We start from the raw sequence: 115,343 nt of genomic DNA, 5'->3' as shown, positions 1-115,343 counted from the left end.
GCCGGGTTGAACACCAGGCCGGCCTTGCAGCCGCCCTCGCGGATCAGTTGCAGGGTGCGGTCGACGTGCAGCGAGGCTTCCGGGTGGAAGGTGATGTAGGTGGCGCCGGCTTCGACGAAGTCGCCGATGATGCGATCCACCGGGCTGACCATCAGGTGTGCGTCGATCGGCGCGGTGATGCCGTACTTGCGCAGCGCCGCGCAGACCATCGGGCCGATGGTCAGGTTGGGCACGTAGTGGTTGTCCATGACGTCGAAGTGCACGAAGTCGGCACCGGCGGCCAGTACCTTGTCCACTTCCTCACCCAGGCGGGCGAAATCGGCGGAGAGAATCGATGGAGCAATGACGAAGGGCTGCATGACGCACCTTTTTTGAGCTAAATCACGATGGCGCGCATTGTATACCTCATGCTTTGCTGCGCGCACCGTGACCTAACTCAACGGTTAGTAGGCGGCCCGGTAGATTTTCTCGATATCCGTCGCGCTGAGCTTGCGCGGGTTGTTGCGCATCAGACGCTCGATACCCGCCGCTTCCGTGGCCATGGCCGGTATGGCCTCCTCCGGCACGCCAAAGCTGCGCAGCCCGGCGGGGATCTCCACTGCGGCACACAGTCGCGTCATCGCGTCGACCGCTTCATCGGCCGCCTGGTTGACGCTCAAGCCCGACACATTCACCCCCATCGCCTGGGCGATGTCCTGCATGCGCTCCACGCAGGCCAGCTTGTTCCAGTGCATCACGTAAGGCAGCAACAGCGCGTTGCTCACGCCATGGGCGATGTTGAACCGCCCACCCAACGGGTACGCCAGCGCATGCACCGCGCCAACCCCGGCATTGCCGAACGCCATGCCCGCCATCAGGCTGGCGGTGGCCATATCGTCTCGGGCCTGCAGGTTGGCCGGGTTGGCGTAGGCCTTGGGCAACGCACTGGCGATCAACTTGATCGCGCCGATGGCCAACGCATCGGTAATCGGCGAGGCGTTTAGCGACAGGTAGGATTCGATGGCATGCACCAGCGCATCCACGCCACTGGCAGCAGTGACGCTGCGCGGGCAGGTCAGGGTCATCTGCGGGCTGATCAGCGCCACATCCGGCAGCAGGTAATCGCTGACGATGCCTTTTTTGAGTTGCGCAGCCTTGTCGGAGAGGATCGCCACATTGGTCACCTCCGAGCCGGTGCCGGCCGTGGTCGGGATCGCGATCAGCGGTGGGCCCTTGCGCGGTACCTGGTCGACGCCGAACAGGTCCGCCAGCGCGCCGTGGTAACCGGCGTAGGCTGCCACGCTCTTGGCGATGTCGATGGCACTGCCACCGCCCACGCCAATCAGGCCGTCATGCCCGCCTTCGCGGTACACGCGCATGCAGTCTTCGACGATGGCGATTTCCGGGTCGGGCAGCACGCGGTCGAAAATTTCGTAGGTGCGCTCGCCCAAGTGTTCGAGGGCCAATGCCACGGTGCCGGATTTGACCAGAGCGGCGTCGGTGACGATCAGCGGGTTGTCCACATCCAGGCGGGTGAGTTCGGCAGCCAGTTGTTCGATGGCGCCAGCGCCAGTGAGCAGTTTGTGGGCGATCTTGAATGAGGAAGTACTCATGTGCGCGGCCTCTTATTAAGAAATGGGCTGGCACAAGAGTAGCTTCCTACGGCGTGTTGTCAGCTATTCAGCGACTGAATGCACACAAAACCCATGTGGGAGCGGGCTTGCTCGCGAATACGGTGTGTCAGCCATTACATTTGGCGACTGATACACCGCTTTCGCGAGCAAGCCCGCTCCCACATTTTGAGCTTCGCCCGGGCTTTAGACCTGTGCGGTACGCAGTTTTTCGCTACGGCCGCGCAGCCATTCCAGGGTCAGCAACAGCAACACCGAGAAGGCAATCAACAAGGTCGCCGCCGCCGCAATCGTGGGGCTGAGGTTTTCGCGGATGCCGCTGAACATCTGGCGCGGCAAGGTCGCTTGCTCGGGGCCGGCGAGGAACAAGGTCACCACCACTTCATCGAACGAGGTGGCAAAGGCAAACAACGCCCCGGAAATAACCCCCGGCGCGATCAGCGGCAAGGTCACCCGGCGAAACGCAGTCAGTGGCGAAGCGCCCAGGCTGGCCGCCGCCCGCACCAGGTTGTGGTTGAACCCCTGCAACGTCGCCGACACCGTGATGATCACAAACGGCACACCCAACACCGCATGCACCACGATCAGCGAAAAGAAGCTGTTGCCCAGCCCCAATGGCGCGAAGAACAGGTAACTGGCCACGCCAATGATCACCACCGGCACCACCATCGGCGAAATCACCAGGGCCATCACCAGCGCCTTGCCGGGGAAGTTGCCACGGGTCAGGCCAATGGCTGCCAGGGTGCCGAAGACCATGGCCAGCACCGTGGCGGCGGGCGCCACGATAATGCTGTTCTTCAGGGCGCGCATCCATTCGGCCGAGCCGAAGAAGTCCTGGTACCAATGCAGCGAGAAGCCTTGCAACGGGTACACCAGGAAACTGCCGCTGTTGAACGACAACGGGATGATCACCAGCACCGGCAGAATCAGGAACAGCAGGATCAAGCCGCAGAGGATCCGCAAGCTGTAGAACCACACCCGTTCAATGGGCGACATATAAGGGCTCAGCATCGCAAGGTCTCCTTAGCTCAGGCGCAGGCGGCTGGCGCCAACCAGTCGGTTGTAGATCAGGTACAGCAACACCGTGGCCAGCAGCAGCAAGCCGCCCAGCGCGGTGGCCATGCCCCAGTTGATGCTGGTGTTGGTGTAGAACGCCACGAAATAGCTGACCATCTGGTCGTTCGGGCTGCCCAGCAAGGCCGGGGTGATGTAGTAACCAATCGCCAGGATGAACACCAGCAGGCACCCGGCGCCGACACCGGCGTAGGTCTGTGGGAAATACACGCGCCAGAAACTGGCGAACGGGTGGCAACCCAGGGATATCGCCGCCCGCATGTATGTGGGCGAGATGCCTTTCATCACGCTGTAGATCGGCAGAATCATGAACGGCAACAGGATGTGCACCATGGAGATGTAGACCCCGGTGCGGTTGAATACCAGCTCCAGGGGTTTGTCGATCAGCCCCATGCCCATCAGTGCGCTGTTGATCAGCCCACCGGATTGCAGCAACACGATCCAGGCGGCGACCCGCACCAGGATCGAGGTCCAGAACGGCAGCAACACCAGGATCATCAGCAGGTTGCTTTTGCGCGCCGGCAAATTGGCCAACAGGTACGCCAGCGGGTAGGCCAGCAACAGGCAGATGGCGGTGATCACCAGGCCCATCCAGAAGGTGCGGGCGAAGATGTCCAGGTAGATCGCCTGGTCGGGCGTGGCCGGAGCCACTTCACCTAGATCGTCGATACGGTGATCGACGGCCGCCAGCAGGTAGAACGGCGTCAGGTTGCTGGTATTGCGCCGGATCGCCTGCCAGTACGCCGGGTCACCCCAGCGTTCGTCGAGGCTTTCCAACGCTTCTTTATAGGAGGCAGGCGCTTCGCTGAACGGCAGCGCCCGCGCGGTTTTGGTCAGCAGGCTGCGGTAGCCGGCCAGTTCCATGTTCAAGCGCTTGGACAGGTCGCCCACGGTCTGGTTTTTGCGCGCTTCGCCCAGGTCCTCACTGAGGGCCTGATACACCGGTTCACCGGGCAAGCCACGCCCGTCCCAGGCGGTCACGGCCACCACAGTGCGCGGCAAACCGCCCACCACTTCCGGGTTGCCCACGCTTTTGTAGAGCAGCGCAACGATCGGCACCAGGAACACCAGCACCAAGAACAGCACCAGCGGCGCAATCAAGGCCTGGGCCTTCCAGCGGTTGACCCGCTCGGCACGCGCCAGGCGCTGCTTGAGGGTGGGGAGAGCGGCGATGGCCATGGAAAACTCCGGAAAATCTAAGGTGGTTTCACTGTGGACCGCGCTCTCTGTGGGAGCCGGGCTTGCCCGCGATGGCATCGACTCGGTACATCAGATGCACCGAGGTGTTTGCATCGCAGGCAAGCCAGCACCCACACAGGTCCGTTCCCACAGAGGGTTATGCGGTGTTACTTGGCGGCCCAGGCGTTGAAGCGTTGCTCGAGCTGCTCACCGTTATCCGCCCAGAAGCTCACGTCGATCTGCACCTGGTTGGCGATGTTTTCCGGGGTGGTTGGCATATCCTTGAGGATGTCCTTGTCCAGCAACGGCACGGCTTGGGTGTTGGCCGGGCCGTAGGCGATGTTTTCCGAGTAGGTCTTCTGCTGTTGCGGCTGCACCGAGAAGGCGATGAATTTCTTCGCGGCTTCGGCGCGGTCCTTTGGCAAACCTTTAGGAATCGCCCACGCGTCGAAATCGTAGATACCGCCGTTCCACACTACTTTCAGGTTGCTTTCTTTCTGTACGGCAGCGATGCGGCCGTTGTAGGCGGAGCTCATCACCACGTCACCGGAAGCGAGGTATTGCGGCGGCTGGGCGCCCGCTTCCCACCATTGGATGTAAGGCTTGAGCTCATCGAGTTTCTTGAAAGCGCGGTCCTGGCCATCTTTGCCGGCCAGCACTTTGTAGACGTCCTTCGGCGCGACGCCGTCGGCCATCAGCGCAAATTCCAGGGTGTACTTGGCGCCTTTGCGCAGGCCGCGCTTGCCCGGGAACTGCTTCACGTCCCAAAAATCTTTCCAGCCGCCTGGCGGTGCTTTCAGCTTGTCAGCGTTGTACGCCAGCACGGTCGACCACACAAAGAAGCCCACGCCGCACGGCTGGATAGCGCCCTTCACATAGTCCGCACCATTGCCGAACAGTTTCGGGTCCAGCGGTTCGAACATGTCTTCGTCACAGCCACGGGACAGTTCCGGCGACTCCACCTCCACCAGGTCCCAGGACACGCTCTTGGTGTCGACCATGGCTTTCACCTTGGCCATTTCACCGTTGTATTCGCCGGCGACGATCTTGCCGTTGCCCGCGCTTTCCCATGGCGCATAGAACGCCTTGACCTGTGCGGCCTTGTTCGCACCACCGAAGGACACGACCGTCAGGTCCGGGCCTGCCATGGCCTGGGTGGCGCCGATCAGGCCAAGGGCCAGGGCGGAAAATTTCAGGGATCTCAACATTGTTGTTCTCTCCACGTGCAGGGTTGGTGAAGCCATGGGGCGATTAATTCGCCTCTAGAAGTGGGTCGAGTGCGCGAACGTGCTCGACTTGCCAGCCAATCGGTACCACGTCGCCGACCGCCAACGCCGGGTCCAGCTCGGCGATCGGTTGTTTCACAAAAAAATCGGCCTTGCCGCAGACTTCCAGGCGCACACGCACGTGGTCGCCCAGGTAGATGAATTCCGCCACACGCCCCGAGAAGCGGTTGATGCAGCTTTCGCTGGAACCATTGAGGCTGACGCGCTCCGGACGCACCGACAGGGTCACCGGGCCGCCGACCTGGCCAACGTTCACCGCCAGCGCCTCGACTTTCTCGCCACGCGCCAGCTCCACCACGCAGCGCTCGCCGGTATGGCTGTGCAGGCGTCCATTGAGGCGGTTGTTCTCGCCGATGAAGTTGGCGACAAAGGTGTTCTTCGGCTCTTCGTACAGCGTGCGCGGCGCGGCGATCTGCTGGATCTCGCCCTGGTGGAACACTGCCACGCGGTCGGACATGGTCAGGGCTTCGCCCTGGTCGTGGGTCACGTACACCACCGTCACACCGAGGCGCTGATGCAGATGCTTGATCTCCATCTGCATGTGTTCGCGTAGCTGTTTATCGAGCGCACCGAGGGGTTCGTCCATCAGCACCAACTGCGGTTCGAATACCAGCGCCCGGGCCAGGGCCACGCGCTGTTGTTGGCCGCCGGAGAGTTGCGCCGGGTAGCGCTGGGCGAAGGCGTCGAGCTGGACCATGCTCAGCACGCGCTTGACCCGCTCGCTGATGTCGGTCTTGCTCAAGCCCCGCACCGACAGCGGAAACGCCAGGTTCTCGGCGACGGTCATGTGGGGGAACAACGCGTAGTTCTGGAACACCATGCCAATGTCGCGCTTGTGCGGCGGCACGTTATTGATGGAACGCCCGGCCAGCAGGATTTCGCCGGCGGTCGGCGTTTCAAAGCCGGCGAGCATCATCAGGCTGGTGGTCTTGCCCGAACCGGAAGGCCCGAGCAGGGTGAGGAACTCGCCCTTGCGAATCTCCAGGTTGAGGTCTTTGACGATCAGGTTCTCGCCATCGTAGCTCTTCTGCACGCCACGAAAGCTGACCAGCACATCATTTGAATCCACCTCGCTCATACCCGCACCTTTTTGTTTTGGACTGCTGTGGCACAAGCGTAGTCCAGGGCGCAGGCCCCGAAAATCGGGGGCCGAGAGAGAATTGCATCAGCCGGATGGAAGGCTTGGGGTAAGGATTGCCCTACACGGATGGCGGGGATAGAACAGTGCAGCGCTCGTTACCAGCCCCGCCTGCAATTTGCATGTCGCAAACAGACACACCACCCCCTGTAGGCGCCGGCTTGCCGGCGATGAGGCCCTTAAGGTCGATGGTGATCGTGCGAGTGCTATCGCTGGCAAGCCAGCTCCTACAAGGGGTGACCGTGCAGCGGATCACAAGAGTTTATGTTCCATGGCGTACTTCACCAGTTCCGCCAATGACGTGATATTGAGCTTCTGCATCAAGCGCGCCTTGTGGGTGCTGATGGTCTTGCTGCTCAGCGCCAACTGCTGGGCGATGTCGTTGACGTTGGCGCCCTGGGCCAGGCGCTCGAACACCGAGAATTCACGCTCGGACAACAACGAATGCAGCGGCCGCGTATCGGTCAGGCCCACTTCAAACACCATGCGGTCGGCCAGGTCCGGGTCGATGTAACGCCCGCCCGCCGCCACCTTGCGAATCGCCGTCAGCAACAGTGCCGGGTCACTGTCCTTGGTGGCATAGCCCGCCGCACCGACCTTCAAGGCGCGCGCGGCCATTTGGGCTTCATCGTGCATCGACAGCACCAGGATCGCCGGTGGATTGCTCAGAGCACGAATGCGCGCGATGGCCTCCAGGCCGTTGACCCCCGGCATGGAGATATCCAGCAACACCACCTCGCACGGCACATGGCGCAAGGTCTCCAACAACTGCTCGCCATTGCTGGCTTCGCCGACCACCTGCAGGTCCTTGGCCAGGCCGATCAACTGCTTGATGCCTTCACGGACGATGGTGTGGTCTTCGGCTACCAATACGCGAATCACAGGGGTTTCCTCTTATCGTTATGCATCCAGCGGCACCGTGACGCTCAGGGTGGTGCCCTCCCCCAACTCGCTCGCCAGGCTCAATTGCCCGCCCATGATCAGCACCCGCTCACGCATGCCGACCAGGCCGAATGACACTGGCCGCCCCTGGGCCTGGACAAAACCCACGCCATCGTCGCTGATGGTCAGCCGCAAGTCGTTATCCTCTACCACCAGGGTCAGTTCCACAGTATGCGCCTGGGCGTGGCGCATCACATTGGTCAGCGCTTCCTGCAGGATCCGAAACAGGCCGATAGCCTTGGCATCACTCAAGGTCGGCAGGTTATCCGGCACTTGCACCAGGCAAGGAATCTGCGTGCGCGCCTCAAAACGCCGCGCTTGCCACTCGATGGCCGAGGCAATCCCCGCGTCGAGGATCGGCGGACGCAGCGCCGTGGCCACATCACGCACCAGCTGGAACAACTGGGCGATCAGACGCTTCATGCTGTTGAGTCGCTCATGCAGCCCGGGGTCGAGTTGTGCATACGCCAGCTCGCACATGGAGGTTTCCAGCTTGAGCACCGTGAGCATCTGCCCCAGCTCGTCGTGCACTTCACGGGCGATGCGCGCCTTTTCTTCCTCGCGCACGGTTTCGAGGTGGGCCGACAATTCACGCAACTGTGCGCGGGAAGCATCCAGCTCCAGCTCGATGCGCTTGCTCTCGCTGATGTCCCAGACAATCCCGTCCCAGACCACCGTGCCGTCGTCCAGGCGGCGGGTCACGGCCTTGATGTCAGCCCATCGCTGCTGCCCGAGTCGGGTAAGGATGCGCCCTTGCCACGACCAGTTACTTTCCGTCTCGATGGCCTGGTCCTGGGTGCGGTGGTAACTGGCGCGGTCATCCGGGTGCACCAGGCTGCGAATGCCCATGGCCGGATCACTGAGCACCGACGGCGAGTAACCGACCAGGCCTTCACTGCCTTGGCTGATGTACGCGAACTCGATGGCATCGCTGCGTGGCAAGCGCTCCAGGCGGAACACCAGCCCTGGCACGTTGGCGGCGATGCCCTGCAGGCGCGCTTCACTTTCCTGCAAGGCAGCCAAGGCACGACGGCGCTCGGTGACGTCGTTGAGGTACACCACCAGGTATTCGCCACCACCATAACGCAAGAAGCTCAAGGACACATCGGCCGGCAACACGCTGCCATCGGCGCGCAGGCAATTGGTGGCAAAACTCTGCGGCCCGTCTTCGCTGGCACGGGCGCGCTTCCACAGGTTGAGCCAGCGGTCCATGGTGAGGGTCGGGTCGAACTCGATCAGCGGGCGCTCGATCAACGCGCCAGGCTTATAGCCAAGCATGGTTTCGGCAGCCAGGTTGGCATAGCGCACATGGCTGTCCCAGTTGACCCACAGGATGCCCACGGTGCTCTGGTCAATGGAAAACTGCGTCAGCCGCAAAGCCTCGGCCCCGGCGGCGCGCGCCGCGCTTTCTTCCCGGGCCGCCAACAGGTTGTGCTCCAGCACGCGCTGCTGGCGGCGTTGCCAGGACACCACCGCCAGGCTGGCCAGCAGTAACAGGCCCAACAATAGGCTCAGGTTTTGCCAGAAGCCTGGAGACTCCGACAGCCTTGGGTACTTGGGTTGCAGCCAGCGGCTGTGCAGTTGATCCAGGTCGCGGGCGGGGATGGCACGCAAGGCGCTCTGCATGATGCTCGCCAGCTCTGGCCATTCGCGCCGGGTGGCGACGCGCAACAGCTGCGGCAGGCCAATATCGCCCACCACGGCCAGCCCGGCGAATTCCGCTTCGCCCGACAACCGGCTCAACTGCGCCTCATCCACCACGGCGTAGCGCGCCTGCTGGCTCACCAGCAACTGCAACGCCTGGCGCTCCATGGGCACGCCTTGCACATTCAGCTTGGGGTAGGTGCTGCGCAAATAGTCGGCAACGGCACTGGGCATGCGCACGGCAACTCGGGATTGTTCGTCGAGTTTTTCCAGGTCCACCGCCGCACCGCCTTCACGAATCCCGACGATGTGCTGGGGCACGCGCATGTAAGGATCGGTGAACAACCACAGGCGCAGGCCGGCCGGGGTTTGCTGCAGGCCGGGAGCGATGTCCACCTCGCCCTCACGCACGGCAGCCTCCAGTTGCTCCTGGGTCGGGAAGTTGCGCCAGGTCAGCTCGATGTTCAGCGCCTTGGCCAGCGACTGCATCAACTCGACGTTGGCCCCGGACAAGCGCTGCAAGCGCCGATCGTATTGCGCGTAAGGCGCTTGCAATACCAGACCAACGCGCAGGTCCGGGTGTTGGGCCAACCACTCACGTTGCTGTGCATTGAGCTGCGCCTGTGGCGCGACAGGCGCAGGCGCGGCACTTGCCATCAAGGCAAAGCACAAGCAGCCGATAACCAGCAGACAGCGAAAACCCATGATCCACGTCTCACATCACTGACAAATACTGACCAACCCATTAGGCTGCTGGAATCACTTCTGGCCGGGAAATAACGATGCCACATCGAAACCGTTCGGCACTGCCAGCATTGTGCCTGTCGCTGCTATTTACCAGCGGCTTTTCTGTTCAGGCGGCTGACGCACCCGCGCCTAGCGCCGAAAAACCGGCTGAGCGCCAGCCTCTGCCCGAGCGCAGCCAGGAAGACGCCACCGCCCTTGAACGGCAGATCCCGCAGCAGGAACAGCAACAACTGCAAGCCGGCAGCGATTCGTTCCTGGCCCTGTGGAAACCGGCCAACAGCGCCGAGCCCGAAGGGGTGGTGATTATCGTACCGGGCGCCGGGGAAAGTGCTGACTGGCCGCAAGCAATCGCACCGTTGCGGCGCAAATTACCGGACGCCGACTGGGGCACCCTCAGCCTGTCACTGCCCGACATGAGCCTGGATACCCTGCCGCCTCGCGTCATCGAAGCACCCAAGGCCGCCGTCGACACCAGCAGCAAAGAAGGCAGCACCGCCGCCAAGCCCATCGAACAGGCCGCCAGTGCCGAGGCCGAAGGGACGGACCCGGCGGTGGTGCCCGGCACGGATGAGCAGGACAAGACCGACGCCAAACGCATCTTCGACCGCATCGATGCTGCCGTCGCGTTTGCACAAACCCACAGTGCGCGCAACGTAGTGCTGCTCGGCCATGGCACCGGTGCCTGGTGGGCGGCGCGCTACCTGAGTGAAAAGCAGCCAACCCAGGTGCAGAAGCTGGTGATGGTGGCCGGCAAGACGCCTGCGGCGCGTGAGCCTAGCCTGCAGCAGTTGGCGCCAGCCTTGAAGGTACCCACGGCTGACGTCTTCTATCAGGACGACACCCAGGCGCGCAAAACCGCCCTGGAGCGTGGGCAGGCGGCCAAGCGCACGAAGAATACGGGTTATAAGCAGGTGTCGCTCACGACCTTGCCCGGCAATAGTTCGGCCGAGCAAGAGCAGCTGTATCGGCGGATTCGCGGTTGGTTGAGCCCGCAAACCCAGGCGGACTAAACCCCGCCCCCCCTGTAGGAGCCGACTTGCCGGCTCCTACAGGGGGATTGGGTTTCCAGGGCCGCATTTGGCAGCTAGCGAAAGTCCCGACGCTCGCGAATCAACGCGTAGGCGTTATGCAGCTCGCGGGTCCGCTCGGTGGCCTCACGCACTTGCGCGGGGCTGGCGCCACTGCCGGCGATCTTGTCCGGGTGGTGGCGGCTGAGCAGGCGCCGGTAAGCGCGCTTGATGGCCGAAGGCTCGGTGGTGGCCGTCACACCCAGCATCCGAAGCGCGTCCTGATAAGTCGCGTTACGATTGACCAAGGGTTTGCGCTCCGGCGCGAAGTCGGCAGCCAGCGCTTGAAGCTGTTGCGGTGTCCAACCCAGCCACTTGCCCCATAGGTCGATCAGGTCGCGCTCGGCGTCATCCGCCCTGCCGTCGGCCCAGGCCATACGCCAGCATGCACGCAATACGCCTTCGGCGGCATGGGGTTGGGCCTTGAGCACACGCAGGTAGCTGCGCACGCGGTCGGTGCCTGACTTGCCACGATTGAAAGCCGTGATGGCGCGACGCTGGGCCGACTCGGTCATGTCCAACGAACGCATCTCTTGTCGCGCTTGCTGAATATGCCCGTCGGCCACCCGACCATTGCTTTTCGCCAGGCGCCCCAGCAGCACAAACAGCAGTTCGTCGTTGCGCAGTGCCGGGCGCCCGCCCAAGCGCTCGGGCAACTGCGCCCAACTCTGCAGTTGCAGGCGACGGTCCAGCGCCTGGCCCAACAAAGCCCCCAACAAGGCCCCCGGAATACTGGCAATGGCAAAGCCAGCCCCGGCGCCGATCAGCGTCCCTGGCCACAACATCCTATTGCTCCGCAGTCAGCAAGGCTTCGACTTGCGCCAAGCGTTCCAGCGTGCCGACATCAATCCAGCGTCCCGCCATGTGCTCCCCCGTTACCAGACCTTTAGCCATGGCCGCACGCAACAGCGGCGCCAGCTTGAAGGCACCTGCGCTGCAACCCGCGAACAACTGGGGGTCGAGCACTGAAATGCCACTGAAGGTCAGGTTATCGGCACCGGGCGCGGCATCATGAAGCAAACCCTGATCCAGATAGAAATCACCGCCCGACGGGTGATGCGCCGGATTGTCCACCATCACCAGATGGGCCAGGCCCTGGAGTGGCTGGCGCAACCGGGTAAAGTCGTAGTCGGTCCAGATGTCGCCATTGACCACCAGGAACGGCTCATCCCCCAACAAAGGGAGTGCCTGGAATATCCCGCCACCGGTTTCCAAAGGCTCACCTTCGGGCGAGTACTGGATGCGCAAGCTGAACTGGGCACCGTCGCCCAGGTAGCTTTCAATCTGCTGACCCAGCCACGCATGGTTGATCACGATATCGGTGAAGCCGGCCTTGGCCAGCGCCTCCAGGTGATACTCGATCAGGCGCTTGCCTCCCGCCTGCACCAACGGCTTGGGCGTGTGCAAGGTGAGCGGGCGCATGCGCTCGCCTTTGCCGGCCGCCAGGATCATGGCCTTCATACACCGGCCTCGGCGGGAGCACGCAGGCTGGTCAGCAGCTCGGCCAAGTCACTCAGCTCCGGGCGGTCGGCAAGCACCGCTTCTATATAAGCAAAGAAGCGCGGTACGTCCGCCAGGTAGCGTGGCTTGCCATCACGGTGGCAGATGCGCGCGAAAATGCCGATGACCTTGAGATGACGCTGTACGCCCATCAAGTCGCTGGCACGCAGGAACTCGTCGAAGTCCGCCTGCACTGCAATGCCGGCCTGCTGCGCGCGCTGCCAATAACCGCGCTGCCATTCACGCACACGAACCGCTGGCCAACTGAGGAAGGCGTCCTTGAACAAGCAGGTGATGTCGTAGGTCACCGGGCCATAGACCGCATCCTGGAAGTCCAGCACGCCGGGATTCGGCTCGCTGATCATCAGGTTGCGCGGCATGTAGTCGCGATGCACCAGCACCTTGGGTTGCGCCAGGGCACTGTCGATCAGTTGATCGCTGACACGCTGCCACAGTGTCTGTTGCCGGGTATCCAGTTCGATACCCAAGTGGCGACGCACGTACCACTCCGGAAACAATTCAAGCTCACGCCGCAGCAAGGCGACGTCATAGCTGGGCAACGGCGCGTCCATCGGCAATTGCTGGAAAGCCAGCAGGCTGTCGATGGCATCGGCAAACAATTGATCGGCGTTTTTGTCGTCAATTACGTCCAGATAGGTTTTTCGGCCCAGGTCATTGAGCAAAAGAAAGCCGCGCGGCAAATCTTCTGCGTAAATTTTTGGCACATTTATTCCCGATTTCGCGAGCAAATGGGCGATATCGACGAAGGGTTTGCAGTTTTCCTGGGGGGGTGGCGCGTCCATCACGATGAACGTGTGGTCCCCGCCTTCCCAGCGGAAATACCGCCTGAAACTCGCGTCGCTGCTGGCCGCGGTCAATGTAGCCGGGGGGACGGCACCCCAACCCTGGGCATTGAAAAGGATCGGCAACTGCTCATCCAGCCAGACTTCCAGCTGTTGTAAACGTAGATCTTGCTCGGGCATTACAAGGGTCTCCGACGGCGCTAGCCGTCAAGCGGGTCATGCTTTATTATCACGCATCTTTTTCAGACCATCGAGAGGCGTGCGGCCCACACCGCGGGCAGATGGCACGCAGGAAGCCCGGACTAATAAGATGGCATTGAAATCCCCCGCGTTTCGTAGAAAATTTCCGTTGCTGGTAACCGGCAGTCTGCTGGCCATGCAACCTTTCGCCACCTCATTCGTGGTCGCCGCGGAACAGTATGACTGCTCAGTCTCTGCTTCGGGTGCCTGGGATTGCGCGCCGAAAACCGCCGCTGCCCCTTTGCCACCGCGTCCTGTGCATGACGGCGCTGCCGTCAGCTCGGCCACCAGCACGGCGCAAACCGACGCTGGCGGCAAAGCCGATGCTGGGCCGCAGACCGCACTGGTCACCGAGTCCAAGGGCCGTGGCCTGCGTTCGCGCAGCGCCGACTACAGCCATCTGGACTGGGTGCCTCGCGAGAAGCTGACCGCAGCCCAACTGGCTGAAACCGGTCCTTATTGCGGCGGTGCGTACATCGAGCCGACGCGCCCTGGCATGAACGACAAGACGAACAAGAGCGATGCGCCGACCTTCATCGGTGCCAAGGCTTCTCGTTACGAGCAGGAACAACAAGTCGCGACCCTGGCCGGTGACGTTGTCATGCGCCAGGGCAGCATGCAGCTGGAGGCTCAGGAAGCCAGCCTGTATCAGGCCGAGAGCCGTGGCGAGCTGAACGGCAATGTCCGTCTGCGCGACAACGGCGCCCTGATCGTGGGCGACCACGCCCAGGTCCAGCTCGACACCGGCGCCGCCCAGATCGACAACGCCGAATACGTCCTGCACAAGTCGCGTATCCGCGGCAACGCGCTGTACGCCAAGCGTGCCGAAAACGCGATCATCCGTCTCAAGGACGGCACATACACCACGTGCGAGCCAGACAGCAACGCCTGGCAGCTCAAGGGCAACAACATCACGTTGAACCCGGCCACCGGTTTCGGTACAGCCACCAACGCGACGTTGCGGATCAAGAACATTCCGATCCTCTACACCCCTTACATCTATTTCCCGATCGACGATCGTCGCCAATCCGGCTTCCTGCCACCGAGCTTCAGCACGGGCGGCGAGACCGGCTTCACCCTGGTGACGCCGTACTACTTCAACCTGGCGCCCAACTACGACGCCACGTTGTACCCGCAATACATGACCAAGCGCGGCCTGTTGATGGAAGGCGAATTCCGCTACCTCACCAAGTCCAGCGAAGGCCAGGTGGGCGGCGCGTACCTGAACGACGACAACAGCGAGCGTAAAGGCCAGACCGACTACGAGAAAACTCGCTACATGCTCAACTGGCAACACAAGGGCGGGCTGGATTCGCGTGTACTGACCCAGGTCGACTACACCAACATCAGCGACCCTTACTACTTCCAGGACCTCAAGTCTTTCCAGGAAGGCATCCGCAGCCAGGACTTCATCAACCAGCAGGGTTCCGTGACCTATCGCGGTGACTCCTACCAGGCACGCCTGAACCTGCAGGCCTATCAGCTGGCAACGATCTCCCAGATCACGCCGTATGACCGCCTGCCGCAGATCACCTTCAACGGCCAACTGCCATTCCACCCGGGTGGTTTGAACTTCAGCTATGAAACTGAAGCGGTGCGTTTCGAGCGTGACCTGGAAAACGGCAACTTCACCGACGAGAACGGCCTGGTTTCGCCGCGCCTGGACACCTACGTGACCGGCCTGACCCGTGCAAACGGTACGCGCCTGAACGTGGCACCGGCCGTCGAATACCCGATGAACTGGACCTACGGCTTCGTCACGCCGAAGCTCAAGTACGTCTACACCAAGTACGATCTTGACCTGGACAGCATCGGCAAGAACCAGATCATCGCGGCGCAAGCGGCCTCGACTCCTGCCAACCCGTATGCCGGTGGCAGCTTCAGCAGCTCCCAGGACCGTGCAGTTCCGGTTGCCAGCATCGACAGCGGCTTGTACTTCGACCGCAACACCAACTGGTTCGGCAAAGACTATCGCCAAACCCTCGAGCCCCGCGCGTTCTACCTGTATGTGCCGAACAAGGACCAAAGCGACATTCCGGTCTTCGACACCAGTGAGTACTCGTTCAGCTACGCCTCGCTGTTCCGCGACAACCGCTTCAGCGGTAACGACCGGATCGGTGACGAAAACAAACTGTCGCTGGGCCTGACCAGCCGCTGGATCGAAGACAACGGCTTCGAACGTCAGCGCGTGTCCGTGGGCCAGGCGCTGTACTTCAAGGATCGCCAGGTTCAACTGCCAGGCATCCTGGCGGCCGACCGTGCCGATGCGAACACCGACGTGTCGCCAATCGCCCTGGACTACGAGTTCCGCTTCAACCGCGACTGGCGCGCCACTGCCGACTACAACTGGGACACCGAGAACCACAGCCCTCGTTCCGGCAGCGCGATGTTCCACTACCAGCCGGAAGACAACCCGAACAAGGTTATCAACGTCGGCTACCGCTACCGCAACGACCAGGTGGTGTACAACCAGCTGACCGGCAAGTGGCAGTTTGGTGGCGACTACGGCAGCCCAGGCGATCCGAACTTCGTGAAGGATTACTACAAAATCCAGCAACACGACTTCTCGATGATGTGGCCGATCGTTCCCCAGTGGAACCTGATCACCCGCTGGCAGTATGACTATGCCCGCAACCGTACCCTGGAAGCCTTCGGTGGTTTCGAGTACGACAACTGCTGCTGGAAACTTCGCGTGATCAACCGTTATTGGGTTTCCAACGACGAATACACTCAGATCGCCCCGTTGAACGAAAAGGGTGACCACGGGCTCTTCTTCCAGATCGTCCTCAAAGGACTCGGCGGCCTGACCGGCGCCAAGGTAGAGAGCTTCCTCGACAAAGGCATTGAAGGTTATCGTGAACGTGAAGACCAAGCTTTCTGATTGCTTACGCCCGCTAGTGCTGGGCGCGCTGTTCCTGGGTACTGTTTCGGCACACGCTGCGGTTCAGCAACTGGATAAAGTGGCAGCCATCGTCGATAACGACGTAATCATGCAGAGCCAACTGGACCAACGGGTCAAGGAAGTTCAGCAAACCATCGCCAAGCGCGGTGGTGGCGTTCCACCGACCAGCGTGCTGGAACCTCAGGTTCTGGAACGCCTGATCGTCGAGAACCTGCAACTGCAGATCGGCGAGCGCTCCGGCATCCGTATTTCGGACGAAGAGTTGAACCAGGCGGTGGGCACTATTGCTCAACGCAACAACATGAGCATCGACCAGTTCCGCGCCGCCCTGGCCCACGACGGCTTGTCCTACGAGGACGCCCGCGACCAGATCAAGCGCGAAATGATCATCAGCCGTGTGCGTCAGCGCCGTGTGGCTGAACGTGTGCAGGTGTCCGAGCAGGAAGTGAAGAACTTCCTGGCTTCCGATCTCGGCAAGATGCAGCTCTCCGAAGAGCTGCACTTGGCCAATATCCTGATCGCGACCCCGGACAGCGCCAGCGCCGAGCAACTCAACGCTGCTGCCGCAAAAACCCAGGCTGTCTATGACCGCCTGAAAGCCGGTGCCGACTTCGCCCAGACAGCCATTGCCGTTTCCGGCAGTGACAACGCCTTGGACGGCGGCGACATGGGCTGGCGTAAAGCTGCTCAACTGCCACCGCCATTCGACCGTGAGCTGAGCGCCATGAGCGTGGGTGATATCACCCAGCCTGCACGTACACCGGGCGGCTTCATCATCCTCAAGTTGCTGGGCAAGCGCGGCGGCGAGAACTCGCTGAAAGACGAAGTGCATGTTCGTCATATCCTGGTCAAACCAAGCGAAATCCGCACCGAAGCCCAAACCAAGGAACTGGCCCAGAAGATCTATGACCGCATCGAAGGCGGTGAAGACTTCGCGACCCTGGCCAAAAGCTTCTCGGAAGACCCGGGTTCTGCCCTCAACGGCGGCGACCTGAACTGGATCGACCCGAAAGCGCTGGTGCCGGAGTTCCAGGACGTCATGGCCAAGACCCCGCAAGGTGTTCTGTCCAAGCCGTTCAAGACCCAATACGGCTGGCATGTGCTGGAAGTCCTTGGCCGTCGCGCCACTGACAACACCGCTCAAGCCCGCGAGCAGCAAGCACTCACCGTATTGCGCAACCGCAAATACGACGAAGAGCTGCAGACTTGGTTGCGTCAGATCCGCGACGAAGCCTACGTGGAAAACAAGCTGCCCGCCGCCGAGCAAACAGGCGCCGATCAGGCAGCCCAGTGAAACCTCAGCGTTTCGCGGTGACACCCGGCGAGCCAGCCGGCATTGGTCCAGACCTGTGCCTGCTGCTCGCCTCGCAACCCCAGCCACATCCCCTGATTGCCATTACCAGCCGCGACCTGCTCCTTGAGCGGGCCGCGCAACTGGGTGTGGCTGTCAATTTGCTGGACGCAGCACCGGGCAATTGGCCCGATCTGCCCGCTCCGGCAGGCAGCTTGTACGTATGGGACACCCCATTGCAGGCCAAGGTCGTTGCCGGGCAACTGGACAAGGCCAACGCGGCCTTTGTGCTGGAAACCCTGACACGGGCAGGCCAAGGCTGCATCGACGGCACCTTTGCCGGCATGATCACCGCGCCGGTCCACAAGGGCGTGATCAACGAATCCGGCATTGCTTTCTCCGGTCATACCGAATTCCTCGCCGAGCTGACCCACACCGAACAAGTGGTGATGATGCTGGCCACTCGGGGGCTGCGCGTGGCCCTGGTGACCACGCACCTGCCGCTGCGGGACATCGCCGATGCGATCACCGCCGAGCGCGTGGAACGCGTGACGCGCATCCTGCACGCCGACCTGCAACAGAAATTCGGCATCGCCCAGCCACGCATCCTGGTCTGCGGGCTCAACCCCCATGCCGGTGAAGGTGGCCACCTGGGCCATGAAGAAATCGACATCATTGAACCGACATTAGAGCGCCTGCGCCAAGAAGGCATGGACCTGCGTGGCCCACTGCCTGCGGACACTCTGTTTACCCCCAAATATCTGGAGCACTGCGACGCAGTGCTGGCGATGTACCATGACCAGGGGCTGCCCGTGCTGAAGTACAAAGGCTTCGGCGCCGCAGTCAACGTGACACTGGGCCTGCCGATCATCCGCACCTCCGTCGACCACGGCACTGCCCTGGACCTGGCGGGCAGCGGCAAGATCGATACCGGCAGCCTGCACGTGGCCCTGGAAACCGCCTATCAGATGGCCGAGACCCGTATATGACTGAGCATTACCAACACCGGGCGCGCAAGCGCTTCGGGCAAAACTTCCTGCACGATGCGGGCGTAATCGACCGCATCCTGCGCTCCATCCATGCCAAGCCCGACGACCGCCTGCTGGAAATCGGCCCGGGCCAGGGCGCGCTGACCCAAGGCCTGCTGGCCAGCGGTGGCCAACTGGACGTGGTTGAGCTGGACAAGGACCTGATCCCGATCCTCAACCAGCAGTTCGCCGGCAAACCCAACTTCAACCTGCACCAGGGCGATGCGCTGAAGTTCGACTTCAACACCCTCAACGCCGCGCCCAACAGCCTGCGGGTCGTGGGTAACCTGCCATACAACATCTCCACGCCGTTGATTTTCCACCTGCTCAACAACGCCGGGATCATCCGCGACATGCACTTCATGCTGCAAAAGGAAGTGGTTGAGCGTTTGGCCGCAGGCCCTGGCGGCGGTGACTGGGGTCGCCTGTCGATCATGGTTCAGTACCACTGCCGCGTAGAGCACCTGTTCAACGTCGGCCCAGGTGCATTCAACCCGCCGCCGAAGGTCGACTCGGCCATCGTGCGCCTGGTGCCTCACGCCGTACTGCCGCACCCAGCCAAGGACCATCGCCTGCTGGAGCGGGTGGTGCGTGAAGCGTTCAACCAGCGCCGCAAGACCTTGCGCAACACGCTCAAGGCGCTGCTGAGCAACGCTGAAATCGAAGCCGCCGGTGTAGACGGCAGCCTGCGCCCGGAGCAACTGGACCTCGCCGCATTCGTACGCCTGGCTGACCAGCTGGCGATCCAGCCCGCCCCAGCCGCTGAATAACCGTGTAGGAGCCGGCTTGCCGGCGATGGAGTCCTCAAGATCGCTATCGCCGGCAAGCCGGCTCCTACAAGGATGTGCACACCAGGCCAGATAGCATGTCTGGCCTAGTGCCCGGCTGATGGCCTAGACTGACCCGCATCTGCTGTCCTCCGCTTTTGCTTTTAAGGCCTCTTGCATGTCCGATCCTCGCTACCAGATCGACGTCAGCGTCGTCACCCGCTTCCTGGCGGACCAATCGCAACCTGAACAGAACCGCTTTGCCTTTGCCTACACCATCACGGTGAAGAACAACGGCCTGGTGCCTGCCAAGCTGCTATCGCGCCACTGGGTGATCACCGACGGTGACGGCCAGGTCGAGGAAGTGCGCGGTGCCGGTGTGGTTGGCCAGCAACCCTTGATCGACATCGGCGCCAGCCATACCTACAGCAGTGGCACGGTCATGACCTCCAAAGTCGGCACCATGCAAGGTTCGTATCAGATGAAGGCCACCGATGGCCAACTGTTCGATGCGGTCATTGCGCCTTTCCGCCTCGCGGTGCCCGGAGCCCTGCACTGATGGCGACGTACGCGGTCGGCGACCTGCAAGGCTGCCTGGAACCTCTCAAGTGCCTGCTGGAGCGGGTTGCCTTCGACCCGGCCAAGGACCGCCTGTGGCTGGTCGGCGACCTGGTCAACCGCGGCCCGCAATCCCTGGAAACCCTGCGCTACCTCTATAGCCTGCGCGATGCCCTGGTGTGTGTACTGGGCAATCATGACCTGCACCTGTTGGCTGTCGGCAAAAACATCGAGCGCCTGAAAAAGGGTGACACCCTGCGGGAAATCCTCGAAGCGCCGGACTGTGCCGAGTTGCTCGACTGGGTTCGCCGGCAAAAGCTCATGCATTACGACGAAGCGCGCAACATGGCCTTGGTCCATGCCGGTATCCCGCCACAGTGGACGTTGAAGAAGGCACTCAAGTGCGCGGCCGAAGTCGAAAGCGCCCTGGCTGATGACAACCTGTACGCCACCTACCTCGACGGCATGTACGGCAACGAGCCCGTGAAGTGGGATAACGATCTCACGAGCGTGACCCGCCTGCGCGTCATCACCAACTACTTCACGCGCATGCGCTTCTGCACCGCTGAAGGCAAGCTGGACCTCAAGAGCAAGGAAGGCGCCGACACGGCGCTGCCGGGCTACAAGCCATGGTTCGCGCATAAAGAACGCAAGACCCGCGACACACAGATCATCTTCGGTCACTGGGCGGCCCTGGAAGGCCAGTGCGAAGAGCCCGGCGTGTTTGCCCTCGACACCGGTTGCGTGTGGGGCGGCGCCATGACCCTGATGAACATCGACACTGGCGAGCGCCTGAGCTGCCAGTGCGAATCTCCCCTTTCCGTTACCCTGCCGGCCGCCAAGCCCTAGGAGCCCCCGTGAGCGAATTCAAACGTATCCCCCCCGAACAAGCCCAGGCCCTGCGCGAACAAGGTGCCGTGGTGGTCGATATCCGCGACCAGCCGACTTACGTGGCGGCCCACATCAAGGGCGCCCAGCACCTGGACAACGTCAACATTGCCGATTTCATTCGCGCCGCCGACCTCGATGCGCCCGTGATCGTCGCCTGCTACCACGGCAATTCCAGCCAGAGCGCAGCGGCTTATCTGATCAGCCAGGGCTTCTCCGACGTCTACAGCCTGGACGGCGGCTTTGAGCTGTGGCGTACGACGTATCCTGCGGAAATTGCCTCCGGCGATTCGCAATAATTTTTTTCACACCCCGCTACCCCGCGTGACGCTTGGCCTCGCGCCGTTTCTGACGAACGGCGCAGCCAAACTAATTACGCATCGCGCCTTGACCTCCCCGATTCCGAACTATCCTTAAGCGCAGGCCATCCGAATCAGGGGAGAGCCGGTACACCGGCGTGCGGGTCATCGGTAGCGTTTCAGGGTGTTCTGGGGGGAAAACGGCCATTGGCGATCGCCAATGGCTGCCAGCATCGACTGATTGATCCGGCGTCGGCTCCACGTATCGAGCGAGGTGACGACGTCATGAGTATTTTTAGCCACTTCCAACAACGCTTCGAGTCCACACGGCAAGAAGAACTCACGCTGCAAGAGTATCTCGAACTGTGCAAACAGGACCGCAGTGCCTACGCGTCTGCCGCCGAACGCCTGCTGCTGGCAATTGGCGAGCCGGAGCTGGTAGACACCTCGAACAATTCGCGCCTGTCGCGAATATTCTCCAACAAGGTGATCCGGCGCTACCCGGCCTTTGAAGACTTCCACGGCATGGAAGAATGCATCGACCAGATCGTCTCCTACTTCCGCCATGCCGCCCAAGGCCTGGAAGAGAAGAAACAGATCCTCTATCTGCTCGGCCCCGTCGGCGGCGGCAAGTCGTCCCTGGCCGAAAAGCTCAAACAACTGATCGAGAAGGTGCCCTTCTACGCCATCAAGGGTTCTCCGGTTTTCGAATCGCCTTTGGGGTTGTTCAACGCCACGGAAGATGGCGCGATCCTCGAAGAGGACTTCGGTATCCCACGGCGCTATCTCAACACCATCATGTCGCCCTGGGCCACCAAGCGCCTGGCCGAGTTCGGCGGCGATATCAGCCAGTTCCGCGTGGTCAAGCTCTACCCGTCGATCCTCAACCAGATTGGCGTGGCCAAGACCGAACCGGGCGACGAGAACAACCAGGACATCTCGGCGCTGGTGGGTAAGGTCGATATCCGCAAACTGGAGGAATTCCCACAGAACGACGCCGACGCCTACAGCTACTCGGGCGCACTGTGCCGGGCCAACCAAGGCCTGATGGAGTTCGTGGAGATGTTCAAGGCACCGATCAAGGTGCTGCACCCACTGCTCACCGCCACCCAGGAAGGCAACTACAACAGCACCGAGGGCTTGGGCGCGATTCCGTTCACCGGGATCCTGCTGGCCCACTCCAACGAGTCGGAATGGCACACCTTCCGCAACAACAAGAACAACGAAGCTTTCATCGACCGGATCTACATCGTCAAGGTGCCGTACTGCCTGCGGGTCAGCGATGAGATCAAGATCTACGACAAGCTGCTGTTCAACAGCTCCCTGGCCAAGGCTCACTGCGCGCCCGACACCCTGAAGATGCTGGCCCAGTTCACGGTGCTGTCGCGCCTCAAGGAGCCGGAGAACTCGAACATCTACTCGAAGATGCGCGTGTACGACGGCGAAAACCTCAAGGACACCGACCCCAAGGCCAAGTCGATCCAGGAATACCGCGACAGTGCCGGCGTGGACGAGGGTATGAACGGCCTCTCGACACGGTTCGCGTTCAAGATCCTGTCCAAGGTCTTCAACTTCGACCCGCACGAGATTGCCGCCAACCCGGTGCACCTGCTCTACGTGCTGGAACAGCAGATCGAACAGGAGCAATTCCAGGCCGAAACCCGTGAACGCTACCTGCGCTTCCTCAAGGAATACCTGGCGCCGCGCTACATCGAGTTCATCGGCAAGGAAATCCAGACGGCGTACCTGGAGTCCTACAGCGAGTACGGCCAGAACATCTTCGACCGCTACGTGCTGTACGCCGACTTCTGGATCCAGGACCAGGAATACCGCGACCCGGAAACCGGCGAAATCCTCAACCGCGTGGCTCTCAACGAAGAACTGGAGAAAATCGAGAAACCGGCCGGCATCAGCAATCCGAAGGATTTCCGCAACGAGATCGTCAACTTCGTGCTGCGCGCCCGTGCCAACAACAACGGCAAGAACCCCACCTGGCTCAGCTACGAGAAACTGCGGGTGGTCATCGAGAAGAAAATGTTCTCCAACACCGAGGATCTGCTGCCGGTCATCAGCTTCAACGCCAAGGCCAGCAAGGAGGATCAGCAAAAACACAACGACTTCGTCACACGAATGGTCGAGCGTGGCTACACCGACAAACAGGTACGGTTGCTCTCCGAGTGGTACCTGCGGGTGCGCAAATCGCAGTAAGGCAGCCACAGGCGTGCACTGCCGGGCCAAGCGCCCGGCAGCTGACCGCTTGTCTCTAAGCTTCCAGCGCGTAGCGTGAAGCTTGTAACGTGAAGCTGCCCGGAGGGCTCCCCATGAGCTATGTGATCGACCGACGCCTCAATGGCAAGAACAAGAGCACGGTAAACCGCCAGCGTTTCCTGCGCCGTTACCGTGACCACATCAAAAAGGCCGTGGAAGAGGCCGTGAGCCGCCGTTCCATCACCGACATGGAACATGGCGAACAGATCAGCATTCCTGGCCGGGACATCGACGAACCGGTGCTGCACCATGGCCGGGGCGGCAAACAGACCGTCGTGCACCCCGGCAACAAGGAATTCACCACCGGCGAGCATATCCAGCGGCCCCAGGGCGGAGGCGGCGGCAAGGGCCCGGGCAAGGCCGGCAATTCCGGCGAGGGCATGGATGAGTTCGTGTTCCAGATTACCCAGGAAGAATTTCTCGAATTCATGTTCGAAGACCTGGAGTTGCCCAACCTGGTCAAACGCAACCTGACCGGCACCGACACCTTCAAGACCGTGCGCGCCGGGATCAGCAACGAAGGCAACCCATCCCGCATCAATATCATCCGCACGCTGCGCTCGGCCCACGCACGGCGCATCGCCCTGTCCGGCAGCAGCCGCGCAAAGCTGAAGGAGGCCAAGGAAGAGCTGGCACGCTTGAAACGCGAAGAACCGGACAACTTCGGCGATATCCAGGAAATCGAAGCCGAAATCGAGAAACTCAGTGCGCGCATTCATCGCGTGCCGTTCCTCGACACCTTTGACCTGAAGTACAACCTGCTGGTCAAACAGCCCAACCCCAGCTCCAAGGCGGTGATGTTCTGCCTGATGGACGTGTCCGGCTCCATGACCCAGGCCACCAAGGACATTGCCAAGCGCTTCTTTATCCTGCTGTACCTGTTCCTCAAGCGGAACTACGACAAGATCGATGTGGTGTTCATCCGCCATCACACCAGCGCCCGGGAAGTGGACGAGGAAGAGTTTTTCTACTCGAGGGAAACCGGCGGCACCATCGTTTCCAGCGCATTGAAACTGATGCAGGAGATCATGGCCGAGCGCTACCCCGCCAACGAGTGGAACATCTACGCGGCCCAGGCCTCCGACGGCGACAACTGGAACGACGACTCGCCGATCTGCCGCGACATCCTGATCAACCAGATCATGCCATTTGTGCAGTACTACACGTACGTTGAAATCACCCCCCGTGAGCACCAGGCCCTGTGGTTCGAATACGAGCGCATCGGCGAAGCCTTTGCCGACACGTTCGCCCAGCAGCAACTGGTCTCGGCCGGCGATATCTACCCGGTCTTCCGTGAACTCTTCCAGCGCAGGTTAGTGACATGACCGCCAAAAAAGAGCAAAAACGCCAACCGATCTCCACAGGGTCCGAGTGGACCTTCGAGCTGATCCAGGCCTACGACCGGGAAATCAGCCGCATCGCGGCGGGTTATGCCCTGGACACCTATCCCAACCAGATCGAAGTGATCACCGCCGAACAGATGATGGACGCCTACGCCTCCGTCGGCATGCCCTTGGGCTACCACCACTGGTCCTACGGCAAACACTTCCTCAGCACCGAAAAGTCCTACAGCCGCGGCCAGATGGGCCTGGCCTACGAGATCGTGATCAACTCCGACCCGTGCATCGCCTACCTGATGGAAGAAAACACCATCTGCATGCAGGCACTCGTAGTGGCCCATGCCTGCTACGGGCATAACAGCTTCTTCAAGGGCAACTACCTTTTCCGCACCTGGACCGACGCCAGCTCGATCATCGATTACCTCGTGTTCGCCAAGCAGTACATCATGCAATGCGAGGAACGCCACGGTATCGATGCAGTGGAAGACCTGCTCGACTCCTGCCATGCCCTGATGAACTACGGCGTGGACCGCTACAAGCGCCCCTACCCGATCTCTGCCGAGGAAGAACGTCTGCGCCAGAAGGAGCGCGAGGAGCATCTGCAGAAACAGATCAATGACCTGTGGCGCACCATCCCTAAAAAGACAGGCAAGAACAGCGACAAGGACAACGCTCGCTTCCCCGCCGAACCTCAGGAAAACATCCTGTATTTCCTGGAAAAACACGCGCCACTGCTTGAGCCTTGGCAACGGGAAATCGTGCGCATCGTGCGCAAGATCGCCCAATACTTTTATCCACAGCGCCAGACCCAGGTGATGAACGAAGGCTGGGCCACCTTCTGGCACTACACGCTGATGAACGACCTGTACGACGAAGGCCTGGTCACCGACGGCTTCATGATGGAGTTCCTGACCTCCCACACCAGTGTGGTGTTCCAGCCAGGCTTCGACAGCCCGTACTACAACGGTATCAACCCGTATGCACTGGGCTTTGCCATGTACCGCGACATTCGCCGCATGTGCGAGCACCCTACCGAAGAAGACCGCCGCTGGTTCCCGGAGATCGCCGGTAGCGACTGGCTGTCGACCATCAAATTCGCCATGAGCAGCTTCAAGGACGAGAGTTTCATCCTGCAGTACCTGTCACCCCAGGTGATTCGTGACCTCAAGCTGTTCAGCATCCTTGATGACGACCTTAAAGATGACCTGGTGGTGCCCGCCATCCACGACGAACCCGGCTACCGCACCATCCGTGAAACCCTGGCGGCGCAGTACAACCTGGGCAACCGTGAGCCCAATGTGCAGATCTACAGCATCGATGTGCGCGGCGACCGCTCGCTGACCCTGCGCCACCAGCAGCACGACCGTAAACCCTTGGGCGAATCTACCGAGGAGGTACTCAAGCACCTGCATCGCCTGTGGGGGTTCGATATTCACCTGGAGACCCTGCAGGGCGACCAGGTGATGAAAACCCATCACGTACCACCGCGCACCGATCACAACGACAACGACTACGGCCGCCTGGACCTGGCCGTCGTTCATCTCTGAAACTGCAAAGCCTCCATTGGCCAGTCACAGGCGGTATCCTGTGCCGCTAATGGAGGCTTTTTCATGAAAATCTACAAAGTCGGCGGTGCCGTGCGTGACCGCCTGCTGGGCATCAAGGTCACCGATATCGACCGCGTTGTCGTGGGCGCGACGGCTGAAGAGATGCTCGCCAAAGGCTACAAGCCGGTCGGCGCTGACTTCCCGGTGTTCCTGGACCCAAAAAATGGCGACGAATACGCCCTCGCCCGTACCGAACGCAAGAGCGGCCGGGGCTATGGCGGCTTTGTGTTTCATGCCAGCCCAGAAGTAACCCTGGAAGAAGACCTGATTCGTCGTGACCTGACTATCAACGCGATGGCAGAGGATGACGACGGCATCCTGACGGACCCCTATCACGGCAAGCGCGATCTTGACGCCCGCATTCTGCGCCACGTATCCCCCGCGTTCGCCGAAGATCCACTACGAGTGCTGCGCGTTGCCCGCTTTGCAGCACGCTATGCCCACCTTGGGTTTACGGTCGCGCCGGATACCCTGGCGCTAATGCGTCAACTCAGCGAATCTGGCGAGCTTGAGGCGTTGACACCCGAGCGCAGCTGGAAGGAAATCTCCCGCGCCCTGATGGAAGATCAGCCACAGGTGTTTATCCAGGTACTGCGTGACTGCGGCGCCCTGAAAACCCTGATGCCCGAAGTCGATGCGCTGTTTGGCGTGCCACAACCCGAAATCCATCACCCGGAAATAGACACCGGCGTGCATACGTTAAGCGTGCTGGAACAGGCTGCCCTGCATAAACAACCGCTGACCGTGCGCTGGGCTTGCCTGCTGCATGACGTGGGCAAAGGCCTGACACCTGTGGATAAGTTGCCGCAGCATATTGCCCATGAACACACAGGTTTGAAGCTGATCAAGGCGGTCAACGAACGTTTTAAAGTCCCAAGGGATTGTCAGGAACTGGCGCTGCTGGTGGGCCAATATCACACCCATGGCCATCGTGCCTTGGAGCTGAGGGCCTCGACGCTGCTGGAGTTACTGCAGAGTTTCGACGTGTACCGTCGGCCGCAGCGCTTTGAGGAGTTTGTGGTGGCGTGCGAGATGGATGCGCGGGGTCGCAAGGGGCTTGAGCAGCGTAGTTACCCACAGGCAGATTATTTGCGTGGTGCGGCGAAGGCTGCCCGCGAAGTCGCCGTTGCGCCACTGCTGGAGAAAGGTTTCAAAGGCCCGGAATTGGGCGAAGCGCTGAAGCGCGAAAGGCTCAAGGCACTCAAAATCTACAAGGAACACCACGCCCCGTAGGAGTCCGGCTTGCCGGCGATAGCGTCCGTAGGATTGCCATCGCCGGCATGCCGGGCTCCTACAGGGGGGCGTTTGGCGCGGAGATCAGGGTGGTCGGGGTCAGTTGCTGGCCCTGCCATTCGAACGCAACAGGCGCCAGCACCTGGTCGATTTGCGCATCACGCCACAGTTCGGCCAGGGTTTTGCCCGCTTCCGGATGGATGCGCTCCGGCGCCATCAACGACAGCGGCCATAACACAAAAGCGTTTTTCAGGATCTCGGCGCGGGGCAGGACCAGACCATCGAAGTTGCCCACCAAGTCGCCGTACAGCAATACGTCGATATCCAGTGGCAAGCCTTTGCGATCCGGCGCATAGCGGCCATTGTCGGCCTCGATGAATTTCAATCGGCGATCCAGCTCCATCAACGACAGGTCGGTGCAGGCCGAGACCACCAGATTGAAGAACGGCCCGCTCTTGATACCGACCGGCTGGCTTTCGAACACCGCCGAGCAGCGCACATCCGTCAAGAAACTCGCCAATGCATCAAGGCCGGCGCAAAGGTGAGACTCGCGCTCGATGTTGCTGCCAAGGCCAAGGTAAACCTGAGTTAGCGACATCCGCGCTCGATCTCCACGCCCACGCCCCTGGCAGCCGGCACGGCCCCTGGCTTGGTCAACTTGAGGTGCAGCCAGGGAATCTGGAACTCACTCATCAGCACTTCGGCCAGGCGTTCGGCGAAGGTTTCTACCAGCTGGAACTGGGATTGCTCGGCAAAGGCTTGGATGCGTGCGGACACGCTGGCGTAATCCAGGGCCAGGGTCAGGTCGTCACCGGCGGCGGCCGGGCGGTTATCCCAGGCGAAACTCAGGTCCAGGCGCAGGCATTGCTTGATGCCGCGCTCCCAGTCGTAGGCCCCGATCACGGTGTCGACTTCCAGGCCTTCGATAAACACTCTGTCCAAGCACTCTTCTCCGCAGCACGACAAGGGCGCGATGCCCCGTTAGAATCAGGGCGTCCTCGCCCGGAATAGTTAGCATGTTTTGGTCACTGGCGATTCTCGCCTACCTGCTCGGCTCGCTGTCCTTCGCCATTTTGCTCAGCCGCCTGACGGGAAATCCCGACCCGCGAATGAGTGGCTCAGGCAATGCCGGCGCCACCAATATGTTGCGCCTGGCCGGCAAAAAGCTCGCGGTGCTGACCCTGCTCGGCGACCTGTGCAAGGGCCTGCTGCCCGTGCTGATCGCCCACCTCGCCGGCCTTACCCTGCAACAACAAGCCTGGATTGGCGTGTGCGCCGTCCTGGGCCATCTGTTTCCACTGTACTTCCGCTTTCGCGGCGGCAAAGGTGTAGCGACGGCGGCCGGCATGTTGCTGGGGATCTACCCACCCGCCGCATTGCTGGCCGTGCTCGCCTGGCTGCTGACGTTCTACCTGACCCGCACCAGCTCACTCGCCGCGCTGATCGCAACGCCCCTGACCCTGCCGCTACTGGCCTGGCAGGAACCGGCAGCGCTGTTGCCGATGAGCGTGCTGACACTGCTGATCGTCTGGCGCCACCGGGGCAATTTACGCGACCTGTTTGCCGGGCGCGAACGGCATTTTTAAATACCGTCGATGAACCCAGCCCAGGCTGACCCCTTACAACGGTGAAAGCTGCTCCATCGGCCAGCGTGCCTGCACGCTGATCGCCAGGCTTTCATGCTGCCCGGCCTGCAGGCGTTGGCAACCGGCGTAGGCGATCATCGCGCCGTTGTCGGTGCAGAACTCAGGGCGTGCGTAGAACACATCGCCCTTCATGTCGCCGAGCATTTTTTCCAGCGAAGCACGCAACGCCTTGTTGGCACTCACGCCGCCTGCGATCACCAGGCGCTTCATACCCGCCTGTTTCAGGGCGCGCTTGCACTTGATGGTCAAAGTCTCCACCACGGCCTGCTGGAACGCCAGTGCGATGTCGCAACGGGCTTGCTCGCCGTCGTCCCCGGCGCTGACGCTCTGCTGCCAGGTGTTCAACGCGGAGGTTTTCAAACCGCTGAAGCTGAACATCAGGCCCGGGCGATCGCACATCGGGCGCGGGAAGATATAGCGGCCGGCAACGCCTTTTTCGGCGAGACGGGCGATTTCCGGGCCACCGGGATAATTGAGGCCCATCATCTTCGCGGTTTTGTCGAAGGCTTCGCCGGCCGCGTCATCCAGGGATTCACCCAGCAGGGTGTATTGGCCGATGCCGTCCACCTGAACGAGCTGCGTATGGCCGCCGGAAACCAACAAAGCGACGAACGGGAACTCAGGTGGTGTTTTTTCCAGCATGGGCGCCAGCAAATGGCCTTCCATGTGGTGTACACCGAGCGCCGGAATGCCCCAGGCAAACGCCAGGGCCTGGGCGCAAGAGGCCCCAACCAGCAGGGCTCCGACCAATCCGGGGCCTGCGGTGTAGGCAATGGCGTCGATCTCGGTCGGCACGCACCCGGCCTCATCCAGCACCTGGCGAATCAACGGCAGCATGCGCTTGACGTGATCGCGGCTGGCCAACTCCGGCACCACGCCGCCATAAGCACGGTGCAGGTCGATCTGACTGAACAGTGCGTCGGCCAAGAGCCCGCGTTCACTGTCATAAAGTGCGACACCGGTTTCGTCGCAGGAGGTTTCAAGTCCCAGTACTAGCATGGGTTTGCGCCTTGTAGAGGCTGAATTCGAAGGCGCGCATAATAGTCGCCACTCCCCCTCCCGACTAGCGGTTTTCGATCAGAGGCTTTGCATTCCGGGCAATGAGGGGTTAACATCCGCAACCCTTAAAAACCGACGACCTCAGCCGCGAATTGTTTGCGACGAGAACGTTGATCCCGGTAATGAAAGAAGGTAGCTCTGGATGCCAGCCGTCAAAGTTAAAGAGAACGAACCCTTCGACGTAGCTCTGCGTCGTTTCAAGCGCTCCTGCGAAAAAGCCGGTGTACTGGCTGAAGTTCGTAGCCGCGAATTTTACGAGAAGCCAACTTCTGAGCGTAAGCGTAAAGCAGCAGCCGCTGTTAAGCGTCACGCCAAGAAAGTTCAGCGCGAACAGCGCCGCGCCGTTCGTCTGTACTAATACACAGACGTTCGTAGCAAGCTTCTGCCAAGCCCGGCCCTCAGCCGGGCTAATGGCATTTGCGGATATCGCTTGATGCTTCACTGTTGACGCCGCACATGCGACCGAGACAACTGCTTCACACGTCAGGACTGGCTCTTTTGCCAGCGGTGCACGTCTCTTCTGACGAGCCTATCAAGGCTACTGACGAGCACACTTATTCTTCAAACAGACGATCAACTGTATCGACTGTGCCCGACGATGAGCTTCCGAGGCCGCATTGGCCAAGACCGGACGCCGGGGCAACATTTCCATGCCAAAAACCTGATTGAAACTAACGTCAGTGAATGAACGGCAGATACACTTCCTGAATGCCCACGCAGACAACTGATGATCGAGCTACGCAATACGCGCGCTTGAGCATTTGATGGGCCCTCATTGACACGCAGTGATGACGAGAACGCCATGGCCGGGCTGATTCCCCAGAGCTTTATTGACGACCTTCTGAACCGCACCGACATCGTCGATGTTGTCAGCTCGCGCGTGCAACTGAAAAAAGCCGGCAAGAACTACACCGCCTGCTGCCCATTCCATAAAGAAAAGACTCCATCCTTCAGCGTCAGCCCCGACAAGCAGTTCTATTACTGCTTCGGCTGCGGCGCAGGCGGCAACGCCTTGGGCTTTCTCATGGACCACGACAACCTGGACTTCCCCCAGGCGATCGAGGACCTGGCAAAAGCCGCCGGCATGGAAGTCCCTCGCGAAGAAAGCGGGCGCTCGCACAAACCGCGTCAGCCCACCGATTCGCCGCTGTACCCGCTGCTGACTGCCGCTGCCGAGTTTTACCGTCAGGCGCTTAAAAGCCATCCGCAGCGCAAGGCCGCCGTCGACTACCTCAAGGGCCGCGGCCTTACCGGTGAAATCGCCCGCGACTTTGGCCTGGGGTTCGCCCCGCCTGGCTGGGACAACCTGTACAAGCACCTGAGCAGTGACACTCTCCAGCAAAAAGCCATGATCGACGCCGGCTTGCTGGTGGAAAACGCCGAGACCGGCAAGCGCTATGACCGCTTCCGCGACCGGGTAATGTTCCCGATCCGCGACAGCCGGGGCCGCATCATCGCCTTTGGTGGCCGGGTACTGGGGGACGACAAACCCAAGTACCTGAACTCCCCGGAAACGCCGGTCTTCCACAAAGGCCAGGAACTCTATGGCCTGTTCGAGGCGCGCAAGAACAATCGCAACCTCGACGAAATCATCGTGGTTGAAGGCTATATGGACGTGATCGCGCTCGCCCAACAGGGCCTGCGCAATGCCGTCGCGACCTTGGGTACCGCGACCAGCGAAGAACACATGAAGCGCCTGTTTCGCGTGGTGCCCAGCGTGCTGTTTTGCTTTGACGGCGACCAGGCGGGCCGCAATGCCGCCTGGCGTGCCCTGGAGGCAACACTGTCGAGCCTGCAGGACGGGCGCCGCGCGCGCTTCCTGTTCCTGCCCGAAGGCGAAGACCCGGACACCCTGGTGCGCTCCGAAGGCACCGACGCGTTCCGCGCGCGCATCAATCAACATGCGCAGCCGCTGGCGGACTATTTCTTCCAGCAGCTGACCGAAGAAGCCGACCCGCGCTCCCTCGAGGGTAAGGCCCATATGGCCACGCTCGCGGCGCCGCTGATCGACAAAGTCCCCGGCGCCAACCTGAAATCGCTGATGCGCATGCGCCTGCAGGAAATCACCGGGTTGAGCGGCGAAGCCGTCAGCCAACTGGTGCACAGCGCACCGCACGATGCACCGCCACCGACCTACGACCCCGGCATGGATTACGACGCCATGCCGGACTATTCAGACTTCCACCAACCGCAGGAGGCCTACGCACCCCAGCAGGAGTGGACACCGAAAAAGTCGGGTGGCGACGGCAAGAAATGGGACAAGAAACCGTGGAGCAAGAACGGCAAGCGAGGCGACCGCGATGAAGCCTACGCACCGCGCACGCCCGTTGCCGTAGAAGCGCCTACACTGATCGCGCTGCGCACGCTCATCCACCACCCGCAACTGGCGGAAAAGGTCGAAAGCGCCGATCACTTTGCCAACGCAAGCAACACTTACGCCCAGGTGCTGATCGCGCTGATCGAGGCGGTACAGAAAAATCCTAAGCTAAACTCAATTCAATTGATGGCGCGCTGGCACGGCACCGAACAGGGCCGCCTTCTGAAGGCGCTTGCGGAAAAGGAGTGGCTAATTGACGGCGAAAACCTTGAACAACAGTTTTTAGACACCATTACTAGGTTATCCGCGGGTCAGCACACGCAGACCCTCGACGAACTCATCAAGAGAGCAAGGCAGCCGGGATTGTCGGCTGAAGAGCAAATTCAGATAGCAAAACAGATGCGCGACCTCTTAAAACAGAATGTTTCCGCATCAAACCCGACCTCAGCTGGCGTGTGAGGTCATAGCTCGGGTATAATCCTCGGCTTGTTTTTTGCCCGCCAAGACCTTCAGTGGATAGGGTGTTATGTCCGGAAAAGCGCAACAGCAGTCTCGTATCAAAGAGTTGATCGTTCTCGGTCGTGAGCAGGGTTACCTGACTTACGCGGAGGTCAACGACCACCTGCCTGAGGATATTTCAGATCCAGAGCAGGTGGAAGACATCATCCGCATGATCAACGACATGGGGATCAACGTATTCGAAGCTGCGCCAGATAAGGATTCCCTTATGCTGGCTGACGCCGATACCGACGAAGCCGCCGCTGAAGAAGCTGCCGCCGCGTTGGCTGCGGTGGAGACCGATATCGGCCGTACGACTGACCCTGTGCGCATGTACATGCGTGAAATGGGCACGGTCGAGCTGCTGACTCGCGAAGGCGAAATCGAAATCGCCAAGCGTATCGAAGAGGGCATCCGTGAAGTGATGGGCGCAATCGCGCACTTCCCTGGCACGGTTGACCACATTCTCTCCGAGTACAACCGCGTGACCACCGAAGGTGGCCGCCTGTCCGACGTCTTGAGCGGTTATATCGACCCGGACGACGGCATTGCCCCGCCTGCCGCCGAAGTACCGCCGCCTGTCGATGCGAAAGCTGCGAAAGCTGACGACGATTCCGATGACGACGATGCTGAAGCCAGCAGCGACGACGAAGAAGAAGTCGAAAGCGGTCCGGACCCGATCATCGCAGCCCAGCGTTTCGGTGCGGTGTCCGATCAGATGGAAGTCACCCGCAAGGCGCTGAAGAAGCACGGCCGCACCAACAAGCAGGCAATCGCCGAGCTGTTGGCCCTGGCTGAACTGTTCATGCCGATCAAGCTGGTGCCCAAGCAATTCGAAGGCCTGGTTGAGCGCGTTCGCAGCGCCCTTGAGCGTCTGCGTGCACAAGAGCGTGCGATCATGCAGCTCTGTGTCCGCGATGCGCGCATGCCGCGTGCCGATTTCCTGCGCCAGTTCCCGGGCAACGAAGTTGACGAAAGCTGGTCCGACGCACTGGCCAAGGGCAAGGCGAAATACGCTGAAGCCATCGGCCGCCTGCAACCGGATATCATCCGTTGCCAGCAGAAGCTGACTGCACTCGAGACCGAAACCGGTCTGACGATTGCCGAGATCAAGGACATCAACCGTCGCATGTCGATCGGTGAGGCCAAGGCCCGCCGCGCGAAGAAAGAGATGGTTGAAGCGAACTTGCGTCTGGTGATCTCCATCGCCAAGAAGTACACCAACCGTGGCCTGCAATTCCTCGACCTGATCCAGGAAGGCAACATCGGCTTGATGAAGGCTGTGGACAAGTTCGAATACCGTCGTGGCTACAAGTTCTCGACCTATGCCACCTGGTGGATCCGTCAGGCGATCACTCGCTCGATCGCCGACCAGGCCCGCACCATCCGTATTCCGGTGCACATGATCGAGACGATCAACAAGCTCAACCGTATTTCCCGGCAGATGTTGCAGGAAATGGGTCGCGAACCGACTCCGGAAGAGCTGGGCGAACGCATGGAAATGCCTGAGGACAAGATCCGCAAGGTATTGAAGATCGCTAAAGAGCCGATCTCCATGGAAACCCCGATCGGTGATGATGAAGACTCCCATCTGGGTGACTTCATCGAAGACTCGACCATGCAGTCGCCAATCGATGTCGCCACCGTTGAGAGCTTGAAAGAAGCGACCCGCGACGTACTGTCCGGCCTCACTGCCCGTGAAGCCAAGGTACTGCGCATGCGTTTCGGCATCGACATGAATACCGACCACACCCTTGAGGAAGTCGGTAAGCAGTTTGACGTGACCCGCGAGCGGATCCGTCAGATCGAAGCCAAAGCGCTGCGCAAGTTGCGCCACCCGACGCGAAGCGAGCATCTGCGCTCCTTCCTCGACGAGTGATACCAGAACCCCCGGCCCAGGCCGGGGGTTTTGTTTTGTATCGATAAAATCCTTCGCAGCACCTCCCTCCCGCAATGCCCGTCTACACTCGAAACATTCCCCGTGCCATAACGAGACCGTTATGCCCAGATTGCCGACTGTGTTACTGCTGTCGCTGCTGACCTGGACCGCAACGGCTGGCGCGTTGACTCTTACTGATGATGAGCGTGGCTGGTTGGCGGACCATCAGGAGCTGCGCCTGGGCGTGGACGCGTCCTGGCCACCGTTTGAATACCGCGACGAAAATGGCCGCTACCAAGGTTTGGCGGCTGACTATGTGCGCCTGATACAGGACCGCTTGGGCGTCAGGATCAAGCTGATCGAGCCGGCAAACTGGACCGCTGTGTTGGAGCAGGCCAAAAACAACCAGCTGGATTTGCTGCCCGGTATCATGTCCACCCCGGAGCGCCAGAGCTACCTGGCGTTTACGCGCCCGTACCTGGACTTCCCCATCGTCATCCTCGCCCATGAAGGCGGCGCGAAACCGCGCAACCTCAAGGACCTGTACGGGCTCAAGATCGCCGTGGTGGAGAACTACGCCCCCCACGAATTGCTGCGCACTCACCACCCCGACCTCAACCTGGTGGCCATGCCTAATGTCAGCTCCACCCTGCAAGCCCTGGCCACGGACGAAGTGGACGCGGTGGTGGGCGACCTGGCTTCCAGCGTCTGGAGCCTGCGTCAGCTCAAGCTCGACGGTTTATATGTCAGCGGAGAAACGCCCTACCGCTATCAACTGGCGATGGGCGTGCCACGGGACGGGAAAATGCTGGTGGGCATTCTGGACAAAGTCCTCGCCGACCTCAGTTCGGATGAAACCGATGCCATCCAGCAGCACTGGGTAGGCAGTTTTACCGATCACCGTACGTTCTGGGCGGACCTGCTGCTGTACGGCCTGCCAGCCGTATTACTGCTGAGCACCGTGCTGGCCATCGTGATTCGGATCAATCGCCGACTCAGTTCGGAAATTTCCCGCCGCGTGGCCCTTGAGCAGGAACTGCGCAGCAGCGAATACCACTATCGCGGCCTGGTGGAGAGCCTGTCCGCCATCGCCTGGGAAGCCAGCATGACTGATTTCACCTACAGCTACGTTTCCCCCCACGCCGAGGAACTGCTGGGCTACCCGCGGGCGCACTGGCTGATCCCGGGCTTCTGGCGCAACATCATCCACCCCGCCGACCTGACGCGCGCCGAAGCCTACTGCTACCGCGAAACCCGCGCCAACCGCGACCACAGCCTGGATTATCGCGTCATCACCGCTGATGGCCGCTGCCTGTGGGTGCGGGATATTGTCAGCCTGATCGAGCACGGGCATGAGCCGGTACTGCGTGGCTTGATGATCGACATCAGCGAAGCCAAGCGCACCGAGGAAGCACTGCAGCTGTCCGAGCAGAAATTCGCCTCAGTGTTCCAGCAATGCCCGGACATCCTGGTGATCGCACGGCTGTCGGATGGCTGCCTGCTGGAGGTCAACAAGGCCTTTGAGGACCAGATCGGCCTGAGCGCTGCCGACGTTGTCGGCAAAACCGCCACCGAGCTGAATATCTGGGGCATCCAGGGGGTCGGTCCCGACCTGCTGCAACGGGTGCAGACCACCAGCATTCGCAACCTGGAAATGCCCTTTTTACGCAGCAACGGCCAGGCCTTCATCGGGCTGATCTCGGCCGAACCGTTCCAACTCGACACCACCGAAGCCCTGGTGGTGGTGGTACGCGACATCACCCAACTCAAGGAAACCCAGCAACAACTGCAGACCTCCGAAGAGAAGTTCGCCAAGGCGTTCCATGCCTCGCCCGACGGCTTGCTGCTCAGCCGCCAGCGCGATGGGCTGCTGATTGAAGTGAACGAAGGCTTCAGCCGCCTCACCGGGTTCACCAGCGCAACTTCCCTGGACCAGTCCACGCTCGACCTGGGTATCTGGGTCGACCTCAACGAACGCAAGCATATGCTGGAGCTGATGCAGCGCGACGGTTTCGTACGCGACTTCATCTGCCATATCCGGCGCGCCGACGGCCTGATTCGCCTGTGCGAGCTGTCCAGTCGCCCGCTGCCCATCGGCGATGAAGATTGCATGCTCACCATCGCCCGCGACATCACCGACCGCCAGCTAATGCAGGAAAAACTCCAGCAAGCCGCCACTGTGTTCGAGAGCACGGCCGAGGGCGTGCTGATCACCGACACCCGCCAGAACATCAGTGCCGTGAACCGCGCATTCACCGAAATCACCGGCTACAGCGAAGTCGAGGCCCTCGGCCACACCCCGCGCCTGCTCGCGTCCGGCCTGCACGACAGCGCGTTCTACGCCGCGATGTGGCACCAACTGACGGCTCAGGGGCATTGGCAGGGCGAGATCTCCAACCGTCGCAAGAATGGCGAGCTGTACCCCAGCTGGCTGACGATCAGTGCCGTGCGCAACCGCGACCAGTTGATCACCCACTTTGTTGCGGTGTTTGCCGATATTTCCAGCCTCAAACTGGCCCAGGCCCGTCTCGACTACCAGGCCCACCACGACCCACTGACCGGCCTGCCCAACCGCACGCTGTTCGAAAGCCGCTTGCAAGCCGCCCTCAACGGCCATCAGGAAACCGGTAAACAGGGTGCCGTGCTGTTTCTGGACCTGGACCGCTTCAAACACATCAACGACAGCCTCGGCCATCCCATCGGCGACCTGTTGCTCAAGGACATCGCCGTGCGCCTCAAGGAGCAACTGCGCGATATCGACACGGTGGCCCGCCTGGGCGGCGACGAATTCATCATCCTGCTGCCGGGCCTGCAACACGCCAGCGACGCCGAACACCTGGCCAATAAGCTGCTGGCGTGCTTCACCCCACCGTTCCAGGCCGGCGAGCACGAGTTCTTTATCAGCGCCAGTATCGGCACCAGCCTTTACCCCCAGGACGGCACCGACGTCGCCACCCTGGTCAAGAACGCCGACGCGGCGATGTACCGCTCCAAGGCCAAGGGTCGCAACCGGGTCGAAAGCTACACCCGCGACCTCACCGCCCAGGCCAACGAGCGCGTCGCACTGGAGCATGAACTGCGCCGCGCGATAGAACGCGAGGAACTGAGCCTCTACTACCAACCCAAACAGAGCCTGCTGACTCAGGAATTGATCGGCGCCGAAGCCCTGATCCGCTGGCATCACCCGACCTTTGGCGAAGTGCCGCCCGAGCATTTCATTGCCCTGGCCGAAGAGAACGGCATGATCCTGCAGATTGGCGACTGGGTGCTGGAGCAAGCCTGCCGGCAAATGTCCGCCTGGAGAGAGGCCTTCGATGATTTCGGCCCGCTGTCGGTCAACCTCGCCGGCGCACAACTGCGCCACCCCGGCTTGCTGGCACGCATCGAGCAATTGCTGCGCGACTACCGCCTCGACCCCGGCAACCTGCAATTGGAGATTACCGAAAACTTCATCATGAGCCAGGCCGAGGAGGCCCTGGAGGTGCTGCACCAGCTCAAGCGCCTGGGTGTGCAACTGGCTATCGATGATTTTGGCACCGGCTACTCATCCCTCAGCTACCTCAAGCGCCTGCCGCTGGACTTCCTGAAGATCGACCAATCCTTCGTGCGCGGCCTGCCCGACGACCCCCACGACGCCGCCATCGTGCGCGCCATCATCGCCCTGGGCCACAGCATGCAATTCACCATCATCGCCGAAGGCGTGGAGAACCCCGCCCAGCAAGCCTTCCTGGCCGCAGAAGGCTGCGAGCAGATGCAAGGCTACATCGTCAGCCTGCCCCTGCCGCCCGAGCTGTTTGCCGCTACCTTCCTTCGTATGAGCCTTGAGGATTTTTCGGATAGCACAGCGGAGAAACCATCGCTATAATCCGCGACCTGTTACAGGGCCTATAGCTCAGTTGGTCAGAGCAGAGGACTCATAATCCTTTGGTCCACGGTTCAAGTCCGTGTGGGCCCACCAAACAAGAAAGCCGCGCATTGCGCGGCTTTTGTGTGTCTGGAAGGCTGTAATATACCGCCCCATTGCCGCCCGCATTGGAGCCCTCCCCTTGCCCATCCTCGATGAAATCGACCGCCAACTGATCGCTGCCCTGCAGATCAACGCCCGCGAAAGCGTCGCCATGCTTGCCCGGCAGTTGGGTATCGCACGCACAACGGTGACGTCGCGCCTGGCGCGGCTGGAGAAGACCCAGGTGATCACCGGGTACGGTGTGCGACTGGGCCAACGGGTGGTCGACGGCGGCTTGCAGGCGTATGTGGGCATTACCGTGCAGGCGCGCTCGGGCAAGGACGTGCTGCGCAAGCTCAGTGCCATGGCCCAGGTCCAGCAACTGTGCGCGGTGAGTGGCGAGTTCGACTATGTGGCGTGGCTGCGCACCGATTCGCCGGAACAGCTGGATCAACTGCTGGACCAGATCGGCAGTGTCGACGGCGTGGAGAAAACTACCACGTCGATCATCCTCAGTAACAAATTGGATCGTGGACAGCCAATCTGACCGTCGACTTCGTCACTCTGACTAAAAACAATTCATTACGACAACACTTTGCGTCTTATTAACGGGCGCAAGGCTCCCTAAACTGGCTGCCATCTTTTCCTATACTCAGCGGGACGTGCCCCGCCGAGTTGCCAGCCAGGTTTGCCATGAACGAACTCAACAAGAACAATCGCCACCCTGCAGACGGTAAGAAACCCATCACCATCTTCGGCCCGGATTTCCCGTTTGCCTTTGATGACTGGATCGAGCACCCGGCCGGGCTCGGCAGCATCCCCGCCGCCAACCACGGTGCCGAAGTGGCGATCGTCGGCGCGGGCATCGCAGGCCTGGTGGCCGCTTACGAGTTGATGAAGCTGGGCCTCAAGCCGGTGGTGTACGAGGCCTCGAAGATGGGCGGCCGCTTGCGCTCCCAGGCCTTCGAAGGCGCCGAAGGCATCATCGCCGAGCTGGGCGGCATGCGGTTCCCTGTGTCGTCCACCGCGTTCTACCACTATGTGGACAAGCTGGGCCTGGAGACCAAACCCTTCCCCAACCCGCTGACACCCGCCTCTGGCAGCACGGTGATCGACCTCGAAGGCCAGACCCACTACGCGCAAAAACTCTCCGACCTGCCCGTGCTGTTCCAGGAAGTGGCCGACGCCTGGGCCGATGCCCTGGAAGCGGGCTCGCAGTTCGGCGATATCCAACAAGCCATCCGCGACCGCGACGTACCGCGCCTCAAGGAACTGTGGAACAAGCTGGTCCCCCTGTGGGACGACCGCACCTTCTACGACTTCGTCGCCACCTCCAAGGCGTTCGCCAAGCTCTCGTTTGCGCACCGCGAAGTGTTTGGCCAGGTGGGTTTCGGCACCGGTGGCTGGGACTCGGACTTCCCCAACTCCATGCTGGAAATCTTCCGCGTGGTGATGACCAACTGCGACGACCATCAGCACCTCGTCGTCGGCGGCGTCGCGCAGGTGCCCATGGGCATCTGGCGCCATGTGCCAGAGCGCTGCGCCCACTGGCCGGCCGGCACCAGCCTGAGTTCGCTGCACCGCGGTGCGCCGCGCGCCGGGGTGAAACGCATTGCCCACGCACCGGATGGCCGTTTCGCGGTCACCGACAACTACGGCGACACCCGCGAATACGCCGCCGTGCTGACCACCTGCCAAAGCTGGCTGCTGACCACCCAGATCGAATGCGATGAAACCTTGTTCTCGCAAAAAATGTGGATGGCCCTCGACCGCACCCGCTACATGCAATCATCGAAGACCTTCGTGATGGTCGATCGCCCGTTCTGGAAAGACAAAGACCCGGAAACCGGCCGCGACCTGATGAGTATGACCCTCACCGATCGCCTCACCCGTGGCACTTACCTGTTCGACAACGGCGACGACAAGCCGGGGGTCATCTGCCTGTCGTACTCGTGGATGAGCGATGCGCTGAAAATGCTGCCGCAACCCATCGACAAACGCGTGAAGCTGGCCCTGGATGCGCTGAAAAAGATCTACCCGAACGTCGACATCAAGGCGCGCATCATCGGCGACCCGATCACCGTGTCCTGGGAGGCTGACCCGCACTTCCTCGGCGCCTTCAAAGGCGCCCTGCCTGGCCACTATCGCTACAACCAGCGCATGTATGCGCACTTCATGCAGAAGGACATGCCCGCCGAACAGCGCGGGATCTTTATCGCCGGTGATGACGTCTCCTGGACGCCCGCGTGGGTGGAGGGCGCGGTGCAGACCTCGCTGAACGCCGTGTGGGGCATCATGACCCACTTCGGCGGCAGCACTCACTCCGAGAACCCGGGGCCTGGGGATGTGTTCGACGAAATCGGGCCGATCGCCCTGGCCGACTGAGGAACTCAACATGCGTGTTGCCTTGTACCAATGCCCGCCACTGCCGCTGGACGTCGCCGGCAACCTCACGCGCCTGCATCAATTGGCGCACGAGGCCTCTGGCGCCGATGTACTGGTGCTGCCGGAGATGTTTCTCAGCGGCTACAACATCGGCGCAGAAGCGGTGGGCGCCCTGGCCGAGGCGCAGGATGGGCCGTCGGCACAGGCCATTGCCGAGCTGGCCAAAAGCGCCGGGCTGGCGATTCTCTACGGTTACCCGGAGCGTGCCGAAGACGGGCAGATCTACAACGCCGTGCAACTGATCGACGCCCAGGGCCAGCGCCTGTGCAACTACCGCAAGACGCACCTGTTCGGCGACCTGGACCACTCGATGTTCAGTGCCGGCGAGGATGACTTCCCGCTGGTGGAACTCAACGGCTGGAAGCTCGGTTTCCTGATCTGCTACGACCTGGAGTTTCCGGAAAACACCCGGCGCCTGGCCCTGGCCGGCGCCGAGCTGATCCTGGTGCCCACCGCCAACATGGTGCCCTTCGACTTTGTCGCCGATGTCACCGTGCGGGCGCGGGCGTTTGAAAACCAGTGTTATGTGGCCTACGCCAACTATTGTGGGCACGAAGGTGAGATCCAGTACTGCGGTCAAAGCAGCATCGCCGCGCCGAACGGCCAGCGCATCGCCCAGGCGGGGCTGGATGAAGCCTTGATCGTTGGCACCCTGGAGCGTCAATCGATCCTCGATGCCCGCGCCGCCAACCACTACCTGCAAGACCGTCGCCCCGAACTCTACGGCGCACTGCACAAACCCTGAACCAGCCGGTTTGTTAACATGGGCACTTCCAACGTTTCGGAAGTGCCCATGCCCGCGCCGGCCCACCCTCATCACCTTCACCTGACCCTGGCCAACGGCTTGCGGGTTTCCCTGCGTCATGCGCCGCGCCTGAAGCGTTGCGCTGCTGTGCTACAGGTGGCTGCCGGCAGCCATGACGTGCCTTTGGCATGGCCGGGGCTGGCGCATTTTCTTGAGCATCTGTTGTTTCTGGAGACTGAGCGCTTTCCTGCGGGCGAAGGGCTGATGGCCTACGTGCAACGCCACGGGGGCCAGGTCAACGCCAGCACGCGCGAACGCACCACGGACTTCTTCTTTGAACTGCCCGAGCCGACGTTTGCCGGTGGCCTGGACCGGCTGGCGCACATGCTGGCCCAGCCTCGCCTAGCAGTGGAAGACCAGTTGCGCGAACGCGAGGTGTTGCACGCGGAGTTTGTCGCCTGGAGCCAGGATGCCAAGGCGCAGCAGCAAGTGGCTTTGCTGCAAGGCTTGGCGGCGGACCATCCGCTGCGAGGGTTTCATGCGGGCAACCGCGACAGCCTACCGGTTGAGCGTGAGACCTTTCAGCAGGCATTGCGAGAATTCCATACCCGCTTTTATCAGAGCGGGCAGATGACCCTGAGCCTGGCCGGGCCACAGTCGCTGCAAACACTCCAAGCCCTGGCACAGCAGTTCAGCGAGCAACTGCCCTCCGGCCACCGACAACCGCAGGCCAATCCGCCCGCCCTGATGCCCGGGCCAACGCCCAGCTATCAGCACCTGGCCGGCGATCATCTGCATCAGGTCATCACCGGTGATGCGCCCCGAGAGGCCCTGGATTTTCTCTGCACCTGGCTCAACGCTTCGGCGCAGGGCGGGCTGCTGGCCGAACTGAAAACATGTCAGCTGGCCACGGCAGTGCAGGCCAGCGTGCTGTATCACTTCGCGGGGCAAGCCGTGTTGGATATCGACATTACGCTCAGCCCCGACGGCGCATCACCGACCCAGATCGAGGCATTGCTGCACGACTGGCTGAGCTTTTTCGCACACAGCGATTGGACGGCCCTGCAGGAGGAGTTCACCCTGCTGGCCGCTCGTCAACAACAGGTCCAGGGCGCCCTGGCATTGGCGCGAAACAATCAGGCAGCCCTGTCACAACAGAGCCTCGCTGCCCTCAAGACCCTGCTGGACGCACTGCACCTCAAGCCCGCCACGCATGCCTGGCAACTGCCGCCACCCAACCCGTTCCTGCGGGCGGCGGTGAAAGAAGAACGTGCTGGGCTGATCCGCGGCCAGACCAGCGCCCACCGGGGCTTGCGCACCTTTGCCCAGGATCGCTCCCGTGGTCGGCGTGACGTGTCGGCGCTGACATTCAGCCAGGCGCTGGCAGACGACGGTGATGAAGGCGCGCTGTACGTGCAATGGCAGGGTGCCCCTGCTGGCCTGGAAGGTGCCTTGCAGCCCCTGCGTGAGAACGCTCGCCAGGCCGGCGTGGAAATATCGTTCGAAACCGTAGGCCATGACTGGTTGGTGAAGCTGGTCGGGCTGCACGACCCCATGCCGGCTGTCCTGGAGGCGTTGGCGCAAAGCCTGAACCAAGCTCACGAGGCACCTTCAACCAACACGCCCATGATTGCCATCCGGGAATTACTCAAGGCGCTGCCCGCTTTTCTCACGGCCCACCCTCTGGACAGTAAGGCTTCATGGGCCACTGCTCGCTGGCAAGCCCAGGGGCTGGGGTTTCCCGCCTCGGTGGAGGCCGCACTCAAAACGGCGGCGGCGCGCTTGCCCGGCCAGCCAGCCAACCTTGAGCACTCACCTGTGACGTTGGGCGGGCTTCATTGGCATGAGGTGAAAACCGATTCCAGCGAAGCCGCACTGTTGCTGTTCTGCCCAGCACCGAGCCAAACCCTGGCCGATGAGGCCGCGTGGCGGCTGCTCGGCCACCTGCTCCAAGGACCGTTCTACCAACGCCTGCGGGTCGAACTGCAAATCGGCTACGCCGTGTTCAGCGGTATCCGACAGATCAACGGGCAAGCCGGCCTGCTATTTGGCGTGCAATCCCCTGACGTAGCGCTGGAAGGCATCGTTGATCACCTGCAAACCTTTCTTCAGCAGGTGCCGGCGCTGATCGACGGCAGCCCTGACTTGGGCCATCAGGCGTTGGCACAGCAGTTCTCACCTCAAACGCTGCCGATTGCCCAAGCTGCCGAGCTGGTCTGGCAGGCACGATTGGCCGGCCATCCGTCGGGATACCTTGAAGCCCTTCAACAACAGATCCAAGCCTGCACCCGCGAAGACCTGCAACACGCCGCACGGCAACTGAACGCGGCTACAGGCGGCTGGCGCTGTGTCGCCAATGGCCCGCGAACTTCAGATAGCTGGCAGGTAGCAGATTGATCATTGCCGTCTCTGCAACAGGCTTTTTCCGCCGAGACAGCGCTAACTCGACAAGAATTGGGTAACATTCCTATGCAATATCTGAACATCTCCGACTGGAGGTGGACTATATGTATTACTTAGTAGTGAACGTCCCATCCCTTGGTAGGAGTATGAATATGACCTGGTCCAAACCTGCTTACACTGATCTGCGCATCGGTTTCGAAGTCACCATGTACTTCGCCAGCCGTTAATCCGCTGGGTAATACAACGCCTCGGTTCGCCCGGGGCGTTTTTGTTTTGAGCTTTGCTTGATGGAGTTGCCATGTTTGTCCAGATTCTAGGTTCCGCCGCTGGCGGTGGTTTCCCGCAGTGGAACTGCAACTGCGTCAACTGCGCGGGTTTTCGCGACGGCAGCCTGCGGGCCCAGGCGCGTACCCAGTCGTCCATCGCGATCTCCGACGACGGCGTGAACTGGGTACTGTGCAACGCCTCACCGGATATCCGTGCGCAACTCCAGGGCTTTGCCCCGATGCAACCCGGCCGCGCCCTGCGTGACACCGGCATCAGTGCGATCATCCTGATGGACAGCCAGATCGACCACACCACCGGCCTGCTCAGCCTGCGCGAAGGCTGCCCTCACCAGGTGTGGTGCACCGACATGGTCCATGAAGACTTGAGCACCGGCTTCCCGCTGTTCACCATGCTCACCCATTGGAACGGCGGCCTTGCCTGGAACCGCATCGAGCTGGATAAAAGCTTCACCGTCCCGGCCTGCCCCAACCTGCGCTTTACCCCATTGCCACTGCGCAGCGCCGCGCCACCCTATTCACCGCACCGCTTCGACCCGCACCCGGGCGACAACATCGGCCTGATCGTCGAAGACCTGCGCACCGGCGGCAAACTGTTCTACGCCCCGGGTCTGGGCAAGGTCGACGCACCGTTGCTGGAGATCATGGCCGCCAGCGACTGCCTGCTGGTGGACGGCACGATGTGGGACGACGACGAAATGCAACGCCGTGGTGTTGGCACCCGCACCGGCCGCGAGATGGGCCACCTGGCCCAGAATGGCCCTGGCGGCATGTTGGAAGTGCTGGAGCAATTGCCAGAGCAGCGCAAAGTGCTTATCCACATCAACAACACCAACCCGATCCTCGATGAAGATTCCCCCGAGCGCGCGGAGTTGGTGCGGCGTAATGTCGAAGTGGCTTACGACGGCATGAGCATCGAACTGTAGGAGCGACCGAAATGACTGACACGCCGTTGACCACCACTGAATTCGAAGCCGCCCTGCGCGCCAAGGGCGCCTTCTACCATATCCATCACCCCTACCATGTGGCGATGTATGAAGGCCGCGCTACCCGTGAGCAGATCCAGGGCTGGGTCGCCAACCGCTTCTACTACCAGGTGAACATCCCCCTGAAAGACGCCGCGATCCTGGCCAATTGCCCGGACCGTGAGATCCGCCGCGAGTGGATCCAGCGCCTACTCGACCACGACGGTGCCCCGGGTGAAGACGGCGGCATCGAAGCCTGGCTGCGCCTGGGCCAGGCCGTGGGCCTCGACCCGGACCAATTGCGCTCCCAGGAGCTGGTGTTGCCCGGCGTGCGGTTTGCGGTGGATGCCTACGTCAACTTCGCCCGTCGCGCCAGTTGGCAGGAGGCGGCCAGCAGCTCGCTGACCGAGCTGTTTGCGCCGCAGATCCACCAGTCGCGCCTCGATAGCTGGCCGCAGCATTACCCCTGGATCGACCCGGCCGGCTACGAGTACTTCCGCACTCGCCTGGGCCAGGCCCGTCGCGATGTGGAGCACGGCCTGGCAATCACGCTGCAGCACTACACCACCCGTGAAGGCCAGGAGCGCATGCTGGAAATCCTGCAGTTCAAACTGGACATTTTGTGGAGCATGCTCGATGCCATGAGCATGGCCTATGAACTCAAGCGCCCTCCGTATCACAGCGTGACCGACGCGCGGGTGTGGCATAAAGGGATCACCCTATGAGCTTTGATCGCAGCAAGACACCCGCATGGCGCCCTGGCTATCGCTTCCAGTACGAACCGGCGCAAAAAGGCCATGTGCTGCTCTACCCCGAGGGCATGATCAAGCTCAACGACAGCGCCGCGTTGATCGGTGGCTTGATCGACGGCGAGCGCGATGTGGCCGCGATTATCGCCGAGCTGGATCAGCAGTTTCCCGGCGTGCCTGAACTCGGTGAAGACATCGAGCAATTCATGGAGGTCGCCCGTGCTGAGCACTGGATCACCCTTACCTGAAAAACCGGCCATCGGCCTGCCGCTGTGGTTGCTCGCCGAGCTGACCTACCGCTGCCCGTTGCAGTGCCCGTATTGCTCCAACCCGCTGGATTTTGCCGAGCAGGGCAAGGAGCTGAGCACCGAGCAGTGGATCAAGGTATTTCGTGAGGCGCGGGAAATGGGCGCGGCGCAACTGGGGTTCTCTGGCGGCGAACCGCTGGTGCGCCAGGACCTGGCCGAGTTGATTGGCGAGGCGCGCAAACTGGGGTTCTACACCAACCTGATCACTTCCGGCATCGGCTTGACCGAACAGAAGATCAGCGACTTCAAGAAAGCCGGCCTGGATCATATCCAGATCAGCTTCCAAGCCAGCGACGAACAGGTGAACAACCTGCTGGCCGGCTCTAAAAAAGCCTTCGCACAAAAGCTGGAAATGGCCCGCGCGGTGAAGGCCCATGGCTACCCGATGGTGCTCAACTTCGTGACCCATCGGCACAACATCGACAAGATCGACCGCATCATCGAGCTGTGCATCGCCCTGGAGGCGGACTTTGTCGAGCTTGCCACCTGCCAGTTCTACGGCTGGGCCCAGCTCAATCGCGTGGGGCTGTTGCCGACCCGGGAGCAGTTGGTGCGCGCCGAACGCATCACCAACGAATACCGGGCCAAACTGGAAGCCGAAGGCCACCCGTGCAAGCTGATCTTCGTCACGCCGGACTACTACGAAGAGCGCCCGAAAGCCTGCATGAATGGCTGGGGCAGCATCTTTCTGACAGTCACACCCGACGGCACTGCCCTGCCGTGCCATGGTGCCCGACAGATGCCGGTGCAATTTCCCAACGTGCGTGACCACAGCATGCAGCACATCTGGTACGACTCGTTCGGCTTCAATCGCTTTCGCGGCTACGACTGGATGCCCGAGCCGTGCCGCTCATGCGACGAAAAGGAAAAGGACTTTGGCGGCTGCCGTTGCCAGGCGTTCATGCTCACGGGCGATGCGAGCAATGCCGACCCGGTGTGCAGCAAGTCCGAGCAGCACGGCATCATCCTTCAAGCGCGGGAAGACGCCGAGCACGCCACCCAGACCATCGAGCAACTGGCCTTTCGCAATGAACGCAACTCACGGCTCATCGCAAAAGGCTGACGGCCTCAGCGTTTGGCGATGATGTACACCGCGTGCACGATGCCCGGGATGTAACCGCACAAGGTCAGCAGGATGTTCAGCCAGAACGCGCCGCCGAAGCCTACTTGCAGGAACACACCCAGTGGTGGCAACAGAATGGCGATGATGATTCGAATGAAATCCATGGGGTCAGCTCCAAAAAATCGGCTCGTGTGAGCCGTTAAGCTAATCGACCTTGGCGGTGTGTGAGGGTTCAGTGAAATCTGGCGTTGGGCCATCTATGCCTGCGCAGACAAAAAAACGCCCCCAGCCAAAAGAATCAGGCCGGAGGCGCCGCGTATACCGCGAGACGGTTCAGGAAATCAGGTTTAAACAGCAATACCCTTGCGGCATTGCAGTTGTGCGGTGCGCACGCGGGCGAAAGCGCGGGCCAGGCGCAGGAGCATTTCGTCGATGTTGCTTTTGCTCACGGTCAGCGCTGGGGTGAAGCGCAGGCAGTTGGGTTGCGGGGCATTGAGGATCAGGCCTTCATGCAGTGCGGCTTTTACCACTGCATCCGCAGAATCATCCGATAAGGTCAGGCCCCACATCAGGCCATGACCGCGCAGTTGGCCGTGGTCGTAGCGGTAGGCCAGGCGAGCAAGCCCTTCGCCCAGGTACAGGCCGAACTCACGCACGTGTTCAAGAAAGCCGTGTTCCAACACGGCATCAAGTATCGCCCCACCCGCCGAGGCCATCAGCGCATTGCCATGATGGGTGCCTTCCAATTCGCCCACCTCGAAACAGCAGGCTTTGCCACGTGCCAGCAGGGCTGCCAACGGAACGCCGCCACCCAGGCCTTTGCCGAGCGTGACAATGTCGGCACGCACACCGTACTGCTGCTCGGCGAGCAGCGTGCCGCAGCGCCCCATGCCGGTTTGCACTTCGTCGAGGATCAGCAGGATCCCCAATTCCCGGCACAGGCGTTCAACGCCCTTGAGGTAGTGTTCGGTCGCGGGAATCACGCCGGCTTCGCCCTGGATCGGTTCGAGCAGGATAGCGACGGTGTGCGCATCGACTGCCGCGTGCAGGGCCGGCAGGTCGTTGAAGGGCACATGGCTGAACCCCGGCAATTGCGGCTCAAAGCGGTTTTGCGGGCCGCCCGCCGACGCCGACATCGCCGCAAAGCTGCGCCCATGGTTGCCGGCGCTGGCGCTGATGATTCGATAGGCACCGTTGCGATGCAATTGGCCCCACTTGCGCGCCAGCTTGATCGCGGCTTCAACGGCCTCGGAGCCACTGTTGAGCAAGTAGGCCTGGTCGCTGCCCGTGCGGTGGCACAGGCGTTCAGCGAGGTTGAGTTGGGCGCGGTTGTGCAGGCCATTGCCTGGGTTGATCAAGGACTGGGCTTGATCGGCCAGCGCCCTGATCAAGGCTTGCGGGCTGTGGCCGAGGCTGTTGGCGCCGTTGCCCTGGCTGAAATCCAGGTAGGCACGCTCATCACTGTCCCACAGCCAAGAGCCCTGGCCGCGCACGAAGACTTGAGGTGGGCGTGCCACGGTCGGCATCAGGAACTCACTGGAAGGATTGTTGCTGGAAGCCTCCAGGACCAAATCGTCCAGGCTCGGCGCGGGGCGACGGAACAGATTCATAGCTCACCTGTAATAGCAACGGGACCTTGGTCGGTGCGCCCCGTAATCACGGGTGTGAGATTTATTGCCTTGCCTATGTAAACGCCATCAACAAAAACGCTGTTCATTGTCCGATCCGGCCCTGTAAGCCCTGCGAATAGGCGCTAGACTAGGCGCCCAAGGGGCCAGCGGCCATTTCGATTTTCCAGCTTTTTCGATAAGTAAGTCTTATGGATTTCAAGCAACTGCGTTATTTCGTCGCGGTGTATGAGGAAGGCCACGTCGGCCGTGCTGCGGAACGCCTGTCGATCTCCCAGCCAGCCCTGTCGCAACAGATTCGCCAGCTGGAACAGAACCTCGATGTGAGTCTGTTCGAGCGCAGCAGCAAACGCCTGCTGCCCACCCTCGCTGCGCACACCTTGTATAACCACGCGCTGCCGTTGATCGACGGCATGCAACACGCCGTCGAAGCCCTGCGCAACTTCAAGGGCCAGGCGATGCGCACCCTGGCCATCGGCGTGCTGCAAACCGTGCACACCAGCCTGGTGCCGCAAATGCTCGAACGGGTGCGCAAGGCCCAGCCGCACCTGGTGGTGCAGATCTATGAATTGACGGGGTTGGAGATTGAGCGGCGTTTGCTCAACGGCTCGCTGGATATCGGCATCAGCTACCTGCCACCGCGCCAGCCTGGGCTGCATGGCGTGCTGCTGTACGAAGATGAGTTGAAAGTGGTCATCCCCGAGGACCATCCCCTGCGGGAATTCAAGAAGGTCTCGCTGAAACAGGCGGCCGAATTGCCGATGTTGTTGTTGGGGGAAGAGTTTCAGGTCCGGCAGATCTGGCAGGGCCAACTGTCCAACCTAGGGCGGCGCCCGCAGGTGCAGGCAGAGCTCAATACCATGGTGGGGATTCTCGACAGCCTGCCCCATACCCAACTTGCTACCGTGTTACCGGGGCGCTCACAGGATGAGCACAACAGCCAATTGCTGCTGTGGAAGCCGTTGAGTGAACCGAGGGTGCCGCTGAAAGTGGGCCTGGTGTGCCGCGACGTGCAGCGCCAGCAAGCGACGGTGGCGTTGCTGCGCACCTTGCTGGAAGACGTGATGAATGCCCCGCAGGCGCCTGCCTGAACTTTTTCGCGGGCAAAAGAAAACCCCGCCGAAGCGGGGCTTTGCAGACTGTTTCCCTGACATCCATTTCACTCCGCCGTCCTGGCAGAATCCTACGTGTCCGTGTTGTTGCTTTGCGCTTCCTGCGCGACGTCCATGTGAAGTAGATTATCGATGGATCCAATTTGGCGATAGAGGACGAATAGCAGCACGTCACGTAAGAGAATGCTTACACGCCCTCCCGCCCCTTAAAACAGTGCCTCATCCAGCAGGAACAGTGATTCACTGCCGGCTTTTACCGATGCACTCAGCGAGTGAATCCGCGGCAACAGGCGCGCAAAGTAGAACCGCGCAGTGCCCAGCTTGCTGGCGTAGAAGTCTTCCTCAGCCTCTTTGCCCCACGCGGCCTTGGCCATGCGCGCCCACATGTAGGCGTACGCCATGTAGCCAAAGGCGTGCAGGTATTCCACCGAAGCCGCACCGATTTCATTCGGGTTGGTCTTGGCGCGATCCAGCACCCAGGCGGTCAATTCGTCGAGGTTATCCACCGCCGCGCTGAGCGGACGGGTGAACTCACCCAGCTCGGCGCCTGCGGTGGCAATGAACTGGCGGATCTCGTCGGCGAACAACGCATAGAACGCCCCACCGCTGCCGACGATCTTGCGCCCCATCAAGTCCAGCGCCTGAATGCCGTTGGTGCCTTCGTAGATCTGAGTGATGCGCACATCACGCACCAGCTGTTCCTGGCCCCATTCGCGGATGTAACCGTGGCCGCCGAATACCTGCTGGCCCATCACGGTGGTTTCCAGGCCGAGGTCGCTGAGGAAGGCCTTGGCGACTGGGGTCAACAACGCCACCAGATTGTCTGCCCGCTCGCGGGCGGCGGCATCCTCACTGAATTTGGCAATGTCCAGCTGCGTCGCCACGTAAGTCGAAAACGCGCGTCCACCCTCGTTCGCCGCCTTCATGGTCAACAGCATGCGACGCACGTCGGGGTGCACGATGATCGGGTCGGCGACCTTGTCTTTGGCCTGGGCGCCCAGCGGGGAGCGGCTCTGTAGACGGTCGCGCGCGTACTCAATGGCGTTCTGGTAAGAACGCTCACCGGACGCCAAGCCCTGGATACCCACGCCCAGACGCTCGTAGTTCATCATGGTGAACATCGCCGCGAGGCCACGGTTGGGCTCGCCCACCAGGTAACCCACGGCACCGTCGAAGTTCATCACGCAGGTGGCGGACGCCTGGATGCCCATCTTGTGCTCGATGGAGCCACAGCTCACCAGGTTGCGCGCGCCCAGGCTGCCGTCGGCATTGACCATGAATTTGGGCACCAGGAACAACGAAATGCCCTTGGGACCAGCCGGCGCGTCCGGCAACTTGGCCAGCACCAGGTGGATGATGTTTTCGGTGAGGTCGTGCTCGCCACCGGTGATAAAGATCTTGGTGCCGCTGATGGTGTAGGAACCGTCCGCCTGAGGCTCGGCCTTGGTGCGGATAATCCCCAGGTCGGTGCCCGCATGGGCTTCGGTCAAGCACATGGAACCGGCCCACTCGCCGGAGTACATCTTCGGCAGGTACGTGGCCTTGAGTTCTTCACTGGCGTGGGTGTTGATCGACACGCACGCGCCGGAGGTCAGCATCGGGTACAACCCGAAGGCCAGGCTCGACGAGTTGATCATCTCTTCCACCTGGGCCGACACCGCCTTGGGCATGCCCATTCCGCCGAACACAGGGTCACCGCCGACACCGACCCAACCGCCTTCTGCGTAGGTTTTATAGGCCTGTGGATAACCATCCGGGGTAAAGACCGCCGTGTCTTCCCAGCGGCAGCCTTGTTCATCGCCAGCGCGGCTGATCGGGGCGATGGATTTGGCCGTGACCTTGCCGGCTTCTTCGAGGATGGCTTCAACCGTTTCGGCGTCGACGGTGTCTGCCAATGCCGGCAATTGGGCCCAAGTCTTGGCGACCTCAAAGACTTCATTGAGGACGAAGCGCATATCACGCAGCGGCGCTTTGTAATCAGCCATGGCAAACCTCGTGAGAACGTGAAAAGTAATTCGGTAAGAGTCGGTTTTACAGGGTCAGAGTGTACCCGAACAACTTTTCAGACACATAGGGTCCTTTTGTGACCATTCAGTATTTACAAGTCACACTTGCAGCAAATGTGGGAGCGGGCTTGCTCGCGAATGCGCTTTGTCAGTCACCCGATTTGTTGACTGATCCGCCGCATTCGCGAGCAAGCCCGCTCCCACAGTTAAACGACGCGGTGCCAGCGCCTAAAGGGCAAACAACTGAGCAGGTAAGCTCATCAGGCATTCGCTGCCCGCCTCCACAGCTGCGCGATGGGTTGCCGTACGCGGCAGCAGGCGCTTGAAGTAGAAGTCGCAGGTGGCAAGCTTGGCTTCGGCGAACTCACTGTCATCGTGTGCCTGAGCCGCAATCGCCATGCGCAACCACAGATAGGCCAGGATGATGTAACCGCTGTACATCAGGTAATCCGCAGCCGCAGCTCCCACTTCGTCGGGGTTTTTCATCGCCGCCATGCCGACCTTCATGGTCAACTCACCCCATTCCCCATTCAGTTGCTCGAGCTGCGCCACATAGACCTTGAGCTGCGGATGCTCGGCATTCGCCACGCAGAACTTATGCACAATCTTGGTAAACCCGCGCAGCAACTTACCCTGGCTACCCAGCACCTTGCGCCCCAGCAGGTCGAGGGCCTGAATGCCATTGGTGCCCTCATAGATGGGTGCGATACGCGCATCGCGTGCCAGCTGCTCCATGCCCCATTCGCGAATGTAACCGTGGCCGCCGAAGATCTGCATGCCGTGATTGGTCACTTCCAGGCCGGTGTCGGTCATAAAGGCCTTGCAGATCGGCGTGAGGAACGCCAGCAAGTCTTCAGCCTCCTGACGCTGGCCCGCGTCAGGGCTCAGGTGCGCGGTGTCGAGCAACTGCGCGGTGAAGTAGGTCAGCGCCCGGTTGCCTTCGTTGAAGGCCTTCATGGTCAGCAGCATGCGCCGTACGTCGGGGTGCACGATGATCGGGTCGGCGGCTTTTTCCGGGGCCTTGGCACCGGTCAGCGAGCGCATCTGCAGGCGGTCGTTGGCGTACTTGATCGCACCCTGGAAACTCGCCTCACCGTTGCACAGCCCCTGCATGCCGGTGCCCAGGCGCGCGTGGTTCATCATGGTGAACATGCAGTTGAGGCCTTTGTTCGGTTCACCGATCAAAAAGCCCTTGGCCCCGTCGAAATTCAGCACGCAGGTGGCCGAGCCCTTGATACCCATCTTGTGCTCGATGGAGCCGCAGTGCACCGCATTGCGCTCACCGGAATCGGCATGGAACTTGGGCACGATAAACAGCGAGATGCCCTTGGTACCCGCCGGCGCATCCGGCAGCTTGGCCAGCACTAAGTGGATGATATTGGCGCTCATGTCGTGCTCGCCGGCCGAGATGAAGATCTTGCTGCCGGTGACCGCATAGCTGCCGTCCGCCTGGGGCACGGCGCGGGTCTTGATCAGGCCCAGGTCGGTGCCGCAATGGGCTTCGGTGAGGCACATGGTGCCGGTCCACTCCCCGGCCGTCAGTTTGGTCAAGAAGGTGTCTTTTTGTTCGGCAGTGCCATGGGCGTGGATCGCCGACATCGCGCCGTGGGTCAGCCCCGGGTACATGCCCCATGAGGTGTTGCTGGAACCGATCATCTCGCTCAGCACCAGGCCCAGTGACTGCGGCAAGCCCTGGCCCCCGTAGGCCGGATCGGCCGCCACGCCATGCCAGCCGCCTTCCACGTACTGGGCGAAAGCTTCCTTGAACCCCTTGGGCGTGGTGACCACGCCATTGTCGAAATGGCAGCCCTCTTCATCACCGCTGCGGTTGAGCGGTGCGAGGACGTTCTCACAGAATTTCGCGCCTTCTTCGAGGATCGCGCTGACCATGTCAGGGCTGGCGTCGGTGGCGCCCAGGGCCGCGTAGTGGCCGTGGAAATCAAACACGTGGTCGATCAGAAAGCGCATGTCGCGCAGGGGAGCTTTGTACTCAGGCATGGCAATGTCTCCGGCAGCAGATGGTTTCAACCTACTGCCGGCCACCGCCGTGAACAATGACTGTAGCGCTGCTGAATACAGCGCCATCACTCAACCGGCAGCACCTTCCGTGCGCACCGCGCCGCGCCGGGTTTGCCCGGAGGCGACCACGCAGTTACGCCCGGCGCCCTTGGCCGCGTACAGCGCCTGGTCGGCGGATTTGAGCACTTCTTCAGGGGTGCGCTGCTCGGCCTGGCGTTCGGCCACGCCGATGCTGATGGTCACCGAGACACTCGATGCACCGCTGCCCGCACGGCGCTGGCGGCCCTGATGATCGTCCTGTGGGCGGTCCGAGTTGCGCAGCTTGATGTCGTAGTCAGCGATGATCTCGCGGATTTCCTCCAGATGCGGCATGCACTCGTCCAGGGTCTTGCCGGCAAACACCACGGCAAACTCTTCCCCACCATACCGGTACGCCCGCCCGCCACCGTTGACCTTGGACAGCTTGCTCGCCACCAGGCGCAGCACCTGGTCGCCCACGTCGTGGCCATGGGTGTCGTTGAAGCGCTTGAAGTGGTCGACGTCGCTCATCGCCAGCACATAGTTGCGCCCCAGGCGTTGCATGCGCTCGTTGAGTGCACGCCGCCCCGGCAGGCCGGTCAGCTCGTCGCGAAAGGCCATCTGGTAGGCCTCGTGGGCTACACCCGCCGCAATCATCAGCATTACCTGGCTGCACATGATGTTCAGGGTGAACGGCAGGATGAAGGTTTGCGGCAACATCCAGAACATCCCCAGCAACCCGACCATTTGCGCCGCATGCAACGGGCGTGGCTGATACCAATACTGCGCCGCCAGGGTCAGGAAGCCGATCAGGAACATCGGGTACGACAGCTGGATCAAGCTCATCCAACTGCCATGCAGCGCCGGCCAGCGGATCTCCGCCAACCAGGCCAGCAGCGCCTGTGGGTAACTCTGCTCCAGCGCCAGCGCCACGCTGCCGACGGCAAACAGCACGGCGCAGCGAGCGACAAAATCGCGGAACAGGTGGGTCTTTTCCTGCCACAGCGCGTAGATGCTGAACAACAGCGGCAACAGCAGGCAACACAGGTGGAACACCACGGCCGCGTCTTCGCGCACGCGGCCGTTGTCACGGTAGAAGTCGGTCTGGGTATCGAGCAGGAAGTAGGCGATGTACACCGTGATCATCAGGAACAGTTCACGCTGGCGCCGATACACCGCGCAGTACGAACCGCCGAGCAACAGCACCAGGGTCGGCAGCACGTTGAACAGCGAGGTGAAGAAGACGTTGAGGTCCTTGACGTACGCAGCCGAGAGCCCGGCCAGCAACAGCAGTAACGAAGGTAGGAAATGACTGAAACGTACAGCGGACACGCGTGACAAGGGTAAAACTCCGACCCGCAAAAAATGATGGCACTGTGCCTTTATACTGACAGTTAAGCACAACCTGGCACGCATGTATCACATTGCCATCACTGTAACGGCAGCCGAGCAGAATCCCTGAGCGCTGTACTGTGGTTTTTTCTCACCCATAAAAAAACCGCCGCACCCAAGGGGCGCGGCGGCTTCACGAGAACTCGGTAAGGCTTAGTAAGCCAGGCCGAAGTCTTCTTCTTTCATGTCCATCAGGTTGTTGGCGCCCGACAGCATGGTGGCCACGTGGGTACGGGTACGTGGCAGGATACGCTGGAAGTAGAAGCGCGCGGTCTGCAGCTTGGCGGTGTAGAACGCTTCTTCGGTGGTGCCGGCAGCCAGTTTCTCGGCCGCCAGGCGCGCCATGTCGGCCCAGAAGTACGCCAGGCACGCGTAGCCGGAGTACATCAGGTAGTCCACCGAGGCGGCACCCACTTCTTCACGGTCTTTCATCGCGGCCATACCGACCTTCATGGTCAACTCGCCCCACTCTTTGTTCAGTGCCGCCAGCGGTGCGACGAACTCTTTGACGGCTTCGTTGCCTTCGTTGGCCTGGCAGAACTTGTGCACGATCTTGGTGAAGCCCTTGAGCGCTTCGCCCTGGGTCATCAGCACTTTACGGCCCAGCAGGTCGAGAGCCTGGATGCCGGTAGTGCCTTCGTACAGCATCGAAATGCGGCTGTCGCGAACGTTCTGCTCCATGCCCCACTCGGCGATGAAGCCGTGGCCACCGTAGATCTGCACGCCGTGGTTGGCCGACTCGAAGCCGACTTCGGTCATGAAAGCCTTGGCGATCGGGGTCATGAACGCCAGCAGGCCGTCGGCCTGTTTCTTGGCTTCGTCGTCGGTGCCGTATTTGACGATGTCCACTTGCTTGGCGGTGAAGTACACCATCGCACGGTTGCCTTCGGCGAAGGCTTTCATGGTCAACAGCATGCGGCGCACGTCAGGGTGCACGATGATCGGGTCAGCGGCTTTGTCCGGCGCTTTCGGGCCAGTCAGGGAGCGCATTTGCAGGCGATCACGCGCGTATTTCAGGCCGCCCTGGAAGCCGATCTCGGCGTGGGACAGGCCTTGCAGTGCGGTGCCCAAGCGAGCGGTGTTCATAAAGGTGAACATGCAGTTCAGGCCTTTGTTCGCCGGGCCGATCAGGAAACCGGTGGCCGCGTCGAAGTTCATCACGCAGGTGGCGTTGCCGTGGATGCCCATCTTGTGTTCCAGCGAACCACAGCTCACCGCGTTGCGCTCGCCAATCGAACCGTCGGCGTTCGGCAGGAATTTGGGCACGATGAACAGCGAGATGCCTTTGGTGCCGGCCGGTGCGTCCGGCAGGCGGGCCAGCACGATGTGGACGATGTTGTCGGCCATGTCGTGTTCACCGGCCGAGATGAAGATCTTGGTGCCGGAGACTTTGTAGGAACCGTCGGCTTGAGGCTCGGCCTTGGTGCGCAGCATGCCCAGGTCGGTGCCGCAGTGTGGCTCGGTCAGGCACATGGTGCCGGTCCATTCGCCCGACACCAGTTTGGTCAGGTAGGCCTCTTGCTGCTCGGGGGTGCCGTGCTCGGAAATCGTGTTCATCGCACCATGGGACAAGCCCGGGTACATGCCCCACGACCAGTTGGCGGCGCCCACCATTTCGCTCACGGCCAGGCCCAGGGATTCCGGCAGGCCTTGGCCGCCGTGCTCCACGTCGTGGGCCAGGCTTGGCCAGCCACCTTCGACGAATTGTTTGTAGGCTTCTTTGAAACCAGTAGGGGTCTTAACGCCTGACTCACTCCAGGTGCAGCCTTCGATGTCACCCACGCGGTTCAACGGGGCCAGCACTTGCTCACAGAACTTGGCGCCTTCTTCAAGGATGGCGTCAACCATGTCCGGGGTAGCGTCCTGGCAAGCCGGCAGGCTCTGATAGTGCGCTTCATAGCCAAGCAGTTCGTCACGAACGAAGCGAATATCACGCAAGGGGGCCTTGTAGTCAGGCATAGCGATAAACCTCTGCTGATGAATCTGGAATGAACAACCGCGTGGATTTGTTATGGCGGTCAAACAGGTGTTTGAAACATACGTTTACGACCTGGGGATGTCAAGCGTCGTCCGGGCGCCGTTTGTCATGACATGAATCAAACGCGCACGCGCCGACGTCTGCGACGGGTTGCCACAGGGCTTTCCAAAGAGAATAGAAGTTCAGGGGAATGGCGCAGAACAAATGTGGGAGCTGGCTTGCCTGCGATGCAGACGGCGCGAAGTATCAGGAAAACCGAGTAGAAGCTATCGCAGGCAAGCCAGCTCCCACAGAAGAGCCGGCATGTCTGAAGAGAGGGGATTAAGCGTAGGTATCGATCAAGGTGCCGAGCATTTCATCCGACGCCTTGGCGACTTTGGCGCCCAGCTCCACTTGAAACTTACCTTGGGCCAGTTCGACCATGTTGCTCGCCGAGTTGGTGGGCTGAGCACGATCGTTGGCTTGCAGACGGTCACTTTGCGCGTCCGAGGGCTGGGTCGTTGCGGCGCTGGCAATTTTGCCGGCAGCCTGATCGACACGGTTCTGCCCGGTCTGAATGCTGCTCAGTCCCGAATAAAACGCGCTGCTTCCAGAGATTTCCATGGCGTAAGCCTGCCTTTAGAGAATCGTGAACCTGAATTGAAGCAGAGATCCTGGCAAAACACCCGTCAAAAACACTAATGGCATAATGCCTTCGCGATAGCCAAAATCAGTCAAGCAGGTCCAGCTCCAGGTATTCGGCCACCGCTTCAGCCCCGGCGTGCTTGAGTTTAGGCACACGGCCCAGGCACGGCGCAGGCAACCTTTCGGCGAGAGTGGCGAGGTTTTCTTCCAGACGAGAGGTCTTGGGGTCGATGATATTCGCCACCCAACCGGCCAGCGGCAAACCGTCCCGCGCAATGGCTTCAGCCGTGAGCAACGCATGGCTGATGCAGCCCAGGCGCACGCCCACCACCAGAATGACCGGCAGCTTGAGCGCCATGGCCAGGTCCGACAGGTTGCTCTGGTCAGCCAACGGCACACGCCAGCCGCCCGCGCCTTCGATCAGGGTGAAGTCCGCGTGTTTGCCGAGGATGTGCTGCATGGGCTTGAGCAACGATTGCACCGTGAGCGCCACGCCTGCTTCACGCGCCGCCAGGTGTGGCGCGATAGCCGGTTCGAACGCCACCGGATTGACCTCGGCATAACTCAACGGCAACGAACACTCGGCCAGCAACGCCAACGCATCGGCGTTGCGCAAACCTTTAGGCGTGACCTGGCAACCCGACGCCACCGGCTTGCCGGCGGCGGTGCTTTTGCCCGCCAACCGCGCGGCGTGCAGCAGGCCTGCGGCGACCGTGGTCTTGCCGACATCGGTGTCGGTGCCGGTGATGAAGTAAGCGGCGCTCATAGAGGTTTCTCCAGTACGGCGTACACCACTTGGTAAGTCGCCGGCAGGCCCTGAGCCTGGCGGAACTGCTCGTAAGCGTTGACCAGTGCAACAATCCGCTCGCGGCCCGTCAACCCTCCCGGGCGGCCCGGGTTGAGGTTATGGGCGCCCAGCGCTTTCAATTCATGGGTCAGGCTGCGCACGTCCGGGTAATGCAGGACATGGGGTTGGCGCTCCAGGCTGATCACCCGCAGGCCGCTGCCGGCGCACACCTGTTGATACACCTCGAAGGTACGGAAACGGTTGACGTGGACCAGGCCATCCACCGCGCGCCAGCTGTCACGCAACTCGCCCAGGGTGCCCACGCACAGGCTCGCAAAAGCCAGCACGCCACCCGGCTGCAGCACGCGATAGGCCTCACTGAGCACCGCCTCGAAGTTCGCACACCACTGCACTGCCAGGCTGGAGAAGATCAGCCCGCAGCTTTCATCCTGTAGTGGCAAGCGTTCGGCATCACCCGCGATAAAGTGCTCGGCACCGCCCAAAGGCCTGGCGTGATTGAGCATGCCCTCGGCGATATCCAGCGCAACGCCTTGGCTGGCGGGCAAGCGCTCATTGAGCACACGGCTGAAATATCCCGTGCCACAGCCCATATCCAGCCAGCGTTGCGGCGAAATGTCGGCCGGCAAACGCGCCAACAGCTCACCGCCCACCGTCCGCTGCAACTCGGCCACACTGTCGTAGCTGGCGGCCGCACGGGAGAACGACGCGGCAACCTGGCGCTTGTCGGGCAAGGCGCCGGGCAGTGAAGGGTGGGATAGATCAGTCATCGACGCACTCATGCAAAAAAGCCTGGATGGCCCCCGCTACACCGTGGGGATCTTCCAGAAGAAAAGCGTGGCCGGCCTGTTCAATCAGGCCGATTTCGACATCGGGCAGCAGGGTCAGCAGGTCGCTGGCCGCTTCGGCCGGCACCAAGCCGTCCAGCCCAGCAAACAGATGCATCTGCGGGCCACGGTAGGCGAGCAGCGCTTCACGGGTATCCAGTTGCGCCAGCAATTCAAGGCCCGGCATCAGCACGCTGGAAGGCGAGTTCGGTGCGCCGCTGACCAGCAAGCGCGACAGCCCACGCGGATCCTCGGCGCCCTTGGCACACAACAGGCCGAAACGTTTGAGGGTGACCTGGGAATCGGCATGGCACCCGGCCAGGAAGGCATCGAACGTCTCGGCGGGCATCGCGTTCGGCCAGCCCTCGTGGGCGACAAAACACGGGTTGCTGGCCAGGGTCAGCAGGCCACAGCAGCGCTCGCCGCGCCGTGCGGCCAGCTCGGAGGCGAGCATGCCACCCAGGGACCAGCCGCCCAACCAGGCGTTGTCCGGCAGCGTGGCGTCGAGTTCGTCGAGCCATTCATCAAGGTCGCTGGAATCCAATACGGGCAGCGGCTCGATCTGCACCCGCAAGTGTTCATCCAAGCCCTGTAAGGCGGCGGCCAGAGGCTCCAGCGGCGATACACCGAGGCCCCAGCCGGGCAGCAATATCAGTCGATCACGCATGGTCGGGCTCCGTGGCGCCTAACAAGCGGAAACACTCTTCCAATGCGCTTAACAATAGCTGCACCTGCGCCTCGGTGTGAGCCGCCGTCAACGTCACGCGCAAACGGGCGCTGCCAGCGGGTACGGTGGGTGGGCGGATGGCGGTCACCATCAAGCCGCGCTCACGCAACATCTGCGACAGGCGCACGGCCTTGGCGCTGTCGCCGATCAGGATCGGCTGGATCGGCGTGAAGCTGTCCATCAAGTCCAGGCCAAGCTGCTCGGCCCCTTGGCGGAACTGGCGGATCAAGCCATTGAGGTGCTCGCGCCGCCAGTGTTCGGTCCGCAGCAGCTCAAGGCTTTTCAAGGTGGCGCAGGCCAGCGCTGGTGGCTGGCTGGTGGTGTAGATATACGGCCGGGCGAACTGGATGAGGCTTTCGATCAGCTCTTCACTGCCGGCCACAAACGCGCCTGCAGTTCCGAATGCCTTGCCCAGGGTGCCGACCAACACCGGCACATCTTCCTGGCTCAAGCCGAAGTGCTCGACGATCCCGCCGCCGGTGGCTCCCAATGGACCAAAACCGTGGGCATCATCCACCATCAACCAGGCGCCTTTTGCGCGCGCTTCGCGGGCCAGTGCGGGCAAGTCGGCCAGGTCGCCGTCCATGCTGAACACGCCATCGGTGACCACCAGCGTATTGCCGGTGGCCTTCTCCAGGCGCTTGATCAGGCTACCGACATCGTTGTGCAGGTAACGATTGAAACGCGCGCCGGAGAGCAAGCCGGCGTCCAGCAAGGAGGCGTGGTTCAGGCGGTCTTCGAGCACCGTATCGCCCTGCCCCACCAACGCCGTGACGGCGCCGAGGTTGGCCATGTAGCCCGTGGTAAACAGCAAAGCGCGGGGGCGGCCCGTGAGGTCAGCCAGGGCTTCTTCCAGTTCATGGTGCGGCGTAGCGTGCCCCACCACCAAGTGCGAAGCACCACCGCCCACACCCCAGCGGGACGCACCGGCACGCCAGGCTTCGATCACGTGCGGGTGATTGGCCAGGCCCAGGTAGTCGTTGTTGCAGAACGCCAGCAGCGACTGGCCGTCCACCACCACTTCCGGGCCTTGGGGGCTGTCGAGCAGCGGGCGTTGACGATAAAGGTGTTCGGAACGGCGGGCAGCGAGGCGCGCGGCGAGATCAAAAGACATGCTGGCCTCGATTAAGCAGACTGAACGCGGTTCAACTGTGGGAGCGGGCTTGCTCGCGAAGACGGTGTGTCAGCCAGCACATACATCAACTGAAAGACCGCTTTCGCGAGCAAGCCCGCTCCCACAGTTGGATCGCATTCCAAAGTGAGATCACGGGGTCAAACAACAGCGTTGTAGAACTGCTCGCTGCTCTTCTGCTCCACCAGCGCCTGCTCGATCGCAGCCTGGTGCACTTCGTCGGCATGCTCTTCACGGGCTTCCGGCAAAATCCCGAGGCGCGAGAACAGTTGCATGTCCTTGTCGGCCTGCGGGTTGGCGGTGGTCAGCAGCTTGTCGCCGTAGAAGATCGAGTTGGCGCCGGCGAAAAACGCCAGGGCCTGCATTTGCTCGTTCATCGCCTCGCGACCGGCCGACAGGCGCACGTGGGACTGCGGCATCAGGATGCGCGCCACGGCCAGCATGCGGATGAAATCAAACGGGTCGATGTCTTCGGCGTTTTCCAGAGGGGTACCGGCCACTTTCACCAGCATGTTGATCGGCACCGATTCCGGGTGCTCCGGCAAGTTCGCCAGCTGGATCAGCAGGTTGGCGCGGTCGTCGAGGGACTCGCCCATGCCGAGGATGCCGCCCGAGCAGATCTTCATCCCCGAATCACGCACGTAGGCCAGGGTTTGCAGGCGCTCGCTGTAGGTGCGGGTGGTGATGATGCTGCCGTAGAACTCCGGCGAGGTGTCCAGGTTGTGGTTGTAGTAGTCGAGGCCAGCCTGGGCCAGGGCTTCGGTCTGGTCCTGGTCGAGACGGCCGAGGGTCATGCAAGTTTCCAGGCCCATGGCCTTCACGCCTTTGACCATCTGCAGCACGTAGGGCATGTCTTTGGCCGACGGGTGTTTCCAGGCGGCGCCCATGCAGAAGCGGGTCGAACCGATGGCCTTGGCGCGAGCGGCCTCTTCGAGGACCTTCTGCACTTCCATCAGTTTTTCTTTTTCCAGGCCAGTGTTGTAGTGGCCCGACTGCGGACAATATTTGCAATCTTCCGGGCAGGCGCCGGTTTTGATCGACAACAGGGTCGACACCTGCACACGGTTGGCGTCGAAGTGCGCGCGGTGCACGGTCTGCGCCTGGAACAACAGGTCGTTGAACGGCTGCACGAACAGCGCTTTGACTTCGGCGAGGGACCAATCGTGACGCAGGGTGGCAGAGGTGCTGGCGCTCATGGGCGATTCCTTGATTATGCTTTGGCAAGCGCTGCGGGAAGGGCAATACCCACAGGCACGACACGGATGCTCGGCATATTTAAGGAAGATTCATGCACTGTCAACCAGACTACAAACACCAGGTTTACATCTGGTCAACAAACAACCAAATCTGTTTAATCTGCGATGAAAGCACAGATTCCGCCGATCCTGTGTGCAACGTCTGCGAAACAGAGCTGCCTTGGCTGATAGAGCAGTGCAGCGTGTGCGCCCTGCCGCTGCCGATGGATGGCCTGATCTGCGGCCAATGTCAGAAAAACCCGCCGTCCTTTAAACAGGTCATCGCACCCTGGACCTACAGCTTCCCGATCGATACCTTGATCAGCCGCTTCAAGCACCAGGCACGCTGGCCACTCGGGCACCTGCTGGGGCATTTGCTCGGCCGACACCTGCAACACCGTCTCGACAGTGGCGAGCTGGTGCGCCCCGATTGCCTGCTGCCCGTGCCCATGGCGAACAAGCGCCTGCGTGAACGCGGCTTCAACCAGGCCTGGATGCTGGCACGTTGGCTCAGTACGGCCCTCGATATCCCCCACGATGAACACCTGTTGTTACGCCCCCATGAAACCGTCGCCCAACAGGCCCTCGACGCCAAGACACGCAAGCGCAACCTGCTCGGCGCCTTCGCCCTGGCGCCTGATGCCCGAGTACAGGGGCGCCACTTTGCCTTGGTGGACGATGTGCTCACCACAGGTGCCACCGCCCACAGCCTGGCCCGGTTGCTGATGAGCGCGGGCGCACGCGCGGTGGACGTCTACTGCCTGGCCCGCACGCCAAAACCAGGCCCGTGACTTGACTCCTCAGCCCGGCGCCTGCAACGTCCGCCCATCTCACCACAGCGAATCCCCATGTCTCTGCCCACCTCCCTCAGCCAACACATCATTCGCCGCCCCCAGCGCATCGCCCTGCTGGCGCACATCGCCGAACAAGGCTCGATCACCCGCGCCGCCAAAAGCGCCGGCTTGAGCTACAAGGCCGCATGGGACGCCATCGATGAGCTGAACAACCTGGCGCAGAAACCGTTGGTGGAGCGTAGCGTCGGTGGCAAAGGCGGCGGCGGTGCCAAGCTGACGGCCGAAGGTGAGCGCGTGTTGCGCCTGTACCAACGCCTGCAAGTGTTGCAGGCCGAAATACTGGGCTCAGATGAAGATGCCAGCGACTTCAACCTGCTGGGCCGGTTGATGCTGCGCACCAGTGCGCGCAACCAGTTGCATGGCCAGGTGATCGCCATCGACAGCCATGGCCGCAATGACCTGATCCGCCTGCAATTGGCGGGCGACCTGAGTCTGGATGCCCAGATCACCCATGACAGCACGCACCGGCTGGAACTGGAGCCGGGTGTGGAAGTGGTCGCCTTGATCAAGGCCGGCTGGCTGGAACTGCTCGCCCCCGGGCAACCTGCAACACCTGGACACAATTGCATGAGCGGTATTATCGAGACGATTCTCGACGCCGAGGACGGCCCCAGCGAGGTGCGCATCACCCTGCCCAACGGCCAGGTTTTATGCGCCCTGGCGCAGCCTGCCGCGCTCAGGGCACTCGGTGCGGCAGAAGGCCAGCCGATCCAGGTGCAATTCGCTCCCAGCCATGTGTTGCTCGGCACGCCGGTGTAGCCGGCCGCCCGACTTCAAACCGCAACAATTTCGTCACAAGCGCTCCTTAAGGTGTCTGCAAAAACCGCAGGGAGCCTGAAATGAGCCTATTAGAAGAAAACCAAGCCACCGACCTGGAACAGATGGTCGGCCTCACCCGCCGCCGCTTTATCGGCGCCGGCGCCCTGTGCGGGGCCGCGATGTTCCTGGGGGGCAACCTGCTGACTCGCAGCGCCATGGCCGTGAATGCCGCCACCGCCAGCCCGCTGCTGGGCTTTACCAGCATCGGCGCCGCCACCAGCGACGCGATCACCTTGCCGCCCGGCTATAGCGCCTCGGTGCTGATCAGTTGGGGCCAACCCTTGAGCAAGGGCGCCCCGGCCTTCGACCCGTCCGGTAATGGCACGGCAGCGGCCCAGGAGCAGCAGTTCGGCGACAACAACGACGGCATGAGCCTGTTCGCCTTCCCGGGCGACGACAATCGCGCGCTCATGGCCATCAACAATGAATACACCAATTACCGCTACCTCTATGCCCACGGCGGCGCGCCGCAATCGGCCGAAGACGTGCGCAAGGCCTTGGCCAGCGAAGGCGTGTCGGTGATCGAAGTGCGGCGCAAGGGCGACACCTGGCAGTTCGTCCAGGACTCGCGCTACAACCGCCGCATCCACGGCAACTCGCCGATCCGCCTCAGCGGCCCGGCCGCCGGCCACGACTGGCTCAAGACCGCTGCCGACAAGTCCGGCAAGAAAGCCCTGGGCACCTTCCAGAACTGCGCCAACGGCAAGACCCCGTGGGGCACTTACCTGACGTGCGAAGAGAACTTCACCGACTGCTTTGGCAGCAGCAACCCACAACAAGCGTTCGATGCCGGGCAAAAACGCTACGGCGTGGTTGCCGCCAGCAAAGACATCAACTGGCACCCGCACGATCCGCGCTTTGACCTGGCCAAGAACCCCAACGAACTCAACCGCCATGGCTGGGTGGTGGAAATCGACCCGTTCGACCCCAAATCCACACCGGTCAAGCGCACCGCCCTGGGCCGCTTCAAGCATGAAAACGCCGCGCTGGCCGAAACCCGCGACGGCCGCGCCGTGGTGTACATGGGCGACGACGAACGCGGCGAGTTCATCTACAAGTTCATCAGCCGCGACAAGATCAACCACAAGAACCCCAAGGCCAACAAAGACCTGCTCGACCACGGCACCTTGTACGTGGCGATCTTCGACGCCGGCGACGGCAACGCCGACCACCCCAAAGGCAAGGGCCAATGGGTGGAGCTGACCCACGGCAAAAACGGCATTGATGCCAGCACCGGGTTTGCCAGCCAGGCCGAGGTGTTGATCCACGCGCGCCTGGCCGCCAGCGTGGTGAAAGCCACACGCATGGACCGCCCGGAATGGATCGTGGTGAGCCCCAAGGATGGCCAGGTCTATTGCACCCTGACCAACAACGCCAAGCGCGGCGAGGAAGGCCAGCCGGTGGGCGGCCCCAACCCACGGGAGAAAAACGTCTACGGCCAGATCCTGCGCTGGAAGGCCGACGCCGATAACCACGGCGCGACGACATTCACCTGGGACCTGTTTGTAGTGGCGGGCAACCCGGGCGTGCACGCCGGTACGCCGAAGGGCGGCTCGTCCAACATCAACCCGCAGAACATGTTCAACAGCCCCGATGGCCTGGGGTTCGACAAAGCCGGCCGCTTGTGGATCCTGACGGACGGCGACTACAGCAACGCGGGCGATTTCGCCGGCATGGGCAACAACCAGATGCTGTGTGCCGACCCGAGCACCGGTGAAATCCGCCGTTTCATGGTAGGACCGGTGGCCTGTGAGGTGACGGGCATCAGCTTCTCGCCGGATCAGAAAACCTTGTTCGTGGGCATCCAGCATCCGGGTGAGACCGGCGGTTCGACCTGGCCGGAGCATTTGCCGAATGGCAAGCCGCGCTCGTCGGTGATGGCGATTCGACGGGATGACGGCGGGATCGTCGGCGCCTGATAGGGCCTCATCGCAGGCAAGCCAGCTCCCACATTCGACCGTATTCCAAAGGTGGAACTCGGTCGAATGTGGGAGCTGGCTTGCCTGCGAAGGCGTCCGCACAGCCACCACCTATCGATGCTGTTACCATACCCGGCCGGACGCGGCGCCCTGCTGCGCGCAGGAGTTCGCATGGCCCACCCGTTTGAAACACTCACCCCCGACCTGGTACTCGACGCTGTCGAAAGCATCGGCTTTCTCAGCGACGCGCGCGTTCTGGCGCTCAACAGCTACGAAAACCGCGTCTACCAGGTGGGCATCGAAGATTCCGAACCGCTGATCGCCAAGTTCTACCGGCCTCAGCGCTGGACCAACGAAGCGATCCTGGAAGAACACCGCTTCACCTTCGAACTGGCTGAATGCGAAGTACCGGTGGTCGCGCCACTGATCCACAACGGCGAAAGCCTGTTCGAACACGCGGGTTTCCGCTTCACCCTGTTCCCCCGCCGTGGTGGCCGCGCGCCGGAGCCAGGTAATCTCGACCAGTTGTATCGCCTTGGGCAATTGCTCGGGCGCCTGCATGCGGTGGGCTCCACCCGTCCGTTCGAACACCGCGAAGCGCTGGGTGTTAAGAACTTCGGCCAGGACTCCCTGACCACCCTGCTGGAAGGCAACTTCATCCCCAAGAGCCTGCTGCCGGCCTACGAGTCCGTGGCCCGCGACCTGCTCAAGCGCGTGGAAGAGGTGTACAAGGCCACGCCGCACAAGAACATCCGCATGCACGGCGACTGCCACCCCGGCAACATGATGTGCCGTGACGAGATGTTCCACATCGTCGACCTCGACGACTGCCGCATGGGCCCGGCGGTGCAGGACCTGTGGATGATGCTCGCCGGCGACCGCCAGGAATGCCTGGGGCAGTTGTCGGAATTGATGGACGGTTACCAGGAGTTCCACGATTTCGACCCGCGTGAACTGGCCCTGATCGAGCCCCTGCGCGCGCTGCGTCTGATGCATTACAGCGCCTGGCTGGCACGGCGCTGGGATGACCCGGCGTTCCCCCACAGCTTCCCGTGGTTTGGCAGCGAACGCTATTGGGGCGATCAGGTGCTGGCCTTGCGCGAGCAACTGGCGGCCCTCAACGAAGAGCCCCTCAAACTCTTCTGACTCACACTCGACCTGTAGGAGCCGGCTTGCCGGCGATAGCATCCTCAAGATCACCGCCGCCCTCACTGGCGTATCGCCGGCAAGCCAGCTCCTACAGGGGATGTGGGAACAGGGTCGGGGCCATTTTTCAGCACACATTGCCTGACAAATATCCTTACAATCGCGCTTTGTTAGCTGCCTAAGCAAGGATTCTGCAATGCAACCCGCCAACCCCCGCAAGGGGTACATCCTGGGCCTGAGCGCCTACGTCATTTGGGGCCTGTTCCCGATCTACTTCAAAGCCATCGCCAGTGTGCCTGCCGCCGAGATCATCGTGCACCGCGTGCTGTGGTCGGCGTTGTTCGGTGGTTTGTTGCTCTTGGTATGGAAACACCCAGGCTGGTTGCGCGAACTGCTCGACAACCCCAAGCGCTTGGCCATCCTGGCGCTCAGTGGGTCATTGATTGCGGGCAACTGGCTGACCTATGTGTGGTCGGTGAACAGCGGGCGCATGCTGGAAGCGAGCCTGGGTTACTACATCAACCCTTTGGTGAATGTGCTGCTTGGCATGCTGCTGCTTGGCGAACGCCTGCGCCGCTTGCAGTGGGTTGCCGTCGGGCTGGCCGCGGTGGGCGTGGCGCAACAGGTGTGGCAGGTGGGCAGCCTGCCCTGGGTGTCGCTGGTGCTGGCGTTGACGTTCGGGTTCTACGGGCTGATCCGCAAACAGGCACCGGTCAAGGCGCTGCCGGGGCTGGTGGTGGAAACCTGGATGCTGGTGCCGATCGCCGTGGCCTGGCTGCTGTTCAACCCCACCGCACACAGCGCACAACTCGCGTTCTGGAGCACTTCCGAAGCCTGGTGGCTGGTGGCCGCAGGCCCGGTGACGCTGATCCCGCTGGTGTGTTTCAACGCCGCCGCACGGCATTTGCCCTACACCGCCCTGGGCTTTTTGCAGTACGTCGCACCGACGTTGGTACTGCTGGAGGCCGTGCTGCTGTTTGGCGAACACCTGGCGTCGAGCACGTTGATTGCCTTCGCCTTTATCTGGGCCGGCCTGGTGGTCTACAGCCTGGACGCGTGGCTGACTGTGCGCAAACGCTGATCAAATAACGTACAAACCTCTGCAAGCCACAGCGGGCGTGGCTTGCAGGCATCCACCCCAAGGTTATCCACAGCCTGATCCCCGCCATTTGTGCACAAGCCCTTGAAACTGCTCGTTTTTTGCTCAGCGGGCGAAGAAGCCCGGCCGGCATGGGCTGGCGCCGGGTCTCTACAGGTTATCCACAGGCCCATGCAAGATTTCCATGCATAACCTTGTGGATGGATTATTCCTCGTTGTGCAACTCCACCATCAAATCATCCGCCAGGGTTTCCAGGGACACCTGCAAGTCATCCAGGGATAACGTCGCCGGCACCTGCAACAGTGCCTCGGCGGTAAACAGCGGGTCGCCACTCATGGGCGCCGGGCGCACGTCGGTGCTCAGGCTTTCCAGGTTCACGCCCTGCTTGCTCAACAGCGCAGTGATCTCACGCACGATGCCCGAACGGTCATTGCCCACCAGCGTCATCATGATCGACTTGGAGGCCGACGCCTGCCCGCTACTGCCCTCGCCCACCAGCACACGGATGCCATGGGTGGACAAGTCTTCCAGCGCGCCCACCAATGCCTGACGGTTCTCCGTGGGAACGCTGACCCGCAAGATCCCGGCAAACTGCCCGGCCATATGGGCCATGCGGCTTTCCAGCCAATTGCCACCCTGGGCCGCAATGTTTTGCGCAATGCGTTCAACCAGCCCGGGTTTGTCGGCGGCGATAATTGTGAGTACAAGATGGTCCATGGCGAAATTCCTCAGGGGCATTGTTGTTCTATAGGCGCCGGCTTGCCGGCGATAGCGGCCCGATGATCGCCGCAAGGCCCAAGGGCCTTATCCCTACAAAGTGGACGCACAGGTCCATGAAAACAAATCGTGTACCATTTTTATATTTATCTGGAACAATCCGGTAGTTTTTTGAGAACATCCCGTTCCCCACTGTGACCGAATGTCACAGGTGGGTCGCTAAACGACGTATTTGGTCTGATTTTCACAACCGCAAGTCATCATGTAGTATGCCCAATCGCGCACTACATAACGTTAGGTCGATGTCTGCCAAGGCACCAACGCATCGCGATAACCCGCCAGCCCAGCCGCCTGAACGGCATGTACTGGGGGATCGGGTTCGTGGTTTAAATGGCCAGAGGCTTCATTGGTAAATTGAAAAGCTGAAAAGCGCATAAGCTCCGAAGAGTGAGGCAAGAGATGACTGAACACGTTCAAGTCGGTGGCCTGCAGGTCGCCAAAGTCCTGTTCGACTTCGTGAACAACGAAGCCATTCCCGGTACCGGCATCACCGCCGAGCAGTTCTGGGCCGGCGCCGACAAGGTCATCCACGACCTGGCACCGAAGAACAAAGCCCTACTCGCCAAACGCGACGATTTCCAAGCGCGGATCGATACCTGGCACCAAACCCACGCCGGCCAGGCCCACAACCCGGTGGCCTACAAAGCCTTCCTGCAAGACATCGGATACCTGCTGCCAGAAGCCGCAGACTTCCAAGCCACGACCCAAAACGTCGATGACGAAATCGCCCGCATGGCCGGCCCACAGCTGGTCGTACCGGTGATGAATGCCCGTTTCGCCCTCAACGCCTCCAATGCGCGCTGGGGCTCGTTGTACGATGCGCTGTATGGCACCGACGCCATCAGCGAAGCCAATGGTGCCGAAAAGGGCCAGGGCTACAACAAAGTGCGTGGCGACAAGGTGATCGCCTTTGCCCGCGCCTTCCTCGACGAAGCCGCGCCGCTCACTGCTGGCAGCCACGTCGACTCTACCGGCTACAAGATCGTTGATGGCAAGCTGATCGTCAGCCTCAAGGGCGGCAGCAATAGCGGCCTGCGGGATGATGCGCAGTTGATCGGTTTCCAGGGCCCTGCGGCAGAGCCGATTGCGATCCTGCTGAAACACAACGGCCTGCACTTCGAAATCCAGATCGACGCCAGCACCCCGGTCGGCCAGACCGACGCCGCCGGCGTCAAAGACGTGCTGATGGAAGCCGCGCTGACCACCATCATGGACTGCGAAGACTCCGTGGCCGCCGTCGATGCCGACGACAAAGTCGTGATCTACCGCAACTGGCTCGGCCTGATGAAGGGCGACCTGGCCGAAGAAGTGGCCAAGGGCGGCAAGACCTTCACCCGCACCATGAACCCTGACCGCGTCTACACCGGCGTGAATGGCCAGGACGTGACCTTGCATGGCCGTTCGCTGTTGTTCGTGCGCAACGTTGGCCATTTGATGACCATCGACGCGATCCTCGACAAAGACGGCAACGAAGTGCCGGAAGGCATTCTCGACGGCCTGGTCACCAGCCTGGCGGCGATTCACAGCCTCAACGGCACCAGCAGCCGCAAGAACAGCCACACCGGTTCGGTGTACATCGTGAAGCCGAAGATGCACGGCCCGGAAGAAGCCGCGTTCACCAACGAGCTGTTCGGCCGCATCGAAGACGTCCTGAACCTGCCACGCAACACACTGAAAGTCGGGATCATGGACGAGGAGCGCCGTACCACGGTCAACCTCAAGGCCTGCATCAAGGCGGCCAGCGAGCGCGTGGTGTTCATCAACACCGGCTTCCTCGACCGCACCGGCGACGAGATCCACACCTCCATGGAAGCGGGCGCGATGGTGCGCAAAGCCGCCATGAAGGCCGAAAAGTGGATCGGCGCCTACGAAAACTGGAACGTCGACATCGGCCTGAGCACCGGCCTGCAAGGTCGCGCACAGATCGGTAAAGGCATGTGGGCCATGCCCGACCTGATGGCGGCGATGCTCGAACAGAAAATCGCCCACCCATTGGCCGGCGCCAACACGGCTTGGGTACCGTCGCCGACGGCGGCTGCGCTGCACGCACTGCATTACCACAAGGTCGATGTGTTCGCCCGCCAGGCAGAACTGGCCAAGCGTGAACGCGCGTCGGTGGACGACATCCTGACCATTCCTCTGGCCACCAACACCGATTGGTCTGACGAAGAAATCCGCAACGAGCTGGACAACAACGCCCAGGGCATCCTGGGTTACGTGGTGCGCTGGATCGACCAAGGCGTTGGCTGCTCGAAGGTGCCGGACATCAACGACGTGGGCCTGATGGAAGACCGCGCCACCCTGCGCATCTCCAGCCAGCACATCGCCAACTGGCTGCGCCACGGTATCGTCAACGAAGCCCAGGTGCTGGAAAGCCTCAAGCGCATGGCGCCGGTGGTGGACCGTCAGAATGCCGGGGATAAGCTGTACCGCCCGCTGGCGCCGGACTTCGACAGCAACATCGCGTTCCAGGCAGCGGTGGAGTTGGTGATTGAAGGCACCAAGCAACCCAACGGCTACACCGAGCCGGTGTTGCACCGTCGGCGCCGGGAGTTCAAGGCCAAGAACGGTCTGTAAATGAAAAAAGCCCCGGTCGAAAGATCGGGGCTTTTTCTTTGGGACCGCATCTTCACCAAAAAATCAGGACGCCATTCCCAATTCCCGCTTCACCATCTTCGCCAGCTTCACGCTATCGATCGGCTTCAGCAAGAAGTCCACCACGCTCAAATGCATCGCATCGATCACATCCGGCGCTTCGGCGTCACCCGACATGATGATGATCGGCAACGCCGCCCGTGTGGATTCGCGCACTTGTCGGATCAGTTCCAAGCCATTGCTGGGTGCCATGCGCAGGTCAGTAATGAGCAAACCAATGGAGCTGCTGGACTTCAGCAAGTCCCACGCCGCCTCGCCGCTGTCGGCGGTCATGCAGCGAATGCCGTCCAGCCCCAGGATTTCCGCCAGCAATTCACGCGCGTCCTTGTCGTCGTCGACAATCAACACCCGTTGCGGCGGTAAATCAGGCTCCAGCATCACGGCGCTCAGCGCCTCGCGCTCGGCATCACTCAAAATATCGTGGTCGGACATACGGTTCTCAGCAGTTCTCATCAATCTCCCAGCACACTCGTCAGACATCTGCGGAAGGGCGATCAATGTGCACTTCGTCGGAAAGTTTGCCTAGTGGGCGTTCTACGGGTTTTGGACGATAGTCATGTAAGGTTTTTCCCTAGTCGTGAGTGGTTTTACCAGTACCTAGACTTACGTCCAATGGGCACCCGCTGCGCAGGAGTTGACCATGCCTGACGATAACGACAAAAAAACTGCGGTCACTGTTATGAGTAAAGCTGATGCTTTCACGCAGGCGGGGAAAACCGCCGTGTTGCAGAACATCCACGGCACCCTGCAATTCCTGCAACGCTTCCCACCGTTCAACCAGATGGAACACGCGCACCTGGCGTTCCTGGTAGAACAGTGCCAATTACGCTTCTACGGCCCCGGAGACAGCATCCTCAAGCCCTCGGGCGGGCCTGTGGAACACTTCTATATCGTCAAGCAGGGCCGCGTCGTGGGCGAGCGGCCGGATTCCACCGAAACCACCTTCGAAATCACCACCGGCGAGTGCTTCCCGCTGGCTGCCTTGCTGGGTGAACGAGCGACCCGCACCGAGCACAAGGCCGCCGAAGACACCTTCTGCCTGCAACTGAACAAGCCGGCGTTCATCAAGCTGTTCGCGCTTTCCAGCCCGTTTCGTGACTTTGCCCTGCGCGGCGTCAGCAGCCTGCTCGACCAGGTCAACCAGCAGGTCCAGCAGAAAGCCGTGGAGACCCTCGGCACCCAATACTCACTGAACACGCGCCTGGGCGAATTGGCCATGCGCCACCCGGTCACCTGCAGCCCGAATACGCCGCTGCGCGAGGCGGTGACGCTGATGCATGAGCAACAGGTGGGCAGCATCGTGATCGTCGATGAACACAAGACGCCTCTGGGCATCTTTACCCTGCGCGACCTGCGCCAGGTGGTGGCCGATGGCACCAGCGACTTCAATCAGGTCATAGAAGGTCATATGACCCAAGCGCCCTTCTTTTTAACACCGGACCACAGCGCCTTCGACGCCGCGATCGCCATGACCGAGCGGCATATCGCCCACGTGTGCCTGGTCAAGGACCAGCGCTTGTGCGGCGTGGTGTCCGAGCGCGACCTGTTTTCCCTGCAACGCGTCGACCTGGTGCACCTGGCCCGCACCATCCGCAATGCGCCCCGGGTGGAGAACCTGGTGGCGATTCGCGGTGAGATCGGGCAGTTGGTCGAGCGCATGCTGGCCCACGGCGCGTCATCAACCCAGATCACCCACATCATTACGCTGCTCAACGATCACACCGTGTGCCGGGTGATCGAGTTGACCCTCGCCGAAAAAGGCGACCCCGGCGTGCCGTTCAGTTGGTTGTGTTTCGGCAGCGAAGGCCGTCGTGAGCAGACGCTGTTCACCGACCAGGACAACGGCATTCTGTTCGACGCCAAGGACGCGGCCGAGGCGGCGGCGATCCGTGGGCGACTGTTGCCACTGGCCCAGCAGATCAACCAGAGCCTGGCGCTGTGCGGGTTCAGCCTGTGCAAGGGCAACATCATGGCCGGCAACCCCGAGCTGTGCCTGTCGCGGGCAGAATGGGCGCGGCGTTTTGCGGCATTCATTCGCGAGGCCACGCCGGAGAACCTGCTGGGCTCGAGCATTTATTTCGACCTGCGGGTGGTGTGGGGCGATGAGCGCGGCTGCGAGCAACTGCGCCAGGGCATTCTTGATCAAGTGGCGGACAACCGGTTGTTCCAGCGCATGCTGGCCGAGAACGCCCTGCGCCATCGCCCGCCCGTGGGGCGCTTCCGTGAGTTTGTACTGACGCGCAAAGGCGGTGAGAAAGCCACCCTGGACCTCAAGGTGCAAGGCCTCACACCCTTTGTCGACGGTGCGCGCCTGCTGGCCCTGGCCAACGGCATTCCCGCCAACAACACGCTGGAACGCCTGCGCCAGCTGGTGGCCAAGGAAGTGATCGAGCCCCTGGACGGCGCAGCGTACGAAGAGGCGTATCACTTCATCCAGCAAACCCGCATGCAGCAGCATCAGTTGCAGACCCGTGAGAACCAGCCGTATTCCAACCGCGTCGACCCCGACAGCCTCAACCACCTGGACCGGCGCATCCTGCGTGAATCCCTGCGCCAGGCCCAACGCCTGCAAGCCAGCCTGACCTTGCGGTATCAACTGTGAGGCTGTTCAACTGGTTGCGCCCGAAAAAACCCGGGCTCGATGCAACACAACAACAGCGCCTGGCCCAACTGCCTGCGGCCGGCGCATTGGGCGACGGCGCACTGCACAGCCAACGCTGGGTCGTGGTGGACCTGGAAACCAGCGGGCTGAACCTCAACCGAGACCAGGTGCTGTCCATCGGCGCGGTAGTGATCGAAGACGGCGCCGTGGACTTCTCGCAGATGTTCGAGCGCACCCTGCAACGGGCCGAGACCAAACTCAGCCCCAGCGTACTGATCCATGGCCTGGGGCCCAGCGCCATCGCCGCCGGCAGCGACCCGGTGGAGGCGCTGCTGGATTTCATGGCGTTTGTCGGTGATAGCCCATTGCTTGCGTTTCATGCGCCGTTCGATCAACACATGCTCTGCAGGGCACTCAAGGACAGCCTGGGTTACCGCCTGGCGCACCCGTTTCTCGACGTGGCCGACCTCGCCCCGCTGCTGTGCCCTGATGCGAACATCCGTGAAGCCGGGCTCGACGATTGGACCCGGCACTTCAAGCTGCACGTAGGCGAACGCCATCACGCCAGTGCCGATGCCTTGGCCACGGCGGAGCTGATGCTGATCCTGTTCAGCCGCGCACGCCAACAGCACATCGACACACCGCAGGCGTTGCAAGAGCGTTTGAGTCAATGGAAACGGCGCAAGCAAGCGCCATCGTTTTAATAGCATTGCCCGACAGACGCCAATTGCGCCCATCCGGCGCCTCTGACACAATCGCGAATAATTCTCGTTAGTTTAAACCTTTTGTTTATTCGGTGATGCCTTGTCGTCGGTCCAGAACCCACACAGTGAGCTTGTTGGCGCGTTGTATCGCGACCATCGTGGCTGGCTGTTGGCCTGGCTGCGGCGCAACGTGGCCTGCCCGAGTCGCGCCGAAGACCTGAGCCAGGACACCTTCATGCGCCTGCTGGGCCGTGACGAGTTGCGCGCACCCCGCGAGCCACGGGCGTTCCTGGTGGCAATCGCCAAAGGGCTACTGTTCGACTACTTCCGCCGCGCGGCCCTCGAACAGGCCTACCTCACCGAATTGATGCTGATCCCGGAAAGCGAACACCCTTCGCCCGAAGAACAGCAACTGATCCTCGAAGACCTCAAGGCCATCGACCGCCTGCTCGGCAAGCTGTCGAGCAAGGCTCGCGCCGCCTTCCTCTACAACCGCCTCGACGGCCTGGGCCATGCAGAAATCGCCCAGCGCCTCGGCGTCTCCGTTCCCCGCGTGCGCCAGTACCTGGCCCAGGGCATTCGCCAGTGCTACATCGCGCTGTATGGCGAGCCGCTGTGACAAGCTCCCGGCCGGTTTCGGCCCGTGTGCTGGACGCCGCGATTGCCTGGCAACTGTCCCTCGACTCGGGGGACGGCAGTGCGGTGGAGCGTGAAGAATTCGCCAAATGGCTGGCCAGCGATGAAGAACACGCCCGCGCCTGGCGCCAACTGGGCATGCTCGACCAGCGTTTCAGCGTGGCCTCAGGCCCGGCGCGGGCGGCACTGTTGCAGTCGCGCGAAGGCATTCGCCAGCGGGTGCGCAAGCTGGGCGGCGGCCTGGCCAGTGTTGCGCTGGTGATCGGCCTGGCGTTGTTTGCCGGTGAGCGCTATGTGCCAATCCACTATTGGATGGCTGATCAACGCACTGCGACAGGCGAGCAACGCACGCTGAAACTGGCGGACGGTACGCTGATCAACCTCAACACCCACAGCGCCATTGACGTGCGTTTTGATGAAAAGCGCCGGCTGATCGTATTGCAGGAAGGCGAGATTCTGGTCGAGACCGGCCACAACGACGCCCGCCCCTTCTATGTGCAAACCCGCGACGGCAACCTGCGCGCCCTGGGAACACGGTTTATCGTCAAGCGCGAAGACGACGCCACGCGCCTGAGCGTGCTGCAATCAGCCGTGGCCGCCCAGCCCGAGGCGTTGCACCAGGAACAGATCTTCAAGGAAGGTCAGCAAGTGCTGATGCGCAGCGACGGCCTGGGCCCTGCGCTGGCCGTCACCCCCGCCACCGACGCCTGGACCCGCGGCATGCTGGTAGTGGACAACGCGCGCCTGGGCGATGTGGTTGACGAGTTGAGCCGCTACCGCACCGGTTACCTGGGTGTGGATAAGAACGTGGCGGACCTGCGGATTACCGGCAGCTTCCCGCTGCATGACACCACCCTGGCACTCAATGCCCTGCTGCCCACCTTGCCGGTGCAGATCGAGCAGCACACGCCGTGGTGGGTGACGGTCAAGGCCAAGCCTTAGGTTCGGCGGTGCCTGGGCTATTGCTATCGCAGGCAAGCCAGCTCCCACATTTTGACCGTGTGAACCCAATCAAATGTGGGAGCTGGCTTGCCTGCGAAGAGGCCCTCAAGGCCCTCCAAAAAAATATTTTCACCCCGCCCTATCACTTTTCAATTCTCGTTCGGCACCTAGGCAATTGAGAAATATTTCCATTCAGGAGCCGCCCTATGTCCCGCACGCTAGACACCTTGTTGCGCCCCAGCCTGTTAGCCGTGGCCATTGCCTTGAGCACCCCGCTGGCCAGTACTGCACTGATGGCAGCCGAACAAGCCTCGAACGTGCGCGCCTACAACCTGCCGGCGGCGCCGCTGGCCACCACGTTGAACCAGATCGCCAGCCAGGCCGGCCTGGCGCTGACCCTCAACCCGGCGCTGGCCTCGGGCAAGACCTCGGCACCGGTCAAAGGCCAGTTCGACCCACAGGGCGCGCTGCGTGAAGCCCTGCGTGGCACCGGTTTGCAGCTGGAGCAAAGCAGTGCCGGCACCTTCACCCTGGTTGCGATCCCCGACGGTGTGGTGGCCCTGCCGGAAACCAGCATCACCGGGCAAGACGCCAATTACGAAAGCGCCTGGGGCCCGGTGCAGGGCTACCTGGCGACCCGTACCGCCGCTGGCACCAAGACCGACACGGCGCTGGTCGAAGCACCGCGCTCGATTTCCGTCGCCACCCGCCAGCAGATGCAGGACCGCAACGTCCAGAACCTGGATGACGCCGTCAAATACATGCCCGGTATCGTGTCCGCCAGCTACGGCAGCGACACCCGTTACGACTGGATGCGTGTGCGCGGCTTCGAACCCACTCAGTTCCTCGACGGCCTGCCGCTGCCACGCGGTGTGTACGCCAACCCGAAAGCGGAAACCTGGAACCTCGACCGCCTCGCCCTGCTGCGCGGCCCGGCGTCTTCGATTTACGGCCAGACCCCACCCGGTGGCCTGCTGGACATGGTCAGCCGCCGTCCCAGCGCCGAGTCGAGCAATGCCGTGCAGGTGCAATACGGCAGCGACAACTACCGTCAGATCAACTTCGCCAGCACCGGCAAGATCGATGACGAAGGCCAGTTCCTCTATGGTCTCAGCGGCGTGGTACGGGATGCCGGCACCCAGGTCGATCACATCGACAACAAGCGCTACAACATCGCGCCGAGCCTGACCTGGAACATCGACCCGGATACGAAGCTGACCTTCCTGTCGCAGTTCACTCGCGACGATACCGGTGCTACTAGCCAGTTCCTGCCTATCGTGGGCACCAAAATTCATTCGCCATTGGGCGAAGTGTCACACCACAAGAACCTCGGCGACCCAGACTACGAGTTCTACGACCGTACCTACTACGCACTGGGGTATGCGTTCGAACATCGCTTCAATGACACTTGGCAGTTCAAACAGAACCTGCGCTACACAAAGTCGGAGTTGTCTTTCCAACAACTGACCGTGGGTGCCTATGCCTATGCCCCCGTAGATGCCGCAGGCAATATGGATCGTCTCTCAACCAATGTTGACGAGAACATCGGACAGTTCGCTGTAGATAACAATTTCCAGGCCGACTTCGCCACTGGCGACATCACCCACACCCTCCTACTGGGCCTTGATCACCAGCGTACCGACACCTCTTACTTGTCGATTTACGGAGGCGCCGGACGCGTCAATATCTTCAACCCGATCAACAGCACGCCAGTAGTACGTCCTTTGCGCTCCGATGCGTTTTACGACTACAACCAGAAGACTGTGCAGACTGGCCTCTACGCGCAAGACCAGATGGCCCTGGACAAATGGCGCCTGACCCTCGGTGGCCGTGAAGACTGGGTGCACCAAGGCACCACCTACTTCAATAAAAAAGACGCCACCAATACCGACCGCAGCAAAAACTTCAGCGGCAACGCGGCGATCAGCTACGTATTCGATTCCGGCTTCGTGCCGTACCTGTCCTATGCCGAGTCGTTTCAACCTGCGAGCAACGCCAGCGTCGACCCGTTGACGTCCTACAAGCCCACCGAAGGCAAACAATGGGAACTGGGGATCAAGTATCAGCCACCCGGCTCCAACACACTGCTGAGCGCAGCGGTCTACGACCTGACCCAGAAAAACGTGTTGGTGACCCGAATTGGTTCGGGTAGCCAGTCAATCACTGATCAAGCAGGCGAAGTGAAGGTCAAAGGCTTGGAGCTGGAAGCGGTATCTGACGTCACCGAAAACCTCAAGGTCATTGCCTCCTACACCTTGTCTAAGTCCGAAGTTCAAACAGGCATCTACAAAGGTAATCGCCTGCAACTGATACCTAACCAGCAGGCGTCGTTGTGGACAGACTACACCTGGCACAACGGCGTGCTCGACGGCTTCGGCATCGGCTTCGGTGCGCGCTACACCGGTAACACCTATGGCGACCAGGCCAACACCTGGCTGGGCAAGTCCGATGCCTACACCGTATTCGACGGAGCCGTTCACTACGACCTCGGTCGTCTCGATAACAGCCTCAAAGGTGCATCGGTGAAGTTGAATGCCACGAACCTGTTCAACAAGGACTACATTTCCACCTGCGACGCGTCTTACTGCTACTTCGGCGACCAACGCAGTGTCGTCGCCAGCGCCACCTACCAGTGGTAATCGGCTGAGTTCATCACCAGGCCGCCCCAATGGGCGGCTTTGGTGTGTCTGAAGGTTGAAAAAATGAAAAGCAAAACCATCCGCCGCTGGTCCTTCATCCACACCTGGACCAGCCTGATCTGCACGGTGTTCCTGTTGCTGCTCGCCCTTACCGGCCTGCCGCTGGTGTTTCACCACGAGATCGACCACCTGCTGGGCAACGAGCCGGAACTGGCGCAGATGCCCGCCGACACGCCGCAGCTCAACCTGGAGCAACTGGTGGCCAAGGCCCAGGCCCATCGCCCCGGCGAAGCCATGCAGTACCTGGCTTGGGACGAAGACGACAAGAACGGCGTGATCGCAATCATGGCCGCCACGGCCGGCACCGAACCCAATTCGTCGCACACTTTCATGCTCGATGCGCGCACCGGCGAAGCCGTGGAAACCCCTGCGGCCAATGGCGGGCTGACGCTGTTCCTGCTGCGCTTGCATGTGGATATGTTCGCCGGCCTGCCGGGCAAGCTGTTGCTGGCGTTCATGGGCATTCTGTTTGTGGTGGCGATTGTCTCGGGCACGGTGTTGTACCTGCCGTTCATGCGCCGCTTGAAGTTCGCCACCGTGCGCCAGGACAAGTCCACCCGCCTGCGCTGGCTCGACCTGCATAACCTGATCGGCGTGGTCACCCTGACCTGGGCGCTGGTGGTGGGCGTGACGGGCGTGATCAGCGCCTGCGCCGACCTGATCATCTCCGCCTGGCGCCAGGACAGCCTCAGCGCGATGATCGAGCCGTACAAGAACGCTCCGCCGCTGACCCAGCGAGCCCCGGCCACCGAGTTGCTGGCCATCGCCGCCAAGGCTGCGCCCGGCATGGAGCCGGACTTCATCGCCTTCCCCGGCACACGCTTTTCCAGCGAGCACCATTACGCGGTGTTCATGAAAGGCAGCACCCACCTCACCTCGCACCTGCTCACGCCAGTGCTGATCGACGCCAGCACCCTGGCCGTCACCGCCATCGCCGAACGGCCGTGGTACATGGACGCCATGGGCATGTCCCAGCCGCTGCACTTTGGCGACTATGGCGGCATGCCGATGAAGATTCTGTGGGCGGTGCTGGATGTGCTGACCATCATCGTGCTGGGCAGCGGGGTCTACCTGTGGATCGTGCGGCGCAAGGCGGCCAAGCCATGAAGCCGCGGCAGTCGAGTTTCTGGAAGGTGTTTGGCATTCCCCTCGGGATTGGTGTGCTCAGTGCGGCGGGGTTGTTTGCGGCGTTGCTGGGGGATGGGCTGTGGGATTCGCTCAGCTGGGTGGGGTTGGGGATTCCCACTGGCATTGGCGTATGGGGGTTAGTTAAGCGGCGCGGCTGAGGGCGCTTTCGCGAGCAAGCCCGCTCCCACATTCGAGCGCATTTCATCTGAAAATACGCGGTCGAATGTGGGAGCGGGCTTGCTCGCGAAGAGGCCTTCAAAAACACCCGCAATATCTCTAGGCTAGCCACTGCCCAACGTGAGGTGTACCCATGTCCGCTCCCAGCATGACCTTGTTCCACAACCCCGCTTCACCCTTTGTCCGCAAAGTGCGCGTGCTGTTGATCGAAACCGGCCAGCAGGACCGTGTGGCCCTGCAGGCCTGCATGCCGACACCAGTCGCCCCGGACGCCCAGGTGGTGCAAGGCAACCCCGTGGGCAAGATCCCGGCCCTGCGCCTGGCCGACGGGTCGGCACTGCACGACAGCCGGGTGATCCTCGACTACCTGGACCACCAGCACGTCGGCAACCCGCTGATCCCTCGTGACGGCTCCGCCCGCTGGCGCCGCCTGACCCTGGCGTCGATGGCCGACGGCATCATGGATGCCGCCGTGCTGGTGCGTTACGAGACCGCCATGCGCCCGGTGGAAAAACACTGGGACCAATGGCTCGACGAGCAGCGCAACAAGATCCGCCGCACCCTCGCCGAGCTGGAGCAGGACGCGATTGCCGAGCTGAGCAGCCATTTCGACATCGCGGCGATCAGCGTGGCATGCGCCTTGGGTTACCTGGACTTCCGTCACCCCGACCTGCAATGGCGCCAGGACAACCCCAAGCTTGCCGCCTGGTACGCCGAGGTCAGCCAGCGCCCTTCGATGCTGGAAACTCAACCGCCAGCCTAACGCCCACCACTGATCCCTTGTGGGAGCGGGCTTGCTCGCGAATGCGGTTTTTCAGTAACGGATGCGTTGACTGGCACACCGCTTTCGCGAGCAAGCCCGCTCCCACATTGGGCAGTGGCGTGGTTGAGGTAGTCGATCATCCGCGCCTTCATCTGCTGATCCTCACGCAACCCGATCATTGCACCGCCTCCAGGTCAAACTGCAACGGCTCGACCGCCTTGCGCTTGCCCACGCCATACCAATCCAGCTTGCGCGTCAGCACCATCACCGTACCCAACAGGCCGAACAGCAGCAGCGAGCCCATCAGCAGCGCGTAATCCTCGGCACTCAGCAACCCGTACAACAAGCCATACAACGCCGCCAACCCCACCGAAAAGCCCAGGCCGTGGCTGACGCTGCGCAGCACATGGCACACGTAGAAACCAATCAACAACACACAGGCGCTGGCCGAGATGAAGTAGGCCATGGCAAAGCCGATGTGCTCAGACAACGACAACAACAGCAGGTAGAAAAACGCCAGCGCAAATCCCACCAACGCGTATTGCACCGGGTGCACGGCCAGGCTCTTGAGTACCTCGAACAGGAAGAAGCCGGCAAAGGTCAGGGCGATGAACAGCAGCGCGTATTTGATCGCACGGTCGCTCTTGAGGTACTGGTCCACCGGGTCGATGAAATTGACGCCAAAGCCACGGTTGCTGAAGTCTTTGCAGCCCTGCCCGTCGAGGCAGCTTTGCAGCGCCTGCTCAAGGTTGGTGGAGAAGAATGAGGTTTGCCAGGTGGCGCTGAAGCCCTGGTCACTGACCTCACGCTGGGCCGGCAGGAAGTTGCCGATAAAGCTGGGGTGCGGCCAGTTGGACGCCAGGGTCACCTGGCTGGTCTTGCCCACCGGTACGACTTGCAGCTGTTCGGTGCCTTGCAGGCGCAGGTCGAAAGCGAACTCCACCACGTAGGGCTTCTTGCTGTCTTGCTGCGGCAGCGCCACGTGCACGCCTTCACCCAGCCAATCCACCTGGGAGCCCGGTTCGAACGCCAGGCGCTGGTTGCCCAGTTCCAGCTTCAGCGCGTTTTCGATGCCGCGAATATCGCTGATGCCCACCGCCAGAAACGCCGGTTCGAAGCGGTAATCCGTGAAATCTTCCGTGATGCCCAATTGCGCAGGGACTTCAAAACGTCCGCCGATGCGGGTGTCGGCATGGAACAGCCGCGCCTGGTAGATGCCCCGTGCGCGCAGTTCGGTCTGCACTTTGCCGTCGAGCTCAAATCGATCCGGCAGGAAATACAGACGACCGCGCTCTTCACGGGTTTCTTCGTAGCGTTTGTTGAGCTTTTCATTGAGTTTCCACTCACGCACGGTCTTGCGATAAGGCACCACCATCACCGGGCCGGTGAGGCGCTGGCTGTAGCTGGAGCTGCGGGCGATGTCCATCAATACGCCGTCGCGCAGCTGCTGGCGGTCGCTGATGATGCCGTTGATCATCAGCAACGGAATCAGCAACAGCAGGATCAGCAGCGCAATGGCGCCAAGTTTGAAAAGCAGACTGCGGTTCATGGGTCTCTCCCTGTTTTGATGGGGAGAGTCTGGGCAGCCTGTGTGGGCGATTTATGTGGGCAATGTGGAGACTGTGTGGAGATGCAGCACCACTTGCACGCCGCCGTCGACATTACCGATCTGCAACGCGCCGCCGTGCAGCTTCATCACTTCCTCGACAAAGTTGAGGCCAAGCCCCGTGCTTTTGCGCCCGCTGGCCGGGCGTGGCAACGAGTAGAAGCGCTCGCTCAGGCGTGGCAAGGCGTAGTCGGGGATCGCGGCCGCCTGGTTGAACAGGCTGACTTGCACGTCGTGGTGCCGGACTTGGGCGCTGAACGTCAAGGTGCCGCCCTGTGGCGTGAAATCCAGCGCATTGTCCAGCAGATTGCCCAGGGCCTGGCGAAGCAGGAAGGGTTCGCCATACACCTTCACATCCGCGCTGATCACCTGCTCGACCTGCAAGCCGGCGCCTTCGATCCGCGCACATTGGGCCTTGAGCACGTCGTCGACCATGGCGGCCAGCGGGATACTCGCCTGCTCCTCAAGGCCCTGGCGCTGCTCCACCTGCGCCAGGTTCAACAGCCGCTCGATCAACTGCTGCAGGCGCGCACTTTCGCTGTCGATATTGCCGACAAACCGCTGCTGCTGCTCGCGACTCATATCGCCCTGCAACAGCTCCGCCGCCCCTCGAATGGCCGCCAGCGGGCTTTTCAATTCATGGGTCAGGGTGTGCACGTAATGCTCGACGTAGGCCTTGCCCTCCAGCTGCGTGCGCATGTGCTCAACGGCGGTGGACAGTTGCTTCAACTCGCCGCCCCGGTAATGCGGCAACTCGGCGCGCCGGCCTTCGCTGACGGCCTCTGCGTAAGCCGTGAGCCGGCGCAGCGCCACGCTCAGCCACCACGACAGCACTGCACCCAGCAACAGACCGAGGACCACCAACCCGGCGCCGTACCACAACAGGCGACGTTCCGTGCGATCAACATAGGGCTGCAACGAGCTGTTGGGCTTGGCCACGGTGACCACGCCGATGATCTGCCCGTTGTCGCGGATCGGCGCGCCCACGTGCATCACCGACGACGCCGGGTCATCCAGTTCGCTGCGGGTGGAGCGGGCGCCGTACTCGCCGCGCAGGGTCAGGTACACGTCGTTCCACTTGGAATAGTCCTGGCCCACCGCCTCGCCCGTGGAGTCGAGCAACACGGTGCCCTGGGCGTCGGTCACGTAGATGCGATGGTTGACCTGATTCTTCGGCAAGCCCCAGATGGTCGCGCCCGGCTGGCGGTTGCCGTAGGCCTTGAGCAGTTCGGGCCAGTGACTCTGGCCGAGGGTGCCGTTCTTCACGTCATCGCGCAGGATCTCGGCCAGCAGGTTGGCGGTGTCCACCAGGGTTTCTTCGGTGGACTGGCGCACGCCCGGGCGGATCTCCTTCATCACCGTGCTGAGCACAAAGTAGCCGGTGAGGCCGATAAACAGCGCGTACACCAGGAAGATCCGCAGCCCCAGGCGCATCAGCTGTTGCTCGGGCTGTAGCTGTAACCGAGGCCGCGATGGGTCTGGATCGGCTCGGCATCGGCCGCCACGGTCCGCAGTTTGCTGCGCAGGCTCTTGATATGGCTGTCGATATTGCGCTCATAACCCGCATCCGCCGCCACGCCCACCGCATCGAGCAATTGCTCGCGGCTGAACACCCGCTCGGGTTGCTCCAGCAGGCTCTGCAACAGACGGAACTCATGGCGCGTCAGGCTCAACGGCTGGCCGCGATAGGCGATCTGCATGCGCTCCAGATCCACCTGAAACACCGTGGGCGCAGTGCCCGGGCCGATGCGCTTGAGGATCGCCCTGACCCGCGCCGTCACCTCACGAGGGCTGAACGGCTTGACCACATAATCGTCGGCGCCGATCTCCAGCCCCACCACCCGGTCGATCTCACCATCCCGCGCGCTGAGGAACATCACCGGCACTTCACTGAATCGGCGCAGTTGCTTGCAGGTTTCAAAGCCCGTGATGTCCGGCAGCCCAATGTCGAGGATGATCAGGTCGGCCGGCGTCTGGCGCTGATGGGCCAGCGCTTCCTGGCCGAGGCTCAGCCAGGTGGTGGTGAAACCCTCGCCTTGCAGGGCGAATATCAGCGTGTCGGCGATGGCCGCTTCGTCTTCGACAATCAGGATATGCGCCATGGTGGTCCGTCAGCAGTCCGGTTTGTCAGCAGTGTAACGACGTGCCGGGTTTACCGCTGCGCCGAATTCACGCAGGGCCTTGGCACCGATCAGCAGCGGGTAGTTGAAGCTGCTGCGGTCGGTGAGGTTGACCTCGACGGTGCGCTTGACGTTGCCCAGGCACATTTCCAGGTCGATCACCGGGCGCTTGGCCACAGTGGCCTCGTCCTTGTCGTCGTCTTCATCGGCGCGGCTCTTGATCTTGCTGATGCGCGACACCTTGTGTTCGTAGACCTTGTCACTCGCATCCTTGCCGCCGAGGCGGAAGCGCACCCAGTCGTCACCGTCACGCTGGAAGGTTTCGATGTTGCGCGCAGAGAGCGAGGCGGTCAGGGCGCCGGTGTCCATCTTGGCCTTGAAGGTCTGGCCGATCTCCGGCAATTGGATGTATTCGTAGCGACCGTAGAGGGTCGGTTCGGCGGCCATGACGGGCAAGGCAACCAGGGCAAAGGCGGCAAGGAGCAGTTTCACGAAGTGATTTCCTCGGAAAGAAGTAGGCGGATTCTAGACCGCAAAAGCGCCGGTTAGTTAGCTCGCTGGCAGCATACCCGGCACATTGTGAAACATTCGCCGGGCGATTTGCGATTTGGCCTCTAGACTCACCTCTCTTATGATGGCCCGCCCACCGGACTCCAAGAGTTGCTTATGCGCCGCCTGCTCACCGGCTGTTTCGTTACCCTGCTGCTATTGCTCAACACCCTGGTCCTGTTCGGCCCGTTGATGGTGTTTGCCCTGCTCAAGCTGGTTGCCCCCGGCCGCTTGCGCGACTACATGTCCTGGGCGGTGATGTGGATCGCCGAGACCTGGGCCGAAATCGACAAGCTGATCTTCTCGCTGTGCATCCCCACCCAATGGGACATTCGCGGCGGCGACGACCTGCGCGGTGACACCTCCTACCTGGTGATCAGCAACCACCAATCCTGGGTGGACATCCCGGCGCTGATCCAGACCCTCAACCGACGCACGCCCTTCTTCAAATTCTTCCTGAAAAAAGAGCTGATCTGGGTGCCCTTCCTGGGCCTGGCATGGTGGGCGCTGGACTACCCCTTCATGAAGCGATACACCAAAGCCTTCCTGGCCAAGCACCCGGAACTGGCGGGGCAGGACCTGAAAATCACCAAAGAAGCCTGCGAGCTGTTCAAGCGCCAGCCGGTGACGGTGGTCAATTACCTGGAAGGTACGCGATTCAGCGAAGCCAAGCGCAAACAGCAGGACTCACCGTTTGCCCGGTTGCTCAAGCCCAAAGCGGGCGGCGTGGCATTTGTACTGGCGGCGATGGGCGAACAGCTGGACGCGATCCTTGACGTCACCGTGGTGTATCCACAGGAGAAGATCCCGGGTTTCTGGGACTTGATCAGTGGCGCCGTGCCGAAGGTGATCATTGATATCCGCACTCGCGAACTGGACCCGGCGTTGTGGCAGGGGGATTACGAGAATGATCCGGCGTTTCGCCAGACCGTCCAGAACTGGGTGAACCAGCTCTGGATGGAAAAGGACGCGCGCATCGAACAACTGCGCGCGCAAGGGCGTTAACCGCCAGTGCCCCAAGCCTGCGCCAGCTTGCCCAGCACCGACTCGCTGGCACCCTGGCCGCCCAGGTATTGCAGGATCACCGGGGCAAACTGGCCGATCATCCCACTGTCCATGCCCAGCGCGCTGAACGCGGTGTTCAGGTCGCTGGTGTTCTTCACATTACCCAGCAGGCCATCCAGGCCGCTGGTCTTGCTGCCGCCGCTCTGGCCGAGCATCCCGCTCAAGGCACCGAGGCTGCCCAGGGAATTGCTCCCCGAGAGTTGATCCAGGCCCGGCACGCTTTTGCCCAGTTGTGAATAATCGGTGCTGCTCAGTTGGTTCTTGGCCAGGCCCAGCATGGCGCCGGTGCCGCCTACCGCTTGCTCTGGCGTGACGTTCAATTGCGAGGTCAGGGCGCTGAGCAGACCGGCGGTCTGTGAGCTGGGCGCCGCTGCCGCCGCCTTGTTGTTGCCCTGGGCGCCGGAGACGGCATTGGCCACGTCACCGAGGCTGAAACCTGCGGCAAACACCGGGCCAGCGGCCACGCTCAGCAGGCAGGACAGGGCAAAACCGCGTGAAATCTTCATCAAGACAACCTCTGAAAGTAGGAGCTAAAAAGCAGGCGTTTGACTGACAGTTCCAAAGGAATGTTCCCACTCCGAGATGAGTTCAGAAAAAGCTGCATCCGGATTACGTGCTCGCGCGTATATCAGGCATGCACCGCCCGGAGTCGGATGGAATGAATGCAAGCGCTGAACTACCCTCTGCCTACCGTGCGCAGTCCCGTCGCTCTCGTTCGAGTGCTTGGAGAAGCCCTATTTCCATCAACGATGCTGATCCGCTGCGGCCCTTGCTGGCCCAATGTGCCCTAGGCAACCGCCAGGCGTTCGAAACCCTTTACCGCAGTGTCTCACCGCGCCTGCACGGCGTGGCCTTGCGTTTCATGGGGCGCCCTGACCTGGCCGAAGAAGTGCTGCAGGAAGCCTTTGTGCGCATCTGGTACAACGCCTCGCGCTACGAAGCCCACCTGGCCGCGCCGATGACCTGGATGGTCAACATCACCCGCAACCTGGCTATCGACCAGCTGCGCAAACGCCGTGAACAACCCCTGGCCGACGGCCAACAGGACGCCCTGCTCGACGATAGCCCCAGCGCCCACGACCGCCTCGACAGCGAGCGCGAGGCCCACGCCCTCAACCGCTGCCTCGACACCCTGGACGGCATGCAACGCCAGTCGATCACCGTGGCTTACTTCCAGGGCCTGTCGTGCTCCGAGTTGGCCGACCACCTGGCCGCGCCCCTGGGTTCGGTCAAATCCTGGATCCGTCGCGGCATGGAGCGCCTGCGCAGGTGCCTTGAATCATGAACTACCAGACCACCGCCCTGCGCCGCGCCCTCGCCGCCGACTACGCCATCGGGTTGATGCCCGCCACGGCACGCCGGCGTTTTGATGCCCTGCTGCTGGAGGATGCCGCGCTGCGCGTCGAGCTTGGCCATTGGCAGGACGCGCTTGCCAGCCTGACCGGCGCGTTGCCCGAACGGCCGGTGCCGGAACATGTGTGGGCAGGCATCAAGGCGCGCATCGAACCGCAGGTGCTGCAGATGCCGGCGAAGAAGCCGTTCTGGATGAGTGTTCGCGTACTGGTCGCCGCCTGTGCGGTGGGGATGACGCTGTTGGTGGGCGTGCTGTACCAACGCGACATCGGCCCCGAGTACAGCGCCACACTGGCCAGTGCCAACCAGCAACCGGCGCTGCAGATCCAGGCGTTTGGCGATCACTTACAAGTGGAGGCGCTGTCACTGGCCGCCGTGGAACCCACGCGCGTCTTGGAACTGTGGGCTATCCCGGCTGGCGGTAAGCCGGTGTCCCTGGGCCTAGTGCCTGTTGCCGGCAAAGGTCGAATTCAGTTGAGCAAGGAGCAGCAGGCATTGCTCGCCGCCCCGCTAACCCTCGCCGTCAGCCTGGAACCAAAAGGTGGCTCGCCAACCGGCCAACCAACCGGCCCCGTGCTGTACCAGGGCGCGCTGGCGACTCGCTGACACCACTAAACCTCTGTGGGAGCGGGCTTGCTCGCGAATGCGGTGGATCAGTCATGTAAGTGTCGACTGACACAGCGCCTTCGCGAGCAAGCCCGCTCCCACATTGGATCTTCTCCGGCTGGGCGACTTGCTCCCGGCGTAGAATGGCGCTTGCAGGCGTAAACAGCAGAAACAAACAGGGCGACGGCGTGTCGCTCTTTCCCCTCCCGGAAGTAGCCGATTCCCCGGAACCCTAGCGCCGTTACAGCCCACCCAGGGCAGCCTATATCTGGCAACCCTACTCAGGAGCTGTAACCCACATGATCGGATTGATCCCCAACTTCTTTGCTGTATTCAGTGCCATCAGCAGCCAGCAACCGCGCAATCAGGTCATCGACTTGGGCCAATGCCCTGCCATCCGCGACATTCAATCAAAACCTTACACGGACCCCGACCTGCCCCCTCCATATGGCGAGGGTTATCAATACTCCGCCACGGCCAACGGCAAGACGTGGACCGGGCAAACCGCCGCAACAGAGGACGACTACCTGAGCCCGGAGTACCAACTTAAGGCCGAAGAAATCAATGAGCGCAACGGCAAAGTTCATTGTGACTATGGCGGCAAGCGCTTGATTAAAAACGGTGAGGTGGCTAATCCCTATCTGCGACTCTCAACCCTCAAGTAACCCATAAAAAATGGCGACCTCCAGGGTCGCCATTTTTTCAGCCTTGCACGTTACGCCGCACTGAACAGCTTGTGCGGATCGATCACAAACTTCTTCGGCACACCCGCATCGAACTCGCCATAACCGCGCGGCGCGTCATCCAGGCTGATCACCTGCACGCCCACGATCTCGGCGATGTTGATACGGTCCCACATGATCGCCTGCATCAACTGACGGTTGTACTTCATCACCGGAGTTTGCCCAGTGTGGAAGCTGTGGGACTTGGCCCAACCGAGGCCAAAGCGAATGCTCAGGCTGCCCATTTTCGCGGCGGCATCCACGGCACCCGGGTCTTCGGTCACGTACAGGCCAGGAATACCGATCTTGCCTGCCACGCGCACCACGCCCATCAGCGAGTTCAGCACAGTGGCCGGCGCTTCGGCCTTCACGCCTTCATGGCCATGGCCACGGGCTTCGAAGCCCACGGCGTCGACGGCGCAATCCACTTCCGGCTCGCCCAGCAGGGCGGCGATCTGTTCGTGCAGCGGGGTGTCCTTGGACAGGTCGGCAATTTCAAACCCTTGCGCCTTGGCGTGGGCCAGGCGGATCGGGTTGACGTCACCGATGATCACTACCGCCGCGCCCAGCAGGCGGGCCGAAGCGGCAGCGGCCAGGCCAACCGGGCCGGCACCGGCGATGTACACGGTGCTGCCAGGGCCAACGCCAGCAGTTACAGCGCCGTGGTAGCCAGTCGGCAGGATGTCGGAGAGGCAGGTCAGGTCGCGGATTTTTTCCATGGCCTTGTCGCGGTCCGGCAGTTTGAGCAGGTTGAAGTCAGCGTACGGCACCAGCACGTACTCGGCTTGGCCACCGGTCCAATCGCCCATGTCAACGTAGCCGTAGGCCCCCCCGGCACGGGCAGGGTTAACGGTCAGGCACACGCCGGTGTGTTGTTCCTTGCAGGAGCGGCAGCGGCCGCAGGCCACGTTGAACGGCACGGACACCAGGTCGCCGATTTTCAGGTTCTCGACGTCGCTGCCCTTCTCGATCACTTCGCCGGTGATCTCGTGACCGAGCACCAGGCCGGTCTGGGCGGTGGTACGGCCGCGCACCATGTGTTGGTCGGAGCCGCAGATGTTGGTGGAGACCACGCGCAGGATGACGCCGTGCTCGATCTTCCTGCCACGGGGGTCCTGCATTTTGGGATAGTCGATTTTCTGTACTTCGACCTTGCCGTTGCCGAGATACACGACACCACGATTACCAGACATGCTTTCACCTCGCTGTTGTTTTTATGGAACCGCGTTGCCCAGGCAGGCAGCGCGTTTAAGTGCTCGGGTACAGATGCTGTTTTTGCTTTGTTAGTGAAGGCCTCTTCGCGAGCAAGCCTGCTCCCACATTCGACGGGGTTCCAAACTTGGAATGCGGTCGAATGTGGGAGCGGGCTTGCTCGCGAAGGCGCCCATCAGAGCACCACTGTTCTATTGGCGTTGAGAAACACCCGCCGCTCAATGTGATACCCAACCGCCCGGGCCAACGTCAGCCCTTCGATATCGCGCCCCTTGGCGATCAAGTCCTCGGGATAGTGGCTGTGATCCACCACCTCCACGCCCTGGGCGATGATCGGGCCTTCATCCAGGTCGTTGTTGATGTAATGCGCCGTGGCGCCCACCAGTTTCACCCCTTTGTTGTAAGCCTGGTGGTAGGGCTTGGCGCCCTTGAACCCCGGCAGCAACGAGTGGTGAATGTTGATGGCCTTGCCATCGAGCTTGCGGCACAGCTCCGGCGACAGCACTTGCATGTAGCGCGCAAGGATCACCAGCTCGGCGCCGGTGTCTTCCACCACCTGCCACACCTGACGCTCCTGGGACGGCTTGTCGTTGGGGTCGAGGGGGAAATGGTAGTAGGGAATCTGGTGCCAGTCGGCCAACGGCTTCAAATCGGGGTGGTTGGACACCACCGCGACCACGTCCATCGACAGTTGGCCGATGCGTTGGCGGTACAGCAGGTCGTTCAGGCAGTGATCGGCCTTGGAGACCATGATCACCACTTTTGGCCGATAGTTCGGCGCCGTCAGCTCGAAGATCATGCCAAAGGCTTCACCGCGCGTGGCCAGGCCATCGCGGAAGGCCTGCTCGTCAAACCCGTCGGGCTGGCGGAATTCCACGCGGATGAAGAACCGACCCGAAAGGCGGTCATCGAACGAGTGGTGCTCGGTGACGTAGCAGCCCTGCTCGAACAGGTAGCGGGTGACCGCATCCACCGTGCCGAGCACGCTGGGGCAGTCGGCGGTCAAAATCCATGTGTCGGGTGCGCGGCTCATTGCGGGTAACTCCTCAAGCAACTCCAGGCAACACACGCCCCGTAGGAGCCCGGCTTGCGGGCGATGGCGTCGGTGAGATCGCCATCGCCGGCAAGCCGGGCGCCTACGGGGTGAGCGTCATGTCAGGCTTCTACGCTCAGGCCGAACTCGGCCGACGCATCCTGCAGCCACAGCCACCAGTAGTCCGAGAAGCTGCGACGGATCAGCAGCTCCCAGGTGTCTTCGGCCGTGTGGCGGATCACCAATTGCGACTTGGCGAACACCGTGCCCACCGCCTTGCCCACCGGGAAGTTGTTGGGGTGCACGTCGTAGCTGGTGGACTTCATCAACACATCACGCACGTTCGGGCCGCGCAGTTCGAGGATCTGCTGGCCGCCGCTGACGTTGACGACCTGGATATGCAAATCACCCAGGGCGGCACGCAGGTTTTGCTCGGCGGCGAATTCTTCGCCGCTTGGCACAACGAGTAGCCACTCATCCGGGCCAAGCCATTGCAGGCTGGTTTCACCCTTGACGATGACTTGCAAGGCGCCTGGCAATTCGATGCCCAAGGCCTTGTGTACGCCGGCTGCGAAGGCGGCGTCATGGCCGTCGCCACGAATCGTCAGGTGGCCCAGGAGTTTCTTTTCACGCACGGTCACGCCGGCGTTCTTGCGGCCCTTGCCGACCAGGCTGGCGAGGTCGGCATGGTGCAGCGACGACTCGGCCTTGGCGCCGGAGGTGGGGCGTTGTTGGTAAACATTGGCTGCTGTCATAGAGCACCTGTTCTGAATGCTGTGGTGTCTGTTCGGCCCTCATCGCGAGCAAGCCCGGCTCCCACAGGGGAATGCATTCCAAATGTGGGAGCTGGCTTGCCTGCGATGCAGGCGACTCGGTCTGTCAGATGTTCTGGCGATCGCCTTTCGGGTCGAAGAACACCGAGGAAACAATCTCCGCCTCGATCACGCTGCCATCCGCCTGCGGTGAGAACACCCGCTCGCCCATGCGCTTCAAGCCGCCCTTCACCACCGCCATCGCGAACGAATAGCCGAGGGAGTTGTGGGCATAGCTTGAGGTGACGTGACCGACCATCTTCATCGGGATCGTCTGCTTCGGATCGAACACCAGTTGGGCGCCTTCCGGCAGCCACACTTTTGGATCGACCGGCTTCAAGCCCACCAGTTGCTTACGCTCTTCGCGCACGCAGTCTTCACGGTTCATGCCGCGCCAGCCGATCCACGAGAACGGTTTGGTACGCCCCACGCACCAGCCCATGTTCAGGTCGTCCGGGGTCATCGAGCCGTCAGTGTCCTGGCCGACGATGATGAAGCCCTTCTCGGCCCGCAGCACGTGCATGGTTTCAGTGCCGTACGGGGTCAGGTTGTACTTCTTGCCCGCCTCGACGATTTTTTCCAACACGCCCATGGCGTAGTCGGCCTGCACGTTGACTTCGTACGACAGCTCACCGGTAAACGAGATCCGGAACACCCGAGCCGGTACGCCGCCGACCAAGCCTTCCTTCCAGGTCATGAACGGGAAGCCGTCCTTGTCCAGGTCGATGTCGGTCACTTCGCTCAACAGCTTGCGGCTGTTAGGCCCGGACAGGGTCATGGTCGCCCAGTGGTCAGTGACCGACGTGAAGTACACCTTCAGGTCTGGCCATTCGGTCTGCTGGTAGATTTCCAGCCACTGCAACACGCGCGCCGCGCCGCCGGTGGTGGTGGTCATCAGGAAGTGGTTGTCGGCGAGACAGGCGGTGACGCCGTCGTCGAAGACCATGCCGTCTTCCTTGCACATCAGACCGTAGCGCGCCTTGCCCACGTCAAGCTTGGTCCAGGCGTTGGAGTAAATGCGGTTGAGGAACTCACGCGCATCCGGGCCCTGGATATCGATTTTGCCGAGGGTGGACGCATCCAGCAGGCCGACGCTGTCGCGCACGGCCAGGCATTCGCGTTTCACCGCCGCATGCAGGTCTTCACCGTTGCGCGGGAAATACCAAGGGCGTTTCCACTGGCCGACGTCTTCAAACTCGGCGCCGTTCTTCACGTGCCAGGCTTGCAGTGCGGTGTAGCGTACCGGCTCGAAGATGTGCCCACAGTGACGGCCTGCTACCGCACCGAAAGTCACCGGCGTGTAGTTCGGGCGGAACATGGTGGTGCCCATCTGCGGGATGGTCACGTTCAGGGAGCGGGCGGCAATGGCCAGGCCGTTGACGTTGCCCAGCTTGCCCTGGTCGGTGCCGAAGCCCAGCGCGGTGTAGCGTTTGACGTGCTCGACCGACTCGAAACCCTCGCGGGTCGCCAGTTCGATGGCGGCGGCGGTCACGTCGTTTTGCAGGTCGACAAATTGCTTCGGCGCCCGTGCAGTCGGTTTGTCATGCGGCACCTGGTACACGGCCAGGGTCGGTTCTTCCAGACGGCTCAAAGCCTTTGGCAGGGTGCCTTCCACCGGCGCAAAACCGGCTTCGCTGGCCGCGCGCACGCCGCCTTCAAAACCGTCCGCCAGGGAATCACCGAGGCCGTAGACGCCGTTGATGCCACCCACGCACACGCGCTTCTGCGGGGCTTCGCCCGGTACAAAACCGAGGATGTCTTCACGCCAGGTCGGCTTGCCGCCCAGGTGCGAAGCCAAGTGAACCACCGGGCTGTAACCGCCGGAGCTGGCCACCAGGTCGCACTCCAGCCACTCGCCGGGGCTGGTGACTTTGTGTGCTTTCACATCAATCGCGGCCACACGGGCGGCGGTGACGTGCTTGCTGCCACGGGCCTCGATCACGGCGCTGCCGGTGAGGATACGAATGCCTTTGGCGCGGGCTTCTTCCACCAGGGCGCCGCGTGGGTTGTGGCGCACATCGGCGACAGCCACCACGTGCAGGCCGGCATCCAACCAATCCAACGCAACACGGTAGGCGTGGTCGTTGTTGGTCGACAGCACCAGTTTCTTGCCCGGTGCCACGCCGTAACGGCGCACGTAGGTAGAGACCGCACCGGCCAGCATGTTGCCCGGCACATCGTTGTTGCCGTACACCAGCGGACGCTCGCACGCGCCGGTGGCCAGCACCACACGCTTGGCCCGTACACGGTGGATGCGCTGGCGCACCACACCAATCGGCGCACGGTCACCGAGGTGATCGGTGAGACGTTCGTGAATGGTCAGGAAGTTATGGTCGTGGTAGCCGTTGACAGTGGCGCGGGGCAGCAGCACCACGTCAGGCAGGGCTTTCAATTCAGCAATCACGCTGGCGACCCATTCGGCGGCCGGCTTGCCGTCGAGGCTTTCGCGGGAATCGAGCAGCGAGCCGCCGAACTCTTCCTGCTCATCGGCGAGGATCACGCGGGCACCGCTGCGCGCCGCTGCCAGTGCAGCAGCCAGGCCTGCAGGGCCGGCGCCGACGACCAGCACGTCGCAGTGACGGTTCATGTTGTCGTAGGTGTCCGGGTCGTTCTCGGTCGGCGAACGGCCCAGGCCAGCCGCCTTACGAATGTACTTCTCGTACGTCATCCAGAACGATTGCGGGTACATGAAGGTTTTGTAGTAGAAACCCGGCGGCATCAGCTTGCCGCCGACCTTGCCGAGAATGCCCATCACGTCATTATTGACGTTCGGCCAGCCGTTGGTGCTGGTGGCAACCAGGCCTTGGTACAGCGCCTGTTGCGTGGCGCGCACGTTAGGAATCTGAGTGGCTTCGGTGGCGCCGATCTGCAGCACCGCGTTCGGCTCTTCGGCGCCGGCTGCAAAGATGCCGCGAGGGCGCGAGTACTTGAAGCTGCGGCCGATGATGTCGACGCCGTTGGCCAGCAGGGCGGCGGCCAGGGTGTCGCCTTCAAAGCCTTTGTAGGTCTGGCCGTTGAAGCTGAAGGTCAGGACTTTATTACGGTCGATCCGGCCACCGTTGGACAGGCGATTGGTCTGGCTCATACCTTCTCTCCAGAGGCCTTGGCGGTGAATTGTGGCTTCTCACCGATCTTGTAGGTTTCAAGAATTTCGTAGGTCAGGGTGTCACGCGTGGCGTTGAAGTACTGGCGGCAACCGACAGCGTGAATCCACAGCTCGTGGTGCAGGCCACGGGGGTTATCGCGGAAGAACATGTAGTCGCCCCACTCTTCATCGGTGCAGGCATTCGGGTCCAGCGGGCGCGGGATGTGCGCTTGGCCGGACGCGTGGAATTCCTCTTCGGAGCGCAGTTCGCCACAGTGAGGACAGAAGATATGCAACATAGGGAATTTCTCCTGTTAGTGGGCGACGGCCGCAGCGCCGTGTTCGTCGATCAACGCACCGTTGTGGAAACGGTCGATGGAGAAAGGTGCCGCCAACGGGTGCATTTCACCCTTGGCCAGGCTGGCGGCAAACACGTTGCCTGAGCCTGGGGTGGCCTTGAAGCCACCGGTGCCCCAACCGCAGTTGAAGAACATGTTGGGTACCGGCGTCTTGGAGATGATCGGGCACGCATCCGGCGTGGTGTCGACGATGCCGCCCCACTGACGGTTCATGCGCACACGGGACAGCACCGGGAACATCTCGACGATGGCCTGGATGGTGTGTTCGATCACCGGGTACGAGCCACGCTGGCCGTAGCCGTTGTAGCCGTCGATACCGGCGCCGATCACCAGGTCGCCCTTGTCGGACTGGCTGATGTAGCCGTGCACGGCGTTGGACATGATCACGCTGTCGATAATCGGCTTGATCGGCTCCGACACCAACGCTTGCAGCGGGTGGGATTCGATCGGCAGGCGGAAGCCCGCCAGCGAAGCCATGTGCCCGGAGTTACCGGCCGTGACCACACCGACGCGCTTGGCGCCGATGAAGCCCTTGTTGGTTTCCACGCCGATGCACACGCCGTTTTCCTTGCGGAAGCCGATCACTTCGGTCTGCTGGATCAGGTCCACGCCCAGCGCGTCAGCCGCACGGGCAAAGCCCCAGGCCACGGCATCGTGACGGGCCACGCCGCCGCGACGTTGCACGGTGGCGCCGAGTACCGGGTAACGGGTGTTCTTGGAGCAGTCGAGGTACGGGATCTCGTCGGCCACTTGTTTGGCGTTGAGCAGTTCGCCGTCCACGCCGTTGAGGCGGTTGGCACTCACGCGGCGCTCGGAATCGCGGATGTCTTGCAGGGTGTGGCACAGGTTGTACACGCCACGCTGGGAGAACATCACGTTGTAGTTCAGGTCCTGGGACAGGCCTTCCCACAGTTTCATCGCGTGTTCGTACAGGTGCGCCGACTCGTCCCACAGGTAGTTGGAGCGCACGATGGTGGTGTTGCGCGCGGTGTTACCGCCGCCCAGCCAGCCTTTCTCGACCACGGCCACGTTGGTGATGCCGTGTTCTTTGGCCAGGTAGTAAGCGGTCGCCAGACCATGCCCGCCGCCGCCGACGATGACCACGTCGTAGACCTTCTTAGGTGTGGGCGTGCGCCACATCTTCTGCCAGTTTTCGTGGTGGCTGAGTGAGTGCTTGAAGAGGCCGAAGCCCGAGTAGCGTTGCATAGTCATTACTCCAAAACCGCGCTCAGCGATAAACCGGGAAATCAGCGCACAGGGCAGACACGTGCTTGGCCACGTTGGCCTCGACATCGGCGTCGCCGAGGTTGTCGAGGATGTCGCAGATCCAGCCGGCCAGTTCGATGCACTGCGGCACTTTGAAACCACGCGTGGTCACCGCCGGGGTGCCGATGCGCAGGCCCGAGGTCACGAACGGCGACTGCGGGTCATTCGGCACGGCGTTCTTGTTGACGGTGATGTGGGCGCGGCCTAGGGCGGCATCCGCCTCTTTGCCGGTCAGGCCCTGACGGATCAGGCTGACCAGGAACAGGTGGTTGTCGGTGCCGCCGGACACCACGTCATATCCACGCTTGATAAACACGCTGGCCATGGCCTGGGCGTTATCGATCACTTGCTGCTGATAGGCCTTGAAGCCAGGTTCCAGCGCTTCCTTGAAGCACACGGCCTTGCCGGCGATGACGTGCATCAGCGGGCCGCCCTGGGCGCCCGGGAACACGGCAGCGTTGAGTTTCTTTTCAATCTCTTCGTTGGCCTTGGCCAGGATCAAGCCGCCCCGTGGACCGCGCAGGGTCTTGTGGGTGGTGGTGGTGACCACATCGGCATACGGCAGCGGGTTCGGGTACAGGCCAGCGGCAACCAGGCCGGCGACGTGGGCCATGTCGACGAACAGCAGCGCGCCGACCTTGTCGGCGATCTGACGGAAGCGTGGGAAATCCAGGGTCTTGGAGTAGGCAGAGAAACCGGCCACGATCATTTTTGGCTGGTGTTCCACCGCTAGGCGCTCGACTTCGTCGTAGTCGATCAAGCCGGTGTCGGTGTTGATGCCGTATTGCACCGCGTTGTACAGCTTGCCCGAAGACGACACTTTGGCGCCGTGGGTCAGGTGACCGCCGTGGGCCAGGCTCATGCCCAGGATGGTGTCGCCGGCGTTGATCAGGGCCAGATACACGGCGCTGTTGGCCGAAGAGCCGGAGTGCGGCTGCACGTTGGCGTAATCGGCGCCGAACAGTTGCTTGGCGCGCTCGATGGCCAGGGCTTCGACCTTGTCCACGTGCTCGCAGCCACCGTAGTAGCGCTTGCCCGGGTAGCCTTCGGCGTATTTGTTGGTGAGGCCGCTGCCTTGCGCTTCCATCACACGTTTGCTGGTGTAGTTCTCTGACGCGATCAGCTCGATATGATCTTCCTGACGCTGTTCTTCGGCATTCATGGCCGCGAGCAGTGCGTCGTCATATCCCTGGATCTGGTCTTTTTTGCTGAACATCGCGTCTCTCCCAGCCTTTCGTATTGTTGAGGCCCTCGCAGGGCCCTTTGATGCGATGGTAGGGCTGGTGCAGACAGGTCAAATGCCTACGCACGCCACGCAAAGGTGCGTTTACGACATTAGATGAGCGACACGAAACAAATGTGGGAGCGGGCTTGCTCGCGAATGCGGCGGGTCAGCCAATACATGGGTTAACTGACCCACCGCATTCACGAGCAAGCCCGCTCCCACAGGGGGTTAGGCGATGATCTGGCGGACGAGTAACAGCAGCAGGAAATGCAGGGGATAGAGGGCATAAGCCCAACGCCGCATGGCCGGTGGCGAGACGTTTTTGGCACGTCGCAACAAGGCCAGGCCGGCCAATGGCGCAATCAGGCACGCGGCCAATCCCAACTTCGCCACCAGCGTGTCGCTATTGAGCAGAATTTGCCATTGGTTGGCGGCCATGCAGACCACACCCGGCAACAGGCTGAAATACCACGGGCGACGGAACACCAGCAGCACCCCCAACGGCAACAACACGCCGAAAAAACCGAACATCAGCTGCGTGGAAAAAACCGCCGCAATGGTGACGGCAATCAGCGCCAATCCTCGATCAAAAAGCGCCTTCTGCTGCCATCCTCGGGCAACCAGCAAGCCCAACGCCAAAGTCGGCAACACGTTCAACGTATCGGCATCATCGATAAACAGGCGGTACGGCACTTCGCTGATCACGCTGAACAGCAGCAGCCACCCCAGGTAGCGCCACTGGCCGGTCACGGGTGCATTTCGTGCGCGGTGCAGATTCGCTGCAATGGCCAGGCAAAACCACGGGAACGCCAGGCGCCCCGGCACGTACAGGCCATCCAGGCTCAAGCCGACATACCGCAGGTGGTCCAGCACCATGCACAGCAGCGCCAGCCACTTGAGCAGATCCAAAGCGCCATCCCGGACGCGTCCGACAGGAATCGTTTCAGTACCGTGCATAATTCCCCAGTGACTTTGCATTTACAGCGCGTGCGCACCCGCGACAATCTTGGTTACAGTGCGCACCAACATCGACCACAGGAATGGGCCATGACCGACAAGAGCCAACAATTTGCCAGCGACAACTATTCCGGCATCTGCCCGGAAGCCTGGGCCGCCATGGAACAAGCCAACCAGGGCCATCAGCGCGCCTATGGCGACGATGAATGGACCCACCGCGCGGCCGACGGTTTCCGCAACCTGTTTGAAACCGACTGCGAAGTGTTCTTCGCCTTCAACGGCACCGCCGCCAACTCCCTGGCGTTGTCGTCCTTGTGCCAGAGCTACCATAGCGTGATTTGCTCGGAAACCGCCCACGTCGAAACCGACGAATGCGGCGCGCCGGAGTTTTTCTCCAACGGTTCCAAGCTGCTCACCGCCCGTACCGAAAACGGCAAGCTGACGCCGGAGTCGATCCGCGAGATCGCCCTCAAGCGCCAGGACATCCACTACCCGAAACCCCGCGTGGTCACCCTGACCCAGGCCACCGAAGTGGGCAGCGTGTACACCCCGGATGAAATCCGCGCCATCAGCGTCACCTGCAAAGAGCTGGGCCTGAACCTGCACATGGACGGCGCGCGCTTCTCCAACGCCTGCGCATTCCTCGGCTGCTCGCCAGCGGACCTGACCTGGAAAGCCGGGGTAGACGTGCTGTGCTTTGGCGGCACCAAGAACGGCATGGCCGTGGGCGAAGCGATCCTGTTCTTCAACCACAAGCTGGCTGAAGACTTCGATTACCGTTGCAAACAGGCGGGCCAGCTGGCCTCGAAAATGCGCTTCCTCTCAGCCCCATGGGTGGGCTTGCTGGAAAACGACGCCTGGCTCAAACACGCGCGCCACGCCAACCTTTGCGCGCAGCTGCTGAGCAGCCTGGTGGCGGACATCCCCGGCGTGGAATTGATGTTCCCGGTGCAGGCCAACGGCGTGTTCCTGCAGCTGTCGGAACCGGCCATCGCCGCACTGACGGCCAAGGGCTGGCGCTTCTACACCTTCATCGGCAAAGGTGGCGCACGGTTCATGTGTGCGTGGGATACCGAGGAAGAGCGTGTAAGAGAACTGGCGGCGGATATTCGGGAAGTGATGGGGGCCTGATACTGGCGCAGTGCCGAGTCTGTTATTTGATATTTCTGACAGCATCACGCTGCATTTTCATTGTCTAGCCTCTTGGAACCCGGAAGGAAAACGCCGCTGCAGCGGCTCTCCTTTCGGGTACGACAACCTGCCGAATGACCGGCCGGAAATGGACATCCAACAGAGAGCTAAACCATGGAATATCAGAGCATCGGCAACACCCTCGAAAGCGACGGCAGCGTCAGCACCACCGTCATTGACTGGGATGAGTTCCGCAAGTACGCAAAAGTGGGCGACACCATCCGCGAGCCATCAAGGACATTGCGGATCTACGATAAAGCCTATGAATTGACAGCATCAGGCCAGCACTTCGTCGTCCACATCTACGCCCAGTAACCCCTAATGTGGGAGCGGGCTTGCTCGCGAATATGGAGTGTCAGTCACCAGATAAGCGACTGACACACTGCTTTCGCGAGCAAGCCCGCTCCCACACACGCCGGCTCCTACAGGGGGCGGTGCTAGCCTTCAGAATTCGATACGCACGTCGCCTTTCGGCACGCTGCAGCACGACAGGATGTAACCCTCGGCTTCGTCTTCCTCGGTGATCCCGCCGTTGTGGTCCATCTCGACTTCGCCACCCAGTTTCATCACCTTGCACGTGCCGCAGATGCCCATGCCGCAGGCTTTTGGAATCAACAGGCCAAGCTTGGCCGCGGCCGCATGCACGGTTTCGCCCGGGGCCACGCGAATGCTCTTGCCCGAGGCAATGAATTCCACCTGGTGCAGGTCCGCCAGGTCGATTTCCGGCGCGTCGGCGGCTTGTTCGGCCTGTTCGACCGCATCGGCACGGGCTTCCGGTGGCGTGGCACCGAAGGATTCCTCGTGATAACGCGTCATGTCGAACCCGGCCACTTCCAGCAGGCGCTTCACCGCATTCATGTAGGGCGTAGGCCCGCAGCAGAACACTTCGCGCTCCAGGAAGTCCGGCACCATCAGTTCGAGCATCTTGTGGTTCAGGTAACCACGATAACCGGCCCACGGCTCACCCAACCCGTGTTTCTCACAGATCAGGTGCAGGCTGAAGTTGTCGATCCGCGACGCCATGTGCTCCAGCTCGCGGTGATAGATGATGTCTTTGGGCGAGCGGGCGCTGTGGATAAACGTCATGTCGACATTCGCGTTGGTGTCGTAGAACCAACGCGCCATGGACATCACCGGGGTGATGCCCACGCCGCCGCTGAGGTACAGCACTTTCGGGCTTGGGAAGTCGATGGCATTGAACAGGCCCACCGGCCCGTGCACCGCCAGCTCCTGACCTTCATGAAGCGTGTCATGCAGCCAGTTGGACACCTTGCCACCCGGTACGCGCTTGATGGTCACCGAGAAGCTGTAAGGCACCGACGGTGAGCTGGAAATGGTGTAGGAGCGCATGATCGGCTGGCCTTCGATTTCCAGCTCCAGGGTGACGAACTGCCCCGGCTTGAAAAAGAACAGGATCGGCTGGTCGGCCATGAAGCAGAAGGTGCGCACGTCCCAGGTTTCCTGGATGACTTTGACGCAACGGACAATGTGCCGACCATTGGCCCAGGTCTGGGTGGTTACCGGATTCAGGAAATTATTGGACATGTTGTTCTCCACCGCCGACATCGGCCTTATGGTGGCGATTCTGCGTAACGCCAGAACCACCCATTTACCTATCTGCGACATTCACATACTTATCGCGACCAGCCCCCAACGACCTAGGGTTGCGCGTCGGGAACAGATTGGGCCATGTCGCCCATGGATAAGGTTCAGCCCATCGGCGGCCCCACACTCGCTCCCAACAACGACGCTTTCTTTACGCCTTGCTGCAAACCTGATTAGCCACTTATCTCGGCCACACAGAATGGCCATGAGGACCTACACGATGGACGTCACCGCAACCTTAAGCTTGGGCGATCCGCTGGAACCCGCACGCAAGGCCACCGCGCAAATGCTGCAAGAACGCGAGCGCACCTTTTCGCTGCCACAGCCGTTCTACTCTGATGAGCGGTTGTTTGATATCGACATGCAGGAGATCTTCCAGAAGGAGTGGTTGATCGCCGGCATGACCTGCGAGATCCCCACCAAAGGCAACTACCTGACCCTGCAAGTGGGCAAGAACCCGATCATCGTGATCCGTGGCGCCGAAGGCGTGGTGCATGCGTTCCACAACGTCTGCCGCCACCGTGGTTCGCGCTTGTGCACCAGCGACAAGGGCAAGGTCGCCAAACTCGTGTGCCACTACCACCAGTGGACCTACGAGCTGGACGGTCGCCTGCTGTTCGCCGGCACCGAGATGGGCGCCGACTTCGACATGAAGCAATACGGCCTGAAGCCGGTGAACGTGAAGACCGCAGGCGGCTACATCTTCATCAGCCTGTCGGAGAACCCGCCGGCCATCGATGACTTCCTGTCGACGCTCACCCACTACATGGAACCGTACGACATGGAAAACACCAAGGTGGCGGTGCAAACCACCTTGATGGAAAAGGCCAACTGGAAGCTAGTGCTGGAAAACAACCGCGAGTGCTACCACTGCAACGCGTCGCACCCCGAACTGCTGAAAACCCTGCTGGAATGGGACGACGTCACCGACCCGCGTGCCGACCAGGCCTTCAAGGACCACGTAGCCGCCTCCGCCGCTGCCTGGGATGCCGAGAAGATCCCTTACGCCCACGCCAGCTTCGGCCTGCGCAACCGTATCGTGCGCATGCCGCTGCTCAAGGGCACTGTGTCGATGACCATGGACGGCAAGCAAGGCTGCGCCAAGCTGATGGGGCGCATCAAGAACCCGGACCTGGGCTCGATGCGCATCCTGCACCTGCCGCACTCCTGGAACCACTGCATGGGCGACCACATCATCGTGTTCACCGTGTGGCCGATCAGCGCCCAGGAAACCATGGTCACCACCAAGTGGATCGTGCACAAGGACGCGGTGGAAGGTGTGGACTACGACCCGGCGCGCATGCGCGAAGTGTGGGACGCCACCAACGACCAGGACCGCCGCCTGGCCGAAGAGAACCAGCGTGGCATCAACTCCACCGCCTACCAGCCTGGCCCGTACTCCAAGACCTATGAGTTCGGCGTGGTGAACTTCGTGGACTGGTACAGCGAGCGCATGCTGAGCAACCTGGGGGCGGCGCCAGCGCCTTACCTCAAGGGTGTGGCAGTACACGAATAACAGAGCCCACAAAGACCACTGTGGGAGCTGGCTTGCCTGCGATAGCGGCGGTGAATTCACTGCAGTCATCGCAGCGGTGCGACGATTCGACAAGCCAGCTCCCACATTTGCATCTGCACAGTGTTCAACATTTGATCAACCCTCTTGAAACCCTTTAACGCCCGGCCCTCCAGCCGTTACCCAACAACTTATCCACAAAGCCACCCACAGCAATTGTGGGCAACTGTGCTATTCACCTGAATTTAATTGAAGAAAATCCGTGACTTATTCAAGTCATGGGGTTTCAGCATGCATTGCTCACTTATTGATCAAACACCTACAAGCCACGTAGGTAGAGGCCTGTAGCGGTACGCAAACACCTTATCCACAGACCCACCAACAGAGATTGGGTGTAACTTCAAAAACGTTGTGGAAAACCCCATCAAACCGTCATGAGCCGTGGGTTTTCACGGTTTCACAGTCAAATTGGTCGTTTTTTGCCCAAGCCTGTGTAAGCCACGTTTTATAAGGCTCTCAGCCGATAGCGAACATCTTATCCACAGAAGCGCCAACAGACTTTGGGGGCAAGTCTGTGTGTAAACGCCGTTGCGCACAGGGAAAAACCCAGAAAAAACCGCCAGTTAGCCTGGTTGTTTTTCGTACAGAGGACTACAGGGCTTGATTTGCAAGGGGTGTGGACAGCCGCGAACAGGTTATCCACAGACGGGTCAACAGGGATTGTGGGTAAGCCCATTGTAGAGCCGGCTTGCCGGCTCCTACAGGGGTTTGGGGGGGGTGTGGTTAGCGTACGACGCCTTCTTCAACGAGCAGCTTGAGGATGGCTTCGGCGCCCGCTTCCGGGCTAAGGCCTTTGAGCACTTGCCCGCCGCCGCCACTGGCCTTGGCGGTCGCGGCTTTCATCCGATCGGCACCGCTCTTGGCCTTGATCACCTTAAGACGCTTTGGCCGAGGTTTAGCCGGTTGCAGCACGGCGCCTGTGAATAACTCGTCCTCTTCCACCTCGACCTCGTGGGCTGCCAGCTCACCCCGTTGCGCAGGGCCGTAGGCACTTTGCCGAGGCTTGGGCGCGGCGTTATCCACCGTGGCCAGGAACGGCAAGCGCACCTTCAGACGGCGCCGCTGGCCGCGTGGCAAGGCTTGCAGCACATGAGCCACGCCACCGTCGATGGACTCCACTTGCGCCAGCCCGACGATCAACGGCCAGCCCAATTGTTCGGCGAGCAGGAATGGCAGCATGCCCGAGCCTTCGCCGGTTTCCGCCTGGCTGCCGGCGAGTACCACCTGGGCACCTGCCTCGCGCAGGTAGTCGCTGAGCACCGGCAAGGCATCGCTGCCTGCCGGTTGTTCCAGCACCTGCAGTTGGGGCAACCCCATGCCCAGGTAGCTGCGCAGGGTCGGCTCGTTGATGTTGCCGGCATGCAGCACCTGCAACTTATCCCCAGCCATTTGCAGGCCCAGTTCGACGGCGCGCGCGTCCTGCTCGGCACGGCGCGGGCGCCCGGAAGTCGGGTGGGCGCCGATGGACACAAGGCTGATTACATTCGTGGTCATGGCCAACTCCTTAAGCTGCGTCGCGCTTGGCGCCGTTGCGGTAAGCCTCGACCGCTGCGATCAAGGCGTGCAGGATCGCGGCGCTTTCGCCGATCACCGACAGGTCGGCACGCTTGATCATGTCGCAGCCAGGGTCCAGGTTGATCGCCACCACCTTGTCGCAGGCACCGATGCCCTGCAGGTGCTGGATCGCCCCGGAAATCCCCACCGCCACATACACCCGCGCCGTAACCCAGGTGCCACTGGCGCCGACCTGGCGATCACGCGCCATGAAGCCGTCGTCCACCGCCACCCGCGAAGCGCCTTCGGTAGCGCCCAGTGCAGCGGCGGTCTGGTGGAACAACGCCCAGTCCTTCACGCCGTTGCCGCCAGAGAAAATGAATTCCGCCTCGGCCATGGGAATCGCCGCCGGGTCCACCGCCACTGCGCCGAGGTCTTCAATACGCGGCAGGCTGCGGGCCAGGGGTGTGGATAACTCCACGGGCAAGGCTTCGTGCCGGGTTTCGCTGACCGGATCGGCGCACTCGGCGGCCGCCAGGATCAGGCGCGGCAGAGGGCGGGCCAAGTCTTCCTGGCCGGCACCGGCACGGCCGATGCACTCGTTACCCTTGATCTGCCAGACACGCGTGGCCGGGCGTTCCTGGAGGCTGGCGGCAAAGCGCCGTCCCAACTCACCGCCACCGCTGCGGCTGTCGGGCAGCAGCCAGTGACGCGGGTTGAATTGGTTATCCACAGCCCGCAGGCCCTGGACACGTTGTTCCGGTGAATAACCGTCGAATGCGTGACCTTCTAACACCAGCAGGCGGTCGACACCGGCCGCCGCGAAGGCCGTCTCCTTGTGCTCGCCAAACACCACCGCCAGCACCGCGCCGTCGCTGCCGGCCAACTGCCGCGCCAGGCCGAGCAAGTCGCGGTCGTGGCTGCTCAGGCGGCCGCCGACCATGTCCGGCACCACGTTGATGTAGAACGCAGGCGCTGGCACCTGGTGCAACGGCAACTGCACTTCCACCGCCGCCGTGCGCTTGGCCGCGCCGCCCTGCTGGGCGCCGCTGCGGTCGATGCGCTTGATGCCGTTGGGGCCGATAAAACCGACGCCATGTACATGCTTGCGGATGACGCCGTTGGGCCCCATCCAGCTGTGTTGCACCGGCTGCATCGCCGCATGCAGCGGGTGCAAGCGGTTGCGGGCAATCCATTCGGCCCGGGGGTCGCGGCGGATAATGTCGCTCATCAGTGCACCTCCGCAGGTTCACGCTTTAAAGGAGCTTTTGCCGGTGCGGCGTCTTCGAGCAATGCATCAGCAACAAGCTCGGCAATATCTTTGATCAGTGGGCGCGGTTCGACCACACCCTCAAGCATCGCCGTGCACTGTGGACAACCCACGGCCACCAGCTCGGCACCGGTTTCGCGGATGTCTTCCATGCGCATGTCCGGGATACGTTGCTTGCCGGGAATATCAGTGATCGGCGCCCCGCCACCGCCGCCGCAGCAGCGTGAACGGAAGCCCGAGCGCTGCATCTCCTTGACCTCGATACCCAGCGCCCGCAGCACTTGGCGCGGTGCCTCGTATTCGCCGTTGTAGCGGCCCAGGTAGCACGGGTCGTGATAGGTCACGCTACTGCCCTTGTGCTGGCCCAAGTTCAACGCGCCCTCGCCGATCAGCTCGGCCATGAAGGTGCTGTGGTGCTGCACGAGGTAGTTGCCGTTGAAGGCGCCGTACTCGTTTTTCAGCACGTGGAAACTGTGGGGATCGCAGGTGACGATGCGCTTGAAGCAGTACTTTTCCAGCGTCTGGATATTGCGCGTGGCCAGCAACTGGAACGTTGCTTCATCGCCCAGCCGGCGAGCCACGTCACCGCTGTCGCGCTCTTCCAGGCCGAGTACGGCAAAGTCGACATTGGCCGCTTTCAGCACTTTGACGAACGCACGCAAGGTGCGCTGGTTACGCATGTCGAAAGCGCCGTCGCCGACCCAGAACAGCACGTCGGTGGTGCCTTTTTCGCTGAGCAAAGGCAGGTTCAAATCCGCCGCCCAGTTCAGCCGCCCGCCCGGTGCAAAACCGCCGGGGTTGTCGGTGGCGATCAGGTTTTCCAGGACTTCGGCGCCCTTATTCGGGGTCGCGCCCTTTTCCAGGGTGAGGTGGCGGCGCATGTCGACGATGGCGTCCACGTGCTCGATCATCATCGGGCACTCTTCCACGCAAGCGCGGCAGGTGGTGCAGGACCACAGGGTCTCGGCATCCACCAGGCCGTTGACGATCGGCTGGTGCGGGTTGCCAGCATGTTCGCCAATGGCTTTGCCCGGGTAAGGGCTGCCGGCAAACTTGGCATCGGTACCACCGGCCAGGCCGACCACCATGTCCTGGATAAGTTTTTTCGGGTTCAGCGGTTGGCCGGCAGCGAACGCTGGGCACGCGGCTTCGCATTTACCGCACTGCACGCAGGCGTCAAAACCGAGCAGTTGGTTCCAAGTGAAATCCTTGGGTTTTTCCACGCCTAGGGGCGCGGTTTTATCGCTGAGGTCCAGCGGTTTCAAACCGGTGGAACGGCCACCGCCGAAGCGCTCGGCACGGCGGTGCCAGGCCAGGTGCAGTGCGCCGGCGAAGGCGTGCTTCATCGGGCCGCCCCAGGTCATGCCGAAGAACATTTCGGACACGCCCCACAGCACGCCCACACCGAGCAATGCCGCGAGCAACCAGCCGCCGAAGTCCGCCGGCAGAATCCCGGCCACCGGCAAGGTGACCAGGAAGAAGCTTACCGAGAACGCCATGAGGCTCTTCGGCAAGCGCATCCACGGGCCTTTGGACAGGCGTGACGGCGGATTGCGACGGCGCAGGTACACGAACGTGGCACCGACAAACATCAGCACCGAGGCCAACAGCAAGGCATAACCGAGGATGCGGTTATGCAGGCCGAAGCCATGCACCAGAATGGCGAGCAGCGCCGACAGCACAAAGCCCAACGCCGTGGCGACGTGGGTGTTGGCGATGTATTTGTCGCGGGCGACCACGTGGTGCAGGTCGACCATGTAGCGCTTGGGCATGGCCAATAGACCGCCCAGCAAGTCGACCTTGGACGCGCGGCCACGGCGCCACATGTTCACCCGGCGCAGGGCGCCGAGGACGGCAAGGCCCAGGGCGGCGAACAGCAGGATGGGAAGAAGGGTGTTCAGCATGGTGAAGCTCCCACATTTGACCGAGTTCACCTCGTCAGAAATCCTTGCACAAGCGCAGGGCGTCATAGATCGCAGCGTGGGTATTGCGCTGCGCCACACAGTCACCGATGCGGAACAGCAAGTACCCGTCACCCGCCTCGCTCAAGCACGGCTGCGGCTTGATCGCGAACAGCGCTTCGACGTCGATCTGGCCCTTGTTGCGCGAGCCTTCCTTGAGTGCGTAGTAGATGGCTTCGTCCGGGCGCACGCCGTTCTCGACGACCACCTGGTCCACCACCCGCTCCTCTTTGGCGCCGGTGTATTCGTTCTCCAGCACCGCCACCAGCTTGTCGCCTTCGCGGTAGACCTTTTCCAGCATCATGTCGCCGGTCATGATCACTTCTTTGGGGTACATGCTGCGGTAATAGGTGGGGAACGACGTACCGCCAATGGCCACGCCCGGCTTGATGTCGTCGGTGACGATCTCGACCTGGCTGCCTTTGTCGGCCAGGAAGTCGGCCACCGACATGCCGGTGAATTCGCAGATGGTGTCGTACACCAGCACGTTCTTGCCCGGCGCGACTTTGCCGTCGAGCACGTCCCAACTGCTGACGACCAAGCCTTCAGCCGCGCCCCAGTGCTCGTTCTGCTCGACGTTCGGAGTGCCACCGACCGCCAGCACCACCACGTCCGGACGCAAGTCCAGGATGGTATCGGCATCGGCCGCCACGCCCAGGCGCAGGTCGACTTTCAAGCGAGCCAGTTCCAGCTGGAACCAGCGCGTGATACCGGCGATCTGGTCACGCTGCGGCGCCTTGGACGCCGTGGTGATCTGCCCTCCGATAAATTCTTTTTTCTCGAACAGGGTCACATCGTGGCCACGCTCGGCGGCAACGCGCGCAGCTTCCATCCCGGCAGGGCCGGCCCCCACCACCACGACTTTGCGTTTTGGCCCGGTGGATTTTTCGATGATGTGCGGCACCCCCATGTATTCACGGGAGGTCGCGGCGTTCTGGATGCACAGCACATCCAGCCCTTGGTACTGGCGGTCGATGCAGTAGTTGGCGCCGACGCACTGTTTGATCTGGTCGATCTGGCCCATCTTGATCTTGGCGATCAGGTGCGGGTCGGCGATGTGTGCACGGGTCATACCGACCATGTCCACATAACCGCCTTCCAGAATCCGCGTGGCCTGGTTCGGGTCCTTGATGTTCTGCGCGTGCAGCACCGGCACCTTGACCACTTCCTTGATACCGGCCGCCAAGTGCAGGAATGGCTCCGGTGGATAACTCATGTTCGGGATCACGTTGGCCAGGGTGTTGTGCGTGTCACACCCCGAACCCACCACGCCGATGAAATCGAGCATGCCGGTGTCGTCGTAGTACTTGGCGATCTGCTTCATGTCCTCGTGGGACAAGCCGTCCGGGTGGAATTCGTCACCGCACAGGCGCATGCCCACGCAGAAGTCATCGCCCACTTCGGCGCGTACGGCCTTGAGCACTTCCAGGCCGAACTTCATGCGGCCTTCAAAGGTGCCACCCCATTCATCGGTACGCTTGTTGACCCGCGGGCTCCAGAACTGGTCGATCATGTGCTGGTGCACGGCGGACAGTTCCACGCCATCCAGGCCACCGGCCTTGGCACGGCGTGCAGCCTGGGCGTAGTTGCCGATCACGCGCCAGATTTCTTCTGGCTCGATGGTTTTGCACGTGGCACGGTGCACCGGCTCACGCACGCCAGACGGTGACATCAGCGTCGGCCAGTTGAAGCCGTCCCAACGCGAGCGACGGCCCATGTGGGTAATCTGGATCATGATCTTGGCGCCATGCTTGTGCATGGCGTCGGCGAGGTTCTGGAAGTGCGGGATGATGCGATCGGTGGACAAGTTCACCGAACTCCACCATTCCTGCGGGCTGTCGATGGCCACCACCGAGGAGCCGCCACAGATCGCCAGGCCGATGCCGCCCTTGGCTTTCTCTTCGTAGTACTTCACATAGCGGTCAGTGGTCATCCCGCCGTCGGTGGCATACACCTCGGCGTGGGCAGTGCTGAGTACGCGGTTGCGAATAGTCAGTTTGCCGATCTGGATCGGCTGGAACATTGCTTCGAAAGCCATGGCACGGTCCTCGGCTTACAACGGCTTGACGGTGAACAGGCCGTCATCGTGGCCCTCTTCGGAGCCTCCGTAGACTTGCTCTGCGACAGTGCGGATCTGGCTACCGCGCGCTTGAAGAATCTGGTCCATGGCGCCGGCAAACCAGCCGGTGAACATGTAGTCGACTTTGCGCCCGACCTTGCCGTACACGTAGACGAACGCCGAGTGTTCCAGCTTGACGCTGGCGGTGCCTTTGTCCAGGTCGATGTCCTGGATCTTGAACAGGCCCCAGCCGCGTTGCGACAGGCGCTTCATGTAGTGCTCGAACACCGCAACGCCTTCCAGGCCGTGGCATTCAGCTTCTTTCTCGCACCAGTGCCAGGCGGACTTGTAGCCGGCCTTGTAGAGGATTTCGGCATAAGCCTCGGCGCCCAGCACTTCTTCGATACCGATGTGGTTGTTGACGAAGAAATGGCGCGGCACGTACAGCATCGGCAGGGCGTCGGAGGTCCAGACACCGGTTTCGCTGTCGACTTCGATAGGCAATTGCGGGGCGATCTTGGCCATGGAAACTTAACTCCAGAAAATTCGTTTGGATGCCCGCTGCGCGGAAGGCAGCGGGTTAAGGATTAGGAGAGCGGTGGCTTATTCGCCCCAGACGTCTTTCAAGACGTTGACCCAGTTCTCGCCCATGATCTTGCGCACCACACGCTCGCTGTGACCGCGCTTGAGCAGGGTCTCGGTGAGGTTGGGGAACTCGCCCACGGTGCGGATGCCCAGCGGGTTGATGATCTTGCCGAAGCTGGTCAGGCGGCGGGCGTAGCCCTTGTCATGGGTCAGCATTTCGAAGAAATCCTGGCCATGGCCCTGGGTGAAGTCGGTGCCGATGCCGATGGCGTTTTCGCCGACGATGTTCATGGTGTATTCGATGGCTTCGGCGTAGTCGTCGATGGTCGAATCGATGCCCTTGGCCAGGAACGGCGCAAACATGGTCACGCCGACAAAACCGCCGTGGTCGGCGATGAACTTGAGTTCTTCATCGGACTTGTTGCGCGGGTGCTCTTTAAGCCCGGACGGCAGGCAGTGGGAGTAGCACACCGGTTTCTTGGATTCGAGGATGACTTCTTCGGACGTTTTGGAGCCCACGTGGGACAGGTCGCACATGATGCCGACACGGTTCATCTCGCCGACGACCTCACGGCCAAAGCCCGACAGGCCGCCGTCACGCTCGTAGCAGCCGGTGCCGACCAGGTTCTGGGTGTTGTAGCACATCTGCACCACCCCCACGCCGAGCTGCTTGAAGATCTCGACATAGCCCAGTTGGTCTTCGAAGGCATGGGCGTTCTGGAAGCCGAAGATGATGCCGGTCTTGCCCAGTTCCTTGGCGCGACGGATGTCTGCGGTGGTTTTCACCGGGATCACCAGGTCGCTGTTTTCACGGATCAGGGTCTGGCTGGCCACGATGTTATTGATGGTGGCCTGGAACCCTTCCCACACCGACACAGTGCAGTTGGCGGCGGTAAGGCCGCCTTTGCGCATGTCCTCGAACAGGTCGCGGTTCCACTTGGCAATAATCAGCCCGTCGATAACGATGCTGTCGGCGTGCAATTCGGCTGGGCTCATCAGGCGTCCCCTTATTGGCGATTCATGCGCCGAATCGTCTGCCGGCGCTTTGGGGCCAGCATATGCCCAGGGGCCGACAGAGCCGGGTGCAAAAACGACAGGGGAATTGCCGAAAGCGTCAATCCACGACAAAGGCTGCTATGACACGTCTGACTGGCAGCTGTTATTTGTCTTACGCTTGGGCCAGAATTCCGCATCACCTGATATGAGACGGCGCAATGAAATCGATTTTCCTGGCTTTGGCACTCATCGCAACCACCGCACACGCGGCTGAAGACACCGACAACACGCCGTGCGATGGCATCGAAAACGACAAGCAAACCCTGGAATGCGCCACCTACAACAAAACCACCGCCGAGCAATTGCTCAAGGACAACTACCAGGGCCTGCTCGAACGCATGGGTTCGACCTACGGCAGCAACAAGTCGCAGCTCGCCGACATTACCGCTCGTCTGAAGGATGCCCAGCAGAAGTGGGAAAAACTGCGTGACGCCGATTGCGCCGTGGACACCTTCCCGGCGGTGAACGGCACCAAGGCATACGCGATCCAGCAGAACGACTGCCTGGCGCGGATGAGTGATGAGCGATCGGAATTTTTGGAGTCGATCGGGCAGGAATAAGCGACAATCCCCGCCACTTTCTCTCTGAAACAAGGCGACTCATGAAGACTTGCGGCATCGAAATCAAAGGCAGCGAAGCCATCATCGCTGTCGCTTCCCTGGACAACGGGGCGCTGGCCCACGTCGCCCTGGCCACCAAGAAAATCGCTCTGGAAGACGACGATGAAGCGGCCAACGTCAAAGCCTTCGCCGCTCAAGTGAAGGCGTTTGTGCAGGACAACGCCATCGAGCGTATCGCCATCAAGAAGCGCAGCAAGAAAGGCGAATTTGCCGGGGGCCCGACCACGTTCAAGATTGAAGGGGTGTTTCAGCTGCTCGACGGTGTGGAGGTGACGCTGCTGTCGCCGCAGACCATTAATGCGCAGAATAAGAAGCACAACTTCGAGTTGCCGGCAACGCTGAACAAGTACCAGCACGAAGCCTACAAAGCGGCATGCTCGGCCCTGCTGAAAAAATAAGCCACGCCGCCTATCCACTGTGGGAGCTGGCTTGCCTACGATAGCGGTACATCCGTTGACATCTATCGCGCTGACCCACCGCCATCGCAGGCAAGCCTGCTCCCACATTTGATTTGAGTTGCCCCTTAGTCAGGTGTACGGCGCTTGTGCTTCAGCCAATCTCCAAACGTCTTGTCCTCCAGGGCATACCCGCCCCGGCTCGATTTCCACACCAGTTCTTTGTCACGCAGGGCATCGATGCAGGCCTGAATCGTCTGGGTGCCCGGCACTACGTCGCTGCCCATCTCTTCCAGCGCCTTGCTGACTGCCGCCAGGGTGCTGTCGGTAAACGGCGCGAACGATTCGTTGTTTTGCGAACGCTCCACCATCACGTCCAGCACGGCACGTTGGGGAATAGTGAGATTGTTCCAGGCGCTTTCAAATTCGGTCCACACGCCCGCGCGCAGTAACTCGGCGCGGCTGTGCAGCAGTTGGCCCAGGTTGCTGGCCTCGCCCAGCTCCAGCGCCACTTCACCGATGATGGTGCGCAACATCTCTGGACGCCGGCCCACCAACTCAAAGGCCTCATCGATATCGGCCGCGTTGAATTGGTTGGTCTTGGCCAGATTTGCGTTGAGGTGCGCGGTGTAAGCCTGGGTGAACGCTTTGCCCAACAGTGGAAACGGCGTGATGCTGGAGCCGAAGAACGGCTGACTTTTACCCAATACCAAGTGGGCCAGCTTGTCGCGGTTGGAACCGGTGAACACCAGGTGCAAACCACTGCCGTCCTCGTCTCTACCTTGGTTTAGCTGGTCCCGGGCGGCCTTCAGCGCGAACATCGCATTGATGCCTGAATCGCTGGTCAGCGCGTGCTGCGCCTCATCAATCACCAGCACGACGGGTTTTTCCGCAGCGTGGTGCAGCAGCTCCAGCGCCTGGGTCAATGTTGCGCCAACAGGCAATTGCGGTTTGCTGAAGTCCCAGGACAGTGTCCGCAGAAAGCTCAGTTTTTCGATGCCAATGTTCTTGGCCAGCTTGCGGATGCCCTTTTCATAGGGCACCAGCGCGGCGGCAATTGCGCTGGCAATCAACTCTGCTGGATCTTTCTCTTTGTCCGCCCACAGGTCGACATACACGGCCAGCCAGCCTCGAAACTGGCACTCCGGGATCAGGTCTTCACGTAGAAAGGTACTTTTGCCTGTTCGGCGCGGTGCGGCGAGAAACAGGCCAGAGGTGAAATCCTGAATGCCAGCCCCCACCAGGCCGTCGGCAATGCTGCTAGCCAGGGCGGGGCGGCGGAATACAAAGCCGGTGTGCTTGGACATGGTTTTATACTCAATTATTCAAAGAACTATAAATTATAGTCATGAGTATAATTGACTATAATTGCCCGTCAAACCACCTCCCGTCGCCGATCCTCCCTCGGGCACTTGGCAAACC

The 115,343-nt window shown here is 61.6% G+C and carries 100 protein-coding genes and 1 tRNA gene (2 of these 101 cut by a window edge); 51 read left to right on the top strand and 50 right to left on the bottom strand.

From position 1 onward, the window contains the following. The 8 genes from rpe to HX803_RS10025 all read right to left on the bottom strand — a co-directional run. On the bottom strand, positions 1–359 hold the 5' portion of the coding sequence (gene rpe / locus HX803_RS10060; protein ID WP_178920250.1) for a ribulose-phosphate 3-epimerase. It extends 316 nt beyond the left edge of the window; 359 of the gene's 675 nt are visible here — the first part of the coding sequence; its start codon is at positions 357–359; its stop codon lies off the left edge, out of view. Positions 360–443: 84 nt separating this feature from the next. Further along, positions 444–1,592 carry an iron-containing alcohol dehydrogenase gene (locus HX803_RS10055; protein WP_178920249.1) on the bottom strand — a complete coding sequence of 383 codons (1,149 nt, stop codon included), beginning with the start codon at positions 1,590–1,592 and terminating at the stop codon, positions 444–446. A 204-nt stretch (positions 1,593–1,796) separates the two neighbouring features. After that, positions 1,797–2,621 carry an ABC transporter permease gene (locus HX803_RS10050; RefSeq protein ID WP_071484832.1) on the bottom strand — a complete coding sequence of 275 codons (825 nt, stop codon included), beginning with the start codon at positions 2,619–2,621 and terminating at the stop codon, positions 1,797–1,799. A 12-nt stretch (positions 2,622–2,633) separates the two neighbouring features. Then, positions 2,634–3,863: an ABC transporter permease gene (locus HX803_RS10045; RefSeq protein ID WP_178920248.1), complete on the bottom strand. Its 1,230-nt coding sequence runs from the start codon at positions 3,861–3,863 to the stop codon at positions 2,634–2,636. A 167-nt stretch (positions 3,864–4,030) separates the two neighbouring features. Then, the gene (locus tag HX803_RS10040) at positions 4,031–5,071 is read right to left on the bottom strand and encodes an ABC transporter substrate-binding protein (RefSeq protein WP_178920247.1); all 1,041 of its coding nucleotides are present in this window, start codon (positions 5,069–5,071) and stop codon (positions 4,031–4,033) included. A gap of 43 nt (positions 5,072–5,114) precedes the next feature. Then, a complete protein-coding gene (locus HX803_RS10035) occupies positions 5,115–6,227 on the bottom strand; it encodes an ABC transporter ATP-binding protein (RefSeq protein WP_176996599.1) in 1,113 nt (370 codons plus the stop codon). Between the two features lie 312 nt (positions 6,228–6,539). Continuing rightward, the gene (locus HX803_RS10030) at positions 6,540–7,169 is read right to left on the bottom strand and encodes a response regulator transcription factor (RefSeq protein WP_178920246.1); all 630 of its coding nucleotides are present in this window, start codon (positions 7,167–7,169) and stop codon (positions 6,540–6,542) included. An 18-nt stretch (positions 7,170–7,187) separates the two neighbouring features. Next, positions 7,188–9,578 carry a PAS domain S-box protein gene (locus HX803_RS10025; protein ID WP_178920245.1) on the bottom strand — a complete coding sequence of 797 codons (2,391 nt, stop codon included), beginning with the start codon at positions 9,576–9,578 and terminating at the stop codon, positions 7,188–7,190. A gap of 77 nt (positions 9,579–9,655) precedes the next feature. On the opposite strand from HX803_RS10025, the gene HX803_RS10020 reads away from it, so the two are divergent. Further along, positions 9,656–10,630 (top strand): alpha/beta hydrolase family protein, encoded by a 975-nt coding sequence (locus tag HX803_RS10020; protein ID WP_178920244.1) that lies wholly within the window; start codon positions 9,656–9,658, stop codon positions 10,628–10,630. A gap of 74 nt (positions 10,631–10,704) precedes the next feature. Here the strand turns inward: HX803_RS10020 and HX803_RS10015 are convergent, their stop codons facing one another. From HX803_RS10015 to HX803_RS10005, 3 genes are read right to left on the bottom strand one after another with little or no spacing between them, the layout of a single operon-like run. Beyond that, on the bottom strand, positions 10,705–11,472 hold the full coding sequence (locus HX803_RS10015; RefSeq protein WP_178920243.1) for a TerB family tellurite resistance protein: 768 nt from the start codon (positions 11,470–11,472) through the stop codon (positions 10,705–10,707). Position 11,473: 1 nt separating this feature from the next. Then, on the bottom strand, positions 11,474–12,148 hold the full coding sequence (gene murU, locus HX803_RS10010; protein ID WP_178920242.1) for an N-acetylmuramate alpha-1-phosphate uridylyltransferase MurU: 675 nt from the start codon (positions 12,146–12,148) through the stop codon (positions 11,474–11,476). After that, a complete protein-coding gene (locus HX803_RS10005; RefSeq protein ID WP_178920241.1) occupies positions 12,145–13,170 on the bottom strand; it encodes an aminoglycoside phosphotransferase family protein in 1,026 nt (341 codons plus the stop codon). The genes murU and HX803_RS10005 overlap by 4 nt, the downstream gene beginning before the upstream one ends. 130 nt (positions 13,171–13,300) lie before the next feature. On the opposite strand from HX803_RS10005, the gene HX803_RS10000 reads away from it, so the two are divergent. The 11 genes from HX803_RS10000 to HX803_RS09950 all read left to right on the top strand — a co-directional run bounded on the left by HX803_RS10000 (position 13,301) and on the right by HX803_RS09950 (position 27,411). Further along, positions 13,301–16,111, top strand: a complete 2,811-nt coding sequence (locus HX803_RS10000) for an LPS-assembly protein LptD (RefSeq protein WP_178920240.1) — start codon at positions 13,301–13,303, stop codon at positions 16,109–16,111. Then, a complete protein-coding gene (locus HX803_RS09995) occupies positions 16,086–17,426 on the top strand; it encodes a peptidylprolyl isomerase (protein WP_176996607.1) in 1,341 nt (446 codons plus the stop codon). The genes HX803_RS10000 and HX803_RS09995 overlap by 26 nt, the downstream gene beginning before the upstream one ends. Continuing rightward, positions 17,423–18,412: a 4-hydroxythreonine-4-phosphate dehydrogenase PdxA gene (pdxA, locus tag HX803_RS09990; RefSeq protein ID WP_176996608.1), complete on the top strand. Its 990-nt coding sequence runs from the start codon at positions 17,423–17,425 to the stop codon at positions 18,410–18,412. Before HX803_RS09995 ends, pdxA begins: the two co-directional genes overlap by 4 nt. Continuing rightward, positions 18,409–19,221 carry a 16S rRNA (adenine(1518)-N(6)/adenine(1519)-N(6))-dimethyltransferase RsmA gene (gene rsmA, locus HX803_RS09985; RefSeq protein ID WP_178920239.1) on the top strand — a complete coding sequence of 271 codons (813 nt, stop codon included), beginning with the start codon at positions 18,409–18,411 and terminating at the stop codon, positions 19,219–19,221. Before pdxA ends, rsmA begins: the two co-directional genes overlap by 4 nt. A 175-nt stretch (positions 19,222–19,396) precedes the next feature. After that, on the top strand, positions 19,397–19,777 hold the full coding sequence (apaG, locus tag HX803_RS09980; RefSeq protein WP_065904636.1) for a Co2+/Mg2+ efflux protein ApaG: 381 nt from the start codon (positions 19,397–19,399) through the stop codon (positions 19,775–19,777). Then, on the top strand, positions 19,777–20,625 hold the full coding sequence (locus HX803_RS09975) for a symmetrical bis(5'-nucleosyl)-tetraphosphatase (RefSeq protein ID WP_178920238.1): 849 nt from the start codon (positions 19,777–19,779) through the stop codon (positions 20,623–20,625). Before apaG ends, HX803_RS09975 begins: the two co-directional genes overlap by 1 nt. 8 nt (positions 20,626–20,633) lie before the next feature. Then, positions 20,634–20,963 carry a thiosulfate sulfurtransferase GlpE gene (gene glpE, locus HX803_RS09970; RefSeq protein ID WP_178920237.1) on the top strand — a complete coding sequence of 110 codons (330 nt, stop codon included), beginning with the start codon at positions 20,634–20,636 and terminating at the stop codon, positions 20,961–20,963. Positions 20,964–21,248: 285 nt separating this feature from the next. Then, positions 21,249–23,171: a PrkA family serine protein kinase gene (locus tag HX803_RS09965; RefSeq protein WP_178920236.1), complete on the top strand. Its 1,923-nt coding sequence runs from the start codon at positions 21,249–21,251 to the stop codon at positions 23,169–23,171. Positions 23,172–23,284: 113 nt separating this feature from the next. Further along, positions 23,285–24,556, top strand: a complete 1,272-nt coding sequence (locus HX803_RS09960; protein WP_016977872.1) for a YeaH/YhbH family protein — start codon at positions 23,285–23,287, stop codon at positions 24,554–24,556. Continuing rightward, positions 24,553–26,118 (top strand): SpoVR family protein, encoded by a 1,566-nt coding sequence (locus tag HX803_RS09955; protein ID WP_178920235.1) that lies wholly within the window; start codon positions 24,553–24,555, stop codon positions 26,116–26,118. The genes HX803_RS09960 and HX803_RS09955 overlap by 4 nt, the downstream gene beginning before the upstream one ends. Positions 26,119–26,181: 63 nt before the next feature. Beyond that, positions 26,182–27,411 (top strand): multifunctional CCA addition/repair protein, encoded by a 1,230-nt coding sequence (locus tag HX803_RS09950; protein WP_178920234.1) that lies wholly within the window; start codon positions 26,182–26,184, stop codon positions 27,409–27,411. Positions 27,412–27,469: 58 nt separating this feature from the next. Here HX803_RS09950 and folK read toward each other — a convergent pair whose 3' ends face one another. Together folK and folB are read right to left on the bottom strand one after the other, a co-directional pair. Next, a complete protein-coding gene (gene folK / locus HX803_RS09945; protein WP_178920233.1) occupies positions 27,470–28,009 on the bottom strand; it encodes a 2-amino-4-hydroxy-6-hydroxymethyldihydropteridine diphosphokinase in 540 nt (179 codons plus the stop codon). After that, on the bottom strand, positions 28,000–28,353 hold the full coding sequence (gene folB / locus HX803_RS09940) for a dihydroneopterin aldolase (RefSeq protein WP_176996618.1): 354 nt from the start codon (positions 28,351–28,353) through the stop codon (positions 28,000–28,002). Before folB ends, folK begins: the two co-directional genes overlap by 10 nt. A gap of 74 nt (positions 28,354–28,427) precedes the next feature. Between folB and plsY the strand changes: the two genes are divergently transcribed. Next, positions 28,428–28,997, top strand: coding sequence for a glycerol-3-phosphate 1-O-acyltransferase PlsY (gene plsY, locus HX803_RS09935; RefSeq protein ID WP_176996619.1), 570 nt, complete (start codon positions 28,428–28,430; stop codon positions 28,995–28,997). A gap of 33 nt (positions 28,998–29,030) precedes the next feature. Here the strand turns inward: plsY and tsaD are convergent, their stop codons facing one another. Continuing rightward, the gene (gene tsaD, locus HX803_RS09930) at positions 29,031–30,056 is read right to left on the bottom strand and encodes a tRNA (adenosine(37)-N6)-threonylcarbamoyltransferase complex transferase subunit TsaD (protein WP_178920232.1); all 1,026 of its coding nucleotides are present in this window, start codon (positions 30,054–30,056) and stop codon (positions 29,031–29,033) included. A 202-nt stretch (positions 30,057–30,258) separates the two neighbouring features. Between tsaD and rpsU the strand changes: the two genes are divergently transcribed. From rpsU to pqqE, 14 genes are all read left to right on the top strand, one after another. Continuing rightward, on the top strand, positions 30,259–30,474 hold the full coding sequence (gene rpsU / locus HX803_RS09925) for a 30S ribosomal protein S21 (RefSeq protein ID WP_002551877.1): 216 nt from the start codon (positions 30,259–30,261) through the stop codon (positions 30,472–30,474). Between the two features lie 444 nt (positions 30,475–30,918). Beyond that, on the top strand, positions 30,919–32,892 hold the full coding sequence (gene dnaG, locus HX803_RS09920; RefSeq protein ID WP_178920270.1) for a DNA primase: 1,974 nt from the start codon (positions 30,919–30,921) through the stop codon (positions 32,890–32,892). A 67-nt stretch (positions 32,893–32,959) separates the two neighbouring features. Then, entirely contained in the window at positions 32,960–34,810 is a 1,851-nt protein-coding gene (rpoD, locus tag HX803_RS09915; RefSeq protein WP_178920231.1) for an RNA polymerase sigma factor RpoD, read from the top strand. A 121-nt stretch (positions 34,811–34,931) separates the two neighbouring features. Continuing rightward, positions 34,932–38,675 (top strand): EAL domain-containing protein, encoded by a 3,744-nt coding sequence (locus HX803_RS09910; protein WP_178920230.1) that lies wholly within the window; start codon positions 34,932–34,934, stop codon positions 38,673–38,675. Positions 38,676–38,691: 16 nt separating this feature from the next. Further along, positions 38,692–38,768: transfer RNA gene (locus tag HX803_RS09905), tRNA-Ile, on the top strand. A gap of 88 nt (positions 38,769–38,856) precedes the next feature. Continuing rightward, positions 38,857–39,303: an Lrp/AsnC family transcriptional regulator gene (locus tag HX803_RS09900; protein ID WP_178920229.1), complete on the top strand. Its 447-nt coding sequence runs from the start codon at positions 38,857–38,859 to the stop codon at positions 39,301–39,303. 146 nt (positions 39,304–39,449) lie between these two features. After that, positions 39,450–41,141, top strand: coding sequence for an NAD(P)/FAD-dependent oxidoreductase (locus HX803_RS09895; RefSeq protein ID WP_178920228.1), 1,692 nt, complete (start codon positions 39,450–39,452; stop codon positions 41,139–41,141). Between the two features lie 10 nt (positions 41,142–41,151). Further along, positions 41,152–41,946, top strand: coding sequence for a carbon-nitrogen hydrolase family protein (locus HX803_RS09890; RefSeq protein ID WP_178920227.1), 795 nt, complete (start codon positions 41,152–41,154; stop codon positions 41,944–41,946). A gap of 48 nt (positions 41,947–41,994) precedes the next feature. Continuing rightward, positions 41,995–44,343: a pyrroloquinoline quinone biosynthesis protein PqqF gene (gene pqqF / locus HX803_RS09885; RefSeq protein ID WP_178920269.1), complete on the top strand. Its 2,349-nt coding sequence runs from the start codon at positions 41,995–41,997 to the stop codon at positions 44,341–44,343. A gap of 158 nt (positions 44,344–44,501) precedes the next feature. Further along, positions 44,502–44,576 (top strand): pyrroloquinoline quinone precursor peptide PqqA, encoded by a 75-nt coding sequence (pqqA, locus tag HX803_RS09880; protein WP_003194766.1) that lies wholly within the window; start codon positions 44,502–44,504, stop codon positions 44,574–44,576. Positions 44,577–44,647: 71 nt separating this feature from the next. After that, complete coding sequence (gene pqqB, locus HX803_RS09875; protein WP_178920226.1) at positions 44,648–45,559, top strand: pyrroloquinoline quinone biosynthesis protein PqqB; 912 nt, start codon at positions 44,648–44,650, stop codon at positions 45,557–45,559. 11 nt (positions 45,560–45,570) lie between these two features. Then, the gene (gene pqqC / locus HX803_RS09870; RefSeq protein WP_176996626.1) at positions 45,571–46,323 is read left to right on the top strand and encodes a pyrroloquinoline-quinone synthase PqqC; all 753 of its coding nucleotides are present in this window, start codon (positions 45,571–45,573) and stop codon (positions 46,321–46,323) included. Continuing rightward, the gene (pqqD, locus tag HX803_RS09865; RefSeq protein ID WP_178920225.1) at positions 46,320–46,595 is read left to right on the top strand and encodes a pyrroloquinoline quinone biosynthesis peptide chaperone PqqD; all 276 of its coding nucleotides are present in this window, start codon (positions 46,320–46,322) and stop codon (positions 46,593–46,595) included. The genes pqqC and pqqD overlap by 4 nt, the downstream gene beginning before the upstream one ends. Continuing rightward, a complete protein-coding gene (pqqE, locus tag HX803_RS09860) occupies positions 46,567–47,718 on the top strand; it encodes a pyrroloquinoline quinone biosynthesis protein PqqE (RefSeq protein ID WP_178920224.1) in 1,152 nt (383 codons plus the stop codon). Before pqqD ends, pqqE begins: the two co-directional genes overlap by 29 nt. Positions 47,719–47,723: 5 nt before the next feature. Here pqqE and HX803_RS09855 read toward each other — a convergent pair whose 3' ends face one another. Both HX803_RS09855 and HX803_RS09850 read right to left on the bottom strand, forming a co-directional pair. Further along, complete coding sequence (locus HX803_RS09855; RefSeq protein ID WP_003228885.1) at positions 47,724–47,882, bottom strand: YqaE/Pmp3 family membrane protein; 159 nt, start codon at positions 47,880–47,882, stop codon at positions 47,724–47,726. A gap of 183 nt (positions 47,883–48,065) precedes the next feature. Continuing rightward, complete coding sequence (locus HX803_RS09850) at positions 48,066–49,328, bottom strand: aspartate aminotransferase family protein (RefSeq protein WP_178920223.1); 1,263 nt, start codon at positions 49,326–49,328, stop codon at positions 48,066–48,068. 209 nt (positions 49,329–49,537) lie between these two features. On the opposite strand from HX803_RS09850, the gene HX803_RS09845 reads away from it, so the two are divergent. Further along, on the top strand, positions 49,538–50,437 hold the full coding sequence (locus HX803_RS09845) for a LysR family transcriptional regulator (protein ID WP_178920222.1): 900 nt from the start codon (positions 49,538–49,540) through the stop codon (positions 50,435–50,437). Positions 50,438–50,664: 227 nt separating this feature from the next. On the opposite strand, the gene HX803_RS09840 is transcribed toward HX803_RS09845, so the two are convergent. The 10 genes from HX803_RS09840 to bioB form a co-directional block, all read right to left on the bottom strand. Further along, positions 50,665–52,443, bottom strand: a complete 1,779-nt coding sequence (locus tag HX803_RS09840) for an acyl-CoA dehydrogenase C-terminal domain-containing protein (protein ID WP_178920221.1) — start codon at positions 52,441–52,443, stop codon at positions 50,665–50,667. 249 nt (positions 52,444–52,692) lie between these two features. Then, positions 52,693–54,462 (bottom strand): acyl-CoA dehydrogenase C-terminal domain-containing protein, encoded by a 1,770-nt coding sequence (locus tag HX803_RS09835; protein ID WP_178920220.1) that lies wholly within the window; start codon positions 54,460–54,462, stop codon positions 52,693–52,695. 90 nt (positions 54,463–54,552) lie between these two features. Further along, positions 54,553–55,842, bottom strand: coding sequence for a diguanylate cyclase (locus HX803_RS09830; RefSeq protein WP_176996633.1), 1,290 nt, complete (start codon positions 55,840–55,842; stop codon positions 54,553–54,555). Positions 55,843–56,046: 204 nt separating this feature from the next. Continuing rightward, the gene (locus tag HX803_RS09825) at positions 56,047–57,852 is read right to left on the bottom strand and encodes a phenylacyl-CoA dehydrogenase (RefSeq protein ID WP_178920219.1); all 1,806 of its coding nucleotides are present in this window, start codon (positions 57,850–57,852) and stop codon (positions 56,047–56,049) included. A gap of 340 nt (positions 57,853–58,192) precedes the next feature. After that, positions 58,193–58,474: a pyrroloquinoline quinone biosynthesis protein PqqE gene (locus HX803_RS09820; protein ID WP_176996637.1), complete on the bottom strand. Its 282-nt coding sequence runs from the start codon at positions 58,472–58,474 to the stop codon at positions 58,193–58,195. A 106-nt stretch (positions 58,475–58,580) separates the two neighbouring features. Continuing rightward, the gene (gene bioD / locus HX803_RS09815; protein WP_178920218.1) at positions 58,581–59,261 is read right to left on the bottom strand and encodes a dethiobiotin synthase; all 681 of its coding nucleotides are present in this window, start codon (positions 59,259–59,261) and stop codon (positions 58,581–58,583) included. Then, positions 59,258–60,070 (bottom strand): malonyl-ACP O-methyltransferase BioC, encoded by an 813-nt coding sequence (gene bioC, locus HX803_RS09810; RefSeq protein WP_178920217.1) that lies wholly within the window; start codon positions 60,068–60,070, stop codon positions 59,258–59,260. The genes bioD and bioC overlap by 4 nt, the downstream gene beginning before the upstream one ends. Next, entirely contained in the window at positions 60,063–60,794 is a 732-nt protein-coding gene (locus HX803_RS09805; protein WP_178920216.1) for an alpha/beta fold hydrolase, read from the bottom strand. Before HX803_RS09805 ends, bioC begins: the two co-directional genes overlap by 8 nt. Continuing rightward, a complete protein-coding gene (bioF, locus tag HX803_RS09800) occupies positions 60,787–61,968 on the bottom strand; it encodes an 8-amino-7-oxononanoate synthase (protein WP_178920215.1) in 1,182 nt (393 codons plus the stop codon). The genes HX803_RS09805 and bioF overlap by 8 nt, the downstream gene beginning before the upstream one ends. A gap of 158 nt (positions 61,969–62,126) precedes the next feature. Continuing rightward, positions 62,127–63,182, bottom strand: a complete 1,056-nt coding sequence (gene bioB, locus HX803_RS09795; RefSeq protein ID WP_016974158.1) for a biotin synthase BioB — start codon at positions 63,180–63,182, stop codon at positions 62,127–62,129. 92 nt (positions 63,183–63,274) lie between these two features. Here bioB and HX803_RS09790 point away from each other — a divergent pair, with 92 nt between their 5' ends. The 5 genes from HX803_RS09790 (at position 63,275) to rarD (ending at position 69,040) form a co-directional block, all read left to right on the top strand. Beyond that, positions 63,275–64,012, top strand: a complete 738-nt coding sequence (locus HX803_RS09790; RefSeq protein WP_178920214.1) for a ComF family protein — start codon at positions 63,275–63,277, stop codon at positions 64,010–64,012. A 57-nt stretch (positions 64,013–64,069) separates the two neighbouring features. Beyond that, positions 64,070–64,834 carry a TOBE domain-containing protein gene (locus HX803_RS09785; RefSeq protein WP_178920213.1) on the top strand — a complete coding sequence of 255 codons (765 nt, stop codon included), beginning with the start codon at positions 64,070–64,072 and terminating at the stop codon, positions 64,832–64,834. A gap of 80 nt (positions 64,835–64,914) precedes the next feature. After that, positions 64,915–66,813 (top strand): PhoX family phosphatase, encoded by a 1,899-nt coding sequence (locus HX803_RS09780; protein ID WP_178920212.1) that lies wholly within the window; start codon positions 64,915–64,917, stop codon positions 66,811–66,813. Between the two features lie 171 nt (positions 66,814–66,984). Next, complete coding sequence (locus tag HX803_RS09775) at positions 66,985–67,959, top strand: serine/threonine protein kinase (RefSeq protein ID WP_178920211.1); 975 nt, start codon at positions 66,985–66,987, stop codon at positions 67,957–67,959. Positions 67,960–68,155: 196 nt separating this feature from the next. Then, a complete protein-coding gene (rarD, locus tag HX803_RS09770) occupies positions 68,156–69,040 on the top strand; it encodes an EamA family transporter RarD (RefSeq protein WP_176996646.1) in 885 nt (294 codons plus the stop codon). Between the two features lie 223 nt (positions 69,041–69,263). On the opposite strand, the gene HX803_RS09765 is transcribed toward rarD, so the two are convergent. After that, complete coding sequence (locus HX803_RS09765) at positions 69,264–69,776, bottom strand: glycine cleavage system protein R (protein ID WP_178920210.1); 513 nt, start codon at positions 69,774–69,776, stop codon at positions 69,264–69,266. A 459-nt stretch (positions 69,777–70,235) separates the two neighbouring features. On the opposite strand from HX803_RS09765, the gene HX803_RS09760 reads away from it, so the two are divergent. Then, positions 70,236–72,413, top strand: coding sequence for a malate synthase G (locus HX803_RS09760; protein WP_178920209.1), 2,178 nt, complete (start codon positions 70,236–70,238; stop codon positions 72,411–72,413). A gap of 63 nt (positions 72,414–72,476) precedes the next feature. Here HX803_RS09760 and HX803_RS09755 read toward each other — a convergent pair whose 3' ends face one another. Continuing rightward, a complete protein-coding gene (locus tag HX803_RS09755) occupies positions 72,477–72,923 on the bottom strand; it encodes a response regulator (RefSeq protein WP_058426679.1) in 447 nt (148 codons plus the stop codon). 247 nt (positions 72,924–73,170) lie between these two features. Between HX803_RS09755 and HX803_RS09750 the strand changes: the two genes are divergently transcribed. From HX803_RS09750 to HX803_RS09715, 8 genes are all read left to right on the top strand, one after another. After that, positions 73,171–75,093 carry a putative nucleotidyltransferase substrate binding domain-containing protein gene (locus tag HX803_RS09750; RefSeq protein ID WP_178920208.1) on the top strand — a complete coding sequence of 641 codons (1,923 nt, stop codon included), beginning with the start codon at positions 73,171–73,173 and terminating at the stop codon, positions 75,091–75,093. Beyond that, positions 75,090–75,797: a PolC-type DNA polymerase III gene (locus tag HX803_RS09745; protein WP_178920207.1), complete on the top strand. Its 708-nt coding sequence runs from the start codon at positions 75,090–75,092 to the stop codon at positions 75,795–75,797. The genes HX803_RS09750 and HX803_RS09745 overlap by 4 nt, the downstream gene beginning before the upstream one ends. A 100-nt stretch (positions 75,798–75,897) precedes the next feature. Further along, a complete protein-coding gene (locus tag HX803_RS09740; RefSeq protein ID WP_178920206.1) occupies positions 75,898–76,416 on the top strand; it encodes an RNA polymerase sigma factor in 519 nt (172 codons plus the stop codon). After that, positions 76,413–77,375 carry a FecR family protein gene (locus HX803_RS09735; protein ID WP_178920205.1) on the top strand — a complete coding sequence of 321 codons (963 nt, stop codon included), beginning with the start codon at positions 76,413–76,415 and terminating at the stop codon, positions 77,373–77,375. The genes HX803_RS09740 and HX803_RS09735 overlap by 4 nt, the downstream gene beginning before the upstream one ends. Positions 77,376–77,581: 206 nt before the next feature. Continuing rightward, complete coding sequence (locus tag HX803_RS09730; protein WP_178920204.1) at positions 77,582–80,014, top strand: TonB-dependent siderophore receptor; 2,433 nt, start codon at positions 77,582–77,584, stop codon at positions 80,012–80,014. A gap of 63 nt (positions 80,015–80,077) precedes the next feature. Continuing rightward, positions 80,078–81,181, top strand: a complete 1,104-nt coding sequence (locus HX803_RS09725; RefSeq protein WP_178920203.1) for a PepSY domain-containing protein — start codon at positions 80,078–80,080, stop codon at positions 81,179–81,181. Beyond that, positions 81,178–81,360, top strand: coding sequence for a hypothetical protein (locus HX803_RS09720; protein ID WP_178920202.1), 183 nt, complete (start codon positions 81,178–81,180; stop codon positions 81,358–81,360). Before HX803_RS09725 ends, HX803_RS09720 begins: the two co-directional genes overlap by 4 nt. 152 nt (positions 81,361–81,512) lie before the next feature. Next, positions 81,513–82,142 (top strand): glutathione S-transferase, encoded by a 630-nt coding sequence (locus tag HX803_RS09715; protein WP_178920201.1) that lies wholly within the window; start codon positions 81,513–81,515, stop codon positions 82,140–82,142. A 175-nt stretch (positions 82,143–82,317) separates the two neighbouring features. Here HX803_RS09715 and creD read toward each other — a convergent pair whose 3' ends face one another. Genes creD through HX803_RS09695 form a run of 4 tightly spaced genes read right to left on the bottom strand, consistent with a single transcriptional unit; the run spans position 82,318 to position 86,360 of the window. Then, positions 82,318–83,691: a cell envelope integrity protein CreD gene (gene creD / locus HX803_RS09710; RefSeq protein WP_178920200.1), complete on the bottom strand. Its 1,374-nt coding sequence runs from the start codon at positions 83,689–83,691 to the stop codon at positions 82,318–82,320. A 51-nt stretch (positions 83,692–83,742) separates the two neighbouring features. Continuing rightward, positions 83,743–85,182: a two-component system sensor histidine kinase CreC gene (creC, locus tag HX803_RS09705; RefSeq protein WP_178920199.1), complete on the bottom strand. Its 1,440-nt coding sequence runs from the start codon at positions 85,180–85,182 to the stop codon at positions 83,743–83,745. Beyond that, positions 85,182–85,850 carry a two-component system response regulator CreB gene (gene creB, locus HX803_RS09700; protein ID WP_178920198.1) on the bottom strand — a complete coding sequence of 223 codons (669 nt, stop codon included), beginning with the start codon at positions 85,848–85,850 and terminating at the stop codon, positions 85,182–85,184. The genes creC and creB overlap by 1 nt, the downstream gene beginning before the upstream one ends. 9 nt (positions 85,851–85,859) lie before the next feature. Beyond that, positions 85,860–86,360, bottom strand: coding sequence for an ATP-dependent zinc protease (locus HX803_RS09695; protein ID WP_176996664.1), 501 nt, complete (start codon positions 86,358–86,360; stop codon positions 85,860–85,862). A 174-nt stretch (positions 86,361–86,534) separates the two neighbouring features. Here HX803_RS09695 and HX803_RS09690 point away from each other — a divergent pair, with 174 nt between their 5' ends. Then, entirely contained in the window at positions 86,535–87,422 is an 888-nt protein-coding gene (locus HX803_RS09690) for an acyltransferase (protein ID WP_178920197.1), read from the top strand. On the opposite strand, the gene HX803_RS09685 is transcribed toward HX803_RS09690, so the two are convergent. After that, positions 87,419–87,988, bottom strand: a complete 570-nt coding sequence (locus HX803_RS09685; RefSeq protein ID WP_178920196.1) for a DUF2780 domain-containing protein — start codon at positions 87,986–87,988, stop codon at positions 87,419–87,421. The genes HX803_RS09690 and HX803_RS09685 overlap by 4 nt on opposite strands. Before the next feature lie 152 nt (positions 87,989–88,140). On the opposite strand from HX803_RS09685, the gene HX803_RS09680 reads away from it, so the two are divergent. From HX803_RS09680 to HX803_RS09670, 3 genes are all read left to right on the top strand, one after another. Then, entirely contained in the window at positions 88,141–88,767 is a 627-nt protein-coding gene (locus HX803_RS09680) for an RNA polymerase sigma factor (protein ID WP_178920195.1), read from the top strand. Further along, entirely contained in the window at positions 88,764–89,441 is a 678-nt protein-coding gene (locus HX803_RS09675; RefSeq protein ID WP_178920194.1) for an anti-sigma factor domain-containing protein, read from the top strand. The genes HX803_RS09680 and HX803_RS09675 overlap by 4 nt, the downstream gene beginning before the upstream one ends. Before the next feature lie 299 nt (positions 89,442–89,740). Further along, a complete protein-coding gene (locus tag HX803_RS09670; protein ID WP_178920193.1) occupies positions 89,741–90,106 on the top strand; it encodes a hypothetical protein in 366 nt (121 codons plus the stop codon). A 50-nt stretch (positions 90,107–90,156) separates the two neighbouring features. Here the strand turns inward: HX803_RS09670 and fdhA are convergent, their stop codons facing one another. The 8 genes from fdhA to HX803_RS09630 all read right to left on the bottom strand — a co-directional run bounded on the left by fdhA (position 90,157) and on the right by HX803_RS09630 (position 100,112). After that, positions 90,157–91,356 carry a formaldehyde dehydrogenase, glutathione-independent gene (fdhA, locus tag HX803_RS09665; RefSeq protein ID WP_178920192.1) on the bottom strand — a complete coding sequence of 400 codons (1,200 nt, stop codon included), beginning with the start codon at positions 91,354–91,356 and terminating at the stop codon, positions 90,157–90,159. A 194-nt stretch (positions 91,357–91,550) separates the two neighbouring features. Beyond that, entirely contained in the window at positions 91,551–92,408 is an 858-nt protein-coding gene (purU, locus tag HX803_RS09660) for a formyltetrahydrofolate deformylase (RefSeq protein WP_005792124.1), read from the bottom strand. A gap of 122 nt (positions 92,409–92,530) precedes the next feature. Then, entirely contained in the window at positions 92,531–93,163 is a 633-nt protein-coding gene (locus tag HX803_RS09655) for a sarcosine oxidase subunit gamma (RefSeq protein ID WP_176996669.1), read from the bottom strand. Between the two features lie 124 nt (positions 93,164–93,287). After that, the gene (locus HX803_RS09650) at positions 93,288–96,305 is read right to left on the bottom strand and encodes a sarcosine oxidase subunit alpha (RefSeq protein ID WP_178920191.1); all 3,018 of its coding nucleotides are present in this window, start codon (positions 96,303–96,305) and stop codon (positions 93,288–93,290) included. Then, a complete protein-coding gene (locus HX803_RS09645) occupies positions 96,302–96,604 on the bottom strand; it encodes a sarcosine oxidase subunit delta (protein ID WP_178920190.1) in 303 nt (100 codons plus the stop codon). The genes HX803_RS09650 and HX803_RS09645 overlap by 4 nt, the downstream gene beginning before the upstream one ends. A gap of 15 nt (positions 96,605–96,619) precedes the next feature. Continuing rightward, positions 96,620–97,870 carry a sarcosine oxidase subunit beta gene (locus HX803_RS09640; RefSeq protein WP_010207084.1) on the bottom strand — a complete coding sequence of 417 codons (1,251 nt, stop codon included), beginning with the start codon at positions 97,868–97,870 and terminating at the stop codon, positions 96,620–96,622. Positions 97,871–97,892: 22 nt separating this feature from the next. Next, positions 97,893–99,146, bottom strand: coding sequence for a serine hydroxymethyltransferase (gene glyA / locus HX803_RS09635; RefSeq protein ID WP_178920189.1), 1,254 nt, complete (start codon positions 99,144–99,146; stop codon positions 97,893–97,895). Between the two features lie 237 nt (positions 99,147–99,383). Beyond that, positions 99,384–100,112, bottom strand: a complete 729-nt coding sequence (locus HX803_RS09630; protein WP_178920188.1) for a TraX family protein — start codon at positions 100,110–100,112, stop codon at positions 99,384–99,386. A 90-nt stretch (positions 100,113–100,202) separates the two neighbouring features. Between HX803_RS09630 and HX803_RS09625 the strand changes: the two genes are divergently transcribed. Together HX803_RS09625 and HX803_RS09620 are read left to right on the top strand one after the other, a co-directional pair. Continuing rightward, positions 100,203–101,243, top strand: coding sequence for a low specificity L-threonine aldolase (locus HX803_RS09625; RefSeq protein ID WP_178920187.1), 1,041 nt, complete (start codon positions 100,203–100,205; stop codon positions 101,241–101,243). A 174-nt stretch (positions 101,244–101,417) separates the two neighbouring features. Then, on the top strand, positions 101,418–101,618 hold the full coding sequence (locus HX803_RS09620; RefSeq protein WP_178920186.1) for a hypothetical protein: 201 nt from the start codon (positions 101,418–101,420) through the stop codon (positions 101,616–101,618). A 129-nt stretch (positions 101,619–101,747) separates the two neighbouring features. On the opposite strand, the gene gbcB is transcribed toward HX803_RS09620, so the two are convergent. Beyond that, entirely contained in the window at positions 101,748–102,848 is a 1,101-nt protein-coding gene (gbcB, locus tag HX803_RS09615) for a glycine-betaine demethylase subunit GbcB (protein WP_028618224.1), read from the bottom strand. A gap of 280 nt (positions 102,849–103,128) precedes the next feature. On the opposite strand from gbcB, the gene gbcA reads away from it, so the two are divergent. Further along, entirely contained in the window at positions 103,129–104,424 is a 1,296-nt protein-coding gene (gene gbcA / locus HX803_RS09610) for a glycine-betaine demethylase subunit GbcA (RefSeq protein ID WP_016972861.1), read from the top strand. A gap of 780 nt (positions 104,425–105,204) precedes the next feature. Here gbcA and HX803_RS09605 read toward each other — a convergent pair. The 6 genes from HX803_RS09605 to HX803_RS09580 form a co-directional block, all read right to left on the bottom strand. Then, positions 105,205–105,975 carry an electron transfer flavoprotein subunit beta gene (locus HX803_RS09605; protein WP_176996675.1) on the bottom strand — a complete coding sequence of 257 codons (771 nt, stop codon included), beginning with the start codon at positions 105,973–105,975 and terminating at the stop codon, positions 105,205–105,207. A gap of 10 nt (positions 105,976–105,985) precedes the next feature. Further along, the gene (locus HX803_RS09600) at positions 105,986–107,206 is read right to left on the bottom strand and encodes an electron transfer flavoprotein subunit alpha/FixB family protein (protein WP_178920185.1); all 1,221 of its coding nucleotides are present in this window, start codon (positions 107,204–107,206) and stop codon (positions 105,986–105,988) included. Beyond that, positions 107,206–109,149: a dimethylglycine demethylation protein DgcB gene (gene dgcB / locus HX803_RS09595; protein ID WP_178920184.1), complete on the bottom strand. Its 1,944-nt coding sequence runs from the start codon at positions 109,147–109,149 to the stop codon at positions 107,206–107,208. The genes HX803_RS09600 and dgcB overlap by 1 nt, the downstream gene beginning before the upstream one ends. Before the next feature lie 34 nt (positions 109,150–109,183). Then, complete coding sequence (dgcA, locus tag HX803_RS09590; protein ID WP_017256151.1) at positions 109,184–111,244, bottom strand: dimethylglycine demethylation protein DgcA; 2,061 nt, start codon at positions 111,242–111,244, stop codon at positions 109,184–109,186. 15 nt (positions 111,245–111,259) lie between these two features. Next, entirely contained in the window at positions 111,260–111,790 is a 531-nt protein-coding gene (locus HX803_RS09585) for a DUF5943 domain-containing protein (protein ID WP_178920183.1), read from the bottom strand. Positions 111,791–111,868: 78 nt separating this feature from the next. After that, the gene (locus tag HX803_RS09580) at positions 111,869–112,846 is read right to left on the bottom strand and encodes a dipeptidase (RefSeq protein ID WP_178920182.1); all 978 of its coding nucleotides are present in this window, start codon (positions 112,844–112,846) and stop codon (positions 111,869–111,871) included. Positions 112,847–113,064: 218 nt separating this feature from the next. Between HX803_RS09580 and HX803_RS09575 the strand changes: the two genes are divergently transcribed. Both HX803_RS09575 and HX803_RS09570 read left to right on the top strand, forming a co-directional pair. Next, positions 113,065–113,466 (top strand): lysozyme inhibitor LprI family protein, encoded by a 402-nt coding sequence (locus HX803_RS09575; RefSeq protein ID WP_178920181.1) that lies wholly within the window; start codon positions 113,065–113,067, stop codon positions 113,464–113,466. A gap of 41 nt (positions 113,467–113,507) precedes the next feature. Further along, on the top strand, positions 113,508–113,924 hold the full coding sequence (locus tag HX803_RS09570; protein ID WP_178920180.1) for a DUF3010 family protein: 417 nt from the start codon (positions 113,508–113,510) through the stop codon (positions 113,922–113,924). Positions 113,925–114,049: 125 nt separating this feature from the next. On the opposite strand, the gene HX803_RS09565 is transcribed toward HX803_RS09570, so the two are convergent. Both HX803_RS09565 and HX803_RS09560 read right to left on the bottom strand, forming a co-directional pair. After that, positions 114,050–115,228, bottom strand: a complete 1,179-nt coding sequence (locus HX803_RS09565; RefSeq protein WP_178920179.1) for an AAA family ATPase — start codon at positions 115,226–115,228, stop codon at positions 114,050–114,052. A gap of 68 nt (positions 115,229–115,296) precedes the next feature. Next, positions 115,297–115,343: the final stretch of a GlxA family transcriptional regulator gene (locus HX803_RS09560; protein WP_016977789.1), read on the bottom strand. 898 nt of this gene lie beyond the right edge of the window; only the last 47 of its 945 coding nucleotides appear in the window; the start codon falls outside the window, past its right edge; its stop codon occupies positions 115,297–115,299.

Source organism: Pseudomonas sp. P7548 (genome assembly GCF_013386585.1).
GTDB lineage: Bacteria > Pseudomonadota > Gammaproteobacteria > Pseudomonadales > Pseudomonadaceae > Aquipseudomonas.
This window is presented reverse-complemented; position numbering and strand designations above follow the sequence as displayed.

Coding starts and splice junctions, on each gene's coding strand:
- HX803_RS09820 (WP_176996637.1), bottom strand. CDS start 58,474: ATGGAAATCTCTGGAAGCAGCGCGTTTTATTCGGGACTGAGCAGCATT.
- HX803_RS09750 (WP_178920208.1), top strand. CDS start 73,171: ATGAGTAAAGCTGATGCTTTCACGCAGGCGGGGAAAACCGCCGTGTTG.
- pqqF (WP_178920269.1), top strand. CDS start 41,995: ATGCCCGCGCCGGCCCACCCTCATCACCTTCACCTGACCCTGGCCAAC.
- creD (WP_178920200.1), bottom strand. CDS start 83,691: ATGAACCGCAGTCTGCTTTTCAAACTTGGCGCCATTGCGCTGCTGATC.
- fdhA (WP_178920192.1), bottom strand. CDS start 91,356: ATGTCTGGTAATCGTGGTGTCGTGTATCTCGGCAACGGCAAGGTCGAA.
- HX803_RS09625 (WP_178920187.1), top strand. CDS start 100,203: ATGACCGACAAGAGCCAACAATTTGCCAGCGACAACTATTCCGGCATC.
- HX803_RS09620 (WP_178920186.1), top strand. CDS start 101,418: ATGGAATATCAGAGCATCGGCAACACCCTCGAAAGCGACGGCAGCGTC.
- HX803_RS10035 (WP_176996599.1), bottom strand. CDS start 6,227: ATGAGCGAGGTGGATTCAAATGATGTGCTGGTCAGCTTTCGTGGCGTG.
- HX803_RS10005 (WP_178920241.1), bottom strand. CDS start 13,170: ATGCCCGAGCAAGATCTACGTTTACAACAGCTGGAAGTCTGGCTGGAT.
- tsaD (WP_178920232.1), bottom strand. CDS start 30,056: ATGCTAGTACTGGGACTTGAAACCTCCTGCGACGAAACCGGTGTCGCA.
- HX803_RS09845 (WP_178920222.1), top strand. CDS start 49,538: ATGGATTTCAAGCAACTGCGTTATTTCGTCGCGGTGTATGAGGAAGGC.
- HX803_RS09685 (WP_178920196.1), bottom strand. CDS start 87,988: ATGAAGATTTCACGCGGTTTTGCCCTGTCCTGCCTGCTGAGCGTGGCC.
- HX803_RS09640 (WP_010207084.1), bottom strand. CDS start 97,870: ATGCAACGCTACTCGGGCTTCGGCCTCTTCAAGCACTCACTCAGCCAC.
- gbcA (WP_016972861.1), top strand. CDS start 103,129: ATGGACGTCACCGCAACCTTAAGCTTGGGCGATCCGCTGGAACCCGCA.
- HX803_RS09730 (WP_178920204.1), top strand. CDS start 77,582: ATGTCCCGCACGCTAGACACCTTGTTGCGCCCCAGCCTGTTAGCCGTG.
- HX803_RS09570 (WP_178920180.1), top strand. CDS start 113,508: ATGAAGACTTGCGGCATCGAAATCAAAGGCAGCGAAGCCATCATCGCT.
- HX803_RS09725 (WP_178920203.1), top strand. CDS start 80,078: ATGAAAAGCAAAACCATCCGCCGCTGGTCCTTCATCCACACCTGGACC.
- pqqD (WP_178920225.1), top strand. CDS start 46,320: ATGAGCTTTGATCGCAGCAAGACACCCGCATGGCGCCCTGGCTATCGC.
- HX803_RS10020 (WP_178920244.1), top strand. CDS start 9,656: ATGCCACATCGAAACCGTTCGGCACTGCCAGCATTGTGCCTGTCGCTG.
- HX803_RS09575 (WP_178920181.1), top strand. CDS start 113,065: ATGAAATCGATTTTCCTGGCTTTGGCACTCATCGCAACCACCGCACAC.
- rsmA (WP_178920239.1), top strand. CDS start 18,409: ATGACTGAGCATTACCAACACCGGGCGCGCAAGCGCTTCGGGCAAAAC.
- pqqC (WP_176996626.1), top strand. CDS start 45,571: ATGACTGACACGCCGTTGACCACCACTGAATTCGAAGCCGCCCTGCGC.
- HX803_RS10055 (WP_178920249.1), bottom strand. CDS start 1,592: ATGAGTACTTCCTCATTCAAGATCGCCCACAAACTGCTCACTGGCGCT.
- HX803_RS09840 (WP_178920221.1), bottom strand. CDS start 52,443: ATGGCTGATTACAAAGCGCCGCTGCGTGATATGCGCTTCGTCCTCAAT.
- HX803_RS09690 (WP_178920197.1), top strand. CDS start 86,535: ATGCGCCGCCTGCTCACCGGCTGTTTCGTTACCCTGCTGCTATTGCTC.
- HX803_RS10000 (WP_178920240.1), top strand. CDS start 13,301: ATGGCATTGAAATCCCCCGCGTTTCGTAGAAAATTTCCGTTGCTGGTA.
- HX803_RS09585 (WP_178920183.1), bottom strand. CDS start 111,790: ATGGCCAAGATCGCCCCGCAATTGCCTATCGAAGTCGACAGCGAAACC.
- HX803_RS09655 (WP_176996669.1), bottom strand. CDS start 93,163: ATGACAGCAGCCAATGTTTACCAACAACGCCCCACCTCCGGCGCCAAG.
- apaG (WP_065904636.1), top strand. CDS start 19,397: ATGTCCGATCCTCGCTACCAGATCGACGTCAGCGTCGTCACCCGCTTC.
- HX803_RS10015 (WP_178920243.1), bottom strand. CDS start 11,472: ATGTTGTGGCCAGGGACGCTGATCGGCGCCGGGGCTGGCTTTGCCATT.
- dnaG (WP_178920270.1), top strand. CDS start 30,919: ATGGCCGGGCTGATTCCCCAGAGCTTTATTGACGACCTTCTGAACCGC.
- rpoD (WP_178920231.1), top strand. CDS start 32,960: ATGTCCGGAAAAGCGCAACAGCAGTCTCGTATCAAAGAGTTGATCGTT.
- HX803_RS10045 (WP_178920248.1), bottom strand. CDS start 3,863: ATGGCCATCGCCGCTCTCCCCACCCTCAAGCAGCGCCTGGCGCGTGCC.
- HX803_RS09605 (WP_176996675.1), bottom strand. CDS start 105,975: ATGACCACGAATGTAATCAGCCTTGTGTCCATCGGCGCCCACCCGACT.
- HX803_RS09950 (WP_178920234.1), top strand. CDS start 26,182: ATGAAAATCTACAAAGTCGGCGGTGCCGTGCGTGACCGCCTGCTGGGC.
- HX803_RS09785 (WP_178920213.1), top strand. CDS start 64,070: ATGTCTCTGCCCACCTCCCTCAGCCAACACATCATTCGCCGCCCCCAG.
- HX803_RS09835 (WP_178920220.1), bottom strand. CDS start 54,462: ATGCCTGAGTACAAAGCTCCCCTGCGCGACATGCGCTTTCTGATCGAC.
- HX803_RS09955 (WP_178920235.1), top strand. CDS start 24,553: ATGACCGCCAAAAAAGAGCAAAAACGCCAACCGATCTCCACAGGGTCC.
- plsY (WP_176996619.1), top strand. CDS start 28,428: ATGTTTTGGTCACTGGCGATTCTCGCCTACCTGCTCGGCTCGCTGTCC.
- murU (WP_178920242.1), bottom strand. CDS start 12,148: ATGAAGGCCATGATCCTGGCGGCCGGCAAAGGCGAGCGCATGCGCCCG.
- HX803_RS09580 (WP_178920182.1), bottom strand. CDS start 112,846: ATGAGCCCAGCCGAATTGCACGCCGACAGCATCGTTATCGACGGGCTG.
- HX803_RS09960 (WP_016977872.1), top strand. CDS start 23,285: ATGAGCTATGTGATCGACCGACGCCTCAATGGCAAGAACAAGAGCACG.
- HX803_RS10025 (WP_178920245.1), bottom strand. CDS start 9,578: ATGGGTTTTCGCTGTCTGCTGGTTATCGGCTGCTTGTGCTTTGCCTTG.
- HX803_RS09890 (WP_178920227.1), top strand. CDS start 41,152: ATGCGTGTTGCCTTGTACCAATGCCCGCCACTGCCGCTGGACGTCGCC.
- HX803_RS09780 (WP_178920212.1), top strand. CDS start 64,915: ATGAGCCTATTAGAAGAAAACCAAGCCACCGACCTGGAACAGATGGTC.
- HX803_RS09565 (WP_178920179.1), bottom strand. CDS start 115,228: ATGTCCAAGCACACCGGCTTTGTATTCCGCCGCCCCGCCCTGGCTAGC.
- glyA (WP_178920189.1), bottom strand. CDS start 99,146: ATGTTCAGCAAAAAAGACCAGATCCAGGGATATGACGACGCACTGCTC.
- folK (WP_178920233.1), bottom strand. CDS start 28,009: ATGTCGCTAACTCAGGTTTACCTTGGCCTTGGCAGCAACATCGAGCGC.
- gbcB (WP_028618224.1), bottom strand. CDS start 102,848: ATGTCCAATAATTTCCTGAATCCGGTAACCACCCAGACCTGGGCCAAT.
- HX803_RS09825 (WP_178920219.1), bottom strand. CDS start 57,852: ATGCCTGACTACAAGGCCCCCTTGCGTGATATTCGCTTCGTTCGTGAC.
- HX803_RS09855 (WP_003228885.1), bottom strand. CDS start 47,882: ATGGATTTCATTCGAATCATCATCGCCATTCTGTTGCCACCACTGGGT.
- HX803_RS09805 (WP_178920216.1), bottom strand. CDS start 60,794: ATGCGTGATCGACTGATATTGCTGCCCGGCTGGGGCCTCGGTGTATCG.
- HX803_RS09790 (WP_178920214.1), top strand. CDS start 63,275: ATGCACTGTCAACCAGACTACAAACACCAGGTTTACATCTGGTCAACA.
- HX803_RS09775 (WP_178920211.1), top strand. CDS start 66,985: ATGGCCCACCCGTTTGAAACACTCACCCCCGACCTGGTACTCGACGCT.
- dgcB (WP_178920184.1), bottom strand. CDS start 109,149: ATGCTGAACACCCTTCTTCCCATCCTGCTGTTCGCCGCCCTGGGCCTT.
- HX803_RS09910 (WP_178920230.1), top strand. CDS start 34,932: ATGCCCAGATTGCCGACTGTGTTACTGCTGTCGCTGCTGACCTGGACC.
- HX803_RS09760 (WP_178920209.1), top strand. CDS start 70,236: ATGACTGAACACGTTCAAGTCGGTGGCCTGCAGGTCGCCAAAGTCCTG.
- HX803_RS09630 (WP_178920188.1), bottom strand. CDS start 100,112: ATGCACGGTACTGAAACGATTCCTGTCGGACGCGTCCGGGATGGCGCT.
- HX803_RS09720 (WP_178920202.1), top strand. CDS start 81,178: ATGAAGCCGCGGCAGTCGAGTTTCTGGAAGGTGTTTGGCATTCCCCTC.
- bioD (WP_178920218.1), bottom strand. CDS start 59,261: ATGAGCGCCGCTTACTTCATCACCGGCACCGACACCGATGTCGGCAAG.
- HX803_RS09680 (WP_178920195.1), top strand. CDS start 88,141: ATGAATGCAAGCGCTGAACTACCCTCTGCCTACCGTGCGCAGTCCCGT.
- HX803_RS09650 (WP_178920191.1), bottom strand. CDS start 96,305: ATGAGCCAGACCAATCGCCTGTCCAACGGTGGCCGGATCGACCGTAAT.
- rpsU (WP_002551877.1), top strand. CDS start 30,259: ATGCCAGCCGTCAAAGTTAAAGAGAACGAACCCTTCGACGTAGCTCTG.
- rarD (WP_176996646.1), top strand. CDS start 68,156: ATGCAACCCGCCAACCCCCGCAAGGGGTACATCCTGGGCCTGAGCGCC.
- bioF (WP_178920215.1), bottom strand. CDS start 61,968: ATGTCTTTTGATCTCGCCGCGCGCCTCGCTGCCCGCCGTTCCGAACAC.
- pqqB (WP_178920226.1), top strand. CDS start 44,648: ATGTTTGTCCAGATTCTAGGTTCCGCCGCTGGCGGTGGTTTCCCGCAG.
- HX803_RS10040 (WP_178920247.1), bottom strand. CDS start 5,071: ATGTTGAGATCCCTGAAATTTTCCGCCCTGGCCCTTGGCCTGATCGGC.
- HX803_RS09645 (WP_178920190.1), bottom strand. CDS start 96,604: ATGTTGCATATCTTCTGTCCTCACTGTGGCGAACTGCGCTCCGAAGAG.
- HX803_RS09895 (WP_178920228.1), top strand. CDS start 39,450: ATGAACGAACTCAACAAGAACAATCGCCACCCTGCAGACGGTAAGAAA.
- HX803_RS09975 (WP_178920238.1), top strand. CDS start 19,777: ATGGCGACGTACGCGGTCGGCGACCTGCAAGGCTGCCTGGAACCTCTC.
- creB (WP_178920198.1), bottom strand. CDS start 85,850: ATGGCGCATATCCTGATTGTCGAAGACGAAGCGGCCATCGCCGACACG.
- dgcA (WP_017256151.1), bottom strand. CDS start 111,244: ATGGCTTTCGAAGCAATGTTCCAGCCGATCCAGATCGGCAAACTGACT.
- creC (WP_178920199.1), bottom strand. CDS start 85,182: ATGCGCCTGGGGCTGCGGATCTTCCTGGTGTACGCGCTGTTTATCGGC.
- bioC (WP_178920217.1), bottom strand. CDS start 60,070: ATGACTGATCTATCCCACCCTTCACTGCCCGGCGCCTTGCCCGACAAG.
- purU (WP_005792124.1), bottom strand. CDS start 92,408: ATGAGCCGCGCACCCGACACATGGATTTTGACCGCCGACTGCCCCAGC.
- HX803_RS09965 (WP_178920236.1), top strand. CDS start 21,249: ATGAGTATTTTTAGCCACTTCCAACAACGCTTCGAGTCCACACGGCAA.
- HX803_RS09675 (WP_178920194.1), top strand. CDS start 88,764: ATGAACTACCAGACCACCGCCCTGCGCCGCGCCCTCGCCGCCGACTAC.
- HX803_RS09670 (WP_178920193.1), top strand. CDS start 89,741: ATGATCGGATTGATCCCCAACTTCTTTGCTGTATTCAGTGCCATCAGC.
- HX803_RS09715 (WP_178920201.1), top strand. CDS start 81,513: ATGTCCGCTCCCAGCATGACCTTGTTCCACAACCCCGCTTCACCCTTT.
- HX803_RS09755 (WP_058426679.1), bottom strand. CDS start 72,923: ATGTCCGACCACGATATTTTGAGTGATGCCGAGCGCGAGGCGCTGAGC.
- HX803_RS09600 (WP_178920185.1), bottom strand. CDS start 107,206: ATGAGCGACATTATCCGCCGCGACCCCCGGGCCGAATGGATTGCCCGC.
- bioB (WP_016974158.1), bottom strand. CDS start 63,182: ATGAGCGCCAGCACCTCTGCCACCCTGCGTCACGATTGGTCCCTCGCC.
- HX803_RS09850 (WP_178920223.1), bottom strand. CDS start 49,328: ATGAATCTGTTCCGTCGCCCCGCGCCGAGCCTGGACGATTTGGTCCTG.
- HX803_RS10050 (WP_071484832.1), bottom strand. CDS start 2,621: ATGCTGAGCCCTTATATGTCGCCCATTGAACGGGTGTGGTTCTACAGC.
- HX803_RS09765 (WP_178920210.1), bottom strand. CDS start 69,776: ATGGACCATCTTGTACTCACAATTATCGCCGCCGACAAACCCGGGCTG.